The sequence below is a fragment of the Kineococcus mangrovi genome (genome assembly GCF_041320705.1).
Lineage (GTDB): Bacteria > Actinomycetota > Actinomycetes > Actinomycetales > Kineococcaceae > Kineococcus > Kineococcus mangrovi.
The window spans coordinates 1-115343 of record NZ_JBGGTQ010000002.1; the positions used below are offsets into that span (position 1 = coordinate 1).

At 74.1% G+C, this 115343-nt stretch carries 98 protein-coding genes, 4 tRNA genes and 2 pseudogenes (1 of these 104 running past the window's edge); 57 read left to right on the plus strand and 47 right to left on the minus strand.

The genetic code is table 11. The features are described from left to right. On the minus strand, window positions 1-640 hold a 640-nt coding region (locus AB2L28_RS03080; protein WP_370717836.1), incomplete at its 3' end, for a UDP binding domain-containing protein. A gap of 217 nt (window positions 641-857) precedes the next feature. On the opposite strand from AB2L28_RS03080, the gene AB2L28_RS03085 reads away from it, so the two are divergent. Further along, window positions 858-1184 carry an acyltransferase family protein gene (locus AB2L28_RS03085; protein ID WP_370717273.1) on the plus strand — a complete coding sequence of 109 codons (327 nt, stop codon included), beginning with the start codon at window positions 858-860 and terminating at the stop codon, window positions 1182-1184. A gap of 579 nt (window positions 1185-1763) precedes the next feature. On the opposite strand, the gene AB2L28_RS03090 is transcribed toward AB2L28_RS03085, so the two are convergent. Both AB2L28_RS03090 and AB2L28_RS03095 read right to left on the minus strand, forming a co-directional pair. Further along, window positions 1764-3050 carry a DUF1501 domain-containing protein gene (locus AB2L28_RS03090; RefSeq protein ID WP_370717274.1) on the minus strand — a complete coding sequence of 429 codons (1287 nt, stop codon included), beginning with the start codon at window positions 3048-3050 and terminating at the stop codon, window positions 1764-1766. An 8-nt stretch (window positions 3051-3058) separates the two neighbouring features. Beyond that, window positions 3059-4459 carry a DUF1800 domain-containing protein gene (locus tag AB2L28_RS03095; protein ID WP_370717275.1) on the minus strand — a complete coding sequence of 467 codons (1401 nt, stop codon included), beginning with the start codon at window positions 4457-4459 and terminating at the stop codon, window positions 3059-3061. A 307-nt stretch (window positions 4460-4766) separates the two neighbouring features. On the opposite strand from AB2L28_RS03095, the gene AB2L28_RS03100 reads away from it, so the two are divergent. From AB2L28_RS03100 to AB2L28_RS03120, 5 genes and pseudogenes are all read left to right on the plus strand, one after another. Continuing rightward, window positions 4767-5663 (plus strand): hypothetical protein, encoded by an 897-nt coding sequence (locus AB2L28_RS03100; RefSeq protein WP_370717276.1) that lies wholly within the window; start codon window positions 4767-4769, stop codon window positions 5661-5663. Between the two features lie 267 nt (window positions 5664-5930). Further along, window positions 5931-7419: pseudogene (locus AB2L28_RS03105) on the plus strand (IS1380 family transposase). 557 nt (window positions 7420-7976) lie between these two features. Next, window positions 7977-8732: a hypothetical protein gene (locus AB2L28_RS03110; protein WP_370717277.1), complete on the plus strand. Its 756-nt coding sequence runs from the start codon at window positions 7977-7979 to the stop codon at window positions 8730-8732. A gap of 50 nt (window positions 8733-8782) precedes the next feature. Continuing rightward, window positions 8783-9787 (plus strand): glycosyltransferase family protein, encoded by a 1005-nt coding sequence (locus AB2L28_RS03115; protein ID WP_370717278.1) that lies wholly within the window; start codon window positions 8783-8785, stop codon window positions 9785-9787. 19 nt (window positions 9788-9806) lie between these two features. Continuing rightward, the gene (locus tag AB2L28_RS03120; RefSeq protein WP_370717279.1) at window positions 9807-12599 is read left to right on the plus strand and encodes an oligosaccharide flippase family protein; all 2793 of its coding nucleotides are present in this window, start codon (window positions 9807-9809) and stop codon (window positions 12597-12599) included. 133 nt (window positions 12600-12732) lie between these two features. Here AB2L28_RS03120 and AB2L28_RS03125 read toward each other — a convergent pair whose 3' ends face one another. Beyond that, window positions 12733-13737, minus strand: a complete 1005-nt coding sequence (locus AB2L28_RS03125) for a glycosyltransferase (RefSeq protein WP_370717280.1) — start codon at window positions 13735-13737, stop codon at window positions 12733-12735. A 351-nt stretch (window positions 13738-14088) separates the two neighbouring features. Between AB2L28_RS03125 and AB2L28_RS03130 the strand changes: the two genes are divergently transcribed. Both AB2L28_RS03130 and AB2L28_RS03135 read left to right on the plus strand, forming a co-directional pair. Further along, window positions 14089-15087 (plus strand): glycosyltransferase family 2 protein, encoded by a 999-nt coding sequence (locus tag AB2L28_RS03130; RefSeq protein ID WP_370717281.1) that lies wholly within the window; start codon window positions 14089-14091, stop codon window positions 15085-15087. 155 nt (window positions 15088-15242) lie between these two features. After that, on the plus strand, window positions 15243-17381 hold the full coding sequence (locus AB2L28_RS03135; protein ID WP_370717282.1) for a glycosyltransferase: 2139 nt from the start codon (window positions 15243-15245) through the stop codon (window positions 17379-17381). Between the two features lie 102 nt (window positions 17382-17483). Here AB2L28_RS03135 and AB2L28_RS03140 read toward each other — a convergent pair whose 3' ends face one another. Continuing rightward, on the minus strand, window positions 17484-18530 hold the full coding sequence (locus AB2L28_RS03140) for an acyltransferase family protein (RefSeq protein WP_370717283.1): 1047 nt from the start codon (window positions 18528-18530) through the stop codon (window positions 17484-17486). 282 nt (window positions 18531-18812) lie between these two features. Between AB2L28_RS03140 and AB2L28_RS03145 the strand changes: the two genes are divergently transcribed. Genes AB2L28_RS03145 through AB2L28_RS03160 form a run of 4 tightly spaced genes read left to right on the plus strand, consistent with a single transcriptional unit; the run spans window position 18813 to window position 23597 of the window. After that, the gene (locus tag AB2L28_RS03145) at window positions 18813-19688 is read left to right on the plus strand and encodes an alpha/beta fold hydrolase (RefSeq protein ID WP_370717284.1); all 876 of its coding nucleotides are present in this window, start codon (window positions 18813-18815) and stop codon (window positions 19686-19688) included. After that, a complete protein-coding gene (locus tag AB2L28_RS03150; RefSeq protein WP_370717285.1) occupies window positions 19685-20338 on the plus strand; it encodes a YveK family protein in 654 nt (217 codons plus the stop codon). Before AB2L28_RS03145 ends, AB2L28_RS03150 begins: the two co-directional genes overlap by 4 nt. Window positions 20339-20355: 17 nt before the next feature. Beyond that, window positions 20356-21777 (plus strand): hypothetical protein, encoded by a 1422-nt coding sequence (locus tag AB2L28_RS03155; protein WP_370717286.1) that lies wholly within the window; start codon window positions 20356-20358, stop codon window positions 21775-21777. A 59-nt stretch (window positions 21778-21836) separates the two neighbouring features. Next, the gene (locus AB2L28_RS03160) at window positions 21837-23597 is read left to right on the plus strand and encodes a hypothetical protein (RefSeq protein ID WP_370717287.1); all 1761 of its coding nucleotides are present in this window, start codon (window positions 21837-21839) and stop codon (window positions 23595-23597) included. A 129-nt stretch (window positions 23598-23726) separates the two neighbouring features. Here AB2L28_RS03160 and rsmI read toward each other — a convergent pair whose 3' ends face one another. The 3 genes and pseudogenes from rsmI to AB2L28_RS03175 all read right to left on the minus strand — a co-directional run. Then, window positions 23727-24590 carry a 16S rRNA (cytidine(1402)-2'-O)-methyltransferase gene (gene rsmI / locus AB2L28_RS03165; protein ID WP_370717288.1) on the minus strand — a complete coding sequence of 288 codons (864 nt, stop codon included), beginning with the start codon at window positions 24588-24590 and terminating at the stop codon, window positions 23727-23729. Window positions 24591-24651: 61 nt separating this feature from the next. Continuing rightward, a complete protein-coding gene (locus AB2L28_RS03170) occupies window positions 24652-25632 on the minus strand; it encodes an SGNH hydrolase domain-containing protein (protein WP_370717837.1) in 981 nt (326 codons plus the stop codon). A gap of 72 nt (window positions 25633-25704) precedes the next feature. Then, a pseudogene (locus AB2L28_RS03175) lies at window positions 25705-26862 on the minus strand (acyltransferase family protein); the annotation flags it as partial. 323 nt (window positions 26863-27185) lie between these two features. Between AB2L28_RS03175 and AB2L28_RS03180 the strand changes: the two are divergent. The 4 genes from AB2L28_RS03180 to AB2L28_RS03195 are packed head-to-tail and all read left to right on the plus strand — an operon-like array spanning window position 27186 to window position 30953. Next, window positions 27186-29102, plus strand: coding sequence for an ABC transporter ATP-binding protein (locus AB2L28_RS03180; RefSeq protein WP_370717289.1), 1917 nt, complete (start codon window positions 27186-27188; stop codon window positions 29100-29102). 2 nt (window positions 29103-29104) lie between these two features. Next, the gene (locus AB2L28_RS03185) at window positions 29105-29368 is read left to right on the plus strand and encodes a PqqD family protein (RefSeq protein ID WP_370717290.1); all 264 of its coding nucleotides are present in this window, start codon (window positions 29105-29107) and stop codon (window positions 29366-29368) included. Continuing rightward, window positions 29365-29790, plus strand: coding sequence for a lasso peptide biosynthesis protein (locus AB2L28_RS03190; protein ID WP_370717291.1), 426 nt, complete (start codon window positions 29365-29367; stop codon window positions 29788-29790). Before AB2L28_RS03185 ends, AB2L28_RS03190 begins: the two co-directional genes overlap by 4 nt. Further along, a complete protein-coding gene (locus tag AB2L28_RS03195; protein WP_370717292.1) occupies window positions 29787-30953 on the plus strand; it encodes an asparagine synthase-related protein in 1167 nt (388 codons plus the stop codon). The genes AB2L28_RS03190 and AB2L28_RS03195 overlap by 4 nt, the downstream gene beginning before the upstream one ends. Here the strand turns inward: AB2L28_RS03195 and AB2L28_RS03200 are convergent. Further along, a complete protein-coding gene (locus AB2L28_RS03200) occupies window positions 30936-31787 on the minus strand; it encodes a phosphoenolpyruvate carboxykinase (ATP) (protein WP_370717293.1) in 852 nt (283 codons plus the stop codon). The two genes, AB2L28_RS03195 and AB2L28_RS03200, sit on opposite strands and share 18 nt — an antisense overlap. 118 nt (window positions 31788-31905) lie before the next feature. Here AB2L28_RS03200 and AB2L28_RS03205 point away from each other — a divergent pair, with 118 nt between their 5' ends. The 4 genes from AB2L28_RS03205 (at window position 31906) to AB2L28_RS03220 (ending at window position 36279) form a co-directional block, all read left to right on the plus strand. Further along, window positions 31906-32037, plus strand: coding sequence for a lasso RiPP family leader peptide-containing protein (locus AB2L28_RS03205; protein WP_370717294.1), 132 nt, complete (start codon window positions 31906-31908; stop codon window positions 32035-32037). Window positions 32038-32118: 81 nt separating this feature from the next. Continuing rightward, complete coding sequence (locus AB2L28_RS03210; RefSeq protein WP_370717295.1) at window positions 32119-33270, plus strand: nucleotidyltransferase family protein; 1152 nt, start codon at window positions 32119-32121, stop codon at window positions 33268-33270. A gap of 189 nt (window positions 33271-33459) precedes the next feature. Beyond that, window positions 33460-34512, plus strand: coding sequence for a DUF4124 domain-containing protein (locus AB2L28_RS03215; RefSeq protein WP_370717296.1), 1053 nt, complete (start codon window positions 33460-33462; stop codon window positions 34510-34512). Between the two features lie 135 nt (window positions 34513-34647). Then, a complete protein-coding gene (locus AB2L28_RS03220; protein ID WP_370717297.1) occupies window positions 34648-36279 on the plus strand; it encodes a dolichyl-phosphate-mannose--protein mannosyltransferase in 1632 nt (543 codons plus the stop codon). On the opposite strand, the gene AB2L28_RS03225 is transcribed toward AB2L28_RS03220, so the two are convergent. The 4 genes from AB2L28_RS03225 to AB2L28_RS03240 all read right to left on the minus strand — a co-directional run bounded on the left by AB2L28_RS03225 (window position 36280) and on the right by AB2L28_RS03240 (window position 41522). Then, window positions 36280-37341, minus strand: a complete 1062-nt coding sequence (locus AB2L28_RS03225; protein ID WP_370717298.1) for an acyltransferase family protein — start codon at window positions 37339-37341, stop codon at window positions 36280-36282. A gap of 39 nt (window positions 37342-37380) precedes the next feature. Then, window positions 37381-38721, minus strand: coding sequence for a UDP-glucose dehydrogenase family protein (locus tag AB2L28_RS03230; RefSeq protein WP_370717299.1), 1341 nt, complete (start codon window positions 38719-38721; stop codon window positions 37381-37383). 353 nt (window positions 38722-39074) lie between these two features. Continuing rightward, window positions 39075-39977 carry a glycosyltransferase family 2 protein gene (locus tag AB2L28_RS03235; protein ID WP_370717300.1) on the minus strand — a complete coding sequence of 301 codons (903 nt, stop codon included), beginning with the start codon at window positions 39975-39977 and terminating at the stop codon, window positions 39075-39077. Between the two features lie 39 nt (window positions 39978-40016). Continuing rightward, entirely contained in the window at window positions 40017-41522 is a 1506-nt protein-coding gene (locus AB2L28_RS03240; RefSeq protein ID WP_370717301.1) for a lipopolysaccharide biosynthesis protein, read from the minus strand. Between the two features lie 258 nt (window positions 41523-41780). Between AB2L28_RS03240 and AB2L28_RS03245 the strand changes: the two genes are divergently transcribed. From AB2L28_RS03245 to AB2L28_RS03260, 4 genes are all read left to right on the plus strand, one after another. Further along, window positions 41781-42404 carry an acyltransferase gene (locus AB2L28_RS03245; RefSeq protein WP_370717302.1) on the plus strand — a complete coding sequence of 208 codons (624 nt, stop codon included), beginning with the start codon at window positions 41781-41783 and terminating at the stop codon, window positions 42402-42404. Between the two features lie 155 nt (window positions 42405-42559). Beyond that, window positions 42560-43486: a Wzz/FepE/Etk N-terminal domain-containing protein gene (locus AB2L28_RS03250; RefSeq protein WP_370717303.1), complete on the plus strand. Its 927-nt coding sequence runs from the start codon at window positions 42560-42562 to the stop codon at window positions 43484-43486. A gap of 62 nt (window positions 43487-43548) precedes the next feature. Next, window positions 43549-44862 (plus strand): O-antigen ligase family protein, encoded by a 1314-nt coding sequence (locus AB2L28_RS03255; protein ID WP_370717304.1) that lies wholly within the window; start codon window positions 43549-43551, stop codon window positions 44860-44862. After that, a complete protein-coding gene (locus AB2L28_RS03260; protein WP_370717305.1) occupies window positions 44813-45487 on the plus strand; it encodes an acyltransferase in 675 nt (224 codons plus the stop codon). The genes AB2L28_RS03255 and AB2L28_RS03260 overlap by 50 nt, the downstream gene beginning before the upstream one ends. A 40-nt stretch (window positions 45488-45527) precedes the next feature. Here AB2L28_RS03260 and AB2L28_RS03265 read toward each other — a convergent pair whose 3' ends face one another. Next, window positions 45528-46634 carry a DUF4124 domain-containing protein gene (locus tag AB2L28_RS03265; protein WP_370717306.1) on the minus strand — a complete coding sequence of 369 codons (1107 nt, stop codon included), beginning with the start codon at window positions 46632-46634 and terminating at the stop codon, window positions 45528-45530. A 382-nt stretch (window positions 46635-47016) separates the two neighbouring features. Here AB2L28_RS03265 and AB2L28_RS03270 point away from each other — a divergent pair, with 382 nt between their 5' ends. Next, on the plus strand, window positions 47017-48099 hold the full coding sequence (locus tag AB2L28_RS03270; RefSeq protein WP_370717307.1) for a DUF4124 domain-containing protein: 1083 nt from the start codon (window positions 47017-47019) through the stop codon (window positions 48097-48099). 195 nt (window positions 48100-48294) lie between these two features. Beyond that, entirely contained in the window at window positions 48295-49338 is a 1044-nt protein-coding gene (locus AB2L28_RS03275) for a DUF4124 domain-containing protein (protein WP_370717308.1), read from the plus strand. Window position 49339: 1 nt separating this feature from the next. Here AB2L28_RS03275 and AB2L28_RS03280 read toward each other — a convergent pair whose 3' ends face one another. Then, window positions 49340-50209, minus strand: a complete 870-nt coding sequence (locus AB2L28_RS03280; protein WP_370717309.1) for a glycosyltransferase family 2 protein — start codon at window positions 50207-50209, stop codon at window positions 49340-49342. Between the two features lie 313 nt (window positions 50210-50522). On the opposite strand from AB2L28_RS03280, the gene AB2L28_RS03285 reads away from it, so the two are divergent. Together AB2L28_RS03285 and AB2L28_RS03290 are read left to right on the plus strand one after the other, a co-directional pair. Next, entirely contained in the window at window positions 50523-51788 is a 1266-nt protein-coding gene (locus tag AB2L28_RS03285) for a glycosyltransferase family 4 protein (RefSeq protein WP_370717310.1), read from the plus strand. Then, window positions 51785-52717: a glycosyltransferase family 2 protein gene (locus tag AB2L28_RS03290; protein ID WP_370717311.1), complete on the plus strand. Its 933-nt coding sequence runs from the start codon at window positions 51785-51787 to the stop codon at window positions 52715-52717. Before AB2L28_RS03285 ends, AB2L28_RS03290 begins: the two co-directional genes overlap by 4 nt. Here AB2L28_RS03290 and AB2L28_RS03295 read toward each other — a convergent pair. From AB2L28_RS03295 to galU, 11 genes are all read right to left on the minus strand, one after another. Further along, the gene (locus AB2L28_RS03295) at window positions 52648-53622 is read right to left on the minus strand and encodes a glycosyltransferase (protein WP_370717312.1); all 975 of its coding nucleotides are present in this window, start codon (window positions 53620-53622) and stop codon (window positions 52648-52650) included. The two genes, AB2L28_RS03290 and AB2L28_RS03295, sit on opposite strands and share 70 nt — an antisense overlap. Further along, on the minus strand, window positions 53619-54440 hold the full coding sequence (locus AB2L28_RS03300; protein WP_370717313.1) for a WecB/TagA/CpsF family glycosyltransferase: 822 nt from the start codon (window positions 54438-54440) through the stop codon (window positions 53619-53621). The genes AB2L28_RS03295 and AB2L28_RS03300 overlap by 4 nt, the downstream gene beginning before the upstream one ends. Window positions 54441-54508: 68 nt before the next feature. After that, window positions 54509-55474: a glycosyltransferase family 2 protein gene (locus AB2L28_RS03305; RefSeq protein ID WP_370717314.1), complete on the minus strand. Its 966-nt coding sequence runs from the start codon at window positions 55472-55474 to the stop codon at window positions 54509-54511. A gap of 192 nt (window positions 55475-55666) precedes the next feature. Next, a complete protein-coding gene (locus tag AB2L28_RS03310; RefSeq protein ID WP_370717315.1) occupies window positions 55667-57217 on the minus strand; it encodes a sugar transferase in 1551 nt (516 codons plus the stop codon). Window positions 57218-57460: 243 nt separating this feature from the next. Continuing rightward, window positions 57461-57533, minus strand: a tRNA-Ala gene (locus AB2L28_RS03315). An 82-nt stretch (window positions 57534-57615) separates the two neighbouring features. Next, complete coding sequence (locus AB2L28_RS03320) at window positions 57616-58386, minus strand: SepX/GlpR family protein (protein WP_370717316.1); 771 nt, start codon at window positions 58384-58386, stop codon at window positions 57616-57618. Window positions 58387-58461: 75 nt separating this feature from the next. Beyond that, on the minus strand, window positions 58462-59061 hold the full coding sequence (locus AB2L28_RS03325; protein ID WP_370717317.1) for a GNAT family N-acetyltransferase: 600 nt from the start codon (window positions 59059-59061) through the stop codon (window positions 58462-58464). Further along, window positions 59058-59579, minus strand: a complete 522-nt coding sequence (locus tag AB2L28_RS03330; RefSeq protein ID WP_370717318.1) for a MogA/MoaB family molybdenum cofactor biosynthesis protein — start codon at window positions 59577-59579, stop codon at window positions 59058-59060. The genes AB2L28_RS03325 and AB2L28_RS03330 overlap by 4 nt, the downstream gene beginning before the upstream one ends. Then, the gene (gene moaC, locus AB2L28_RS03335; protein ID WP_370717319.1) at window positions 59572-60060 is read right to left on the minus strand and encodes a cyclic pyranopterin monophosphate synthase MoaC; all 489 of its coding nucleotides are present in this window, start codon (window positions 60058-60060) and stop codon (window positions 59572-59574) included. The genes AB2L28_RS03330 and moaC overlap by 8 nt, the downstream gene beginning before the upstream one ends. 14 nt (window positions 60061-60074) lie before the next feature. Next, window positions 60075-61361 carry a molybdotransferase-like divisome protein Glp gene (gene glp / locus AB2L28_RS03340; RefSeq protein ID WP_370717320.1) on the minus strand — a complete coding sequence of 429 codons (1287 nt, stop codon included), beginning with the start codon at window positions 61359-61361 and terminating at the stop codon, window positions 60075-60077. Window positions 61362-61374: 13 nt separating this feature from the next. Continuing rightward, on the minus strand, window positions 61375-62307 hold the full coding sequence (galU, locus tag AB2L28_RS03345; RefSeq protein WP_370717321.1) for a UTP--glucose-1-phosphate uridylyltransferase GalU: 933 nt from the start codon (window positions 62305-62307) through the stop codon (window positions 61375-61377). Window positions 62308-62472: 165 nt separating this feature from the next. Between galU and AB2L28_RS03350 the strand changes: the two genes are divergently transcribed. Then, the gene (locus AB2L28_RS03350) at window positions 62473-63096 is read left to right on the plus strand and encodes a 5-formyltetrahydrofolate cyclo-ligase (RefSeq protein WP_370717322.1); all 624 of its coding nucleotides are present in this window, start codon (window positions 62473-62475) and stop codon (window positions 63094-63096) included. 55 nt (window positions 63097-63151) lie between these two features. Here AB2L28_RS03350 and AB2L28_RS03355 read toward each other — a convergent pair whose 3' ends face one another. Continuing rightward, a complete protein-coding gene (locus tag AB2L28_RS03355; RefSeq protein ID WP_370717323.1) occupies window positions 63152-64606 on the minus strand; it encodes a phytoene desaturase family protein in 1455 nt (484 codons plus the stop codon). A gap of 77 nt (window positions 64607-64683) precedes the next feature. On the opposite strand from AB2L28_RS03355, the gene AB2L28_RS03360 reads away from it, so the two are divergent. The 4 genes from AB2L28_RS03360 (at window position 64684) to AB2L28_RS03375 (ending at window position 69615) form a co-directional block, all read left to right on the plus strand. After that, window positions 64684-66174, plus strand: a complete 1491-nt coding sequence (locus tag AB2L28_RS03360) for a potassium/proton antiporter (RefSeq protein WP_370717838.1) — start codon at window positions 64684-64686, stop codon at window positions 66172-66174. 22 nt (window positions 66175-66196) lie between these two features. Beyond that, window positions 66197-68383 carry a phosphodiester glycosidase family protein gene (locus AB2L28_RS03365; protein WP_370717324.1) on the plus strand — a complete coding sequence of 729 codons (2187 nt, stop codon included), beginning with the start codon at window positions 66197-66199 and terminating at the stop codon, window positions 68381-68383. A gap of 84 nt (window positions 68384-68467) precedes the next feature. After that, window positions 68468-68830, plus strand: coding sequence for an FmdB family zinc ribbon protein (locus AB2L28_RS03370; RefSeq protein WP_370717325.1), 363 nt, complete (start codon window positions 68468-68470; stop codon window positions 68828-68830). A 98-nt stretch (window positions 68831-68928) separates the two neighbouring features. Next, window positions 68929-69615, plus strand: a complete 687-nt coding sequence (locus tag AB2L28_RS03375) for an SAF domain-containing protein (protein WP_370717326.1) — start codon at window positions 68929-68931, stop codon at window positions 69613-69615. A gap of 2 nt (window positions 69616-69617) precedes the next feature. On the opposite strand, the gene AB2L28_RS03380 is transcribed toward AB2L28_RS03375, so the two are convergent. The 4 genes from AB2L28_RS03380 to AB2L28_RS03395 form a co-directional block, all read right to left on the minus strand. Then, on the minus strand, window positions 69618-71708 hold the full coding sequence (locus AB2L28_RS03380; protein WP_370717327.1) for a putative bifunctional diguanylate cyclase/phosphodiesterase: 2091 nt from the start codon (window positions 71706-71708) through the stop codon (window positions 69618-69620). Window positions 71709-71958: 250 nt separating this feature from the next. Next, window positions 71959-72123 carry a hypothetical protein gene (locus AB2L28_RS03385; RefSeq protein ID WP_370717328.1) on the minus strand — a complete coding sequence of 55 codons (165 nt, stop codon included), beginning with the start codon at window positions 72121-72123 and terminating at the stop codon, window positions 71959-71961. Then, window positions 72120-75938 (minus strand): hypothetical protein, encoded by a 3819-nt coding sequence (locus AB2L28_RS03390; RefSeq protein ID WP_370717329.1) that lies wholly within the window; start codon window positions 75936-75938, stop codon window positions 72120-72122. The genes AB2L28_RS03385 and AB2L28_RS03390 overlap by 4 nt, the downstream gene beginning before the upstream one ends. Window positions 75939-75974: 36 nt before the next feature. Beyond that, window positions 75975-77609 (minus strand): PP2C family protein-serine/threonine phosphatase, encoded by a 1635-nt coding sequence (locus AB2L28_RS03395; RefSeq protein ID WP_370717330.1) that lies wholly within the window; start codon window positions 77607-77609, stop codon window positions 75975-75977. 229 nt (window positions 77610-77838) lie between these two features. Between AB2L28_RS03395 and AB2L28_RS03400 the strand changes: the two genes are divergently transcribed. Together AB2L28_RS03400 and AB2L28_RS03405 are read left to right on the plus strand one after the other, a co-directional pair. Continuing rightward, on the plus strand, window positions 77839-78606 hold the full coding sequence (locus AB2L28_RS03400; protein WP_370717331.1) for a histidine phosphatase family protein: 768 nt from the start codon (window positions 77839-77841) through the stop codon (window positions 78604-78606). Between the two features lie 9 nt (window positions 78607-78615). Continuing rightward, entirely contained in the window at window positions 78616-79509 is an 894-nt protein-coding gene (locus tag AB2L28_RS03405) for an NAD(P)H-hydrate dehydratase (RefSeq protein WP_370717332.1), read from the plus strand. Between the two features lie 24 nt (window positions 79510-79533). Here the strand turns inward: AB2L28_RS03405 and AB2L28_RS03410 are convergent, their stop codons facing one another. Then, the gene (locus tag AB2L28_RS03410; RefSeq protein WP_370717333.1) at window positions 79534-79947 is read right to left on the minus strand and encodes a hypothetical protein; all 414 of its coding nucleotides are present in this window, start codon (window positions 79945-79947) and stop codon (window positions 79534-79536) included. Between the two features lie 261 nt (window positions 79948-80208). On the opposite strand from AB2L28_RS03410, the gene AB2L28_RS03415 reads away from it, so the two are divergent. Continuing rightward, window positions 80209-80281: transfer RNA gene (locus tag AB2L28_RS03415), tRNA-Arg, on the plus strand. 48 nt (window positions 80282-80329) lie between these two features. Here the strand turns inward: AB2L28_RS03415 and AB2L28_RS03420 are convergent. Beyond that, window positions 80330-80788: a hypothetical protein gene (locus AB2L28_RS03420; RefSeq protein ID WP_370717334.1), complete on the minus strand. Its 459-nt coding sequence runs from the start codon at window positions 80786-80788 to the stop codon at window positions 80330-80332. A 238-nt stretch (window positions 80789-81026) separates the two neighbouring features. Here AB2L28_RS03420 and AB2L28_RS03425 point away from each other — a divergent pair, with 238 nt between their 5' ends. The 3 genes from AB2L28_RS03425 to AB2L28_RS03435 all read left to right on the plus strand — a co-directional run bounded on the left by AB2L28_RS03425 (window position 81027) and on the right by AB2L28_RS03435 (window position 83384). After that, the gene (locus tag AB2L28_RS03425) at window positions 81027-81713 is read left to right on the plus strand and encodes a response regulator (RefSeq protein ID WP_370717335.1); all 687 of its coding nucleotides are present in this window, start codon (window positions 81027-81029) and stop codon (window positions 81711-81713) included. Between the two features lie 134 nt (window positions 81714-81847). Further along, on the plus strand, window positions 81848-82168 hold the full coding sequence (locus tag AB2L28_RS03430; protein WP_370717336.1) for a hypothetical protein: 321 nt from the start codon (window positions 81848-81850) through the stop codon (window positions 82166-82168). Window positions 82169-82352: 184 nt separating this feature from the next. Further along, window positions 82353-83384, plus strand: a complete 1032-nt coding sequence (locus AB2L28_RS03435; RefSeq protein ID WP_370717337.1) for a cell wall-binding repeat-containing protein — start codon at window positions 82353-82355, stop codon at window positions 83382-83384. A gap of 19 nt (window positions 83385-83403) precedes the next feature. Here the strand turns inward: AB2L28_RS03435 and AB2L28_RS03440 are convergent, their stop codons facing one another. The 4 genes from AB2L28_RS03440 to AB2L28_RS03455 all read right to left on the minus strand — a co-directional run bounded on the left by AB2L28_RS03440 (window position 83404) and on the right by AB2L28_RS03455 (window position 86858). Further along, window positions 83404-85206, minus strand: a complete 1803-nt coding sequence (locus tag AB2L28_RS03440) for a glycoside hydrolase family 15 protein (protein ID WP_370717338.1) — start codon at window positions 85204-85206, stop codon at window positions 83404-83406. Then, a complete protein-coding gene (locus AB2L28_RS03445; RefSeq protein WP_370717339.1) occupies window positions 85203-85544 on the minus strand; it encodes a hypothetical protein in 342 nt (113 codons plus the stop codon). The genes AB2L28_RS03440 and AB2L28_RS03445 overlap by 4 nt, the downstream gene beginning before the upstream one ends. Continuing rightward, window positions 85541-86551 (minus strand): SDR family oxidoreductase, encoded by a 1011-nt coding sequence (locus AB2L28_RS03450; protein ID WP_370717839.1) that lies wholly within the window; start codon window positions 86549-86551, stop codon window positions 85541-85543. Before AB2L28_RS03450 ends, AB2L28_RS03445 begins: the two co-directional genes overlap by 4 nt. A gap of 97 nt (window positions 86552-86648) precedes the next feature. Beyond that, entirely contained in the window at window positions 86649-86858 is a 210-nt protein-coding gene (locus tag AB2L28_RS03455) for a hypothetical protein (RefSeq protein ID WP_370717340.1), read from the minus strand. A gap of 135 nt (window positions 86859-86993) precedes the next feature. Here AB2L28_RS03455 and AB2L28_RS03460 point away from each other — a divergent pair, with 135 nt between their 5' ends. The 6 genes from AB2L28_RS03460 to AB2L28_RS03485 all read left to right on the plus strand — a co-directional run bounded on the left by AB2L28_RS03460 (window position 86994) and on the right by AB2L28_RS03485 (window position 94782). Continuing rightward, window positions 86994-88211, plus strand: a complete 1218-nt coding sequence (locus AB2L28_RS03460; protein WP_370717341.1) for a sensor histidine kinase — start codon at window positions 86994-86996, stop codon at window positions 88209-88211. After that, entirely contained in the window at window positions 88199-88846 is a 648-nt protein-coding gene (locus tag AB2L28_RS03465; RefSeq protein WP_370717342.1) for a response regulator, read from the plus strand. The genes AB2L28_RS03460 and AB2L28_RS03465 overlap by 13 nt, the downstream gene beginning before the upstream one ends. Window positions 88847-88884: 38 nt before the next feature. Continuing rightward, window positions 88885-91182, plus strand: a complete 2298-nt coding sequence (locus tag AB2L28_RS03470; RefSeq protein WP_370717343.1) for a hypothetical protein — start codon at window positions 88885-88887, stop codon at window positions 91180-91182. Between the two features lie 172 nt (window positions 91183-91354). Then, the gene (locus AB2L28_RS03475; protein ID WP_370717344.1) at window positions 91355-92665 is read left to right on the plus strand and encodes a methyl-accepting chemotaxis protein; all 1311 of its coding nucleotides are present in this window, start codon (window positions 91355-91357) and stop codon (window positions 92663-92665) included. Between the two features lie 105 nt (window positions 92666-92770). Beyond that, the gene (locus AB2L28_RS03480; protein WP_370717345.1) at window positions 92771-93076 is read left to right on the plus strand and encodes a hypothetical protein; all 306 of its coding nucleotides are present in this window, start codon (window positions 92771-92773) and stop codon (window positions 93074-93076) included. After that, a complete protein-coding gene (locus tag AB2L28_RS03485; RefSeq protein ID WP_370717346.1) occupies window positions 93073-94782 on the plus strand; it encodes a sodium:solute symporter family protein in 1710 nt (569 codons plus the stop codon). The genes AB2L28_RS03480 and AB2L28_RS03485 overlap by 4 nt, the downstream gene beginning before the upstream one ends. Window positions 94783-94858: 76 nt before the next feature. Here the strand turns inward: AB2L28_RS03485 and AB2L28_RS03490 are convergent, their stop codons facing one another. Further along, window positions 94859-97099: a peptidase M6 gene (locus AB2L28_RS03490; RefSeq protein WP_370717347.1), complete on the minus strand. Its 2241-nt coding sequence runs from the start codon at window positions 97097-97099 to the stop codon at window positions 94859-94861. A 139-nt stretch (window positions 97100-97238) separates the two neighbouring features. Between AB2L28_RS03490 and AB2L28_RS03495 the strand changes: the two genes are divergently transcribed. Continuing rightward, window positions 97239-97742, plus strand: coding sequence for a low molecular weight protein-tyrosine-phosphatase (locus AB2L28_RS03495; protein WP_370717840.1), 504 nt, complete (start codon window positions 97239-97241; stop codon window positions 97740-97742). Window positions 97743-97942: 200 nt separating this feature from the next. Here the strand turns inward: AB2L28_RS03495 and AB2L28_RS03500 are convergent, their stop codons facing one another. Beyond that, window positions 97943-98476 carry a methylated-DNA--[protein]-cysteine S-methyltransferase gene (locus AB2L28_RS03500; protein WP_370717841.1) on the minus strand — a complete coding sequence of 178 codons (534 nt, stop codon included), beginning with the start codon at window positions 98474-98476 and terminating at the stop codon, window positions 97943-97945. Window positions 98477-98497: 21 nt separating this feature from the next. Here AB2L28_RS03500 and AB2L28_RS03505 point away from each other — a divergent pair, with 21 nt between their 5' ends. Both AB2L28_RS03505 and AB2L28_RS03510 read left to right on the plus strand, forming a co-directional pair. Further along, complete coding sequence (locus tag AB2L28_RS03505; RefSeq protein ID WP_370717348.1) at window positions 98498-98971, plus strand: pyridoxamine 5'-phosphate oxidase family protein; 474 nt, start codon at window positions 98498-98500, stop codon at window positions 98969-98971. A 133-nt stretch (window positions 98972-99104) separates the two neighbouring features. Further along, window positions 99105-100013: a hypothetical protein gene (locus AB2L28_RS03510; protein WP_370717349.1), complete on the plus strand. Its 909-nt coding sequence runs from the start codon at window positions 99105-99107 to the stop codon at window positions 100011-100013. Here AB2L28_RS03510 and AB2L28_RS03515 read toward each other — a convergent pair. Next, on the minus strand, window positions 99997-101469 hold the full coding sequence (locus AB2L28_RS03515; protein ID WP_370717350.1) for a malate:quinone oxidoreductase: 1473 nt from the start codon (window positions 101467-101469) through the stop codon (window positions 99997-99999). The genes AB2L28_RS03510 and AB2L28_RS03515 overlap by 17 nt on opposite strands. Window positions 101470-101636: 167 nt before the next feature. Beyond that, window positions 101637-102776: a PrsW family intramembrane metalloprotease gene (locus AB2L28_RS03520; protein WP_370717351.1), complete on the minus strand. Its 1140-nt coding sequence runs from the start codon at window positions 102774-102776 to the stop codon at window positions 101637-101639. Window positions 102777-102867: 91 nt separating this feature from the next. Here AB2L28_RS03520 and orn point away from each other — a divergent pair, with 91 nt between their 5' ends. Both orn and AB2L28_RS03530 read left to right on the plus strand, forming a co-directional pair. After that, window positions 102868-103509 (plus strand): oligoribonuclease, encoded by a 642-nt coding sequence (orn, locus tag AB2L28_RS03525; RefSeq protein WP_370717352.1) that lies wholly within the window; start codon window positions 102868-102870, stop codon window positions 103507-103509. Window positions 103510-103609: 100 nt separating this feature from the next. Beyond that, window positions 103610-103685, plus strand: a tRNA-His gene (locus AB2L28_RS03530). A gap of 56 nt (window positions 103686-103741) precedes the next feature. Here the strand turns inward: AB2L28_RS03530 and AB2L28_RS03535 are convergent. Further along, a complete protein-coding gene (locus AB2L28_RS03535; RefSeq protein WP_370717353.1) occupies window positions 103742-104362 on the minus strand; it encodes a hypothetical protein in 621 nt (206 codons plus the stop codon). A gap of 141 nt (window positions 104363-104503) precedes the next feature. Here AB2L28_RS03535 and AB2L28_RS03540 point away from each other — a divergent pair, with 141 nt between their 5' ends. The 4 genes from AB2L28_RS03540 to AB2L28_RS03555 all read left to right on the plus strand — a co-directional run bounded on the left by AB2L28_RS03540 (window position 104504) and on the right by AB2L28_RS03555 (window position 105863). Then, window positions 104504-104674 carry a hypothetical protein gene (locus tag AB2L28_RS03540; protein WP_370717354.1) on the plus strand — a complete coding sequence of 57 codons (171 nt, stop codon included), beginning with the start codon at window positions 104504-104506 and terminating at the stop codon, window positions 104672-104674. 127 nt (window positions 104675-104801) lie between these two features. Beyond that, window positions 104802-104978, plus strand: coding sequence for a hypothetical protein (locus AB2L28_RS03545; protein WP_370717355.1), 177 nt, complete (start codon window positions 104802-104804; stop codon window positions 104976-104978). 107 nt (window positions 104979-105085) lie between these two features. Then, window positions 105086-105158: transfer RNA gene (locus AB2L28_RS03550), tRNA-Lys, on the plus strand. Between the two features lie 129 nt (window positions 105159-105287). After that, entirely contained in the window at window positions 105288-105863 is a 576-nt protein-coding gene (locus AB2L28_RS03555; protein ID WP_370717356.1) for a hypothetical protein, read from the plus strand. Between the two features lie 15 nt (window positions 105864-105878). Here the strand turns inward: AB2L28_RS03555 and AB2L28_RS03560 are convergent, their stop codons facing one another. Beyond that, the gene (locus AB2L28_RS03560; protein ID WP_370717357.1) at window positions 105879-108431 is read right to left on the minus strand and encodes a SpoIIE family protein phosphatase; all 2553 of its coding nucleotides are present in this window, start codon (window positions 108429-108431) and stop codon (window positions 105879-105881) included. Between the two features lie 260 nt (window positions 108432-108691). Here AB2L28_RS03560 and AB2L28_RS03565 point away from each other — a divergent pair, with 260 nt between their 5' ends. After that, complete coding sequence (locus AB2L28_RS03565) at window positions 108692-109162, plus strand: hypothetical protein (protein ID WP_370717358.1); 471 nt, start codon at window positions 108692-108694, stop codon at window positions 109160-109162. A gap of 60 nt (window positions 109163-109222) precedes the next feature. On the opposite strand, the gene AB2L28_RS03570 is transcribed toward AB2L28_RS03565, so the two are convergent. Beyond that, complete coding sequence (locus tag AB2L28_RS03570) at window positions 109223-109414, minus strand: hypothetical protein (RefSeq protein WP_370717359.1); 192 nt, start codon at window positions 109412-109414, stop codon at window positions 109223-109225. 334 nt (window positions 109415-109748) lie between these two features. Continuing rightward, window positions 109749-110012, minus strand: coding sequence for a hypothetical protein (locus AB2L28_RS03575; RefSeq protein ID WP_370717360.1), 264 nt, complete (start codon window positions 110010-110012; stop codon window positions 109749-109751). Window positions 110013-110108: 96 nt separating this feature from the next. Between AB2L28_RS03575 and AB2L28_RS03580 the strand changes: the two genes are divergently transcribed. Then, window positions 110109-111095 (plus strand): glycoside hydrolase family 43 protein, encoded by a 987-nt coding sequence (locus tag AB2L28_RS03580; protein WP_370717361.1) that lies wholly within the window; start codon window positions 110109-110111, stop codon window positions 111093-111095. A 6-nt stretch (window positions 111096-111101) separates the two neighbouring features. On the opposite strand, the gene AB2L28_RS03585 is transcribed toward AB2L28_RS03580, so the two are convergent. Further along, a complete protein-coding gene (locus AB2L28_RS03585; protein ID WP_370717362.1) occupies window positions 111102-112913 on the minus strand; it encodes a glycoside hydrolase family 35 protein in 1812 nt (603 codons plus the stop codon). Window positions 112914-112967: 54 nt separating this feature from the next. Beyond that, a complete protein-coding gene (locus AB2L28_RS03590; protein ID WP_370717363.1) occupies window positions 112968-114023 on the minus strand; it encodes a LacI family DNA-binding transcriptional regulator in 1056 nt (351 codons plus the stop codon). A gap of 259 nt (window positions 114024-114282) precedes the next feature. Here AB2L28_RS03590 and AB2L28_RS03595 point away from each other — a divergent pair, with 259 nt between their 5' ends. Beyond that, a protein-coding gene (locus AB2L28_RS03595) for an ABC transporter substrate-binding protein (RefSeq protein WP_370717364.1) crosses the window boundary here: on the plus strand, window positions 114283-115343 show its 5' portion. It continues 214 nt past the right edge of the window; 1061 of the gene's 1275 nt are visible here — the first part of the coding sequence; its start codon is at window positions 114283-114285; its stop codon lies beyond the right edge, outside the window.

Sequence of the window (115343 nt, forward strand, 5' to 3'; positions counted from 1 at the left end):
CCGCGTAGGAGATGTCCGGCACCGCCTTGCGCGCGTTGTCCACCGCCGCCGGATCGGTCAACACCACGTCCCCACCCTGAAGACGGATCTGCGCCGCCACGTTCAACGCCGGGGAGTCACGGATGTCGTCCGACAGCGGCTTGAACGCCGCCCCCAGCACCGCCACCCGCTTACCGATCAACGACCCCTCGCACACCTCCCGGGCCAGGTCCACCATCCGGATCCGCCGACGCATGTTGATCGAGTCGACCTCCCGCAAGAACGTCAACGTCTGATCGGCCCCCAGCTCAGCGGTCTGGTAGTCGGTCACGATCAACGGCGTCCCCCGACCCAACGGGGTCGCGTACACCTCATCCAGCAGCGCCTTGGCCGCCTTGCCCTCAGTGCTGCCCGGCCCACCCGGCACCCCGTACACCAGCCGGTCCGGGGTCAGCGTGTCCTCCACCGCGTGCCCCTCACGCAAGAACTCCGGGTTCCACGCCAGCGCCGCACCCGGCTCGAAGAACGGGGCCCGCGCAGCCTGCAACGCGGTGACCTTCTCCGGATCGACGTCGATGCCGATGACCTCATGACCCAGCTCAGCCATGCACGCCGCATGGATAGCGCCGAGATACCCACACCCGATGACAGTCATCCGCACGACGCGCACAGCAGCCACCCAGCTGCAGCTCAAGAGTATGACGCAAAACACACCGGAACGCGTTTCGACGCTCGACACCATCGTGCCGCCCGTCGGGCACCCCCGATTCCCGGCCGTGGACCGTCGCGACCCGGAACCCTCAGAAAGGGGGCCACCGCAGGGAGACCACGATGACCTCAGCGCCGTCCCCGCAACGGTCTGACGACCGGCCCGCGAGTTGCGCACTGCGACTGGGAGGGGCGACGTCGCGAAAGACCTGGCCATGGCGGGGGTCGTCGCCTACCACGCGGCACTGTTCCTCGAACCCCTCGACCTGGCCCCCGGGTGGCAGGCCGAGGCAACGCGAGTCCTAGCCATCTCAATCTGCCTACCCGCCTTCTTCCTCGCCTCGGTCCTGTTCGGGGGGCGCCTGCTGACGGATTCGTGGTCGGCTCTGTTCCGCCGGCGCATCGTCCTGCTGCTTCACCTCTATGTCGCCTGGTCCCTCGTGCGCTTCGTCGTCTTCCAGGTCGTGCCCTGGGTGCTGCCCTCGAGCGACCCCTAGAACTGACGTGAACCCGTCTCGATGTTCCTGCACCCCAACGGTGGGCTCTGGTTCCTCTACACGCTCGCCCTGTACTCCGCGCGGGTCCGACTGACGCGCGCCTCGCCCTCGGCGCTAAGCCGTCGGGGTGAGCGTCCTGGTCTCAACTGTGTTCACGACCGACCTGCTGTCCACCGGCAACACCGGGTGAGACAAGACGGGCGCCAACGTCGTCTTCTTGGTGGCGGTCCACCACGGCCGTACCCTGCTGCGGGCGGTCCCGCGGGTGCTGGCCCCGGTCGTCGCGGTGGCCGTCCTACTGACCGTGCTCGCCGGCGCCGGGCTCGCCCTGGGCCTGCTCCCGGCCGGTCGCGTTGTCAAGCTGGGCCGAGCGCCGTTGTCGGTGCTGGCTCTCACGACGCTGTCGGTCAGGCTGGCGCGGAGCGCTGCGGCCGGCGACCAAGGTCCTGCCCTTGGCGCTGACTGTCCTCGCCACGGCACTCTCGCTCGGGGTGCGGCGGGCGCTGCGGGGGACGCCGGAGGGTCTTCTCCCTTCCCCGGCTCACACCCCGGTCACCGGACGCGCCCGCGAGGCCGGTGTCAACCGCGGCGGACAAGTCCTAGCGGGGAGCCGGTCGCCAGGCCGGGGAACACGTCCTGGAGGCTGCCCGCACCGCAGCGCTGCGTCAAGACCTCCCCGATCACGGCGCGGTAGTCCGTCGACCCGGCGAGCGCCCCCTCCACCAGCTGGTCGTCCTCCAGGCCCGGCCAGGCGCCGTACACCTTGCCGCCGTTGACCCCGCCGCCGAGGACGAACATCGCGTTGCCGTGCCCGTGGTCCAGGCCACCGGAACCGTTCTCGACGGCGCGGCGCCCGAACTCCGACATAGTCACCGTCGTGACCTTGCTGAGCGCCGGCCCGAGATCGGTGGCGAACGCCGCGAGCGCCTTCGCGAGCTCGGTCAGCTTGTCCGACATCCAGCCGTCACCGGCGGCGCCGAGGTTCTCGTGCATGTCCCAGTCACCGCAGTCGACGGTGGCCACCTGCACGCCCACGCCGGCCTTCACCAGCCGCGCGACGTCGGCCAGCGACTCGCCGAGGTCGCCCGCGGGGTACAGGCTCGTCGCCGCGGCCCCCGGCAGGGTGGCCAGCCGGTCAGCGGCCGTGAGCGCGGTGCGGCCGGGGGCAACGATCGTCGTCGGACCCTGGGTGTGCAGCGTGGACAGGCACGTCGACCAGCGACGGCGGTCCGCGTCGTCGCGCGGACCGGTGAGCTGGAAACCCGACAGCGAACTCGTCGCCAGCTCAGGCGCAGGCCCAGCGAGCGACTGCGGAGCCGTCGGACTACCGATCTGGACCGCCGCGAAGGCGTCGTCCTGGGCAACTCCGCGACCGCCGAGGGTGCGGTCCAGCCATCCCGTCCGCAGTGACGTCCCCGGTGCGGCCCGTTCCATCTCGGCCATCGCGGCGAAGTGCGACCGCGTGGGGTCGGGGGAACCCACGCCGTGGACGACGGCGAGGTTCCCCTTCTTCCACAACGGCAGCAGCGGAGCGAGGGAGGGGTGGAACCCGAACGTCCCGTCGAGCTGGAGCAGCCGGGACCTCGGCACCGCGATCGTGGGGCGCAGGTCGTAGTAGGCCCGGTCACCTCCGGGGACGACGGCCGACAGGCCGTCGAAACCTCCACGCAGGGACAGCACGACCAGGGTGTCCCCGGTGTACCCCGGCGCGGCCAGAGCCACCTGGGTGTGCACGGCCTCGGTGGCGACCAGAGTGACGGCGCCACCCAGGGCCTTGAGCATCGTGCGGCGGTTGAGGACGGCCGCGGCGGACCAGCGGCGCCCCTCGTCGCAGGCGCGGTCGAGGGGGGCGTGGGCGAGCGACATCTCTCGTGTCACCTCTCCATGTGCGCGGGAGCGTTGAGGGCCATGGCGGCCAGTGCGGGGAAACGTGTCGTCAACCAGGGGTCGCCCTGGACCACGGGCGACGCGGCCTGCTTCTCGCAGAACTGCAGCAGCGCCGACGCCTCCCGCGGGGTGGTCGGCCGGTACAGCAGGCGCTGCACGAGGGTGCCGACGAACTCGCCCCAGGTGCGCGGCGGGGAGGTGAGCAGGGGTTCGGACGCCGGCCACCGCAGGTCCGCGGGCTTGCGGCGCACGACGAGGTCGTGGTTGGCGTTCCAGCGCCGCAGGGTCGACCCCGCCGAGACCCAGGCCGCGGCGACGTCGGGGTAACCGTTCGGGGGTGCCCAGCTCAGTGGTGCGTGGCCGAGGCTGCGGGCCTGGGTGAAGAGCACGTCGGCACCACCGGCGCCCTCGGTCCCGGGCATGGCCCCGAGCGCTCGGACGGCGGCGACGTACCCCTCCAGGGGACGGCGGGTCTTGGCACCCGCGGAGGCGGCGAACTCCGGGCTGGCGAACAGGGCGTGCAGGACGGGGACGATCTGCGTCCCGTTCTGCAGGTAGGTCCCGGCGAGCCGGGTGACCAGCGCATCGGGCGGGGTGTCCGAGACGAACCGCAGGCACAGTTTGGTGGCGATCTGGCGGGCCGTCGCAGGCAGGGCCGCGAGGTGACGCAGGAGGGACTCCTGCACCTGCGGACCGGCGGCGGTGTTGTGCACCCCCGTCGACCAGCCCAGGACCGAGAAGGCCCCGGCGTCGTGGCGGCGCGGGTCGAAGACGGCGGTGCCGTCGCCCTTGAACGTCCAGCCGGTCATGACGCGCGCGACGTCGTCCACGGCGTGCTCGTCGTACCCGCCGGACACCCCGACGGTGTGCAGTTCCAGGACCTCGCGGCCGTAGTTCTGGTTGATCGACCCAACCTGGGAGAACCGCCCGTCGAGGTAGGTGAGCATCGAGGGGTGCCGGGAGGACGCGACGAGCATGTCCGCGAAACTCCCGAAGGCGTGGCGCCGGACGACGTTCGCGTCGTAGTCGTGGCGGTCGGCGAAGAGGGCGGTCACCGGGTTCGTGACGTTGAGGTGGTTGGACCAGAAGTCGCAGACCACCTCGAACAGCTGCCGTCGGCTCCAGGTGTAGCGGCCGATCGTCGCGTAGCTCAGCTGTTGCATGGTTCCCCAGTCACCGTGCCGAAAGCGTGCACGGCTTTGGGCGATCGACAGCTTCAGGCGCGGGAACAGGCCGAGGAACGCGTCGCAGACCGGGTCGCCGACCGAGGCCGGACGGAGCTGCTCCTCCAACCAGGCCGCGGGCCCCTTGGCCGCGACCTCCTCGAGGAGTCCCGGGGTCGGGCCCCACGTGGCGCGGCGCACCAGGTGCAGGACGTCGTCGGTCACCAACCCACCTCTCGATCTCACTGTCCGGGTGCTCCGCGGGAGGGTGGGACGGGCCGAGCCGGGCCGGGACACCGCCGCTGCCATCACGTTCTGCTCATCGACCACAACAAGCAGTCACTTGAGGGTGCGCGTTGGCGCCACCGCCGATCCCGTCGGCGTCAGGGATCACCCACAGCGATCTCACCGATCTGGTTGTAGCGGGGTTGAACCCTCAGCTACTTTGCCGGTCGTCGAGGGGGGTGGGACCGCGTCCCGAAGAGCTGCTGGGTCCCCTGTCGGCTCCCCGGACGAGACCTGAGGACAACACATGGCGCACGAGACAACTGACCACCCGCGAGGCTCCGCCGCGATCGGTCGCCGCACCGCGCTCGCGCTGGCCGCGATCGGCGCCTTCACCGTCACCCGGCCCACGCCGGCTCGCGCCACCGACTCGCCCATCCCCACGCTGCCCGGGGAGGCGTGGCGGGACACCACGCGTGTCTCGCGCATCGGACAGAAGCCCTACGAGGTCATCGATGTCGTGCAGGACGGCGACACGGCCCGGCTCTACGTCCCGTGGACGGCGGCCCTCAGAGGCCAGAAGCCCGGGGCGATGGTGTGGTTCTACCACTCCAACGGCAGCACTCACACCGCCATGGACGGCGCCTACGCCTACCCGGGGCAGCTGTGCGTGGACCAGGGGGCGACATCGATCTGCCCGACCTTCGGCGGACCCTCCACCTGGACCAACCAGACGTCCATCGCTCTGCAGACGGCTTGGTCGGCCTGGGTGCGGGCGACGTTCAGCGTCGGGGTGGCCTACGCGCGGGCGAACTCCGGCGGCGGCTCGCTCATGACGTACGCCTACGCCCGCGGCATGATCGCCAACGAACGCGGCATCTACCTGGCCAACGCGACATACGACAACGAGGAGCTTTATTCCCGCGACCCGGTCCGCATCGGGTCCGCGTACGACGACGACCCGGCCAAGATCGCCGCGACCAACCCGGCGCGCATCGGGCAGGCTGCTTGGAAGGGTAAGCGCTTCAAGACGATCGTGTCTGAGGCCGACTTCATCGTGCCGCCGGTCGCCCACGGGCTAAAGCTGGCCGACCTCGCGCGTCCGGTCGCCGCCGACGTCCGGGTGCAGTACCACGACGGAGGCCACACCGTCCCCGGATTCACCCACACCGACATGATCAGTACCTTCCGCTCGTGGTCCTGAATCACCACTGAGTGGTTCCACGATGCCGCACGCCGGGGACTTAAACCACTAGAGAGCGATGCATGTGTCGTCCCCGAGGCGCGACACGAGCACGCTCCCGGCGATCGATGGCGTCGCGTGAGGATATTCGGGGGCGGAGTCTCAGCCTGGATCCACCGCTCGGTGATCATGCACGGGTCGGGACGTGAGGCGGCGGGTGGCTTCTGACCTGCAACGATGGGACTTCTCTACGGTTCCAACGCAGCAGCAAGGGAAGACACCCGCCGAATGCAAGTCTCGCACGCCCTCACCCCCGCCTCGGCGACCTCCTCGATCACCTTTGACGAGGCGAACCTGACCACCCATGCCGGGCTGATCCCGGCCCTGCAGCTGGCCCAAAGCGCCGGATTGCGCGATCTGCTCAGCACGCACCTGACCCTGGCCGGTCCCGGATCGCCGAACGCTGCGGCCAAGGCTACCGGCCTGGTCGCCGGGATGCTCACCGGCGCCGACAGCATCGACGCTCCCACCGTCGTCCCGGGGCCTTGTGGACGTCCTGCGTCACGACGCGAACACGAAACTGTTCGACGACGTCCGCGCTCCCTCGACGCTGGGGAACTTCCTGCGGGCCTTCACCCATGGCCACGTCCGACAGTTGAACGCGGTCGCGGCCCGCTTCCTGACCGGTCTGCGAGCCGTGACCGCCGCAGCCGGCGCGCCCCTGCTGGCCGATGCCGATGACCAAGCCGACGACCGAGCCGATCAGCTGGTCTACGTCGATGTCGATGACACCATCCGGCAGACCTACGGCTACGCCAAGCAGGGCGCCGGCTACGGCTACTCCAAGGTCCAAGGGTTGAACGCGATGCTGGTGACCGCGACCACCTCGACCAGCACCCCGATCATCCTGGGCACCCGGCTGCGCAAGGGGTCGGTCGCCAGCGCCAAGGGCGCACCGAAACTGCTGGATGATGCGTTGGCGACCCTCAAACGCACCGGCACCACCAGCACCAGCACCGGGTTGGTGATCATGCGTGCTGACTCGGCGTACTGCGGCCATGCCGTGGTCGCCGCCGTCCGCCGGGGCCGGGCCCGGTTCTCGATCACCGCGCGCAGCAATCCTGCTGTCCAGAAGGCGATCGGGGGCATCGGCGGGGATGCCTGGACGCCAATCGAGTACACCGACGCGGTCTGGGACGAGGATGACCAGCGGTGGCCCTCTGATGCCGAGGTCGCCGAGACGACCTACACGGCGTTCACCGGCCGGCCGAAGGCTGAGCACGTCACCGCGCGGTTGATCGTCCGGAGCGTCAAGCGGTTGAACCCCGCTGTTGTGGGTCACGGGCAGGGCGAGTTGTTCGACACCTACCGCTACCACGCGGTGTTCACCGACTCCCCGCTGCCGATGCTGGTCGCCGAGAAGGATCACCGCGCACACGCGGTGATCGAGTCGGTGATCGCCCAGCCCAAGGACGGGCCGCTGGCGCATCTGCCGTCGGGGAAGTTCCAGGCCAACGCGGCCTGGTTGGTGTTGGCGGCGATCACCCACAACTTGACCCGCGCGATCGCGGTGCTGGCCGGACCGGGGCACTGCCGTGAACGGGCGGCGACGATCCGAAGCGAGCTGATCAGCCTGCCGGCTCGGGTCGCCTCCTCGGCGCGCAGGCTGCGGTTGCGCGCCCCGTCCGGTTGGCCCTGGCAGTCCCGCGTGGTGAACGTGCTGGCCGCGATCGCTCAGATCGCCCGCCTGCAGCTGGTGTTGGCCCACCGGACCTGAGCACCGCTCGACGCCCACCGCCCGAGAGGGCACGACCAGGAACCGCAGCGGAAGAGCCGACACCCGGTCGGCGGCTACCTCACGCCCTGCTCGTGGTGACCTGCCTTCGGCAGGTCACCACGAGCTCACCGATCATCCGACGGTGGATTCAGGTTCAGCCGGGGTTGGCGACCTGTTCTCACCGCCGACTCGATGACCCTCCGCTGGTCAGCTACGACGTTCAGTCACGTCCTGCAGGGCGCGCGACGAGCCACCCATCGACGCTTCCCGTCGCGACGCAGAGCGACGTCGCCGATCTGCTTGCCGCCGGGTTGAGCCTTCAGTTAGTTTCCCGTCGGCGGGTGGCCGCCGGAACCGCATCTCGAAGGACCCGCCGGTCCCGTTCAGCCCGACCCAGACGAGGACTGGTGACCCCCATGGCGCACGAGCAGACGGCCGCTGCGACCCGGAACCTGACGGCGGTCGGGCGACGGACCGCGCTGGTCCGGGCGGTAGCTGGTGGCGTCGCGCTGATCCGCTCGGCGGGGGCCCGCGCTGCGGACTCCCCGATCCCGACGTTGCCGGGTGAGGTCCGGCGAACCGCCACGAAAGTCTCCCGCATCGGCAAGCGGTCCTACGAGGTCATCGACGTCGTGCAGAACGGCGACACCGCCCGACTCTCCACCCCGTGGACCGTGGCGCTGACCGGCGCGACGCCGGGTGTGGTCGTGTGGTTCTACCACGCCAGCGGCAGCACCCACACCGCCATGGACGGCGCCGGCGCCTACCCGGTGCAGTTGTGCGTGGACCAGGGAATGACCTCGACCTGTCCCGCATTCGGCGGGCCGTCGACCTGGACCCGCCAGAAAGCGATCGGCCTGCAGTCGAGGTGGTCGACGTGGGTGCCCTCGACCTTCAGAGTCGGGTCAGCGTTCGCACGGGCCAATCCTGGCGGCGGATCGCTCATGCCCTACGCCTACGCGACAAGTACGGTCCCGGAGCAGCGGGGCATCTACCTGGCCAACGCCACCTACGACAACGAGGAGCTCTACTCCCGCGACCCGGCCCGCATCGGGTCGGCCTACGGCAACGACCCCGCTCTCGTCGCGCCGACGAACCCCGCCCGCACCCCCCAGGACGCATGGACGGGTAAGCGTTGCGAGACGGTCGCGTCACTGGCCGCCATCGTTCCGCCGGCCTCGCACGGGCTGAAACTGGTCAACCTCGTGCGTCCGGTCGCCACCGACGTCCGGGTGCAGTACCACGACCAGGGGCACACCGTTCCCGGTTTCACCCACACCGACACGATGAGCACCTTCCGCGCATGGTCGTGACCCTGCCCTGGAGGGCTGCCGGGCGACCCGCCCTCGAACGGAAGGCCCCGGTGCGCGTGCTCCACACGTTGCGGCCCACGACCTACCGGGGCACCACGTACGCCGACCTGGTGTTCGACCGCGTTCCGGACGGCGTCGAGTACGCCTACTTCAGTTGGCGCGCAGCACTGATGGGTCGCTACGACGTCCTGCACGCCCACTGGCCCGAACTGCTGGTGCGCGACACGCGGCGGCCCTGGTTGCGGGTGGTGCGCCGGCGACTGCTGGACGTACTGCTCCTGCGACTGCGGAGCCGGGGCATCCCGCTGGTGTGGACCGCCCACAACGTCAAACCGCACGAGGACGGGCCGGCGGCCGAGCACCGCGTGCTGGAACGCTTCGCGAAGCAGGTCGACGTCTCGCTCACGATGACCGGTGCGAGCCCGGTCCGCGTGGGCCGAGAACGCGTCATGATCCCGCACGCCCACTACCGACACCTCTACGGGCACGCCCTCCCCACCGCGGCGCCGGACGCCGTGCCGGGGCGCCTCCTGCACTTCGGCATCATCCGCCCCTACAAGGGGGTTGAAGGCCTCCTCGCAGCTTTCGAGGACGTCGAGGTGCCCGGGGCCACCCTGCACGTCGCAGGCCACCCGCACCCCGGCCAGGCCGCGCTCGTCGTGGCCGTCGTCGCACGCGACCCCCGCGTCACCGCGGTGCTCAGGTACCTCGCCGACGATGAGCTGGCCACCGAGATCCTCCGCTCCCAGCTCGTCGTCCTGCCCTACCGGGGTCAGATGCACAACTCCGGGACGCTGCTCGCAGCCCTGTCACTCGGGCGCCCGGTCCTGGTTCCCCGCTCCCCCACCAACACCGCCCTCGCGCAGACCGTGGGTCCGGAGTGGATCATCCAGTACGATGGCGACCTGTCAGCCAGCACGCTCAGTGAGGCCCTAGCCCAGACCGCTGGGTCGTCCGCCCGGACGCCGGACCTCAGCGCGCACGATCCCGACGTGGTGGCCTCAGCCCACCTCGCCGTGTACCGCCGACTCCTGTCCGGGTCCCGGCGGAGGTGACAGGACAGGAGGAGTGTCGATGAGTCCCAGTCTGGGCCGGGCCGCCGGTCGGGGGGCGGTCATCACCCTCGGGACGCAGGGGGTCCGCCTCGTCGTCCAAGTCATCGGTCTCGCGGTGCTGGGACGCCTGCTCGCCCCCCACGACTACGGTCTCGTCGCGATCGTCACGGTCCTCGTGTCGGCCGGAGAGGTGTTCCGCGACTTCGGGTTGTCGGCCGCGGCCATCCAGGCCAAGACGCTGAGCCGCGGCCAGCGGGACAACTTGTTCTGGATCAACACCGGCATCGGCCTCGTCCTCGCGCTGCTGCTGTGCGCGTTGAGTCCTGTCCTGGCCCACGTCTACCGCGACGACCGGCTCACGCTCATCGCCGTGGTCATGTCCGGGATCTTCGTGCTCAACGGGATCTCGACCCAGTACCGGGCCGGGCTGGCCCGCTCCCTGCAGTTCGGCCGGCTGAGCGGGGCCGAACTGCTCGGCCAGGTCACCGGGGTCGCGGTGGCCGTGACCGTGGCGGCCCTCGGCGGCGGCTACTGGGCCCTGGCGGCGCAGTGGATCAGCGCCCAGTCCCTCGCGCTCGTCCTCGTCTTCGCGTGGAGCCGGTGGCGGCCGGGCCGGATCGACCGTACGGCATCGGTACGCCCATTCCTGAACTTCGGGTCCGCCCTGCTCGGCTCCACGCTGCTCAACAACGCCGTGAACTACACCTCCCCCCTGGCCCTGGGCCTGGCCGGGAACCCGGTGACGGTCGGCCTGTACAACCGGGCCCAGCAGCTCGTCACCATGCCGCTCGTGCAGATCCAGGCCCCCACGACCCGCGTCGCCCTGCCGATCCTGTCGCGCGTCCAGGACGACCCGAAGCAGTTCACGAGGATGCTCCTGCGTGGCCAGCTGGCGCTGCTGACCCTTATCGGCCTCGTGTTCGCCGTCCTGTTCGCACAGGCCCCGGCGGCCGTCCGCGTCCTGCTGGGGCCGCAGTGGGGCGACGTGGTGCCCCTGTTCCGCATCCTGCTGCTGGCCGGTTTCATGCAGGCCGCCACCTACGCCGCGAGCTGGGTGTTCCAAGCGCGCGGGCTGACCGGATCGCAGTTGCGGTACTCCCTGGCGACGCGTCCCCTGTTCGTCGTCGCCATCTGCATCGGTGCGGCGTTCGGACCGACGTGGACCGCGGCGGCCTACGCCGGCTCGCTCCTCGCGGGGTGGCCCCTCTCGTTGTGGTGGCTGCGGCGCCTCGGTGGTGTTCCCACCGGGCGGATGGCCCGCAACGGCCTGCAGGGTGCGCTCCTGGCCACCACGGCCGGGGCCGCGTCCTGGGGGGCCACACACGTCGTCACGCTCCCCCCGGTGCTCGACCTCGTCGTCGGTGGCCTGGCCGTAGCGCTGACCGCCGCGATCGCCTTCGCTCTGGTCCCCAGCTATCGACGTGAGGTAGGCGCAGTGAAGAAAACGTTGTCCCGCAGGAAGTCCCGCAAGAGTTCCGACGCAGGCTCGGGTACGGGCGCCGTTCCGGCGCCCCGCAGCGGCCACACCGCTCGCCGGGGTCGCGCCACGCGCGCCGTCGCGCGCCGTCTGCTCATCCGCGCTTGGTACTCCTCGGGTGTCCCGACGGCCCTGGACCGCTCCACGATCCGGCGGACACACCGCAGGGCCGTCCGCTCCGCGGCCCTAGCCGGCACGCACGACGGACGTCGCCACCTCGTCGTGGCAGCGCCGGGGGCGGGTAACATCGGCGACCAGGCCCTGCTCGAAGCGGTCCTGGAGGGCAGCGACCTGCCCGTCCTGCTCGCCACCTCGGGCGCAACGCCCACGCTGCTGGCTCCGCTGGCCGAGCGCGTCGAGCTCCTCGACGTCCCGCACCTCGTCTACGGCACCGGCACGGCGCACCGCGCCTCGGTGCGCCGTTTCGGGCAAGCGCTCGCGCGCGCGTCCCACGTCTCCCTCATCGGCGCCGACGTCATGGACGGCCGTTACTCCCTCCCGGCATCCGTCCGACGGGCGAGCACGGTCACAGCGGCGGCCCGCGCCGGTGTCGACACCCGGGTCGTCGGGTTCAGCTGGAGCGAGCGGCCCCGGACGGCCGCCCGACGGGAACTGCGCCGCGCCGCGCGCGCCGGTGTCCGTCTGCTCGTGCGCGACCCCGTTTCGGCCGAGCGCCTGGCCGCCGACGGGGTGTCTCCGGTGATCCCGGTCGCCGACGTCGTGTTCTCGGCCCGGACCCGCGACGACGCGGCTGCGGACCGCTACGCCCCCGAGGGTGCCCGGACCGCTCTGGTGAACGCCAGCGGACTCATCGCCAAACGCGCCGACCTCCTCGGCGACTACGAGGTCGTCGTGCGCGACCTGCTCGCGCGGGGGCTGCGCGTCGTGCTCCTGCCGCACGTGCTGCGCACGGGCAGCGATGACCTCACCGCCTGCGAGGCCCTGGCCGAGCGGTTCTCCCCGGACGAGGTCACCGTCGTCCGTGAGCTCCTGACGCCCGCCCAGGTGCGCGGACTCGCCGCGCGGGCCACGCTCGTCGTCACCGGCCGCATGCACCTAGCCGTCATGGCATCCATGTCAGCTGTGCCCGCCGTGACCCTGGCGACGCAGGGGAAGGTCGAGGGGCTCATGCGTCTGCTGGGAACGCCGGAACTGGAACTGGCCCCCCGCTCGGGGTTCTCCGCTCACGTGCCAGACCTGGTAGACCGCGTCCTGCCCGATGACTCTCCCACGCGCGAAGCACTGCAGCGCAACCTGGAGATGGTGACCGGACTCTCCCGGCGGAACCTCGCGGGCCTACGGGTGGACACCGTCCTGGACACCGCCGACGCCTGACCCCGGCTCCGTTCCCGGACGGTGGGCTCACCGTCGCTCACGGACGGGGTCAGACCCGGAGGACGATAAACCCCCGGTACGATGATAGCCCGGTCCCCCGCAAAGGACCGGGCTCTCATCCGAGGCCCCGGCGTCAAACCGGAGCTCGGCCCGCCGTCACGTCGGCGGTGGGCAGCGTCACGGCCAGCGGGCGACGCGGCGCCGGGAGCCGCAACGGCGGGGGTGCGGCCAGAGCGCGGACGGACAGGCGGGCCGCCGCGAGCAGGTCCTCCAGCGCGGGGCCCTCCTCACCGGGGACGATGGCCAACCCCTGCTCGGCCAGGTACCCAGCGAGCTGGAGCTGGTGGTCGTCGATGTGCTCGTCGAACTCCTGCCGACGAGGCAGCAGCACCGGGACGAGACCGTTGCTCATGGCCGCCAGGGCGGTTCCCGTACCCGCGTGCCCCACGAGGACGTCGCACTCGCGCAATGCGGAGTCGAACTCGTTGGAAGGCAGGAAGGGCCGAGCGTCGATGGGCAGACCCGAGGTGTCGTTCGCCCCGGTCTGCCATAGCACCTCGGCGTCCGGCGGGAGGATCTGCACCATGCGCTCGAGCAGGCGGCGGAACCCGTAGCTCTCGTGCGTACCGACGCTGACGACAACCTTCAGCGGGCCGCTGCGCGGCGTCCGGGGGGTGGTCTCGAACCCGTCGAAGACGGATCCGCCGTGGCCCCAGGTGGCGTCGACGAGGTGCGGGTACTGGGTGAGGCAATGCACCCCGGGGAGCATCGCCATGAGCCGGCCGCTGAGGCTGGGACCGGAGACGCGGGTCGCGCTCTCGATGAAGTACGTGTCGATGCGCCGGGCCACGGCCAGCGGGAGCACGGCCACCGCGAGGCTGTTCCCGGTGCTCACGACGAAGTCGACGTCGTCCTCGCGGAAGAACCGGCGGGCGCTGACCGCGTTCTTCACCGCCGTCACCGCGTCCCGGGGGGCGGAGTTCCGCAGGTACGAAACGCGTTCTCCCGCGAGCAGGGAGCGGGTCTGCGGCGTGTCGATGGTGATCCAGTGGCGGTCCGGTCCGGTGGGCAGTCGGGGGGCGAGCTGACGCAACTGACGGATGTGACCACCGCCGTTGGCCACGAGAAGCGCAGTCATGGCACCTCGAACCTTTCGTGGGATTGACCGTCATCGGGGGAGCGGGACGCGGCGGGCCGCCGTTCTGTCAGGGCTCACAGAGGCTCCGGCTCGTAGTTCCGTTGGGAGCGTAGTGGAGAAAATGTGTCGAACCTGCACCGCCCATGATCGGGAATGTCACACGACCCACAGCTGGTACAGAGCGCTCGCACTGTGCTATCCACGAGCGGCACTGTTTCTCGACCGGCACGACGGCCGCTCGCGGTCCCTTGCGCGGACCCCTCGAGCTCTGGTTGCATACCCCGCGCCGTTCTGAAACCCCACCGGATGGTTCCGAGTCCGGCGCCACCGCGATCGATTGGCCCCTGACCCATGGTTCTCGTCAGCGTCGTCCTCCCGGTCTACAACGACGTCGACCACGCTCCGTCCGCCGTCACACGGCTTCTACGGCAACGACTCCCAGCCGAGACGAGGCTCGAGGTCGTGGTCGTGGACGACGGGTCGAGCGATGGTTCGGCGCAGGCCCTCCAGCTCGTGGCCGCGCAGGACGACCGCATCAGCTTCGTCCGTCAGTCCGAGAACTCCGGTGTTGCGCGAGCACGTCGTCGAGGTGTCGAGACGGCGAAGGGCGAGTGGGTCTGGTTCGTCGACTCCGACGACGAGTGGCCCGACGACGCGGTGGGAAACCTCCTCGCCGCGGCCGGCGTGACGCCAGGACGGGACGACGACACCGTCGACATGGTCGTGGCGGACGCCGAACTGGTACCCATGACGGGTGGGGTGCGACGCATCTCCTCACCCCGTTCGGGCCGCGTAACCGGTTCCGCCGCAGTGGAAATGCTCCTGACCGGGGACATCACCGGCCACCTCTGGAACAAACTTTTTCGCCGGCGGCTGCTACTCCAGGTGGAGTTCCCCCCCGCCCACGTGCAGTCCGACCTGGCCCTCGTCGCCGGCGCCCTCTCGGAGGCCAGGGTTGTCGTCCCGACCTCCGCGGTCGTCTACCGCTACCTCAAACGAGCCGGGTCCGTCATCACCTCGAGCAGCCGACGTGCGGAGTCCCTGGCCGTCGTCGAGCGCAGCGTGCTGGGCGCAGCACGACGGGCCGGTGTCGCCGAGGACAACCCGGCCCTCGCCTACTTCTGCCTGCGCTACATCGCCCTGTCGGGCGTGAAGGACGCGTTGGGCGGCGCCTACGACGAGGCGACCTCGCGGTCCCTCTTGCGTTCTCTCCGGCGACGCATCGGGGTGCGGGGTGTCGTGACGCTCGCCCGCCGGCGGGACAAGCGCGTGGCGCTGGCGGTCCTGGCGCACGCTCCCCGGCCCGTGCAGGTGCGCCTGCTGAACCCGTCCTCGCGCTTGCTCGCCTGACACCACCGCCGCCGGGCCGCGTAGCGAGGCCTGTGCCTCAGCCGTCCGAACCGCTACCATCGGCGCGGGCCGACGGCGTCCTCGTCTAGAAGCCCCCTCCCGGGTGCGACCGGACCGCCGGATCCGACGACGATGGACCCTTCTGGAGGTTTTTCGTGCCGCAAGTGTTCGCCGTTGGCCGCGGCGCCTACGACAACATCGGTGACGCGATCCTCCGCCGCCAGCTCCTGGACTGGCTGCGCGAGGTCGGCACGCTCAACGTGTACGTCGGTGCGTCCCCCGACGGGTACGACGCAGACCTGGGGCTGCAGCCGCAGGACGTCGTGCACCGGAGCCTGCGCCGCTGGTACGCGGCCGCCCTGGCCGAGGCCGTCCGAGGTCGGGCCGCCTATGCCTTCAAACCCGGCGAGATCCAGCTGACCCTCGTGGGCCTCAAGGAGCACCTCGTCGTCCTGCCGCTGCTGGGCGTGCTGCGGACCCGTCGCGGGCGCGCAGTGCGCGTCGGCGTAGGGGCTCGGTCCTTCGCCCCGCTCCCCCGCGCCCTGATGCGCCCCTCGATCGCCCTGTCCGACCTCACCCTCTGGCGGGACAACTGCACAGCGGCCTACCTGCGGGGCTCGAGCATGCCCGACCTGGCTTTCGGCGAAGGCAGCAGCGACGTCGAGCTGGGCCGCGCCGGAACCCTCCGGGACGTCCTGGTCGTCTCCCTGCGCGGCGACGGCGACCGGCCCTACCCCTCTCCCGAGACTCTCGAGGGGATCCGAGAGTTCGCCCGCCGACGCGGTCTGACGATCTGGGCCGTGACCCAGGTGACGAAGGATCACGACCGTGCCCGCCGGCTCGCCGACGCCCTCGGCGGGGAGTTCCTCGGCTGGGAGACCGCCGTCGGGCACGACGTGCAGGAACGCGCCCTACGGGAGCTGTACCGGCGGACGGAGGTCGTCGTCTCCGACCGTCTCCACGTCGTCATCGCCGCCTTCACGGAGGGTGCAGTGCCTGTCGCTGGTCTCGTCGAACCCGCACCGAAGCTCGAGCGCCACCTGTCGACCGTCGGGGTCGACGACGTCCAGCTCGACCTGTCGAGCCGGGACGCGGAAGAGGTCGCGACCCGCCTCGCCGAACTCTCCCAGCGCCGTGCCGAGTTCTTCGACCGGTTGCTCGAAGCCCGCACCGGGTTGCGCGCCATCCGGCAGCAAGTGCAGGAGACCGTGGGAGCGGCAGGTTCTCCCCGCCGGCGTCCCCGATCCAGGACGGACCGTGCGCGCGTCCACCACCTCGGCCGGGCCGGCGAGATCGCCGGGGGTATGACCCAGGTCCTCAACGGCTACCTCGCCGGCCGGTTCGACCGTGTCGATGTCGACCTCCTCGTGACCCGGAGCGACCCTGGTGCCGTGGTCTCCTCGGCGGCCCGCGCCGCCCGCGCCGGGCTGTCGCTCGCACGGCTTCCGCGCGACTCCTCGGTGGTGGCCGCGCACCTGAGCGCCGGGGGTTCCTTCCTGCGGGAGGGTACGCTGCTGCGGCTCGCCGACCGGCTCGGCCTGGCCACGGTGGCCCACCTGCACGGCAGCAGTTTCGCCGCGTTCGCCCGACGCCGGCCCAAGCTCGTGCGCTCTGTCCTCGGCGCGGCCGACCACATCGTCTCGCTGTCGCAGGAATCCTCAGATGTCACGCGGACGCTGGTGCCGGAGGCCCGGATCACCCTCGTGCCCAACGCCGTCGCGATGGGTCGAGGGGAATCGAAGGAACGCCTCGTCGTGTTCGGCGGCGCGGTCGGCCGCCGCAAGGGTGTCGACGTCCTGCTCGAGGCCTGGTCTGGCGTCGACGCGGCGGGGTGGCGGTTGTTGGTCGTCGGGCCCGTGGTCGATCCCGACGTGGTCCCCGGTGGGGACTCATCCAGGGCGGGATCCGTCGAGTTCCTCGGCGCCGTCCCGCACGCCGAACTCTTGGAACTCCTCGAACGGTCGAGCGTCGCCGTCCTGCCCTCCCGTGGCGAGGCCATGCCGGTCTTCGTCCTCGAGGCGATGGCTCGCGCGAACGCCGTCGTCGCCACGGACGTGGGCGGTCTGGCCGAGGTCCTCGGTGACGGGCGGGGCGCCGTCGTGCCCGCTGGAGACGTCGTCGCGCTGCGGGAGGCGTTGCAGCGCGCTGTGAGCGACGAAGAGTGGCGTGCCCGGACGGCCGCCGCGGCCGTCGACGCCGCCCGGCGGAACTACAGCACCGAGACGATCCACCCCGAGCTCGAGAAGGTGTGGCTCGACGCGCTCGAACGCAGGTCGCTGCGCGAAGGGTCTTGAACCCGGGCCGCTGACGGTGCGGCAGCACGACGGAGGGGCGGGAACCGGTGGTTCCCGCCCCTCCGTCGTGCCGCCCCGGCACGATTCCTCGTTGGACAGAGGTCATTTCGCGCCGACCGTCGAACGCGGTTCCCGTCGCGACCGGCCGGCACGCACGAAACGCTCCGGCGGCGCGAACAACCACCGGAACCGGGTGGCCACCAGGGCCAGGCGCCACGACAACCACAGGACGGCGGCGCTCAGGCCGAGCTGCACCGTGACGTCCACGGGGCGGGGCCAGGCCGGGTCCACGAGCCGCAACGCGCTCGTCACCAGGACGATGGGGAACAGGTGCAGGAGGTACACGCCGTAGGAGTTGCGCCCGAGTGTCGTCAGGCCGTCCCTGACGCGCCCGACCGGGAGGTGGGCGACGAGCACGATTCCGCCGGCGACGGCGAGAACCTGACCCGCGAGGGTGATCCCGGGAACGTGCCGCAACCCCGTCAGCAACGCAGCGGTGAACACCAGAACACCCAGAGCGATCGGCAGGACGTGCCAAGGCCGGCTGGCGTCGACCAGACGCTTGAGGCGCGGGGCGAGGAGCGCGCCCGCGACGAAGAAGACGAACAAGGATCCGATGCGCGTCCAGCCCACGTTGTCCACCCGCACGATCCCCGATGAGAATACCGCGGACACGACCGCCGAACCCCCAAGCTGCACCGCGGGGGGTAGCGCCGCCACCAGCCGCCGGAGCATCGTGAAGAGAGCGAGCGCGAACAGGAACCAGTAGCTGCTGCTCGGCCAGACCGGCAGCAGCGCAACAGTTCGCCACTCATCGGCGGGCAGGTCGCCGAGCCCGCCCTGCAGGCCGGGGACGAGGAGGTAGAAGACGGTCCGCAGCAGCGACCAGAGGAAGTAGACGTACGCCAGCGGCAGCACCCGGCGGCGGAGGACCGCGCTGACGCCGAGACGTCCGTGACCCGCTGCCGCCATCCCCGCGATCACGAAGAACGCGGGCATCGGGAACAGTTCGAAGGGAACTTTGAGACGCCCGATGACCGCGTCCACCCCGACGGGATCCAGGTAGAGGGACACGTGGAAGACCACCACCATGGCGATGGCGAGACCCTTGACCTGGTCGGCCCAGGTCAGACGGCGCGAGGCGTTCACGGGGCCTCCGAGGGCACGTTGGGGAGTGGACGGCCAGAGTACGTGAGTCGGGCCTCCGGAGCGACGGTCCTGTGGAGATCGGGTGAGTTCCACCGCACCAGCCGCCGGGGAGCCCCCACTGCGCTCCCCCAGGTGGTACAAAGTCGCACAGCAGGGTGGAGTCTCTCCCGGCAACCGCCCAACGGCCCCCGCGGTCGTCCGCCGCGCGACCGACCTCGCCCGTGCGCGCCACCCCGACCGCGAAGGGACCCGATGCTGAAGCGCATGGTTCACCTCGGACCGATGCTCACAGCTGTCACCGTCGCGGCTCTTCTGACCTCCTGCTCCTCCTCGACCCCCCGGTCGCAGGAGCCGGAACGGATCGGTGGGTCGGACGCCGTCGTCCACGAGCGGGGCGTGGTCTACGCCACCCGGGGCGACGAGCAACTGCGGCTGGACGCCTGCCTGCCGCGCGAAGCGACGGGACCGCTGCCCTCGCTCGTCATCCTGCACGGCGGCGGGTTCAACAGCGGGGACCGGACCGAGTCGGGGTCCGCCGGGTTGTGCGACTCCGCCGCCCGCACGGGCGTCGTGGCGGTCAGCATCGACTACCGGCTCGCCCCCGCCAGCACCTACCCCGCCCAGGTCCAGGACGTGCAGAGTGCCGTCGAGTGGCTCCGGCAGCCGGCCCAGGTGCAGAAGTACTCCCTGGACCCCACGCGCATCGCACTGCTGGGCAGCTCCGCCGGAGCCATCCTCGCCCTCACCGCGGCGACGGCGGGTGAGGGACGGGACGACACAGGCACCCGGGTCAAGGCCGTCGTCTCGCTCAGCGGGGTCGCCGACCTGCGGGACTCGGCCCTGGCCCTGGGAGACCCCTCGCCCCAGGCCGTCCAGCTGGTGCTGACCTACCTCGGGTGCACCTCGGCCACCGACTGCCCGCAAGCCGCCGAGGCGTCGCCGATCACGCACGTGGACCCCAGCGACCCGCCCGTCCTGCTGGTCAACGGCACCGACGAACTCGTGCCCCGCCAACAGGCCGAGGCCATGGCCGCCGCCCTCCAGGAGGCCGGCGTCGTCCACCGGGAGGTCTTCGTGGACGGCGACGCCCACGGCTCCGCCCTGCTGCACAACGACGTCCGCCGCGACGTGTCGACCTTCCTCCAGGAGAACTTGTGACGGACACCAGCACCACCCAGTCCCCGCTGGAGAGCAGCGCCACCCCGAACGGCCACCGGCGCGACCCGGGCACGCGGCGGACGGCCGCCGTGGCCGTGGGCATCGTCGTCCTGGCGATCGTCCTTGGCGCTGCGGTGACGGCCCTCCTGCCGCGCACCTACGCGGCCGAGTCCAAGGTCCTGCTGCGCCCGGCGCCCGAGGGGACGGTCCCGGCGGCCGAAGCGGTGGCGCTGGCGACTGCGCAGGTCGACACGTACGCCGCGCTGGCGACGACGCCGACGGTCCTCGACCCCGCGATCGACGCGGCGGGGGTGGACACCGACTCCGCCACGCTGGCCGAGGACACGAGCGCGACGCCCGTGCCCAAGACGACCATCATCACGATCACCGTCAGCGCTGGGCAGGCCCGCGAGGCCGCGGAACTGTCCAACGCGGTGGCCGAGAACCTGCTGACGCAGGTGGGGACCCAGAGCACCGTGGCGGGGCAGGCCGTCATGACCGGAGAGGTCGTCGAGCGGCCCCTCGTGCCGGAAGCTCCCACCTCCCCCCGGTTGCTGCTGAACCTCCTAGCCGCCGCGGCCGTCGGCCTCGCGGTGGCGGGCGTGTTCGTCTGGCTGCGGCTCCGGTTCCCCCGCCGCTCCGGCGTCTGATGGCGACGTCCTCGCCGATGACCACCCGCCTCCCGGGACGGGCCGATCGCTGGCTCGTTCCCGGTGCCCTCGTGGTCACGATCGTCCTCGTCGGGCTCCTGTGGTTCGGTCCGCTGGCTCCGGTCGCGGTCGTGGGGGCGGCGGTCCTCGTGGTCCTGACCGTGCGGGTCCCGCAGGCCCTGGTCGGCCTCACCCTGATCGTCGTCGTCTTCTCCACCCCGTTGCAGGCGATCGCCGGTGGCTCGGCGTCGGTGGCTGACGACGGTCTCGTCCTGTTCTGCGCCATCGCCCTCCCGGCACGGCGGCTGGTCGTCCGCGGCGGTCTCCGGTGGCTCCCGGGATCGGCGTGGTGGCTCGCGTTCCTGGCCTTCGGCCTCATCAGCGCCGTCGCCCAGGACGTGCCGAACGGTCTCGCCCTCAAGGGGGCCTTCGCGGCGGTCAAGGGCGTCCTCTTCGCCTTCGCCGTGGCGCAGGTCGACTGGCCCCCCGGCCTCGTGCGACGAGCGCTGCTGCTGACCCTGCCCATCACCGCGATCACGGTGTTCAGCGGTGCGGTGAACCTCATCGCGCCGGCGGCGTGGAGCCACATCGTGGCGGGAGTCAGCACCGTCGGCCCCTTCGGTCTACCCGCCCTCGTCGGTCCCTTCGGCCGGCCTGCGGCGTTCAGCCGCTTCTGCGGTGTCCTCGCCGTCGGCGCCTTGGCCTACATGCTCCTCGTGCGACGGCGGCCAGTGGTGATGGCCGTCTTCGTCTCGTGCACGGCCCTGGCGTTCCTGACGCTGCAGGTCAAGTCGCTGCTGGGACTGCTCCTGACGACAGCTCTCCTGTGCCTGCCGTTCCTGACGCGGCGCCGTGCCCTGCTCGTCGCCATGCTGGTGCCCGCCGTGCTGCTGCCTGCCGCCCCTGTCGTGTGGGAGCTCGCCTCCACCGACTTCACGGCCTACGTCGTGCAGGACTCCGCGCGTTCGGAACTGACCGTGGGCGGGCTCGCGGTGGCGGCGGCGACGTTCCCCCTGGGGGCGGGGTTCGGCCGCTACGCAAGTTCGACGGCGGCCGACGCGTACAGCCCCTGGTACTACTGGCTGCACTTCGACTCCCGGTACGGTCTCGCGCCCGGTCCGGACTCCGGACAATTCCTCAACGACAGCCAGTGGCCCGCGCTGTACGGCGAGACGGGCTGGTTCGGCGCGGCGTGCTTCGTGCTGGGTCTGGTGTGCCTCGTCGTGGCGCTGCTGCGTGGGTGGCACTCGGAGACCGAACCGCTGTGGCGCTGGCTGCGGTTGGCCGGGCTCGGATGGCTCGCGCTCCTGCTGGCCGAGTCCGCGGCCGCACCGGTGTTCGTCTCGGCACCGTCCTACCCCTTCGTGTTCCTCGCCGCCGCCCTCTTGACCGGGGCGCAACGAGCTCCCGCGCGGGTGCAGGTACCGCACGCACGATGACGGCGGAACACCCCTACCCGTCCGACCCCCGTCCCGGGCCCCGTGCCGAGGACGATCCCGTGACGCCCCGGCCCGCGATGGGCCGACGCAGCGTCGCCAAGGTGTTCGCCGCGTTCGGCGTCGGCGCGGGCACGGCGGCCGTGGCGCTGTCCGCTGACGAAGCGCTGAACTCCCCCTCATCCGGCCCTCACAGCCGCGGGACGATCGATGCGCTGGATCCCACCGGCGATTCGGACTGCGGACCCGGTCTGCAGCTCCTCTACGACCGGGGCGTCCGCGAGGTCGTGCTCGAGCCTCGCGGAAGGTACTACCTCAACACGCCGGTGTTCTTGGACTCGGACGACCCGTTCGACTGCTTCGTCCTGCACGGCAACGGGGCTGATCTCGTCCTCGGTCCCGACCTGCCCACGACGGACGCCTTCACGGCCGACCGGTCCACCCGGTGGGGATTCTTCCCGAACACCGTCCGGCGCGCACGCTCGGGCGACTCGGTGGCCGTGGACGTGGACCACCGCGCCACGGGTCCATCGGTCGGGGGAACTCCCCGCCTCGTGGTGAACCAGCTCCGGGTCGACGGCGCGAAGGCGAATCGAGCACTCGCCTTCTTCAACCGGTGTTCGGGTCGCTTCACCGACGTCGTCATGACCGCGGCCCGCACCCTGGTGTCCTGGTACGACTACTGCGACGCCATGGTCCTCGACCGGTGCCAGGGCCGGCTGGACGAGGTGGACGATGCCTGGTTGATCTACCAGGTCTCCAATGGAGACGGGATCACCCTCATCAGCCCCAAGACCGAACGTGGCATCGGGATCGCCAGCCTCGACAACTGCAAGGGCGCGACGATCGCGTCGGCCATAGCCGGGACGATCAAGGTGAGCCGGTGCCGCGCCATCTCGGTGGTCGCCTCGCACCACGAGTGCGACCTCGGCAGTACGACGGGGTTCGTCGTCCGCTCCAGCCAGGTGTCGATCGATGCGGCCGTCCTGTACCCGGCCCGGGCGGCGGACGTCCCGGCGATCCTCGTCGACGACTCCGGTGGTCCGGGTTCGCAGCTCACGCTGCGCGACTTCACCGAGATGCTCTTCCACCGAGACGGGACGTCCACGGTGCGGGCGAGCCGGAAGGGGGACTCGAGCACCGGGCCCCTGCTGTCGTTGACGGGGGTCCAGCCGGACACGCGCGTCGTCGCCCACCAGGTCGGAACGCGCGTCGGGACCCTCGCGACAGGGGCGCGCTGGGCCCCCAGCGCGGGGTTCCGCATCACGAGTGACGACGACGGCCTGGTGCAGGCGCTGTCATCGCCGGTCGGCACGTGGCAGCTCGCCCAGGGCTCCTTCGAGATCGTTCAGCGCGGGCAGTGGAAGGTCACGCCGTCCGGTGGCGCCAGCGGGCTGGTCGGCTGCCCGTCGCTGCAACCGCCCCGGTGGATCGACACAGCCGCGGACCAGGACGACGTGGAGGGCAGCCTGACCGAAGGATCGGTGCAGTACATCGCGGCGCTGAGGGACGCCACCGGTGCGTGGACGGGCACCACCCCTGTGTCGTCGGTGCGGGTCGGTGGCGGCCAGTCGGCCCGCCTGCGCCTGAGCACGTCCGGCCCTGCGACGCTCGTCGTCTGGCGGTCGACGGGTGCGGACGTCACGTCCGCACCCGAGGACGTCGTGACAGTCCCCGCCCACGGACCGCTCACCGTCTTCTACGACACCGGGACAAACCTGGGGGGACTGCCCTGGCGGCCGGCCGACGACGTGCGGCCACCAGCGGTGGGCGACGAGGTGACCCCCGGCGTCGTGCTGCTCGACGGGAGTCCGCTGGCCTGACTCCTCCACGCGACGGCGGCCAGGGGGGTGATCACTCGGAGCGGACGCAGAGCTGGATCGTCGTGGGTTGGCTCTCCGCAACACGGGGACCGCGTCGAGCGTCGCCTTGCGACGGGCGTACCGCTGTGCTCAACCGCGGCGGCGGACGACGACCTCGTCGTAGAGGGTGCGGGAGGGAACCCCGCCCCGGTCGGCCGTCAGCCTGACCGCGTCCTTGAGCCGGTACCCGGACGAGACGAGTCCCAAGACCTCCTCGACGAGTTCGCCCGGCTGCCGGTTCGGGGCGCCGGAGGACCCCGCGACGACCACGCAGACCTCCCCGCGGACCTCGCCCTCGGCCGCCCAGGCAGCCAGCTCACCGAGGGACCCCCGCACGACCTCCTCGTACGTCTTGGTCAGCTCCCGGCACACCGCGGCCGGCCGGTCCGCACCGAACGCCTCAGCCATCGCGGCGAGGGTCGCGGCCGTGCGGTGCGGCGACTCGAAGAACAGGAGCGTCCGCTCGTCCGCGGCGAGCGCCGCGAAGACCCGGCTGCGTTCACCGGGTTTGCGGGGTGCGAAGCCCTCGAAGGCGAACCGGTCGCTGGGGAGCCCCGAGACCGCGAGGGCCGTCAGCACCGCCGACGGACCCGGGACGACGGTCACCGGGAGCCCTGCCTCGACGCAGCCGCGGACGAGGCGGTAGCCGGGGTCGGAGACGGACGGCATGCCCGCGTCGGTGACGAGCGCGACGGTCGACCCGCTGCGCACCGCGTCGACGAGCTCGGGCGTGCGCTCGACTTCGTTGTGCTCGTGGTAGCTGAGCACCTTGCCCCGCGGGACGACCCCGAGCGTCGAGGCGAGGCGGTGCAGGCGACGGGTGTCCTCGGCCGCGACGACGTCGGCGGTGGTCAGCAGGTCCACCAGGCGTGCCGTCGCGTCACCGGCGTTGCCGATCGGCGTGCCCGCCAGGACGAGTCGTCCCGGGCTGTGCTGCTCTTCCACCCGGGTCATCGTGCCGTACGCCACGGCCCCGGCCGGTCGCCGGGGGCGATGGCCGGCCCCGTCCAGCGGATCAGGCCCTGGGCAGATGGGGGATGAAGGCGCCGGCGAGCCGGCGAGCGGCGGTGGCGCTGAGGTGGCTGTGGTCGCGGTAGACGAGGGTGTCGCCCAGGACGACGGGACACCGGTCACCGGCGCACAGCCACGTCGTGGTGTCGATGTAACCGGCTCCGGAGTCCGCGACGGATCGGGCGACCGCATCTCGCCGCCGCGGGAAGGTGAGTGCGCGCTCCTCGTCCAGCGTGCACGACGCCGCGTCGTCGAGGTCCCGTGCGACGCACCGCGGCACGTCTTCGCCGGGGTAAGGCGTGTCTCCGACGACGAGCACCTCGGTTCCGGTCGAGCGCAGGGCGTCCACGGTCCGATCGACACCGCGTTCCCAGGCGGCCACGGCGTCCTCCTCACCGGTGCCCGCGTCCGAGGTGACGATCCCCGAGGTGACCACGAGGGCGGGCCGGAGGACGCCCACCTCGGTCAGGACCGCGTCGCGCCAGGCGTAGCACTCGCGGTAGTCCCGACCGAGGTTGGGCTGCACGACGTCCAGGTCGTACACGGGACACCCGGACTTCGTGTAGCTCAAGACCTTGTACCCCTGCGCACGGCCGGCCTCGTCGAGCGCGGGCAGCCACTGGTACGCGTGGGAGTCCCCGACGAGGACGACGGTGCGTTCGCTGGTGACGTCGCCGAAGGCGCACGCAGCCGCCGGCTCGGGCCGCAGCACGGTCTGATCGAGCCCGACGTGGCAGCTGAGCCCGTCGACCGGGCTGCCCGCGGGCACGTCGTCCCCGGCGGTGTCCAGCCCGGGCGCGAGGTTGACGGGAACGGCACGTGCCTGCATCCCAGCACGCAGGGCGGGGTCGTCACGCACCCCCGTCAGGACGGGCACCGCCGCGGCCGGCCCGTCGCCGCGGGTCGTCGTGGACGTGAGCGAGGCCAGTCCCGTCACGGCGAGCAGCAGGACCGACGCCGCGGCTCCGATCGCCAACGGACGCATCCGCCCTCGCAGGCGAGGAGTGCGTCGGAACGGGTCCTCGACCAGCACCAGCGTCCCCTGGGCCAGGAGGAGCGAGGCACCCGCGACGACCAGGCCGACCACCAGGGTCGGTTCGAGGTCGAGGACGGCCGGGACGAGCAGCAGCGCCGGCCAGTGCCACAGGTACCAGCCGTAGGAGACCCGTCCGACGCGCTGGGCCGCAGGACGGCCCAGGAGGTACCGCTCGACCCCGGTCGCACGGGAGGTCCCCGCCAGGATCACCAGGGCAGTGCCGAGGACCGGCACCAGCGCCGTGGGTCCGGGAAAGGGTGTGGCGTCGTCGTAGACCACGGCGGCGACCAGCACCAGGGTGAGCCCTGCGGCTGCGGCTGCGGACAGCAGCACGCGGATGGCGACCAGGTCGTCCAGGGCGCGGTGGCGACGCAGGAGTGCAGGACCGGCGAAGGCCACGAGGGCCCCGGCCCCCAGCTCCCAGACCCGCGCCGGGAGCAGGAAGTAGGCGTAGGGCTGGGCGACGTCGAGGAGACGGACGCAGCAGAGGAAGGAGGCCAGGCTCAGCACGGCGGTGCCGACGGCAGCCACGAGCCGCGGACGCGCTGTCCTGCGACCGAGAACCTCCTAGGCGCGGGTACCGAGCCACCACATCAGCAGCAGGGCCACCGGCCACAGGGCGTAGAACTGCTCCTCGACCCCCAGGGACCAGTAGTGCTGCAAGACGGAGGGTTCCGCGTTGGCCTGGTAGTCCACCCCCTGCAGGGCGAGCCTGACGTTCATGGCGAACAGCGCCGTCCACCGGGCGTCGGTGAAGGTCGCACGCGTCTCCACGGGCGGCAGGAACGACCAGCTGACGACCACCGTGGTCATGAGCACGACCAGCGACAGCGGCAGGAGGCGCCGGACACGACGGCCGTAGAACGCGGCCAGGGACAACCGGCCGGTGCGGGCCAGTTCCGCCAGGAGGTGGGTGGTGATCAGGTAGCCGGAGATGACGAAGAAGACGTCGACGCCGACGAAACCACCGGTCAGACCCGGCACCCCGGCGTGGTAGAGCACGACGAGGAGCACCGCGACTGCGCGCAGTCCCTCGATGTCGGGCCGGAACCGGCGTCCGGCACCGTGCGGGGCCACCGCAGGGTCGGTGGCCCCGGGCACACGGAGGACGGGCGCTGCGGCCGCGTCGCCGGGGCGACGCTCGGTCAGGTCAGCCACGGGGCGCCCGCTCCGCAGCACTGAGCGGGAGCTCGGACCTCCTGGGCAGCAGGCAACTCGTCAACACCATCTGCATGGCACGGAGAGTAACGAATAAATCACTCTCTGCGGGACCAGTGAGCCACGCCATCCAGCCGCGCAGAAGATACGCCAAGATCTCGGTATCCGCGAGTCGGTGAAGAGACGAGGACCTGCGAGCGGAGCGTGTGCCCGCCGAAGACCCACACCGTGGCGGGAAGGGCCTCCGAAGCCACCGCACCGCACCTGAACTCCCCACCAGTGACGTACTGTCCACCGATCGGGGCGCACCGGAGCGAACCGCGAAGAGGCGCAGCAGGCCGGAGGTGGGTGTGGTCGCACACCAGCGGATCGACCCGGTGACGCTGCGGGCCGAGAGCCGGCGCGGTCGACGGCGTCCGGCGGCGCTGCCGCGCTGGGTCCGGCAAGCGTGGGGCACCTGCTGGGCCGCCGGCCCCCGCGACCTCCTGGCGACGCTCGTCCCGCAGTTCGTGGCCACCGTGGTGCTGGCCGCGCTGCTGCCGCTGGTGCGCACCCTCCTGCACGTCCTCGTCGACGACGCCGGTGGCGACCGGCTGACCCGAGCCACCGTCCCGCTGTTCCTGCTGGCCGTCGTGGGCCTGGCCGCCGGGGTGGCGAGCGCGGTGCAGGGGCAACGGCAGAAGGTGCTCGGGGAGGTCGTGCAGCGGCACGTCTGGGGACGCTTCCTCGACGTCAGCGCGCGGGTGGACCTCACGCACTACGACACCCCGGAGTTCTTCGAGCGGCTCGAACGGGTCCGGCTCAACGCGTTGACCCGCCCGCTGGCCGTCGTGCAGGGACTCGTGGGCGTCGCCGGCGGCGCGGTGGGCCTGGTCGCGGTCGTCGTGGCCGTGTGGGCGGTCGCTCCGATCGCCCTCGTCCTGCTGGTTCCCGTCCCGGTGCTGCTGCTCGTCGCCCGCCGCGGCGGGCGCCAGGAGTTCGAGTTCGCCGTGCAGCACGCCCCGGCGCTGCGGTTGCGCGCCTACCTGCAGAGCACCCTCACTGACCGCGCCACGGCCTCGGAGGTGCGCTCCTACGGGCTGGCGACGGACCTCCGGGGACGCTGGGACGCGGCGTCGGAGGAGTGGATCGGCGCGGTCCGGCGGCACGCACGGCGCCGGACCCGCACGATCCTGGCCGGGGAGCTGCTGACCGCCCTCGTCGCGGCGGGCCTGCTCGTCGCCGTCGTCGCCGCCATCGACGCCGGCCGGCTGTCGGTGGCCCAGGCCGGCGCTGTCGCGGTCGCGGTGCCGTTGCTGGCCAACCGGTCACGGCAGTTCGTCCGCGGCGTGGGAGCGATCCTGGAGTCGGGGTTGTTCCTCGACGACCTCACCGACTTCCACGCCACGCCGGTGGAACCGGAGGCGCACGACGGGCCCGCGGTGGGGCCGCTGGAGGTGCTGCGCGTTCAGGACGTCTCGTTCCGGTTCGCCTCCGGCACGCAGGCGCTGCGCGGGGTCGACCTCGACGTGCGCGCCGGGGAGGTCGTCGCGCTCGTCGGGGAGAACGGTTCGGGCAAGTCGACGCTGGCGAAGGTGGTCGCCGGGCTGCACCGCCCCAGCGGCGGGGTCGTCACCTGGAACGGGGTCGACGTCGCGGGCCTGCCCCCCGCGGCGGTGCGCCGGCAGGTCGCGGTGATGTTCCAGGACTTCGCGCACTGGCAGCTCCCGGCCGTGGACAACATCGCCTTCGGCGACGTCGAACGCGCCCACCGCGGCGACGGCGACGTCGGCCCAGGCGTGGAGGGAGCAGCGCGCGAGGCCGGCGCGTGGGAGTTCCTGGCCGGGCTGCCTGCCGGGCTCGACACCCCGTTGTCGGCCGAGCGTCCCGGCGGGACGGAACTGTCCGGCGGTCAGTGGCAACGGGTCGCCCTGGCTCGCGCGCTGTTCCGCGGCAGCGGTCTGCTGATCCTCGACGAACCCAGCGCCGCGCTCGACGCCCGCGCCGAGGCCGAACTGTTCACCACCGTGCGCACCGCGACCCGCGGCCGGGCGGTGCTGCTCATCACGCACCGGCTGGCGAACGTCCGTGACGCCGACCGCATCCACGTCCTGCGCGACGGTGTGGTCGACGACGTCGGGACGCACGAAGAACTCCTGCGCCGCGGCGGCCACTACGCTGCGCTGTACGACCTGCAGGCGCGCGCTTTCCGGACCAGCAGTGCCGCCGTCACGGGTGACGGGGAGACCCGGGCGGACCCGTCCGGGACGAGGGGGTGGTGACGGTGACGTCCAGGACGGTCCAGACGCGCTCGGAACTCGTCTGGCAGGAGGTCGACGGCCAGGTCGTCGTGCTCGACCCGGGGTCCTCCACCTACCACGGGGTCACCGGGGCCGGGACGACGTTGTGGCCCCTGCTGGTCCGCGGGACCACCCGTGACGAGCTCGTGGCCGAGCTCGTCGCGGTGTTCTCCCTCGACGAACCCGTCGCCCGGCAGGACGTCGCGGTGTTCCTGGCCGAACTGGCCCCGTTCCTGCGGGAGCCGTGAGGCGTCCGGTCCGGCCCCCGGCCCTGCGGGACGTGCGCGGCCGGTTGCGCCGGTGGCGGCGGGTGCTGCGGCACCGCGGTCCGCAGGGGTCGCGAGCGCGACGGTGGGCCCGGGGTTCCCTCGCGGCGGTCCGCGCCGACCTGGCCCGGGAGGGCATGGCGGCCCGGTGCGCGGTTCCGGTCCCGGCACTGCCCGGGTGGTCGCGGGTCGTGGTGGAACGGGTGCTGCACGAGCAGGACGCCACGTGCCTGCAACGCTGCCTGGTCCTGCAGGCCTGGTTCGCCGCGCACGGGCGCGAGGCCGAGATCGTCGTCGCCGTCCCGACCGCGGCGCAGCCGGAGTTCACCGCGCACGCCTGGATCCGCGGGTACGACCGCGACGAGCACGACCGGTACCGCGAGCTGACGGTGCTGCGGCCGTGACCCTGCGGTTCACCGACCTCGAACTGCTGTGGACCGTCCCCTACGGGCGCGCCGCCGGGGTCGGCGACCTCACCGACCGCCCTGACGGGACCCTGCGGTCGGCGGTCGAGGAGGCGGTCCTGCCCGCCCTGCGCCGGCCCCCGTGCGTCGTGAGCTTCTCCGGCGGGCGGGACTCCTCCACCGTCCTGGCGGTGGCCGCCGCCCTGGCCCGTCGCGAGGGCCTGGCCCTGCCGGTCCCGGTGACCAACACGTTCCCCGCGGTCCCGGCCAGCCACGAGGGCCACTGGCAGGAACTCGTCGTCCGGCACCTGGACCTGCCGGAGTGGACGCGACTGCGGTTCACCGACGAGCTCGACGTCGCCGGACCGGTCGCTCGTGACACGTTGCACCGGCTCGGTGTGTGCGCGCCGTTCAACCTGCACTTCCACGCCCCGATCGCCGCGCTGGCCGCGGGGGGCTCGCTGCTGACGGGCGTCGGTGGCGACGAGCTGTTCTCCCCCGTCACCCGGCTCACCCCCTACCGGTTGCTGTCACGCACGTGGGCGGTGAACCGCCGCACGGCCCGGAACGCGGCCCTGGACCTCGCCCCCCGGCCCCTGCGGGTGCGGCGATCGCTTCGACGGGTCGACGTGCGGTACGGGTGGATCCACCCGACGGCGCTGCGGAGGTTGCGCACCGACCTGGCGCGGCTGGATGCGACAGAGCCGTTGTCCTGGGAGCGCGCCGTGCGGCGGCGGGTCTGGCCCGGCCGCCGCCTCCAGATGCACCGGGAAGGCCTGGACCGCCTCGGGGCGCTGCACGACGTGGTGGTGGAGAACCCGTTCTGCGCACCGCGCGTCCTGGCGACGACGGCGACGGCGTGGGGGCGGACCGGTCCGCGCGGGCGCACCCGGGAGCTGCGGTCGCAGTTCGGGGACCTGCTGCCCGCCGACCTGGTCGAACGCAGCACGAAGTCGTCGTTCAACGGCGCGTTCTGGGCCGGCCCGGCCCGCAAGTGGGCTCGGGAGTGGACCGGCGCCGGGTTGGGCACCGATCTGACCGGGCTCGTGGACGTCGAGGCCCTTCGCCGGGAATGGGCCGCGACCGAACCCGACCCGCACTCCTTCAGCCTGCTGCACACCGCCGTGCTCGCCGAGCTGGGGGGTTCAGCCCCGCAGGGCTGAGGCGAGTTCGGCGGCGCTGTCGTGGACCCGGTGCAGATCCCGGGGGCGGGACCAGCGCAGCGCGGGCAGGGCCGCCAGCCGCAGCAGGGCCGCGGGGTCGTGCTGGGGAACCCTCGCGGCCAGCGCCGCTTCGACGCCGTGCAACCGTTGCGCGAACGCCAGGTCGTCGAACTCGGAACGTTGCGCGGTGGTCCAGTCCAGGTGCACGAACCCGGCCAGGCGCAGCGTCGCGGACGGTTCCCCGACCACGTTCGCGCGCCACCGCTCCCGACGACCGACGACCCCCAGGTCCTCCCCCACCCCGAGGCAGCGCGCCACCGGGGCGCGCAGGTCGACGCACCGCGGGCCGGGCAGGACCGCGTCCCCGGCGACGAGCACGACGTCGTCGCTGACGTGGGCGAAACCCTGCTGCAGCAACGACCACACGGCCGTGCTCTTGCCCGCCGCCCGCTCGCCCAGGAGCACGAACACGTCGTCCCCGAGCGAGACCGCCCCGGCGTGCAGCGCCGGCAGGCCACGCCACACGGCGGTGACGACGGCGGTCGAGGCGAGGTGGGGGTGCACGACCTCGCGGTCGGCCACCGGGGACGCGGTGGTGAGGTGGGTGGTCCTGGTCGCCCGGTCGATGCGCGCCACGCCCCCGTCGCCGAGGGGGTGGACGGCGTACCGGTCGGTGATCTCGTCCTCGCGCACCCCGGCCAGAGCTGCGGGCCGGTCGGTGACCTCGCGGGTGATCCGCCACGGCGTCTCGCCCCCGCGTGGTGGCCGCAGGAACTCCCGCCCTCCCACGAGATCGGGAAACGTCAGACCGTAGGCCGCCACGGGCTCGTGCACGGGCACATCACACCACCTCGCTCCATGATTCTTCGACGTTCGGTACGCATCGGGTGACCGAAGGCGAATACAGTGGCGTCTTCTCGCCACCTTCCCGGATGGAGGCCACACCATGACGGTGCGGTACGAAGCACCTCGCGTCACGGAGCTCGGTTCGTTCGCCGAACTCACCCTGCTCACGCCGAAGGACATCGGCGTCCCGAGCGACGGCTTCAGCTACCAGGGTCAGTCGCTCATCGTCGCCTCCTGAGACGGCCGGCCGGTGTCCGCGCTCCTGCACCTGCGGGGACACCGGCCGCGTCGCGGCGTTCACCCACCCGAACCGCGGATCGTGCGCACCGTCGCTCTCGATCGCCTGTCCCGTCCCCCCGCGGACCGCCGCCGGGCCGGGCTCGCCCTGCTGCACCTCGTGCGCTGCGCCCACCAGAACCGGCAGGCGACGGACCTGGAGGCCGGGTGGGTGCTGGCCCAGGACCCTGCGCTGCTGAGCCGGCTCCTCGCCGCCCACCACGTGGGTCCGCTCGTCCACGACGTGTTGGTGGCCACCCCCTCCCTGAGCGGACTGACCGCGCTGACCGCGCCGCTGCACGCGGCCCAGCTGCGCCGGACCCTGGCGGCCCGCCCCGACCTGGAACTGGTCTGCCACTGCCTGCAGCGTCTGCGGTGGACCGTCGTCAAGGGTGTCGCCGCCGCGTCCCTGTACTCCCGCCCGACCGCCCGCGAGTGGCACGACGTCGACGTGCTCGTGCACGGCGAGGACCTGCCCCGCGCCCTGGAGGCCCTGGAGACCGGGGGCGCCACGGTGATCGCCCCGGACTGGCGCCGCACCGCCGACCTGGCGCTGGGTGAGGTCGGTCTCCGCCTGCCGCACGGCACCGTGCTGGACCTGCACTGGCACCTCCTGAACCTCGCCGAGCGGCGACACGCCTTCAGCTACGACGTCCGGACCGTCCTGCGGCGACGGCGCCCCCGCCGGGTCCTGGGACTCGACGTGCCGGTCCCGCACCCGGTCGACGAGGCCCACCACCTGGCCGTGCACGCGACGCTCAGCGGCGGGTGGCGCCTCGGGTGGAGCTACGACGTGGCGCAGGCCGCCGACCGGCTGGAGGACTGGGACGGACTGGTCGAGCTCGCCCGGGAGGCCGGGACCGGCCTGGTCGTGGGACTGGCCCTGCAGCGGGCCAGGGACCTGCTCGGGGCGCGCGTGCCCGCCGACGTGCTGCGGGACCTGCACCGGCACGGACGGGGCTGGTCCCGGGTGGGCCGAGCCGTGACGACCTGGGTCCCTCCGGAGTCCCTCGACGGTCCCGACTGGCTGACCACCCGCTGCTACGCGGGTGCCCGCGGAACCACCGTGCGCAGCCTGCGCCGGTTCCTGGTCCGGGCCCGGGCCGCCGTGCAGACGACTCCTCCGGCGGCACCCGACCTGCGGGCCCGACAGGACTGGTTCGCGCTCGCCGCGGCGGAGACGCAGGCGCACTAAGCGACTGAAACGACTCAAGGCAACGTGGCAATCCTCACGCAACGATAATTGCCATTACTCAGCGTAAAAGGGCAGGCTGGCGTTGGCCCGTTCGGGTGAACGAGGCGTGCCAGACTCCAGATCCGCGCAGCTCGATCCCGATGGGCTCAGTACCGCACCGAACCTGTCGAAACCTGCGAGGACCTGCTGATGTTGCGCCGCCGACTCTCCGCCGCTCTCCTGCCTGCCGCTCTGGCCCTCACCGTGGGGACCGCCACACCTGCCATCGCGGCGGACAGCCGCAGCGTTACAGCAGCCTCGACGACCACGGCGACGAACTCGGTCACGATGCCCGCCGGCAGCCCCTTCGGCACCGCCTCCGCCTGGCGGCAGGACATCCGCAAGGCCCCCCTGGACCCCCGCTCGGCAGCGATGGTCAAGAACGTCGCCGCGCAGACCGCCAAGCTCTACGGCGGTGTCGCCGCCTTCAACGTCACGAAGTACAACACCAGCTTCTACACCGTCCCCGCCGGGCAGAAGCGCATCGACCTGAAGTGGAACGACTGCCAGGGCAAGGGCAAGACCCCCGCCGGCTTGTTCGGCACCGGCGGGCAGTTCGTCCAGGTGCCGATCCCGGCCGACGCCGTCCCCGCGTCCGGGACCGACGGCCAGCTCACGGTCTTCTCCCCCAGCACCGACCAGCTGTGGGAGTTCTGGAAGGCCAAGAAGGTCAAGGGCACGTGGCAGGCGTGCTGGGGTGGGCGGATCGACCAGGTCTCCACCAACCGCGGCGGGTTCGGCGGCACCTTCGGCGCCAGCGCCAGCGGCCTGGCCCTGTCCGGCGGCACCATCGGCATCGAGGACGTCAAGTCCGGTTCCATCCAGCACGCCGTCGCCCTGCACCTGCCCAAGCCCGGTCGTGGCCACAGCTACCCCGCCACCCGCGGCGACGGCTGGGACACCTCCGCCGCCGCCGTCCCCGAGGGCACCCGGCTGCGTCTGGACCCGTCGGTCGACGTCGACGGGCTGAACCTGCACCCGATCGCGAAGATGGTCGCCAAGGCCGCGCAGAAGTACGGGTTCATCGTCACCGACGCCTCCGGCTGCACCTCGGTCGTCGCCGAGAGCCCCGCCGCCTCGATCGCCCGCACCGGGACCGACCCGTGGCCGTCGCTGATGGGCGGCACCCCGCAGTACTCGATCATGGCGAACTTCCCGTGGGGGAAGCTGCAGGCGCTGCCGAAGAACCACGGCAAGCCCTGACCCCCGGGGCTCGCCGGCCTCGGAACCGTCCGGTGCCGGCGCGTCCCCAGACGCCGGGGAAGCGCATCCGCGAGCCCGCCTCGACCCCGCGAGGCGCCACCCTCCGCCCGTGCGGCCCAGCACTAGAGTCGCCGTGTGCCAGTGACTCGCCGGACGCAGACCACGGCCGACCGGCCCCCCTCGCCCGCAGCCCGGGCACGTCTCCTCGGCGGCCGGAGCGAGATCGACGGCGAGTCCTGGAAGCGCGCCTGGCTGCCGCTGCTGGCCGTCACGGCGATCGCGGGCTTCCTGCGCTTCTTCCAGCTCGGGCGCCCGCACCAGCTCGTCTTCGACGAGACGTACTACGTCAAGCAGGCCTACTCCCTGCTCCGGTACGGCGTGGAGCTGCGCAACAGCTCGGACATCGCCAAGCCCGACGAGCTGTTCACGGCCGGGACACCGGACGTGTTCGGGACGACGGGCGACTTCGTCGTCCACCCGCCGGTCGGCAAGTGGATGATCGCCCTGGGGCAGTGGATCTTCGGTGTCGACTCCTCCTTCGGCTGGCGCTTCTCCGCCGCCCTGGTCGGGACGCTGTCGATCCTGCTCATCGGTCGCGTCGCGCGACGGCTGTTCCGCTCGACCCTGCTGGGGGTGACCGCGGCGGTGCTGCTGACCGTCGACGGCGAGCACTTCGTGGAGAGCCGCACGAGCCTGCTCGACGTCTTCCTCATGTGGTGGGTGCTCGTCGCCTTCGCGCTGCTGCTCATCGACCGGGACCGGGCCAGGAGCCGGCTGGCCCACGCGGTGGCCGAGCACGGAGCGGAGGGTCTGGGACCGCGCATCGGCTTCCGCTGGTACCGGTTGGCGGCCGGCGTGAGCCTCGGCCTGGCGTGCGGGGTCAAGTGGTCCGGCATCTACGTCCTCGCCGTCTTCGGGCTCATGACCTTCCTGTGGGACGCGGGCGCCCGGCGGGCCGTGGGCGTGCGGCCGTGGTTCGCGGCGGCGGTGTGGCGCGACGGCATCGGCGCCTTCCTCGTGCTGGTTCCGGTGGCCGTCCTCACCTACCTCGCAGGCTGGATCGGCTGGTTCCGCAGCGACCTCGGCTGGGACCGCGACTGGGGCGCCACGCACCCCTCCCGCGGGATCGGCGCGGTCGTCCCCGACGCCCTGCGGAGCCTGTGGCACTACCACCAGCAGGCGTACACGTTCCACGTGGGCCTGGACAGCCCGCACCCCTACTCGGCCAACCCCTGGTCCTGGCTCGTGCAGGGCCGGCCGACGTCCTTCTTCTACGAGAGCAAGGCGAACGGGGTCGAGGGCTGCACCGTCGAGACCTGCTCGAAGGCCATCACCAGCCTCGGCACCCCCGTCCTGTGGTGGGTGGGTCTCCTCGCGCTCGCGGCGCTCCTGTTCCGCTGGGCCTTCGCCCGGGACTGGCGGGCCGGGGCGATCCTCGCCGGGTACGCCGGGGCGTACCTGCCGTGGTTCCAGTACCAGCACCGGACGATCTTCACGTTCTACGCGGTCGTCTTCGTCCCGTTCGTCGTCCTCGCCGTCGTGTACCTGCTCGGGCTGGTGCTCGGACCGGATCCGGGCACGGCGGTCCTGCGCAAGGGCGTCGGCGTCGAGGCGGCGCTGCTGCGACGACGGGTCGGCGCGGCCGTCGCGGGGACGGTCGTCGTGCTGTGCGTGGCGTGCTTCGCCTTCTTCTGGCCGATCTACACGGCCCAGGTCATCCCGTACGAGAGCTGGGCGCGGCGGATGTGGTTGCCGAGCTGGATCTGATCAGAGCTGTCGGACCGTCCAGCGCCCCGGGACGATCCTCGTCACCGCACGCGCGACCCACGCAGGGGCGACGAACAGGCCGGCGACGAACGACGATCGCGGCCGCAGGAGCGAGAGGACTGCACCTGCGACGACCGATGCCACGAAGGCCACGGCCATGAGCAGGGCTGAACTGCTGATCCGGAGCCAGCCGGCCGCGGTCATCAGCACGACGACCAGCGGGAAGTGGACGCAGTAGAAGACCACCGAATTCCGGCCGACGAAGCGGAGAGGCCGCAGAGCGGCTGTCCTCGACACCCTCGAGGCCCCCCAGGCGAGCAGGTAGACCCCGGAGAGGGTCCCGGCGATCGCTCGCGGGCCGTACCCCGACATGTCGCCGAGAGCGTACGAGAGCACCCCGACACCGAGGGCCGCGAACGGCCAACGACTCGAGGACAGTCCTCGTTCGACGACAGCCGGGTGGTCCGCCACCCACCAGCCGATCAGGAAGAGCGCGAAGAGGAACGCTGCGCGTTCACCCCACTTGCTGTCGTCGACCGCGACTTCTGCCAGCGCGAGGAAGACCACCGCCACGGGAAGCAGGGGCACGCGTCGAAGGGGCAGGGCCACGACGTAGAAGACGAGCAGGAACAGCAGGTACCACAAGTAGGTCCCGCCGGCGAGGAAGATGTTGGGCAGCAGCCACTTGAGCGACGGGTGACCGTACTCCAGCCACTTCACCGCCACCATCACGCTCGACCAGAGCAGGAACGGCCACAGGATCGCGCGGGCTTTGCCCACCACGTACGGTCCAGGTCCCTTCGCGATCGAACGCGGGAGCAGCATGCCGGACAGGAGCACGAGCATGGGGATGCGGAAGGGTGCGACCGCACGGTTGAACGCCCGCAACCCCTCGGGTACCTCGAGCTGGGCGAAACGCAGCAGCGTTCCAGCGTGGAAGAGCACGACCGCCAGGATGGCCAACCCGCGCAAGACGTCCATCCACGTCATGCGGACGGCCGTCGTCGCGGGAGCCGCGACGGTGACGGTGGTGCCTCGCACGTCCTGCCCCGGTTCGTTCACGAGTTGCCGTCCTGTTCGCCGGTAGAGGTCTCTGGTGGGTCAGGCGCGGGGGCGGCCCAGGGCCCGGTAGGTCCAGCCCGCCGCGCGCCACCGGCCCGGGTCCAGCGCGTTGCGCCCGTCCAAGATCCGCTTCTCCTTCACCAACCCCGAGATCGTGGCCGGCTCCAGCTCGCGGTACTCCTTCCACTCCGTCAACAACAGCACCACGTCCGCACCCCGCACCGCCTCCTCCACACTGTCCGCGTAGGAGATGTCCGGCACCGCCTTGCGCGCGTTGTCCACCGCCGCCGGATCGGTCAACACCACGTCCCCACCCTGAAGACGGATCTGCGCCGCCACGTTCAACGCCGGGGAGTCACGGATGTCATCCGAGAGCGGCTTGAACGCCGCCCCCAGCACCGCCACCCGCTTACCGATCAACGACCCCTCGCACACCTCACGGGCCAGGTCCACCATCCGGATCCGCCGGCGCATGTTGATCGAGTCGACCTCACGCAAGAACGTCAACGTCTGATCGGCCCCCAGCTCCCCGGCCCGGGCCATGAACGCGCGGATGTCCTTGGGCAGGCACCCACCCCCGAAACCCAGACCGGCGTTGAGGAACTTGCGCCCGATCCGGTCATCGTGCCCGATCGCATCGGCCAGCTGGGTCACGTCGGCGTTGACCTTCTCGCACAGCTCGGCCATCGCGTTGATGAAGGAGATCTTGGTGGCCAAGAAGGAGTTGGCCGCGACCTTGACCAGCTCAGCGGTCTGGTAGTCGGTCACGATCAACGGCGTCCCCCGACCCAACGGGGTCGCGTACACCTCATCCAGCAGCGCCTTGGCCGCCTTGCCCTCGGTGCTGCCCGGCCCGCCCGGCACCCCGTACACCAGCCGGTCCGGGGTCAGCGTGTCCTCCACCGCGTGCCCCTCGCGCAAGAACTCCGGGTTCCACGCCAACGCCGCCCCCGGCTCACCCCCGCTGAACCTCTCAGCCACCTTCGCCGCCAGCCGGGCCGCGGTACCCACCGGCACCGTGGACTTGCCCACCACCAGCTCCCCAGGACCCACGTGCGCCAGCAGCCCGTCCACCGCGGCGTCCACGTACGTCATGTCCGCGGCGAACTCCCCCCGCCTCTGCGGGGTCCCCACGCACACGAAGTGCACCGCCGACCCCGCGGCCTGGGACATGTCGGTGGTGAAGGTGAGCCGGCCGGTGGCCATGGTGCGCTCCAGCAGCTCCGGCAGGCCCGGCTCGAAGAACGGGGCCCGCGCCGCCTGCAACGCGGCGACCTTCTCCGGATCGACGTCGATGCCGATGACCTCGTGACCCAGCTCAGCCATGCACGCCGCATGGACGGCGCCGAGGTACCCACACCCGATGACAGTCATCCGCATGCGTGCTGCTCCTCCGTGTACGAAACTCGTGTGCTGCACGTGTCGACCGGCCGGCTCCCCCGGTCACAGGAACTCGGTCCGTCCTCGAACGTAGTGCTTTCCCCGACCCGGGGACTCCTCCGCGGACCACAGGAGGCGGACGCCTCCAGGAGGCAGGACCCAGGAGGAGAACCGGTGAGCGGTGGCGCGTGCGCCACTCCCCCTCGGGGGATCCACCGCACCTGCCCCACCAGTCGCACCTGCCACCGAACCACCGGCGTCTCTGGTCGGGACGTGACGGACAGTAGCGCGCTGGTACCCTCCGCGGCAAGGTCGGTCGCCGCCCGGGCCGACCTGCTGCGCCGGGCCGGTCCTCAGAAGAAGACGACCCTGTACTTCACACTGCCGACGAGCCTGCCGAGGCGGTAACCACCCTGGCGCAGCGCTTCGAGACGGTCGCGCGGGCCGCGTCCGCTGCGCTTGACCAGACGCAGGAAGTAGACCCAACGGTCCAGCGATTCCCTGGCGTCGAAGGTCATGCCTCGCGGACGGAAGTCGCGGTACAGCATGGGGGACTGCCGACCCCAGATGTACATCTGCTTGACGGACGCCTTCAGCTCGGCCCTCATCCGGTAGTGGACGACGGCTCCGGGCACGTCGAGCAGGGAGAAACCGGCCAACTGCAGACGCCAGTAGAACTCGGTCTCCGGGCCGCCCCGGACGTAGTCCTCGTTGAAACCCCCGAGCGATTCCCAGACCGGACGGCGGAACCCGCAGTTCGCGCCGATCGGCCGCGGCAGGTACCCCAGCTGCTTCACGATCCCCGTCTGACCGCCGGGCGGTCCCCAGCGGCGGATGTACTCGTCGTTCAGCTTCACGCGTTCCAACGTTCCCCCGACACCGTCGGCGCGGTCGAGTCCCTCGGCGAGCGCGTCGAGCCACCCGGGATCCACCTCGTCGTCGGCGTCGCAGATCAGGACCTTCTCCGCGCGAGCGGCCGCGGTGCCCGCGTTGCGAGCGACGTTGGACCCCGCCCGGTGGCTCGCGTCGATCACCCGGACGTCGACGGCACGACCCCGGGCCCACTCCTGGACGACCCCGGCGGTCCCGTCGTCCGACCCGTTGTCCGCGACGAGGACCTCGAACCGCCGTGAGGTGCGCTGGGCGGCCAGGGCGTCGAGCTGCTGCACGATGGTGCGGGCACCGTTGCGCACCGGGATCACCACCGAGACCTCCGGGGCGTTCTCCACGTTCTCCACGTTCTCTCCCGACCTCATCATCCGACTACGGGCACGAGCACAAGGGGCAGGTCCGACCTAGCGGTGCCGGACCGAGTGGTACAGCCCCAGGACCTCGCGCCGAGCACGGGGCCACAGGACCACCAGCAGGACGCCGGCGAGGCCGGCCGCTCCACCGCGCACTACCAGCTGCACGAGACCGGACGCGTCGGGCACCAGCATCCCGGTCGCCGCCGCCACTCCCCCGCACACCGCGGCGACCACAGCAGGACGGACCGACGTCCGGAGCACGTCGCGCAGCGACACCGGGGTGCCCTTGCCCGCCCGGGCGATGCCGATGGGCGTGAGGATCAGCTGGGACACCGCGTAGGCGATCGCGACGCCGTCGATGCCCCACGGCAGCCCGATGAAGAAGGAGGCGATGAGCACCGGGCGGCTGATGAGCGCCCACCGCGCCCACGCCCAGGACCGCCCGGAGGTCGCGTACAGCCACCCGTTGGTGAAGCCGACCACCTGCAGGAGACCGGCGACCGAGAGCCAGCGGAAGACCTCGGCCGACGCGAGCCACTGCGGTCCCAGCAGGACGAGCACGACCTGGTCGGCCAGGACGGCCAGGACGACGACCACCGGTGCGACCAGGAAGCACAGACCGCTGAGCGCACCCAGGTAGTAGCGGCGGTACCGGTCGGGCTCCTTGAAGAGAGCCGCCATGGTCGGCCGCACGACGTTCGCCACCGGGCCGTGGATCTGCTGCAAGGGGGCCATCAGGAGGCCGTAACCCCGGCTGTACAGGCCGAGGGCGTCACCGCCCAGGAACTTGCCGATGACCAGGTTGTCAGCGTTCTTCGACGCGTAGTCGAGGATCCGGAAGGTGCTGATGCCGCCGCCGAAGGAGACCAGGGAACGCACTCCGGCTCCTCGCCGGGGACGCGAGGGCCGCCAGTCCACCGAGCCCCACAGGATGACGATCGTGAGGAGGGCCCGGGCCAGTTGACCGGCCACGAGGGACCAGTAGCCCGCTCCCAGGAGGGCCGCCCCGATCGAGACGACGATCTCCGCCAGACCACCGACGAAGTTGCGGATCGCCAGCGTCTTGAAGTTCAGGCCACGCAGGAGGAGCGCCTGGTGCTGGACGGTCAGCGATCCCAGGAAGAACGTCACCGACAGCGCCAGGGTGATCCCGACGAGCTCGGGACGGCCGTAGAACCACGCCACCACGGGGGCGGCGGCGGCCACCAGCAGCGTGAGCCCGACCCCCAGGGCCAGGTTCAGCCAGAACAGGGTGCTCGCCTGGGCGTGGGTGACGCGGTCCCGCTGGACCATCGCCTCGGACAGCCCCAGGCTCCCCACGGTGGCGATGAACCCGGTGATCACCCAGGCCATGGACATGAGCCCGTAGTCGTCGGGCGTCAGGAGGCGGGCCAGCACGACGATGCTCGCCGTGCGGAAGACCTGCAGGCCCCACTGACCGGCCAGTGTCCACGCCACGCCCCGGGCACTGTGACCGCCGACGCGCTCGACCGACCCGCGCTCCAGCGCCAGGTCGTTGCGTTCCGCGCGTGACGCCTTGACGGTGGTGCCCACCGGTTCCACCCTCCTCGCCGCTCCGCAACCGCCACGTCCTCGGCGTCGAGTCGCATGCGAAGGAACCCACTGCTACCTACGGTTGCGCACCATAGCAGGGGGTATCTGTTCCACGGCCGTTCGTGAAGATGCTGGGGAGTCCCGGCCAAGATGGGCGGAATCGCACCGCAGCAGGGACAGCAACCTTGCCGTGTCGGCCGACACTCGATGACTATGCAGAGCGTGACGAGGACTTCACCCCGCCCGCCCCATCCCGTCGTGACCACGACGCGCAGAGCATGGGGACGCCTCGGCCGCCGGGCACGCTTCCTCGCCGCGGAGGCGGCGCACCCCGCGCTCCGCGGGACCCCGATGGCCATCGGCCCACGGACCCGGCTCGAGATGGGGTCGGCGGCCACCTTCGACCGGGGGCTCCGGTGCGCGATCGCCGGTGACAGCACCTTCCACGTCGAAGGTCACCTGCGCTGGGGTGACGACGTCTTCGTCAACACCGGCGCCTTCCTGTCGGTCTTCGAGTCCCTGACCGTGGGCGATCGCTGCCGGCTCGGGGAACGCGTCTCGATCCACGACGAGGACCACGTCTTCGAGCCGGTCGGGGCCGACCGTGGTACCTACCGCACGAGTCCGGTGGTGATCGAGGACGACGTCTGGATCGGTGCGGGGGCGATCGTCCTCAGGGGCAGCCGCATCGGTGCAGGCTCGGTCGTCGCGGCGGGAGCCGTCGTCCGCGGCGCCTTCCCGTCCGGATCGCTCATCGCCGGTGTTCCGGCCCGGGTCGTCCGCACGTTGACGTCGCCCACGGAGGGGGGCCGCGCGCCGCACGATCAGCCCTCCCTCGGTGAGGCGCCGACCGACTCCCCCGGACACGTGCGCTCCGCCTGATCCACCGGCGTGACCCTCCGTGGAGTTGACCACTCAACGTCGCGGATCGTGCGGTCCTGGTTCCCGTGACGGCAACTCCCGCACGGTTCTGGGTACTCTCTGCCCCGATGCGACTACCGCTCGCACCACTCCCCGAGACAGATGGAGCAGTCTCCGTGGCTGAAGCAGTCCGCAGCACCCCCACCACACCCCTGCGGGCGCTGGCCGCCCGTCGCTGGCTGGCCGTTCTGATCATCGTCGCCGGCGCCGCCCTCGGCGTCGTGGCAGCCCTCCTCAGGACGCCGGTCTACACGGGTGAGGCACGTGTGGCCGTGGGGAGCGAGAGCCTGGACGCGCGCCTGGTGGCCGGGTACTCCACCGGGGCGAACCAGCTCGCGTCGGACGTCAGCCGCTACGTCAACGACGCCCAGGCGCAGGCGTCGATCGCCCCCCTGCTGGGGAGTGCGGCCGATGACGTGTCGAGGGTCTCGGCCTCGCCCATCCCCGGGTCCAGCGTCATCCGCATCGAGGTCCAGGCGCAGACGGAGGAGGCCGCCACCACCGGGGCGCAAGCCGTGGCCCAGCAGCTGGTCGACCAGGTCAACGCCGTGTCGGGGAACGACTCCGACCAGCTGCTGCAGCAGTACACGGACATGTCGAACCGCGTCGCGGCGGCCAAGCAGACCTTGGCGGACGCCGAGGCCAACCTCGCGTCGGTCACCGCCGGCGAGGCGCCGCAGCCGGTGATCGACGCCGCCAAGGCCGCGGTCGAGCAGGCCTCCGCCCAGGTCGACGTCCTCACCGTGCAGCAGCTCGGTCTCAGCCAGCAGTACCGCGGCGCCGTGACGAGGGTCCCGGTCGCGGGGGGCCTGCGCGTCATCCGCAGCGGGCAGCTGGCGAGCGACAACCGGTCCAGCGCGATCCAGCGGTTCGGGTTGGTCGGCGCGGCCGCCGGGTTCCTGGTCGCTCTCGCCGTCGCGGTCCACCTGGACCGCCGCCGGACCTCGCAGACCGTCGTCGTGGACACCGACCAGTCACCGGACCGGTCCGAGCCCGCGACGACCCCCACCAGTGAGACGGCGTCCGGGGCACCGCGCCGGTGACCGGCCCCGCTGCGGGGTCGGCGTCCCCGCGCCACCGGTCCACCTCCCAGAGCGCTCCCCCGGTGGAGGACGACGCCGAACCGGCGCGCCCCCTGTACCTGTGGTGCCTCGTCGCAGCCGTCCTGTTCAACGTCTTCTCCGGTCACTGGGACGCCTTCCACCTCCCGGTGGGGCTCGACCGGTTGTTCTTCGGGCTCGGGATGGTGCTGCTCGTCCTCGACCCCTGGGCCTGGCGTCGGACGACGCTGCGGCTGCGGCCGGCCCACGTCGCGATGGTCGCCCTGGTCCTGATCGCCACGGTCTCCGCCGCGGGGCACTCGACGTTGTTCCAGACCCGGGGTCTGTTCGCCCTGCTCGACCGGCTGGTGGTGCCGTTCCTCCTCTTCGCCGTCGCCCCGGTGGTCTTCAACACCGTCGCCCGGCGCGACCTGCTCCTGAAGGCGCTCACCCTCCTGGGGCTGTACCTGGGTTTCACGGCCCTCATGGAGACCCTGAAGGTGTGGAGCCTGGTCTTCCCCAGCTACGTCTCCGACCCGTCGGTCGGCATCCAGTTCGGCCGGGCGCGAGGTCCCTTCGTCGCCTCGGAGGCGATGGGGATGGCCTGCTCGGCGACCGCCTTCGCCGCGGCGCTCGTCGCCACCCGGTTCCGGGGTGCGTGGCGCGCCGTCGCCGTGGCCACCGTCGTCCTGGCCGGTGCCGGGGTGCTGGAGTCGCTGACACGCTCGGTCTGGGTGGGAACCGTGGGCGGCATCGTCGTCGCCATGCTCGGCTCCGGACGCGGGCGGCGGCTGCTGCCCGCGGTCCTCGCAGGCACCGCGGTCCTCGTGGTCGCCCTGCTGGCCGTCGTCCCCGGGCTCAGCCAGAGCACGGACGAACGCGCAGGAACCACTCGCTCGGTCTACGACCGGGCCAACACCAACGCTGCCGCGCTGAGGATCGTCGAGGAGCACCCGCTGACGGGAGTCGGCTGGCTGCGGTTCATCGACGTGTCCCGCGACTGGGTGCGTCAGGCGGACACCTACCCGATCACGAACGTCGACATCGAGGTCCACAACGTCCTGCTGGGGCGCGCCGCCGAGATCGGTCTGCCCGGCGCTGCGGTGTTCGTCGCCTGCATCTTGCTGGGACCGGTGCGGGCGGTCTTCCAACGCGGTTACGCTGAGGATCAACCGGACCTGCTCGGCTGGCGGTCGTTGTCGACCGCCGTCACAGCGGTCTGGGGTGTGACGATACTGCTGAGTCCGACGCCCTACCCGTTGCCCAACTCCCTGGTCTGGATGCTGGCGGGGATCGCGCTCATCCCCCACCTGACGAAGGGGCGACCCGATGACGACCGACAACCCAGCGTCGGGGGCGAACCCGGCCCGGAACGCTGACGCCTCCCTGACGCGGGCCGTGGCCCGCGCGCGCAGGCTCGCGGGAGCAGCCTCCTACCTGGCGCTGACGAGACACCTGCCCTGGTCACCGCGTCCCGGTGGGCGGGCCGCGCGACGCCTGCGCGCGCTGAGCGCCCGGGCGATGCTCGACCGGTGCGGCGACGACGTGAACGTCGAACACGGGGCCTGGTTCGGCTCCGGCAAGGGGATCCGGCTCGGAGACCGCTCCGACATCGGCATGGACGCCCTCGTCATCGGCCCGGTCCACATCGGCCGGGACGTCATGATGGGTCCCCGCTGCATCCTGCTGGCATCGGCCCACGAGACGGCCGCCGTCGACGTCCCGATGAACCAGCAGGGGTTCCGTCCCGACCGGCCGATCGTCATCGAGGACGACGTCTGGATCGGAGCCGGCTGCACGATCCTGCCCGGCCGCCGCATCGGGACCGGTTCCATCGTCGGCGCCGGCTCCGTCGTCGTGGCCGACGTCCCACCGTGGACGGTGGTCGCGGGGAACCCGGCACGCATCGTGAAGTCCCGGCGCCCGGGAGACCGCGTGCCGGAGGTGGTCACCCGCGCCGTCGAGGTGGCCGAGACCCTCTCGAGCGAGCTCGGGGGTCTCTAGCCGCTCGGCCCGGGGCCAGGAGCCAGGGGCGGGGCCTTCGTCAGCCTCCCGCCGACGGGCTCGCGGACCGGCTCGGCTTGCCGTAGTTGCGCGGCAGGGCTTGCAGGTCCTCCCAGGGGAAGCCGGCCATGACCTCGTAGGACTTCGCGTCCCCCATGAGAGCGGGCCAGGGGTTGTCCTGCGCCAGCTCCTGCCCGCTCTCGGCCGTGATGGCGACGGACCCGGCGCGGTCGGTGACGATGAAGCCGTACTTCTGGGCGGCCCGGGCGATCATGGCCGCCAGAGGCGTCAGCCCGAGCTGGTCGACGTCCACGTCGGGGTCGAGCCGCAAACGGGTCCCCTCCTGGACCGCGTCCTCGTCCCGGTCGTTCCCGTCGCTGCGCTGGGCCGGCCAGCTGAAGGTCTTCCAGTGGCGAGCTGCGGTCAACTGCAAGGACAGGGCGTGGTCGATCGTCCCGCTCCGGGCGTCGTCGACCCACACCATGCCTCCGGCCAGTCCCAGACCCGTGCCACTCGACCCGAACCCCCCGTCGAAGTACCCGGGAGAACGTGACACGTCGTCCATGCGCCCGCCCCAGCAGGCCTGCCACGTCCCGGAGTCGGTCTTCTCCGCCTTCCAGAACTCCCAGAGCTGGTCGGTCTCGGGCGAGTAGATGGTCAGCTGGCCGTCGGTCCCGGCGGCGGGGACGGCGTCGTCCGGGATCGGGACGTCCGTGAACTGCCCGTCCTCACCCAGCAGACCCTTGGGGGTGTACCCCTTCTTCTGGCAGTCGTCCCAGTCCACGTCGACACGAGGCTGGTCGGGACCGACGGTGTAGAAGGACACCTGGAACCGGTTGACGTTGAACGCGGCCACGCCGTCGTGCCGGCTCTCGACCTGCTCGGCGATCTCCGCCACCTGCGCGGCGGAGTTGTCGGCCACGGGCGCGTCGCTGATGTCCTGGCGCCACACGCTCTCGGCGGAGAACGGGTAGTCCGCCGGGAGGGCCACGTCGTCGTTCCGCTCCGTCGGACCCGGCGTCGGCGATCCTCCTCCGTGGACGAGCAGCGCCACGACGACGAGGGCCAGGACGACGACGACACCACCCGCAGCGATCCATCGGGGACGGGCGCTCTTCCGGGCCGTCGGGGTCCGCTGCTCGCTCATGGGCACGATCCTGTCACGCAGAGCACTACCCTCCCCCGTCCGGTGGCCACCGGTACGGAGGACGGACGCACGGTCGTCACCTTCCGTCCACACGGCGGTCGCACCCCCGACGCAGTGTCACCGGACCGCCGCACCGTCGTCCACGACCGGCGGCACCGGGGCTTCGAGCACGGACGCAGCGTCACGGTGACGCACTGCTCCGACCGGGCAGGGGCCGTCGAGGCGCCTGCCCCGTGGCACCTCCACCCAGAGTGACTCCCGCCCCCGGAGTCGTCACCCGGTCGTGTGCAACGGCGGGGAATGCGTCCCTCAGGACGCAGGGGAGGCGAGAAGCTGCCCGATGCATGGGAGGCAACCGTCGTTCTCGCCAGGAGCCCATCCCATGCGCAAGCCGCTGTCCCTCGTCGCAGCCACCGCACTCGTCGCCGCAACCGTCGTGTCCATCGCACCGGCCGCCTCCGCGGGCGCCGGCCCCGTCACCGTGACGGCCAAGCAACGGGCGGTCGCGAGCGCCCCCCGGGTCACCTCCGTGCTGGCCGACTCCGCCCCCACCGGCGGGGTGTTCGGCAAGTCCAGCGTCTGGAAGACCGACGTCTCCTCCGCCCCCGTCGCCGCGAACTCCCCCGCCCTGGTGGCCAACCTGGCCGGCCAGGTCCAGAAGTACTACGGCGCGGCCGCCTTCAACGTCAACTCCTTCGGGACGAGCATCTACACCGTCGGAGCGTCCCAGTCCCGCGTCGACGTCATCTGGGACAACTGCCAGCGCAAGAACTACACCCCCTCGGGTCTGCTGGGTGAGGGCGGGCAGTTCACGCAGGTCCCGATCCCGGACGACGCCGTGCCCGCCGCCGGTACCGACAACCACCTGGCGATCTACTCCCCCTCCAGCGACCAGCTGTGGGAGTTCTGGAAGGCCAAGAAGGTCGACGGCAAGTGGCAGGCGTGCTGGGGTGGGCGCATCGACGGCGTGTCCACCAGCCGGGGGCACTTCGACGGGTACTGGGGCGCCAGCGCCACCGGCCTCCCCGTCTCCGCCGGGGCCGTCCTGGTGAAGGACGCGCAAGCGGGGGTCATCGACCACGCACTGTCCCTGCAGGTCGTCAACGCCGCGATCTACACCAACTTCAGCTGGCCCGCCCAGCGCAGCGACGGGCAGGACAAGTCGCCGGACGCCATCCCCGAGGGGACCAGGTTCCGTCTGGACCCCAGCGTCGACGTCGACTCGCTCAAGCTGACGCCCATCGCCAGGATGGTGGCGAAAGCGGCGCAGCAGTACGGTTTCATCGTCACCGACAAGGGGGGTGCCGTCGCGATCACCGCGGAGAGCCCCAGCGCGGTCAAGGCGAGCACGGGGGTCAACCCCTGGAAGTCGCTCATGAAGGGCAAGCCCAGCTACAGCATCTTCGCCAACTTCCCGTGGGACAAGATGCAGGCCCTGCCGGCCGGTTACGGCAAGAACCTCTGATCGACCGCACCCCTTGTGCCGAAGAGCCCCGCCTCCCACTCCGGGAGGTGGGGCTCTTCGCCGTTGCCGCAGGCCCCACCCGGCAGCGTGAACCGGTTGCTCCGAACAGGTTCGCACTCCTGGTCGATGTGGCGCCCCCGCCGCTCGGCCGATCCCTGTAGGGTCCCCGCCCCCCGAACCCCCCAAGGATCTCCCGTGCGCATGATGAAGAAGGCGTTCCTCTGCCTCGTCGCCTCCACCAGCATCCTCACCCTGTCCGCTTCCCCCTCCCTCGCGGGAACCTCCGCCGTCATCGCGGACCAGGCCCCGACCGGGGGGATCTTCTCGGCGACGAGCGTGTGGCGGACCGACGTCAGCAAGGCCTCGCTGAACCCGGACTCCCCCGCACTCGTGAACAACGTGGTCGAACAGGTCGCGGCCAACTACGGCACGGCGGCTTTCAACGTGAACCAGTACGGCACCAGCATCTACACCGTCGACTCCACGCAACGACGGGTGGACGTGGTGTGGAACAACTGCCAGCGGAAGCCGTACACGCCGAGCGGTCTCCTGGGTGAGGGTGGGCAGTTCTCCCAGGTGCCGATCCCCAGCAACGCCGTTCCCGCCGCCGGGACCGACGGGCAACTCACCATCTACTCGCCCGAGACCGACCAGCTCTGGGAGTTCTGGAAGGCCAAGCGCGTCAAGGGGACCTGGCAGGCGTGCTGGGGCGGTCGCATCGACGGGGTCTCCACGAGCCCGGGGTACTTCGACGGGTACTGGGGCGCGGCCGCGTCCGGCCTGGCCGTCTCCGGCGGGTCGGTCCTCATCGGTGACGCGCAGGCGGGGGTGATCGACCACGCGTTGTCCCTGCAACTGGTGGACGTGCAGGAGTCGAGCACTTTCAGCTGGCCCGCGCAGCGCAGCGACGGCACCGACACCGCAGCTGACGCGATCCCCGAGGGCCTGCGCTTCCGGCTGGACCCGGCCGTGAACGTCGATGCCCTCAAGCTGACGCCGATCGCCAAGGCGATCGCCAAGGCCGCCCAGAAGTACGGCTTCATCGTCACCGACCGGGCCGGGGCGGTCGCGGTGGTCGCCGAGAGCCCCAGCGCGGTGAAGGCCGACACGGGGGTGAACCCGTGGACGGGGCTGATGCAGGGCAAGCCCAGCTACGCGATCATGAAGAACTTCCCCTGGGACCGGCTGCAGGCGCTCCCCGTGGACTACGGCGCACCCGCGGGGCACGTCCGCCCGTGACTCAGCCGCGGGTCCTGCTCAGACGCCGACCCCGCAGCAGCTTGGACAGCGAACTCCACGTGTGCGGTCGCCGGACGAACCACCCGGCGTGGTGGGCGACCGCACCGACGTCACGACCGGCCTGAGCGGTCCGCAGGTCGTCCCAGTGCCACTTCGTGAACGCCCGGTCGACGTCGGCGGCCGAGAACCAGGACTGCTCCGCGCAGTGCTCGACGATCCGGGTGTAGCACTCCCGCATGAGCTCGGTGTCGTTGATCGCCTGCTGCTCGTGCAGGTGGTAGGTGAAGGTGGGCTCGGCCAAGGCCAAACCCGAGCCCTGCTGCAGGACGCGCACCCACATGTCCAGGTCCTGCGCCCGGCGCAGCGGTCGGAACAGTCCGGCGTCCACCAGGGCCTGCTTGCGCACGATCGTCCCGCTCGTGCAGACCAGGTCACCCGGTGCCACCAGGTCGATGGACGTCAGTTCGACGTCACGGCGCCAGGCGTTCCCCAGCAGCCGTCCTCCGGTGGAACTGCCCGCGCCGGCGACGAGGACGTGACCGACCGACGACGCCAGCACCCTCTCGAGGTGGTCGGGGTGCCAGGCGTCGTCGCTGTCCAGGAAGGCTATCCACTCGGTGGTCGCGGCCTCGATGCCCCGGTTCCGGGCCGGGCCGCTCCCTCCGTTGACCGGCAGTTCGATCACGGTCGCGCCGTGCTCGCGGGCCACGGCCACCGTGTCGTCGGTGGAGGCGTCGTCCACCACGATGACCTCGCGCGGACGCACGGTCTGCTCGGCGATGCTCTCGAGCGCACGACCGATGAGGTGGGCGCGGTTCATCGCGGGCATGACGACCGTGACGTCCGCCACGGTCTCGGGGGGAGTGGTCATGGTGCTTCTCGATTCCCGGTCGCGAGTGGTGGTGGGTCCCTGCCGGTGTTGCCTTCCGCACGTCCCGCTGACGCCGACACGACGTCCGCGACCCAGCCGAGCAGTCACGAGCAGACCGAGGGCTTGAACCCGCCACGATAGTCGGGGAGGTGATGAGGACCGTCATCCGGTCGGCCCGCGGGCGTCACGAGGTGTCGATGGTGTCGGACGCTCCGGAGTGGTTACTGTTCGGCGCATGACGGGACCCGACGCGATGGCCGGGCATCGGCCGTCCCCCCCACCCGGCCCCCGGACCCCAGGAGCGGACGGCGAGGTGTCCACGCGCGGAGGGGACGTCGGACCTGTGGCCTACCTCGTCAGCAGCTACCCCTCGCTGTCGCACGCCTTCATCGAGAACGAGGTCGAGTCGCTGCGGGCCCAGGGCGTGCAGGTGCACACGTTCACGGTCCGGCCGGCACCGGCCGAGACCCAGCTGTCGCCGCGCAGCCGCGCGGAGGCCGCCACCACCACCACCCTGCTGGGCTCACCCGCCCGGGACTGGGCCAGAGCCGGACTGCGCACCGTGCGGACCGGTCTTCCCGGCCTGGTGCGGACCGCAGCCAGAGCGGCACGGTCGGGGCCGGCCACCGCACGGTCGCGGACGTGGCAGGCCTTCTACCTCGCCGAGGCCCTCCTCCTGTTCGACACGTTGCGCGAGCGCGGGATCCGCCACGTGCACGTGCACTTCGCCAACAACGGCGCCGACGTGGCCCGGCTCGTGGTCACGCTCGGCCTCGCCGTGGAGGGCCCCGACTCCGGGTGGCGCTGGACGATGACCATGCACGGTCCCACCGAGTTCGAAGCGGTGGAAGCGTTCGACCTGCCCGCCAAGGTGCGCTCCGCCCACGCCGTCGCCTGCATCAGCGACTTCTGCCGCGGTCAGCTCATGCGGCACAGTCCCCCGCAGGAGTGGGACAAGCTCCACCTCGTGCGCATGGCGGTCGACGTCGAGAGGTTCGCCGACGCCGGCGCCGAACGTCTCCGACGGGCCGGTGAGGGCCTGCGCGTGCTGTTCGTGGGCCGGCTGGTGCCGGAGAAGGGGCCGTCCGTCCTCGTGGCCGCGATCGACCTCCTGCGCCGCCGCCGTCCCGACGTCCCCCTCGACGTGCGGATCGTGGGCCGGGGCCCCCTGCACGACGACCTCGGTCGGCAGATCGCGGACCGGGGTCTGCAGGACCACGTCACCCTCGTCGGCCCCGTCGCCAACGAGGACCTGCCGGCCCTGCACGCCTGGTCGGACGTGTTCTGCCTGCCGAGCTTCGCCGAAGGGGTCCCCGTCGTCCTCATGGAGGCCATGGCCACCGGGGCACCCGTGGTGACGACCCCCGTCGCCGGCATCCCGGAACTCGTGCGGGACGGTGTCTCGGGCCGGCTCGTGCCCCCGGGACGGGCCGACCTGCTCGCGGACGCCCTGGCGGCCCTGGCCGACGCCGGTGCGGCGGGACGGGCGCGCCTGGGGGCGGCGGGACGTGAGCACGTCCGCTCGGAGTTCTCGCCGCAGCTCAACGCCCACCGACTGCTGGAGGTCCTGTCCCGATGAGCGCGCCGGACCGGCCGACCGTCACCGTCATCGTGCCGGTGCACGACGGCGTGGAGCTGCTGCGGGGTTGCCTGGCGTCCCTGCGGGCGCAGACCTACCCCGCTGAGCTGGTGGACGTCGTGGTCGTCGACAACAACTCCACGGAGGACGTCGCGTCAGCGCTGCCGGCCGGCGACCCCCGTTTCAGGTTGCTCAGCGAGACCCGCAAGGGTTCCTACGCGGCGCGCAACAAGGGCCTGGAGTCGGCGACCGGTGAGGTCATCGCCTTCACCGACGCCGACTGCTCACCCCACCCCGACTGGCTGGAACGGGGAGTGGCCGCCCTGTCCGCCACGCCCCGCGCCGACATGGTCGCCGGCGCCATCGCCCTGCGGTTCGAGCACGGCGCGGCCCGGACCGGGCCGGAGGTCTACGAGGAGCAGCACTCGTTCAAGCAGGACTGGTACCTGGCCGAGCGGAAGTTCGGCGCCACGGCGAACGTCCTGACGTGGCGGGCGACGCTGGACCGGGTCGGCGTGTTCGACGCCTCCCTGCAGTCCAGGGGCGACGCCCAGTGGGGCCAGCGGGTGGCCGCCGCCGGCCTCCGGCAGCGTTACGCCGCCGACGCGGTCGTCGACCACCCCGCGCGGGCCTCCCTGTCCGAGATCATCTCCAAGCAGCTGCGGGTCGCGCGCGGCCACGTCGACGTCGACCTGGTCGACGACCCCAGGGTCCGGCACTTCGCCGGCGTGGGCGCCTCGCACCTGAAGCTGGCGCTGAGCACCCCGGTCACCATCTGGCGCCGTCCACCGACCCCGGACCGGCTGCGGACGCTGCGCTACCTCGGCGTCTTCACGGCGATCCGCGCCATCTACGTCGGTCAGTCCGCGCGGGGCGTCGCGACCGTCGCCTGGGGGGCCCGCTCGAGTCGTCGTGTCCGCAGGACGTGAGCGAACTTCGCGCCGACGAAGTAGTACTGCATCCAGTGCCCGACCGCGACGTAGCGGACGCGGTCGAGCGTCCACCCCGGCGACACCCTGGCCGAGGTCCGGACGGTCGACCTGACGTTGGGGCGCAGAGAGCTTGTGAGCTCGCCGCGTTCGTACAAGGCGGTTCCGGTGGCCCGCCGCTTGTCCACGTCCCCGCGGGTCACGCGCCGCACCTTCTTGTGCAGCTCCGCCATGGTCGGCCGCGCGGGGTGGTCGACGACGGCCGTCGCACCGAACACCGCCTGCACCCCGGTACGGGTGGCCCGCTCGCCCCACTCACGGTCACCGCCGCTCTGGAGGAAGGCGGAGAAGGGCCCGACCCGGTCGAAGGTCGAACGCAGGGTCATCATGTTGGCGGTGGCGGCCCACCCCTGGTCCCCGACGTAGTGGTCCTGGCGCAGGCCGTTCACGCAGTCCCACAGCTCGGCGAAACTGGCCCGTCCTGCGACCGCGGGGAACAGCTCGATCGCGCCGCCGACGAAGGCCGGCCCCTCGCAGGCCAGGAGCTGCCGGACGCCCTCCGTGAGCCAGTCCGGCCGGGGCAGGCAGTCGCCGTCGGTGAAGGCCAGGACCTCCCCGCTCGCGGCCGCCAGCGCAGCGTTCCGCGCCGCGTAGGAGCCCGGTGTGCTCTCGCGGATCACCTGTACCCGCTCCAGCACGGCCAGGCTCCGCTCCAGCCCCTCGTTGTCCCCGTTGTCGACGACCACCACGTCGACGGAGCCGAGGTAGTCCAGCGCCGCCAGGGCCTTCGCGGTCTTGGCCAGCTCACCCCGGTCCCCGTGGACGGGGACCACCACGGTCACGCTGGGCCAGTCCCGGCCGGCCAGCGCGGGGCTCGGCTGCGACTGCGTGCCGACCGGGTTCACGCCGCTCGCCGCGTGGTGCGCCGGGCCGCGGCCCGCGCGAACAGCCCCGCCGCGTACGGCAGGTCGTGCACGAGGTACCGCTTGGCCATCCGCCGCGGCTCCATGGCGAGGCGGTGCACCCACTCCAGCCCGCTGCGCTGGATCCACAGCGGGGCGCGCGAGACCTCCCCGGCCACCATCGTCAGGGTGCCCCCGCACCCGACGAACCAGGCGTTCGGGAGGTGCTCGCGCAGGAGCTGCATGAGGCGTTCCTGCTTGGGGAAGCCCAGGGCGACGAAGACGATGTCCGGCTCGGCCTCCACGACCTCGCTGACCGTCCGTTCCAGCTGGGCGGGACGCTGTTCGAAGCCGAAGGGCGGGCACTGCACCCCGGCGACCTTCAGCTCCTCGTACTTCTCGGTCAACCGGTCCGCTGCCCGCTCGGCGATCCCCTCCGCGCCTCCGAGCAGGTACAGCGACCGGTCCGACCGGGCGGCCGCCTCGGACAGCGACCAGATGAGGGAGGAACCCGTGACGCGCTCGGGCAGTTCCTCGCCCTGGATGCGGCTGGCCCACACGATGGGCATGCCGTCGGGGACGACGAGCTCGGCCTGTTCGGCCAGTTCCCGCAGTTGCGGTCGGCGCAACTGACGCAGGATGTCGACGTTGGGGGTGATGAGGTTGCCGCCGCGGCCCTCCCGGAGGGCGAGCATGACGTGGTCGACGACCTCGGTCTCGCGCAGGGCGTCGAAGTCGACGTCGTCGACCCTCACCTGCTGACGCTCGGGGCGCGAACCCACGCCGAGGTCGTCGATCGCGGTGAGGTCGAGGGACGTCACAGAGCGTAGTAAGGACAACGATCGCGAGGGGCCGGAGAAGAGGACCATGTGAACTCCCAGGGAGCCGGTCAGCGAGTGGACGTGTCCCGCTGCCAGGCGGTGGTCTGCCTGCGGCGAGCGGAGATGCGGGACGCGACGGTGACGGCGGTGTAGACGGCGGCGGACGGAAGGAGTCGTGGACGGGACAGTGCGAGCTTCGCGAGGGCGGTCGTCGTCCCCGACGTCGACCTCTCGAAGGGTGGTGCGTCCCCCGTGGCGCTGGCTCCGGCGTCGGCCACCGCGTCCTGCGACGCGGCGGCGGTCCCCGGGCGCCCCCCGGCGCCTGGTGCGGTGCGGTGCTCGGTCCTGCTGAGTTCCGCGTTCCCCGACGCGGTCCTCGTGCGCACCTTGAGCAGGTTGCGCAGGTTCCTGGGTGCGGCGACGAGGAACTCCCCGTCGCTGGTGCCGCGCTCGTGCTCGGCGAACAGCCGCTGCACGAACAGGTCGTCGCTCGTCACGTCGGGGAACCGCCCGAACCGCGCCCGGCCCGCCTCCGAGATCCCGTAGACGCCCAGGCCGACGAGGCCGGACCGCACGTAGGGCAGCTCGGCGTAGGCGCGGTAGAAGGCCCGCACGGGCCAGGAGGACCCGCGCAGGTCGAACCGGATGCGCGGGGAGGCGGCGTGCACGTCACCGCGGCGCAGGCGCTCCGCGAGGTGCCCCAGCGTCCCGGGCGTCAGGACGATGTCGGCGTCGAGGTAGACGCGCGGGAAGGCGGTGGCGGCCTCGTCCCCGGCGCGCAGGGCGGCGGCCTTGGAGGCCTGGCCCAGCTCGACGACGCGGACCCCGGCCGCGCGGGCGACCTCGGCGGTGTCGTCGGTGCAGCCGTTGGCGACGACGACGACCTCGGGGGTCTCGGCGCCGGCGGCCGAGGTCAGGGCGGCCAGCGTGCGGGCCAGCGTGCGGGCCTCGTCGTGGGCCGGGACGACGACGGACAGCGTGGGGCGGGAGGACGGGGTCGACTCGACGGGCCGGTGGTCCGTGCTGGTCGTCACGCGTCCTCCTCCTCGGATCGTTGCTCTGATCGACGCGTCGTTCGGCGCAAGGCAGTCACTTCTGGTCACCCGGCAGTGCGCATAGTAGCCAGGTCGTCGGGGACGGACGCAAGACGTGGAGGCGGCTGCCCCGTGCGACACGAGTCGCCCGCGACTCCTCACCGCGGGGCGCGGTGGCCGCACCCGTCACGCTCAGTACGCCCCGCGCCCACCGAGGACGGCCTGGGCCGTCTTGGCGAGGATCATCACGTCGAACGCGGGCGACCAGTTCTCGACGTACTGCAGGTCCAGCCGCGTCGACTCCTCCAGGTCCAGGTCGGACCGGCCGGAAACCTGCCACAGCCCCGTCAGACCCGGCTTGACCAGCAGGCGGCGGCGCAGGTCCGTGCCGTACTCGGCCACCTCGCGAGGCAGCGGGGGACGGGGCCCCACCAGCGACATGCTGCCGCTGACGACGTTGAACAGCTGCGGCAGCTCGTCGAGGGAGTACCGCCGCAGCAGGGACCCCACCCGCGTCACCCGCGGGTCGCGGCGCATCTTGAACAGCAGGCCGTTGCCCTCGGACTGCTCGCGCAGGTCGATGAGCAGCTTCTCCGCGTCGGTGACCATGGAGCGGAACTTGACCATGGAGAACTCGCGGCCGTCCCGGCCCACGCGCGTCTGGCGGAAGAACACCGGTCCCGGGTCGTCGACCTTGATGGCGATCGCGACGAGCAGGACCAGCGGGGAGAGCAGCAGCAGCCCCAGCAGCGCGCTGCCGCGGTCGAACAGGGCCTTGCCGGCGTGCCGGACGCCGCGCAGCTCCGGGCGGTCCACGTGCAGCAGCGGCAGGCCCGAGACGGGGCGGATGACCACCCGCGGGCCGACGACGTCGGTGAGGGCGGGGGCGACGACGAGGTCGGCGCGGGTGTCCTCGAGCTGCCAGCCCAGCCGGCGCAGGACGGGACCGTCGAGCTCGGGGCAGGTCAGCGTGGCCACGACGTCGACGTCGGCCTCGCGCGCCCGCACGGCGATGTCCTCCAGGGAGCCGAGGACGGGGACGCCGAGGGCCTCCAGCTCGGGGGTGCTGCCCCCGCCGGGCGTGCAGACCCCGTCGACGCGCAGGCCGTGGTCGGTGTTGCGCCGCACCTGCCGCACCAGCGAGGCGACGGCCCCGGGGTGGCCGGCGACGAGGGTGGACTGCATGCACTCCCCCGCCGCGCGCCGGCTGTGCAGGTAGCGGCGGACGGCGAGCCGCGCGGCGACCGTCAGGAGCCCCGCCACGGGCAGGGCGACGACGACGAACCCGCGGGCCACGTCGAGCGCGAAGGCCCACGAGACGGTGCCGACGAGGGCGACGACGGTCGTCCCGGCGAGCAGCACCCGCTGGAACTCCTCCGACCCCACCCCGAGGAACCGCGCTTCGTAGGCGCGGAACAGGAGCATGGAGGCCACCCACACGGGCGGGAGCAGGACCATCGTCCAGGCGACCGAGGGCCCGGCCGGGTAGGGCGCGTCGCCGAAGCGGAGCAGGTACCCCAGCACGGCCCCGACGAGCGCGGCCAGGGCGTCGGAGACGGCGATGGTGCGGCTGTACTCGCGCTGCCACACGGGCCGGCGCTGACCGCGCGGGGTTGACGAGGCCGAGCGCCCCAGGGCGAGGGGCAGGAAGGGCTGGTCGTGCTCCGGCAGCGGCGGAGCGGTCGGTGCATCGATCACGCGCCGTCGCTGGCTCGGCAGCAGGCGCAGTTCCTCGGCAGCCATGGACCCTCCCCCGTCGTGGCCTGGTGGACACCCACGGCGGTGTGGGACGCCAGCACCCGTCCGAGTGATCTCAGCGAGCCGAAATCGTTACGCAAGGGTGAGCTGACGAGACCCATCGTAGCCACGCGTCACCCGTTCGACGCAAGTCCCTCACGGAGCGCACATGATCCAGCCGCGCACCGGAAAACGGCGACCGGCAACGCAAAAGGCCCCCACCGATCCCGGTGAGAGCCTCCGCCTGGGTGGAGCTGAGGGGATTCGAACCCCTGACCCCCTCGTTGCGAACGAGGTGCGCTACCAGCTGCGCCACAGCCCCAGCTCGTCGTCCCGATCACTCACGACGACGAGAAGAGGCTACCAGCCCCACCGGACGCCGGTTACCACCGCGGTCCGGACGATCACTGGTTGACGACGCGGGCGGGCTCGCGCAGGTCGATGAACCGGGGCTCCTCCACGACGGCGCGCCCCGCCGCCTCGGCGACCGCGGGCGAGACCGGGTCCCAGGTGCGGGCGCGGTCCTTGAGCAGGTAGGTCGGCAACGGGACCGGCACGGGGGCCCAGCCCCGGTCGTCGGCCAGCGGGGACGGACGCTCGTCGCGCGGGGCCGGGATCGTGGTCCGCAGACCGGTCGGGCGCGCCAGGGGCAGGACGACCGCCGGGGTCGCCGGCCGCAGCCCCGGACGAGCGGGCGCCGCCGCGCCGTGCCGGGTCAGGGCACCCACCACGAGCAGCAGCCCCGCGGTCGGCACCGCGCCGGACCACCCCGGCGCGAGCCCGGCCGCCACGAGCGCCCAGCCCGCCACCGCCAGGACGACGGCCGTCGCGAGCAGCCGGCGCCGACGGGTCACGACGGCCGAGGCCGGACGCGGCGAGGACGCCCGTCGCACCGCGACCGGTGCCGGCTGCGCCGCGGACGGGCCGGGGACGGCGGCGGGGGGAGCCAGGACGGGGCGGGAGGAGGCCCCCACCGCCGCCGCGGAGACGGCCGCCGCCGCGAGCGCCTGCCCGACGGGGGCGGACCCGCGGCGCACCACGACGCGCATCGCCTCGGAGTCCCGGTCGGCCTGTCGCGCCTCGGCCGTCCGCCGGTGCTTCCGGATGGCGTTCGGGACGAGGTAGGCGGCCCACAAGGCGATGATGGTGAGGAAGATGAGGCTGCTGGCGGGCACGGTCGAAACGCTAGATGCACCGGAGGCCGGGATCCTGCAACTCGGGGGCGTGTCGCGCCGCGGAGCGGGCCGGTCTCAGCGCGCGCGCTGAGAGGCCCGGTACCGGGCGAGCAGACCCCCCGGGACCTCCCCGGCCGTGAGCGCGAACGTCCGGTGGTCCCGCCACGCCCCGTCGATGTGCAGGTACGCCGCGCGCAGCCCCTCGTCACGCATGCCGAGTTTCTCCGCCACTCTGAGCGACGCCGCGTTCTCGGGCCGGATGTTCACCTCGATCCGGTGCAGCCGAAGGACTCCGAAGCAGTGGTCGGCCACGAGGGCCAGCGCCACGGGGATGGTTCCTCGGCCCGCGACGCGGCGGTCGATCCAGTACCCGACGTGGGCCGAGCGCAGCGAACCCCAGGTGATGCCGGAGACGGTGATCTGCCCCACGAGGGTGCCGTCGAGTTCCACGACGAACGGCAGCATGCGCCCGGCCTTGGCCTCGCGGGAGAAACCCCGCACCATCTGCGGGAAACTCGGCGCGGGCCCGCTGCCCTCGGGCGACGTCGCCTCCCAGGGCCGCAGCCAGGACGCGTTCGCGGATCGCACCGCCCGCCACACCGAGGCGTCGCGCCGGCGCAGCGGGCGAAGCCGGACCGGCCCCTCCCGCAGTTCCGCGGGCCAGCCGGGGCTCACCGCCCCGCCCCGGCGGGCGGCACGCGGGGGTGGTCGCCGCCGTGGACCTGCTCGACGGCGTGCGGCAGGAAACCCGCCAGCACGCCCACCCCGTCGCGGACCCCGCCGACCGACCCCGGCAGGTTGACGACGAGGGTCCGGCCGGCGACCCCCGCGACGCCGCGGGACAGGACGGCCGTGGGCACCCCGGCGCCCGCCCCCGCGGCGCGGATCGCCTCCGGCACACCGGGGACGAGGTAGTCCAGCACGCGCAGGGTGCGCTCGGGGGTGAGGTCGAGGGGGCTCAGGCCCGTGCCGCCGTTGGTCACCACGACGTCGTACCCGGCGGCGACGGCGTCGCGCAACGCCTCCTCGACGGGGTCGCCGTCGGGGACGACGACCGGGCCGTCGACGCGGAAACCCATGTCCCGCAAGCCGTCCACGGCCACGGGTCCGGAGGTGTCGGTGTAGACGCCGGCCGAGGCCCGGTTCGAGACCGTCACCACGAGGGCCGTGCGCGCCGGGGGCCGCTCAGCCATCGACGGTCCAGTCCCCGCTGCGGCCGCCGCTCTTGGCCGTGACGCGGACCCCGTCCAGGACGGTCCGCTTGTCGACGGCCTTGACCATGTCGACGAACGTCAGACCGGCCACGGCGACGCAGGTCAGTGCCTCCATCTCGATGCCCGTCCGGTCGGCCGTGCGCACGGCGGCCGTGATGTGCACGCCCGTCAGCTCGGGCGTGCTCACGGGGACGATCTCCACCTCCACGGCGTGCACCGCCACAGGATGCGCCAACGGGACGAGGTCGGGGGTGCGTTTGGCCGCTTGCAGCCCGGCGATGCGCGCGACGGCCAGGGCGTCGCCCTTGGGCAGCCCGCCCTCGGCGAGCAGCTCCAGGACCGCCGGGGAGCAGCGCACGTACCCCTCCGCGCGGGCCTGGCGGACGGTGACGGGTTTGGCCGAGACGTCGACCACGCGCGCGTGCCCGGCGTCGTCGAGGTGGGTCAGCCGTCGGCTCACGGCGTCACTCTGGCTCACGCCCGCCCCGCCGGCACGTCCAGCCCCGCCTCGGGCGGCAGGGGGCCCAGCAGGACGCACTCCACCTCGTCCCCGGGCTCGACCCGCGCGACCCCCACGGGCACGACGGCCAGGCAGGTGGCGCGGGCGAGCGCCGTCACGAGGTGCGAACCGTGCCCGGAGACGGGTTCGACGACGAAGCGGCCCTCGGCGTCCCGGGTCCAGGCCGCGCGCACGTACTGCTCCTTGGCGGGCGGGGAGGTCCACCCGGTACCGGCGAGGGCCCGCACCCGGGGCCGCTGCGGGTCCGGGCCCTCGTCGCCGAGCATCCGGCGCAGGGCCGGGCGCACGAACACCTCGAAGGAGACGAAGGAGCTGACGGGGTTGCCGGGCAGCGTGAACACCGGCACGGCCTGCTCCCCCAGCGTCCCCAGCCCCTGCGGCATGCCCGGTTGCACGGCGACGCGGTCGAAGCGGACGGCGTGCGCCCCGGGGGCCGACAGGACCTCCTTGACGGTGTCGTAGGCGCCTTCGCTGACCCCGCCGGAGGTGATGACGACGTCGGCCCGCACGAGCTGGTCGTCGAGGACGGCGGCGAGCTCGCGGGCGTCGTCGGCGACGACGCCGACGCGGTAGCCCAGGGCCCCGACGTCCTCGACGGCGGCGGTGAGGAGGTAGCCGTTGGCGTCGTGCAGCTGGCCGCGGGCCAGGGTCAGGCCGGGTTCGACGACCTCTGTCCCGGTGGAGACCACGACCACGCGGGGCCGGGGCCGCACGCGCACGCGGGCGCGGCCGAGCGCGGCGAGGACGCCGAGGTGGCGGGGTTCCAGGCGCGTGCCCGCCTCCAGGACGAGGGTGCCGGCGGCGGCGTCCTCACCGGCCAGGCGGATGTGCTGGCCGGGAGCGGGCGCGCGGCGGATCGTGACGTGCGAGACCCCGCGGTCGGTCCACTCGACGGGGACGACGGCCTCGGTCCCCTGCGGGACGGGGGCCCCGGTCATGATGCGGGCGGTCGTCCCGCCCACCAGGCGCAGCGCGTCGGCCCGGCCGGCGGCGATGTCGCCGACGACGGGCAGGCCGACGGGGTTCTCCTCGCTGGCCGCCTCCACGTCGCGCACCCGGACCGCGTACCCGTCCATCCCGGAGTTGTCGAAGGCCGGTAGCGCCCGGGGGCTCACGACGTCCTCGGCCAGCACGCAGCCGAGGGCGTCGCGCAGGGCGAGGTCGAGCGGCGGCAGCGGCCGCACCAGGTCCAGGCAGGACTGCCGGTGCGCCGCCACCGTGGTCAGGGGTGCAGCACTCACACCCCGCAGGTTGTCACGCTCGGTCCTGCGCACCCGCACCGGACGCGACGAACTCGCCGAGCCACTCGCGCAGGTCGGAACCGATGTCCGAGCGCTCGCTGGCCAGCCGCACGACGGCCTTGATGTAGTCGAGCTTGTCGCCGGTGTCGTAGCGGCGGCCGCGGAAGACGACCCCGTGGACGCCGTGGCCCGGGCCGTCGCCGGAGGCGAGGACCTGCAGGGCGTCGGTGAGCTGGATCTCGCCGCCCTTGCCGGGCGGGGTCTCGCGCAGGACGTCGAAGACGGCCGGGTCGAGCAGGTACCGGCCGATGATGGCCAGGTTGCTCGGGGCCTCCTCGCGCCGGGGCTTCTCCACCAGGCCCGACACCTTCACGACGTCGGTCGTGCCGGTGGGCTCGGCCACGGCGCAGCCGTACAGGTGGATCTGGTCCTCGGGGACCTCCATGAACGCCACGACGCTGCCGCCGTGCTCCTCGCGCACGGCGATCATCGCGTCCAGCAGCGGGTCGCGGGCGTCGACGATGTCGTCACCCAGCAGGACCACGAAGGGCTCGTCGCCGACGTGCTGCTCGGCCACGGCCACGGCGTGCCCGAGGCCCTTGGGGTCGCCCTGGCGGACGTAGTGCACCTGCGCGAGGTCGGTGGACTCCTGGACGCGGGCCAGCTTGGCCGAGTCGCCCTTGGCCTCCAGGCCGACCTCGAGCTCGACGTTGCGGTCGAAGTGGTCCTCCAGGGAGCGCTTGTTGCGCCCGGTGATCATCAGGACGTCGGTGAGCCCGGCGCGGACGGCCTCCTCGACGATGTACTGGATCGCCGGGGTGTCCACCACCGGCAGCATCTCCTTGGGCATCGCCTTCGTGGCCGGCAGGAAGCGGGTTCCCTGACCGGCGGCGGGGATCACGGCCTTGCGCACCGTGCGGCCGGGACGCTCGTCGCGTTCAGTCATGGGCGGAGGCTACCGCCCGTCCAGGTGCGGCCACTGCCCGCAGTGGTGTTGAGCCGCCCGGGTGCGACCCTCCTCCTCTTCCGGAACCGCGACCGAGGAGGCAGACTCGAGGGAGCGGACGGCGACCGGACCTCCCTCGCCGGCCCGCGCGAACCAGGAGCGGCCGTGCCCACACCCGACACCGTCCGCGGCGCCGGATCGTCCTCCGAGCTGTCGCTCGTGCCGGACGTCCTCGCCGTCGAGGCGCGCAAGCGCGCGCTGCGCCGAGACGTCCGGCGGACCCGGCGGGCCGTGTCGGCGCCGGACGCCGCCGCGGTCGACGCCGCCGTCGCGCACGTCCTGCTGGACTGCCCGCTGCTCGCCGGGGCCCGGCGCGTGGCGGCCTACACCTCCCTGCCGGGCGAACCGGGCACGCGCACCGCGCTGGCCGAGCTGCGCCGGCGCGACGTCGAGGTCCTGCTGCCCGTGCTGCTGCCGGACGGCGACCTCGACTGGGAGCTGCGCCCGGCCGGTCCCACCCACGGCCCCCTGGGGGTGCACGCCGTCGCGAGCGCCGACCTCGTCGTCGTGCCCGCCCTGGCGGTGGACACCGCCGGCCGCCGGCTCGGGCAGGGCGGTGGCAGCTACGACCGGGCGCTGCGACGGGTCCCCGCGCGGGTCCCCGTCGTCGCGGTCGTCCACGACGAGGAGCTGCTCGACGCGGCCGTCAGCCCGCTGCCGGCCCTGCCCCACGACCGGCTCGTGCGGGCCGTGGTGACGCCGACGCGGTGGCTCTGGCTCGCGACGTGACCGCGCCGCGGTGGGGGCTCGTCGTCAGACCGGCTCGTGGGGTGAGCCGGGTGCGTCAACCACCCCGCCCCGCGGCGACGCGGCGCGAGCGGGCGAGGTCGCGCAGCGCCAGCGTCGCCGCGTGGAAGCCGCACATGCCGTGCACGCCGCCACCGGGCGGGGTCGCCGCCGAGCACAGGTACGTCCCGGGCAGCGGGACGCGGTAGGGCGAGAGCCCGACGACGGGCCGGAACAGCTGCTGGCGCAACGTGAGCGCTCCCCCGCCGACGTCCCCGCCGACGAGGTTGGCGTTCTGCTGCTCCAGCTGCGCCGGTGACGTCTCGACGCGGGCCAGGACCCGGTCGCGGAAGCCCGGCGCGAACCGTTCGACCTGCCGGTCCACCCGCTCCCCCGCGCCCGGGTCGGTCGAGCCCTGCGGCGTGTGCGCGTACGCCCACACGACGCGCTGCCCGCCGGGCGCGCGGCCGGGGTCGGCGGCGTCCTGCTGGGCGAGCAGGACGAAGGGGCGCTCGGGGTGGCGGCCGGCCACGACGTCGGCCTCGGCGGCGGCGACCTCGGCGGCGGTCCCGCCCAGGTGCACGGTGACGGCCCCGGCCAGCCGCGGGTCGCGCCACGGGACGGGCCCGTCGAGGAGGTAGTCGACCTTGAAGGCGCCCGGGCCGTAGCGCCAGCGCCGCAGGGCCGCGGCGTACCGCGGGGGCAGCCGGTCGGCGCCCAGCGCGAGCAGCTGCCGGGGGGTCACGTCGAGGAGGGTGAGGTCCGCCGGCGCCAGCTCGGCGAGCGAGCGGACCGGGTGCCCGGTCACGACGCGGCCGCCGTTCTCGGTCAGGACCCCGTGCAGCGCACGGGTGATGGCCCCGGACCCGCCCTCGGGGACGGGCCACCCGGTCGCGTGGGCGGCCGTGCCGAACAGGGTCCCGAACGCGGAGGTGAGCAGCTGGGTGTGGGGCTGCAGGGCGTGCGCGGCCATGCCCGCGAACAGCGCCCGTGCGGGTTCCTCGCGGAAGGCCGTGCGCACGAAGGCGGCCGCCGGCCAGGCCGCGCGGGCCCCGAACGAGCCCAGCGCCAGGGGCGAGGACGGCACGCGCAGCAGGGGCCCCAGGACGGCGGGGACCAGTTCCTCCCAGCGCGCCACCGGGCCGGCGAACAGGGCGTGCCAGGCCCGGCCGTCGCGGCCCAGCGCACCGGCGGCCTCGTCGAGGTCGTGCGGCAGCACCGCCGCCGGCCCGTCGTCGAGGGGGTGCCCGACCGGGTGGGGACCGTGCCGCCACCGCAGACCGTGCCGTTCGAGCGGGAGGTCGCGCAGGAACGGGCTCGCGACCGCGAAGGGGTGCACGGCCGACCCCAGGTCCGTCACGACCCCGGGGCCGAGGAGCTCGGCGTCCGTGCAGGCCCCACCGACCCGGTCGCGGGCCTCCAGGACGGTGACCTCCAGCCCCGCGCGGGCCAGGACGACGGCGGCCGACAGGCCGTTGGGCCCGGACCCGACGACGGTGGCCGTGCCCCTCACGGGCGCCGGCGCGGGACGGACGGGCGCGGTTCTCCCAGGAGCACGTGAGCACCGTAGCCGTCACGCTACGGTTCGGCATGACCCTGGCGGAGTTCAGCCGCGTGCTGCTGCTGGCCTCCGGTGTCCTGCTGCTGGCGGTGCTCGCCGTGCGGCTGTCGGCCCGCACCGGGCTGCCCTCGCTGCTGCTGTACCTGGCCCTCGGCCTCGTCCTCGGCGAGGACGGCCTCGGCATCCCCTTCGCGGACACGGAGATCGCGCAGGTCCTCGGGTACGGGGCGCTCGTCCTGATCCTCGCCGAGGGTGGGCTGACGACGCGGTGGGAGGCGATCAAGGGCGTCCTGGCCCCGGCCGCCGTCCTGGCCACCGCGGGCACGACCGTCTCGATCGGCGTCGTCGGCGTCGGCGCGCACCTGCTGCTGGGCACGTCCTGGCCGGTCTCCTTCCTGCTCGGTGCCGTCGTCTCCTCCACGGACGCGGCCGCGGTGTTCTCGGTCCTGCGCTCGGTGCCGTTGCCGCCCCGGCTGTCGGGGGTCCTGGAGGCCGAGTCCGGTCTCAACGACGCCCCCGTCGTCATCGCCGTCGTCGCGCTCACCGAGGTGGCCTCCGGGGGCTCCGGGCACGCGTGGTGGTTCTACCTCGGCGAGGCCGCGTTCGAGCTCGGGCTCGGGACGGTCCTGGGGGTGGGGGTCGGAGCCGCGGGGGCGTTCCTGCTGCGGCGCATCGCGTTGCCCAGCTCGGGGTTGTACCCGGTGACCGTGCTGGCCCTGGCGGTCGGGGCGTTCGCCGTGGCCGACGTGCTGCACGCCTCGGGGTTCCTCGCCACCTACCTGTGCGGGCTGGTGCTCGGCAACGCGCGGCTGCCCCACCGGCACGCGACGCGCGGGTTCGCTGAGGCGTCCGGCTGGCTGGCCCAGATCGGCCTGTTCGTCGTGCTCGGCCTGCTGGCCGAGCCCTCCCGCCTGCCCTCGGCGGTGGCCGACGCGCTGCTCCTGGGGGCCGTGCTGACCCTCCTCGCCCGTCCGCTGTCGGTCCTCGTCTCGCTCGCGGGGTTCCGGCTGCCCCGGCGCGACCTGGCGTTCTTGTCCTGGGCGGGTCTGCGGGGGGCCGTCCCCGTCGTCCTGGCGACGGTGCCGGTGGTGGCGGGGATCGACGGGTCCGAGCGGCTCTTCGACCTCGTGCTCGTGCTGGTCGTCGTCTTCACCCTCGTCCAGGCCCCGACGCTGTCCCCGCTGGCCCGGGCCCTGGGGCTCGCGACGGCGGCCCCCACGACCGACCTGGACGTGGAGGTCTCCCCGCTGGGGACCCTGTCGGCCGACGTCGTGCAGGTGCGGGTGGGGCCGCGCTCGCGCCTGCACGGGGTGGAGGTCTTCGAGCTGCGGCTGCCGCGCGGGGCGAACGTGAGCCTGGTGGCCCGCGACGGCACGACCTTCGTCCCGCAGCCGCGCACCGTCCTGCGCCGCGGTGACGACCTGCTCGTCGTCACGGGGACGGCCGAGCGGGCGCTCGTCGAGGAGCGGCTGCAGGCGGTCAGCCGGGAGGGCAAGCTCGCGGGGTGGCGCGAGGCGTGACCCGGGCGTCTACGTTGAGTTCATGCGTCGTCGCACCGTGTTGTCGATGGCAGCGCTCGGCGCGTCCGGCCTGCTCCTGCCGGCCCGGGCGAGGGCCCTGGCGGCGGCCGACGGTCCGCAGACGCTCGCGCCCGGGGTCACCCTCGAACGCTCCACCTCCGCCGGTCCCGTGCGCCAGGTCCTCGTGCGGCTCGCCGCCGGCTCCTCCACCCGGCCCGTGCTGCTGCAGCGGACGCTGAGCTCCCCCCGCACCCCGGCGGAGCTGGCCGCCGCGGCCGGGGCGGTCGCCGCCGTCAACGGCGACTTCTTCGACATCGACCGCACCGGGACCCCCGACGGGCCCGTCGTCCTGGACGGCCGGGCGCTCAAGGCGTCCGCCGACCCGCAGTGGGCCGTCGGTCTCCACGCCGGACCCGACGGCTGGCGGGGGCGGGTGGGACGGGTCGTCCTGCAGGGCTCGGCGACGGTCGGCGGACGGTCCTTCCCGCTGGCGGCGCTGTGCACCCGGACCGTCCCGCCGGACGCGCTGGCGCTCTTCGGCCCCGAGTGGGGCGCTGGTGACCGGTCGCTGACGACGGTCGGCGGCGTCGAGCTGGAGGTCAGCGGCGGCGGCGTCACCGCCGTCCGGGCCCCTGGACCGGTGCCCGTGCCCGCCGGCGGCGGGGTCCTCGTGGCCACCGGCGCCGTCGCCGAGGCCCTCGCGGCCACGGCGGTCGGCACCCCGGTCCGGACGGACGTCCGCGTCCTCGACGACGCGCTCCCGCCCGGCTCGACGGGCTTCGCCGTGGGTGCGCGCCTGGAGGTCGTGCGCGACGGCGTCCTCGCGCCCGTCGACGAGACGGACCCGACCTGGGCGGCGCTGCGGGCCCGCACGGCGGTGGGCTGGACGGCGGACGGGGACCTCCTGCTGCTCACCGTCGAAGGCGGGACGGCCCTCTCGCAGGGTGCGACCGCCGTGCAGACGGGCCGGCGGATGCTCGCCGCGGGTGCCGTCGGGGCGGTCGTGCTCGACGGTGGCGGGTCCGCGCAGCTCGTCGCCCGGACCCCGGGTGACACGGAGGTCAGCGAGGCCGTCGTGCCCTCCGACGGCGCGGCCCGCCCGGTCGCCCACGTCCTGGCGCTCGTGCCCGCGAGCGCCGGCCCCGAGCCGCGCTCGGTCGTCCTGCGCCCGGTCCTGCCCCCGGGGTCGGGGGGCGCGACCGTCTTCCCCGGGCTGGCCACGCTGGTCCGGGTGGTCCCGCTGACGGCCTCGGGCGCTCCGACGGCGGGAACCCCGGTCGTGGACGTCGCCTCGGGCGCGGTGGCGCTCGAGGACCGCGGCCCCGACGAGCAGGGCCGCGCGCGCATCGCCGTGCGGGGCCTCGCGCCGGGGGTGGCCGCGCTGCGCGCCGCGGTGGGCACCGCCGGCGGGGTGCTCGCCGTGCAGGTGCTCGACCCGCTGGTCGGGCTGCGCACCGACCGGCCGTTGAGCCTGTCGGCGGCCGGGTCGACGCTGGACGTCGTGGTCACCGGGCGCGACGCGACCGGTCGGGAGGCGCCCGTCGACGCGACCGACGTGCGCGTGCTGGCCGATCCGGGGGTCCTGACGGCGCGGGCGCTGCCCGAGGGGCGGGTGCGGCTGACCGCCACGGCCGGCGGGCCGGCCTCGACGTGGGTGCGGTTGTCGGCCGCCGGGGTCGAGGTGGCCGTCCCGGCGGCCGTGGGGACCCGCCCGGTCGTGATCGACCCCCTGGCCGATCCCGGCGCCTGGGCGGTGGCCGGCGTGCGGGCCGAGGCGTCGGTCGGGGCCGTGGAGGGTCCGGCCCTGCGGTTGACGTTCGACTTCACGGTGCGACCGGCCGAGCCGGGCACCACGACCGCGGCCCTCGTCGCCCGCGTCCCCCTCGCCGTGCCCCGGGGTGCCACCGGTCTGGCCGTGAGCGTGCGGGGCGAGGGGGCCGGCGGCTGGTTGCGCGCGGTCGTGCGCGTGGACGGCGCGAGCCGCCCGGTGACGTTCGCGGCGCGGGTCGACGCGACGGGCTGGCGGCGCTTCAGCGCCGACCTGCCGGCCACCGCGCAGGAGGTGCTGGTGGAGCGGCTGTACCTCGCGCAGACGTCGGTGGCCGCGCGAGGTGCCGGCGCCCTCGACCTCGCCCGCCTCGAGGCCGAGGTCCCGCCGCTGCCGTCGGGGGGTGGGCCCGTCGCCCGCCGGCCGCGGCCTCGCCGGTGAACGCCCGCGCACCGTCGGTGGCGGGTATCATTGGCACTCGAACGACCCGAGTGCCAGCGGGGTCCTTGAGCTCACGGAGATCGCGTGCCCACCTACGCCTACGCCTGCCAGTCCTGCGGACACTCCTTCGAGGTCCGCCAGTCCTTCAGCGACGACGCCCTGACGGTCTGCCCGGAGTGCTCGGGCTCGCTGCGCAAGCTGTTCAACAACGTCGGCATCGTCTTCAAGGGGTCCGGCTTCTACCGCAACGACTCCCGGTCCTCGAACGGCTCCTCGAACGGCTCGGAGAAGCCCGCGGACAAGTCCGCCGGGAAGTCCTCGGAGAGCAAGCCCGCCTCCTCCGACGCGAAGCCGTCGTCCTCGGGGTCCTCGTCCTCGGGGTCGTCCTCGGGGTCCTCCTCCAGCACCTCCAGCTCGTCCACCGGCGGGTCGACCTCCGCCGCCTGACGTCGCGCCGGTCTCCACAGGCCGCCTGGGACGCCGACCGTCCACAGGCGGCCTGTCGCGTTCGGCGGCCCGGCACCGGGTACGCCTAGCGTCGCGCCGTGCCCGCCTCCCCCCTCGCCGACGTCCCGTTCCGCCCGCCCGCTCCCCCGCCGCGGGGCCCGGGAGCGCGGCGGCGCCGCCGGTTGGCCCGCCGCTGGCTGTCGGCGGGTCTGGTCGCGGCGGCCGGCGGGGTCGCGGTGGCCACGCTCACCCCGCCCTCCCCCGTGCGGGTGCCCGTGCTCGTCGCCGTGCGGGACCTGCCGACCGGCGCCGTCCTCACCGCGGCGGACGTCGCGGCGCAACCGCGGGAGGACGCGACGGTGCCCGACGGCGCCCTGAGCGCGGGGGCGGTCCACGGGGCCGTGCTGGCCGCGCCCGTGCGGCGCGGGGAGGTGCTCACCGACGCGCGGACGACGACCGGACCGCTGCTGGCGGGCCAGCCCGCGGGCACGGTGGCCACGGGCGTCGAGGTGGACGACCCCGCTCTGCTGCAGAGCCTGGCGCCCGGCGCGCGGGTCGACGTCCTGGCCCGCACGCAGGACCCCGTGTCCGGTGCGGCGACGGGCGCGGAACGGGTCGCCGTCGGCGCCGTCGTGCTGCGCGTCCCGTCGGCCGACGGCGCCGGTGGCCTGTTCGGCTCCTCGCCCGCACCGGGGTCGGCGTCGGTGCTGCTCGCCGTCGACCCCCCGACGGCCGCGCGGTTGGCCGCGGCGGCGGGCCGCACCGTGGTGACGGTCCGCTCGTGACGTCACTCGGTGCGCGGGGACACCGGGACGGGCAGGGGGGCCGCACGGGGGTCCCGCCGGCGCAGGAGGTCCAGCACGGCGTCGGCGCTCATCGGCCCGCCGACGTGCTCGCCCTGCGCGGTGTGGCAGCCCAGCGCGGCCAGCGCCCGCTGGGTGGGGGCGTCGGTGACGCCCTCGGCGACGACGCGCAGCCCGAGCTCGCGGGCCATCTGGACGGTGGAGCGCACGATGACGGCCCGGGCCCGGTCCTGGATCATCCCGGTGACGAAGCTGCGGTCGATCTTCAGCTCGTCGACCTCAAGGTCCGTGAGGTAGGTCAGCGACGCCTGCCCGGTGCCGTAGTCGTCGACGGCGACCGAGCAGCCCAGGGCGCGCAACCGGCGCACGACCGCCCGGGCCCGCTCGGGGTCGGACACGATGCCGGTCTCGGTGATCTCCAGGACGAGCGCGCTCGCGGCGACGCGGTGCCGCCGCAGCACCTCGGCGACCAGGCCCGGCAGGTCGTGGTCGGTGAGCAGCCGGGCCGAGAGGTTGACCGAGACGCTCGGCGCGAAACCGGCCGCGTGCCAGCGGGCGGCGTCGGCGAGGGCCCGGTCGAGGACCACGGCCGTCACGCCGGCGACGAGCCCGGACCGCTCGGCGAGCGGGATGAACCGGTCGGGCCCGACGGGCCCGAGCTCGGGGTGGCGCCAGCGGACGAGGGCCTCGGCCCCCACGACGGCGTCCGTGGCCGGGTCGACCTGCGGCTGGTAGCGCACGAAGAGCTCCCCGCGGTCGACGGCCCGGCCCAGGTCACCGAGCAGCCGGAGGCGCTCGATGCTGTTGACGTCCCGCCGACCCGCGTAGGTGCAGGCCCGGCCGCGCACCTGCTTGGCCTGGTAGAGGGCCACGTCGGCGCTGCGGAGCAGGGACGGCGCGCTGGTGCCGTGCTGGGGCGCGAGGGCGACCCCGACGCTGGCGGGCAGCAGGACCTGCAGGTCGCCGACGCGCAGCGGCCTGGACATCTCCTCCACGACGGCGAGGGCCAGCCCCTCGGCCTGGAGCCCGTCGGGGACGAGCAGCCCGAACTCGTCGCCCCCGAGGCGGGCCACGACGGCGTCGGCGGGGACCTGGGCGGTGAGCCGCCCCGCGACCTCGCGCAGCAGGACGTCCCCGACGGGGTGCCCGAGGGTGTCGTTGACGTCCTTGAAGTGGTCGAGGTCGACGACGAGGAGCCCCGGGGCGGGGGCGGGGGCGGCCCCCGCGCGCAGGAGGCGCGCCGTCGCGGCGAGGAGGGCGTCGCGGTTGGGCAGCCCGGTGAGGTCGTCGACGAGGGCCCGGCGCTCGTGGCGGCGGGCCACGGCGGCGCTGACGAGCATCACCGACAGCGGGACGCACACGAGCAGCAGCAGCCAGGGACCGCCCTCGGCGCTGACGACGACCACGGGCGCCGAGGCGAGGACCGCCAGCGTGAGCAGCAGACCGGAGGCCGACCCGGCGCGGACGAGCCGCCGCGGGGACCGGACGACGACGCGCCGGGAGGCCGAGTGCGCGAGCCCCTGCGCGATCAGGCCGGCCGCCCCCGCCACGAGCACGGAGGGCCAGTCGGTGGGGTCGCGCAGCGCGGGCCCGTCGGCGGCGGGGGCCCCCAGCAGCACGTCGAGGACGACCCCGCAGACGAGCACCCCCACCAGCGAGGTCCCCACGGCCACGACGACCACCTGCGGTCCGGACCCGCGCCGCAGGTGGCGCACCGCGGTGGGGACGGCCCGCACGAGGAGGGCCAGCGAGAGGGGCCCGAGGGCGACGAGGGCGACGAGGAAGCCCCACGACACCGGCAGGGGTTCACCGCGACCGCCGGCGCGGCGGGTCACGGGCCGGGACTCGGCCACGAGGACGACGAGGGCGAGGACGAGGGAGAAGCGCCAGGCGTCCCAGGGCGCCGGACCGGCGAGGGCGGCGAGGGCGGCGAGGGCGAGGACACCGACCGCGGCGGCGACCGCCAGGAGGCCCGCGGCCAGGGGCACGACGGGCCGCGACCGGCGCGCGGGTCCACGGGGGGAACGGCGGGCGAGGGGGCGCGGGGCGACGAACGCGGCCGTCGAGCGCTGCATCTGCCACCTCCCGCCACCGGACCCCGACCCTTCGGACGGACCGGGCACGTGCCCCCCGTCCGGGGGACGCCGAGCGGCGGTCCGGGCCCATCATGGGGGTCGTGGCGGCGTGGCAGAAGCTCTGAGCGGGCTCCCGGCCGCACTTTCGACCGAGAGTCAGTATGGTTGAGCGTTCAGTCAGGTTCGGGTGTCGTTGCGCAGCCGTTCCCTGACTCAGCGTGTCCGACCTGCACCTCGGAACGCACGGCGCTCAGTCCCAGTGCGGCGGGCGCTGCGAGAGGTACCACTCGTCGTCGTACCCCGGTCCCGACCGCTCACCCCACCCCTCGTCGCGGTCGTCCGCGGACCGCTCGTCCTCCAGCGGGACGTCCCGGTCCACGCCGTCCTCGGGCCCCCCGCCCGGTGCCGCGCTCACGGCAGCTGCACCCCGATCCGGTCCAGCTCGGCGGTCCGCGCCCGCCGGTCCGGGTCGAGGTCCCGGCGCCGGTCGGGATCTCGGCCGGGGTCGGGGTCGGGGTCGGGGTCGACGGTCACGGCCGGGGCGACCAGGTCCACGACCCACGGCAGGTCGTGCCCGGCGTCGGCCAGCGCGTCGCGCCACAGGCCCGCGACGCGGTCCGCCTCGGCGTCCGCGTCGGCGAACACGTCCGCGGTCAGGACCCGCACGTACCGCCACCCCCGCCGCTCCAGCTCGGTGGGCCCGTCGACCTCGCGGTCCACGACGTCACCACCGGCCCACGCCGCGTCGTCGAGCTCGACGACGAGCGCCGGTCCCGCACCCGCGCGGGCGCGGGCGTCGCGGACGACGAGCGCGAGGACCCGGGAGGCGCCGACCTCGCACCGGACCGGCAGGCCGACGCGGCGGCACGCGGCGGCGAGGCGCCGCACCACCGCGTCGGACCCCGGACGCTCCGGGCGACCGGACCCGGCGAGCAGCTCGTCGCGCTCCCAGGCCCGGGCGGTCCGCTCCAGCAGCCCCCGGCCGTCCTCCACACCCTCCTCGTCCGGCCCCTCGGCCTCCCGGGCACCACCCCGGTCGGCGCTCCAGCCGGAGTCGTCCAGCACGAGGGTGGTGCGCAACCGGCTGCGGGTCAGCGCCATCCACGCCTCGGCCCGTCCCGTGGCCCGGCCCTCGCCGTCCGGGTCCCCGCCCTCGCCGGCAGCGCCCAGCGCGGGACCGTTCAGGACGGCGTCGGTGACCACGAGCACGTGGTCGCGGCGCTCGCCGGCCCAGCGGACGGGCGTCCCGACGAGCAGGGGCTCGCGGCCGACGGACAGCGGCAGACCGCGGTCCATCGCCTGGCGGCGGACCGTGTCGGCCAGCAGCTCGGCCCCCGCCGCGTCCGGCACGACCACGCCCAGGGACTCCTCCGGGTGGGAGGTCAGCGCGGCCAGGGCCGTCTCCACGACGAGGTCGACGAGGGCGTCCGGACCGCGGCGCGCCCCCGGCGGGCGGTCCGAGGTGCGGGCCGTGGCCCGGCCGTCCAGACCGGCGCCGGGCAGGGAGGACTGCCCCGGTGGCACCGGGGCACCCGTCAGGAGCGTGTCGTCGAGCAGGGCGTGCTGGCGGTCCAGGCGCAGGGTCGGCAGGACACCCTCGACGTCGGCGAACAGGCTGTCCCGCACCGGTCCGGGCACCACGTGCTCGTCGCGCGCGGTGGGCAGGTCGGTCGGTCCGGGGAGGTGCGGGTCGCCCACCACGAGGACGCGCGCGGCGCGCGAGAGCGCCGGGAGCGCGGCCGCCGTCCTGGTGGCCTGAGCCCCCAGCACGACGAGCAGGTCGGCGTCCGGGACGTCGTCGGCCAGCCGGGCCACGCCCGCCGCGGACAGCGCGGTCACGGGCAGCAGGTCACCGGGGCGGCCCGACGCCTGGGCCCGGGAGTCGACCTCGGCCCGGGCCCGGGCCGTCTGCCGGCCGCGGCGCGCGGCCACCGCCAGCTGCAGCTCGTAGCGCGCCGTGCGCAGCGCAGCCGCCTCCCCCGTGCCCACGAGCGGGTCGACCATCGAGATGGCGTCCAGCACCCCCGCCCACCAGGCGCGTTCCACCTCCGAGGGCAGGTGCAGGCTGCCCGGGCCGTCCCAGCGCGCGCGCAGGTCCTCCAGCACCCCGCCCCAGCCACCGTCCTCGAGCTCGTCGAGCAGCACGGTCCGGCGCGGCAGCGGGCCGAGGGCGTCCGCGTCCGCGGCCAGCTGCCGCAGGAGCGCGGACAGCTCCGGCAGCTGGACGTCCTGCAGGGACGCCGCCCCCAGGTCCGTCCACGAGCGCGTCGGCAGGACCCGCGCCAGGTCGTCGAGCTCCTGGCGCACCGCCGCCACCGCGGCGACGAGCGCGTCGAGGTCGTCGGGCACCACCGGCGCGTTGTCCCGCACGGACACGCGTTGCCAGCGCAACCGCTCCGAACGCGCCTGCTGCAGCCACGCGTGCAGGGTGGACCAGTCACCGGCGGAGACGTCGGGGCGCAGCAGGGCCCGGGCCTCGCGCCGCAGTCGCCAGCGTCGCACCCAGCCCTGTCGAACCTCGTGCTCGCGCCGCCACTGCGGCGTGGCCGTGGCGGCCGCCACGTCGCCGAGGGACTGACCGAACACGTCGGCGCCGAAGCGACCGACGGTGGTGCGGACCCCTTCGAGCAGCGCGGTGCGGTCAGCCGCCTCCCCGACCGAGGCGGCACCGCGCAGACCCGCCGCGTCGCAGACCGTCGCCAGGAGCGCGCGCAGGGCCGGCAACCGCTGGCCGATGAGGTCCTCGACCCGGGCCAGGGCCTGCTGCGCGACCTGCGGGGTGCGCAGGTCCGCACCCGCCCAGGGCGTCGTGCCGGGGCCGACGTCGAAGGCCCCCAGGTCGACGGCCTCCACGAGGCGCTCCGCCCAGCGGGGCAGGTCCTCGCGCGAGCAGCCCGACAGGTCCTCACCGCGCAACCGGCGGCTCGTCGTCGGCGGCGCGGGCCGCTCGGCCAGGTCGAGCAGGGCGTGCACGGCCTGCGCCGCGCTGACGCCCCACGGGTCGCGGGGCCGGTGCAGGGCGCGGGCGTGCTCGTCGAGGGCCGTCGCCGGCGCGGCGACGTCCGGTTCGGCGACCTCTGCCGGGGCCGGGGCGTCCAGGCGGGCCCGGACCTCGCGGCGGGCCGCGTCGAGCTGGACGGAGGCGTCGTCGGCCGAGCCGTCCAGGTCCGCGACCAGGTGCAGCAAGAGACGCCCGAAACCGTTGTCGCGCAGCCGTTCGTCCACCGCTCGCCGGTCGGCGGCCGAGTCGGCGACGAGGAGCACCCGGCGCCCTGCGACGACCTCGGAGGCGATGACGGCGGCCGCGACCTGCGTGGCGCCCGTCCCGGTCGGGGCGTCGAGCCGCACGTCGCGGCCCGCCAGGACGGTCTCGACGACGCGACGCTGGGCCGGGTCGAGCGCGAACCCCTCGACGGCCGCCGGCACGGCCGGGACCTGCCCGGGGGCGGGCGGGGGCGGCGGGTCCACCGGCCGGCGCGCCGCGATGGCGGCGACGACGCGGTGCTCGCGCACGAGGCCCCCGCGGCGGCGCAGGTCGGCCAGCAGGTCCGCGCCGGGGTCGGCGAAGGTCGCCAGCAGGAGACGGCGCTCGACCCGCAACCCGCGGGTGCCGGCCAGCTGGCGGCGCAGCTCGTCCATCGCGGGGTTCGGGTCGAAGCCCCAGTGCGCCCCGACCGCGGACCCGATGCGGCGCGTGTCGAGGTCGACGCCGAGCTCGGCGCGCGCGACCCGGACGAGGACGGGGTTGACGATCACCTCGGGGGCCAGCTGCACGACGAAGTCGTCCAGCGCCTCGGTGGCGGGGGTGAGGGTGCAGCGACGCAGCAGCACGGGGGTGCGCCGCGGGGGGCGCAGCGCAGGGGGCGGGGCCCCCTCGGCGAGCGTCGCGGCGTCCGGCTCCTCCGCCAGGGACCACCCCGCGGTGCCGACGGCGACCGCGAGCGAGCGGGTGCCCCGCTGAGCCAGCAGCGCCGCCGCGAGGCGGTGGGTGGTGCGGGCCCGGCGACGGGCCTCGGCGAAGGCCCCCGCCTCGCGCACGAGGCTCGTCAGGGGGGCCGGGCCACCCGCCAGGAGCTGGGCCAGGCCGGAGGGGTGCGCGGTGGTCAGGTCGAGCACGGCGTCGGTCCCCACCGGGCAGTCCAGCAGCGCCGAGGTGCCGCCGAGGGCCTCCGCCTCCGCCCACCAGCGCCGACGCGTGGAGTCGGGACCGGGCGCGGGAGAAGACGTCACGTGGTCAAGGTTAGGCGCCGTGCGGCGCGGATCGGGTCAGGTGCCCGGCTCCTGCGCGCCGTCGCGGTCGACCGGCGCCGAGGGCACGGCGACGGTCCCGCGCGACAGGGCCACCAGGGTGACGTCGTCGCGCGCGCGACCGCCGCTGAAGCGCCGCGCGACGTCGAGCGCCTCGTCGACGAGGGCCTGCGGCGTGAGCTCCGGCAGCCCCCCGAGGGCGTGCAGCACCCCGCCGATGCCCAGCTCGTCGGTGCTGCCCGTCGGCCGGGCCTCGGTGAGACCGTCGGTGTAGACGACGAGGACGGACCCCGGCGCCAGCGACGTCGTCCGGGTCTGCCAGCTCCCCGGGACGTCCAGGTGCAGCCAGGACAGCAGCGGGCCGGTGGCCTCCAGCTCGGTGACGACGCGCACGCCCCCGTCCTCCCCGTCGGTCCGCAGCACCACCGGCGCCGGGTGACCGGCGTTGGCGTACGACACGGTGCCGGAGTCGGGGTCGACGACCACGACGACGCAGCTGGCGAAGCGCTCGGCCTCGTCGGCGAAGACGCGGGCCGCCATGGCCAGGGCCAGGTCCGGTTCGGGGGCCAGGTGCAGCGCCGCCTCCAGCAGCCGCTTGAGCTGGATCGCGACGATCCCGGCGCGCGCACCGTGCCCCGACACGTCGGCGACGACCACGGCGAACCGGCCGTCGGCCAGCGGCAGCACGTCGTACCAGTCCCCGGCCAGCAACCCCTCCGCCGGGCGCAGCGCCGCCGCCGACGACCAGCCGGGGACGACGGGCAGGTCGTGGGCGGCGAGCTGGTCGCGGACCTCGGCGACGAGCGGCTGCCCCTGCTGCAGCGCCTCGCGCGCCGAGACGGCCTCGGCGAGCTCGTCGAGGATGCGCCGGCGCATCGTCTCGGCCGAGGCGGCGACGGCGGCCAGCTCGGGCGGGCCGGGCAGCGTGATGGGTTCCTGCAGGTCCCCGCGGGACACCTGCAGCAGCTGGGCGGACAGCGAGCCGAGCGGGCGCAGGACCCACCGGCGGACGAGGTACAGGACGGCCGGGACGATGAGGAGGGTGACGCCGGCGACGAGCAGCTGCACGTAGCGGAACTGGTCCCGCTGGTCCTCCAGGACCTCCCGCGACCTCTCCTCGATGCCGCGGATCCGGTCCCGGAGGGTTTCCAGGTCCTCGTTGACGGTCAGCAGCGCGCGGGAGGACGGGTTGTCGAGGATCGACCTGTTCAACTGGTCCTGGTCCTGCCCCGCCTTGAAGGCCGCCTGGTCGTCGGCGAGGCTGCGCCAGTACGCCGCGTCGTCCAGCACGCGGACCAGGTCCTGCCGGACCGTGGCGTCGAGGGCGGTGTTGCGGGTCGCCTCCACGAGCCGCCCGCGCACCTGCTCGTAGCGCTGCATCGCCTCGTCGCGCTCGGTCGACGCCTCGGCCTGACGCTCGAGGCTCGAGGCCGTGATGAAGAGCTGGTTCCTCGCCTGGGCCTCGACCACGCTCCGGGCGAGGTCGTCGACCTCCTGCGAGAGCCGGACGTCGGACTGGGCCGCCTGGCGGTCCGTGGAGCCTGAACCCACCCAGGGGTTCCAGGCGATGACGAGGACCGTCAGGACGAGGACGACCAGCAGGAACGAAATGCCCATGACCGAGACCCGGCGCTGCAGGGTGGTCCGGGTCATGAACCGGTGCCACGCGCTCGCCACCCCGCTCAGCTGCCCCACCCCCTCGGCCCCGCGCACCGGTGTGGATCACCGGCCGGTCGGCACACACCTTGTCATCCCCGGTCGCGCCGGGTCACTCACCGGTCCCACGCCCGGGCCACCCGGATCGTTCCCCCCCGGGTATCCGGGTGCCCGGGTGTGTCGTCCCGACGGGCGGGACGGCGGGTGAGGCGGTAGGGGTGGTCGGGTGAACGCCGCCCTCCCCCAGCCCGCCGGACTGGTCCTCGTCCGGCACGGGCAGTCGACGGGGAACCTCGCCGACGCCCACGCCCGCTCCACGGACGCGGAGGTGGTGGACGTCGAGGAACGGGACGCCGACGTGCCGCTGTCGCCGCTGGGCCGGGCGCAGGCCGCGGCCGTCGCGCACTGGCTGACGCGGGACCCGGCGGCGCCACCGGTCCCCGACGTCCTGCTCGCCTCGCCGTACCGGCGCGCCCACGACACGGCGCGCGCGATCGCGCAGGAGCTGCGGGCAGGGGGTCGCGACGTGGAGCTGCGCACCGACGAGCGGCTGCGCGAGCGGGACCTCGGGTGGTGGGACGGCCTGACGGGGCGCGGGGTGCGGGCCCGGTTCCCGGAGGAGGCCGAACGGCGCCGCCGGATCGGCAAGTTCTACTACCGGCCCCCGGGCGGGGAGAGCTGGTGCGACGTGGCCCTGCGGGTGCGCAGCCTGCTGGCGGGCCTGCGCGAGGAGCACGCCGGCCGGCAGGTGCTGCTGGTCTCGCACCAGGCGGTGGTGATGAACGCCCGGCTCGTCCTGGAGGACCTCGACGAGGAGTCCGTGCTGCGGCTGGACGCCGAGCAGCCGCTCGCCAACTGCTCCGTCACGGCCTACCGCGCCGACGGCGGCCGCCTCGTGCTCGACCGCGCCGGGGACACCACGGCGGTGCGCGACGTGCGCGTCACCGACGACGCCGTCGACGACGAACCGCGTGACGTGCAGGCGGGCGGGTAGGGGTCCGGCATGAGTCCCGCACCCGGTGCCGTCACCGTGACCTCCGCCGTCCTGCGCGAGTGGCCGCTGCCCCCGCCGGGGGTGGGCAAGGAGTCGCGGGGCCGCACGGTGGTCCTCGGCGGCAGCGTCAGGACCCCCGGGGCGGTGCTGCTGGCGGCCGAGTCCGCCCTACGGTCGGGGGCGGGCAAGCTGCAGGTCGCGACGACGGCCGGCACGGCCGTCGCCCTCGGGGTGGCGCTGCCGGAGGCGCTCGTCCTGGGCCTGCCGGAGACGGGCGAGGGCGCGATCGACCCGGTCTGCGCCGACGACGAGGACCTGACCGAGCTCGTCGGCGGGGCGCACGCCGCGCTGCTCGGCGTGGGGGCCGTGGGCGAGCGGGCCGTCCGCTCGCTGCTGGAGGCGCTCGTGCCGCGCCTGGGGACGACCGTCGTCCTCGACGCCCTCGGGCTGGCCCCGGTGACGGCTGACGTCACCTTCCTGCACCACCTCGACGGGCGGGCCGTCCTGACGCCGAACCTCGCCGAGCTGGCGATCGTGCTCGACGCCGACCCCGAGGAGGTCGAGGGTGACGTGGGCGCCGCGGCGCGCGAGCTGGCCCGGCGCAGCCGCTGCACGGTGGCCGCCGGCGGCGGGGAGTCGTGGGTGGCGGCGCCGGACGGCCGGTCCTGGCGGGACGCCTCCGGCGGGGCCGGGCTGGGCGTCTCGGGGTCCGGTGACGTGCTGTCCGGGATCATCACGGGCCTGTGCGCCCGGGGCGCCGACCCGACCCAGGCCGCCGTCTGGGGCGTCCACCTGCACGGCAGGGCCGGTGACCGCCTCGCCAGCGCGGTGGGGCGGCTGGGGTTCCTGGCCCGCGAGCTGCCCGCGCAGGTGCCGGGGGTGCTCGCCGAGGTCGAGGCCTGAGGGCCTCGTCCCGGGCGGGCGACGTCAGGCGAGGAGCGCGGTGGCCGTCGGCACGACGTCGGCGGCCGGGACCTGCAGGCGCCAGCTCGTGGCCGAGCGGTTGGCGCACGTGTCGGGGTCGCCCCCGGCACCGGCCCACGTCTGCGGCTGGGCGGTCACCTTCCAGGCGTCGCCGCCCTGCTGGCGGGCGCGGGCGGCCAGCGCGGCGTCGCCGGCGCGCAGGGCGGCGGACACGATGACGTCCACGGCGCGCCCCAGGGAACGGGCGTCGTAGAAGGAGACGGTGCAACCGCCCTCGGAGACCTCGGTGGCCACGAGGATGCAGCCGGACTCGACGAGCGCGGCGTGCAGGGCCGCGACGGCGGCCTGCTCGCGCGGGGCGCGGCGGGGGGCCGGGACGCGGGTGTGGCCGGCCGGGCGAGCGGTGGTGACGGACATGCGGGACTACTCCTCGAGTGACGGCGACTGCCGGGTGTCGGCGTCCCCGTCGACGTGGTCCGACGCCCGAGAAGGCCATCGGTCGGTGTTCTGCACGGCTTGAGTGTAGGCACCCGGACGGGTCCACCCCGACCACACCCCTCGCCCGTTCGCCTGCGGCGCAGCGAAAATCAACGACGTCCTGTCGTAGTTCGTCGATGTCGAACGGGTCCGACCCCGCCGGCGCGGGCGGGGTCCACCGGGCCGGTAGGCTGCCACCGGGCCCCCATAGCTCAGGGGATAGAGCATCGGTTTCCTAAACCGTGTGTCGCAGGTTCGAATCCTGCTGGGGGCACTGCGCGGGACCGCGGGTCTGCAGGACCGCGGTGGGCCGGCAGCACGATCAGGTGCGGAAGTCGACGGTGGCCCGGCCCCCGTGCTCCTCGAAGTAGCGCCGGGCGCGGTCGAACTGCCGCGGGCTGAGCAGCGGTTGCAGCGTCCCCGCGTCATCGTGGACGTTGAAACCCGCCAGGAGGCGCACGTAGGCGATGTCGATCGGGCACCCCTGCGGCAGCGAGCCGTCGTCCCGGTCGGCGGCGACCTGGGCGGCCAGGGCCGAGGACCCGACCTCCTCCAGGGAGGCGACGTCGGTCAGCTCCGGCCCCGGGCCGAGCACCGCCCTGAGGAACGAGCGGTCGCTGACGGTCAGGGAGGCCAGGATGCGCGACTGGCGGGCCCGGGCCTCGCGCGAGGACGAGGTCCCCGACGCGTTCACCACCTGCGTGATCGCCAGCCCGTTGAGGTCGCGGGTCGAGGAGGACAGACCCGGCTCACCGGTGGTGGCAGGTGAGGAAACGTTCACGTGGGTGCTCCTCGGGGATCCAGCTCCGTGGCCGTGCGCGGACCCGTTCCCCTTCGACACGTGACGGTGCGTGCTTGAGCCTGTCGCCGGTCGACCCGTCCGCGACCCCCGTGCGGGCGTCCGGCCACCGTGGGCGACACGAGGCGCGGGTCCGGGCCCGGCGCGGGCGCTCCCCGGTCGCTCCACGGGCCCTGCACCGGCACCGGCTCCCCCGGGCCCCGCCTGCGATGCTGGGGACGTGGACGAGTCCCCCGGCACCACGCCCGCGAGCGCGGACGGCGTGCGCGTCCTCGTGGTCGACGACGAACCCCTCGTCCGCTCGGGCCTGACGGCCATCCTGTCCTCGGCTCCGGACCTGGACGTGGTCGCGGCCGTGGGGGGCGGCGCGGCGCTGGACGCGCTGCACCGCTTCCGGGTGGACGTGCTGCTGCTGGACCTGCGGATGCCCGACGTCGACGGCCTGAGCGTCCTGGCGGGCCTGGCGCAGCTGCCGCGCCGACCGGCCGTGGCCGTGCTGACGACGTTCCACGCCGACGAGAAGGTCGCGGCCGCGCTGGCCGCCGGCGCCGACGGCTACCTGCTGAAGGACACCGACCCCGACCAGCTCGTCCAGCACGTCCGGGCCCTCGCGCGGGGGGCGAGGGTCCTGTCCCCCGGGGTGACCGCGACGGTCGTGCAGGGGTTCCTGCGCTCGCGCGGGTCGGTGCCGGCGCAGGAGGCGCTGCGCCGCCTCACCCCGCGCGAGCACGAGGTGCTCCTCCTGCTCACCGAGGGCGCGCAGAACGCCGAGATCGCCGAACGGTTGTTCGTCTCGCTGCCGACGGTCAAGGAGCACGTCGGCGCCGTCCTCACCAAGCTCGGGGTCAGCAACCGGGTGCAGGCCGCCGTGCTGGCGGTGCGGGCGGGTGTCGTGGGCGGGGCCTGAGGGCAGCAGGTGGTCACCGCCCGCGAGAGGGGACCCTCCGGAAGGAGGGGGCGCGCGGGGCCGGTCGCCGTCGACCATTCCGGCATGGACGACCGGACGGATGCGTGGACGGGTGCGTGCACGGGGGTGCGGGGGTGAGCCGCACGGCCGACTGGGCCCGCGACCACCTCGTGGTGCTCGTGCAGCCCGGCGGTGCGCTCGCGGTCTGGTCGACGGGGGCGCGCACGCTGGTGCTCCGGGACGCCACCGACCAGCAGGTCACCGACCACCTCGTCGCCCGGTCCCTCACCGGGGGCGGGGGCGGCCCGGACGGCGGGGCCCACGCCGAGCGGCGGGCGCTGCACGCGGCCCGCTGGGCGGTGGGCCGGGCCCGCCAGGGCCTGCAACCGCGGATCCACCTGCCGCGGTGGGAGGACGTCGCCGCGTCGGGACCGGGAGCCCCTGCCCGGCCCTGACGGGCCGACCGCTCGGCCGGGTCCGGTGCCGGCGGGGACCGGTGCCGACGTCGTCACCGCGGCGGGGCGGCGGTGGGCCGTGCGGGTGAGTTCCGGCCCCAGGAAGGCGCCGCGGGCGACGGTGCCCTAGTTTCTCGAACGCGGTGGCGAGGTCGCCCCGTGCCCTGCGACAAGAGGAACCACGATGCGCCTGGCCCGCCGTTCGACCCTGTCCGCCCTCGCCGCCACCGCCCTGCTGTCGACGGTGTGCGCGGGAGCCGCGCAGGCGTCCACCCCGGTGCCCAAGGTCGGCACCCCCTTCCCCTACGTCGGCCTCGTCCGGGCGGCCGGCGTCGACCGCTACGAGACGGCCGCCGTCATCTCCCAGGGGTCCTTCCAGCCCTCCAGCGGCAGCGCCGTGTTCATCACCAGCGGCGAGGCCCCGGCCGACGCGCTGACCGCCGGCCCGGCGGCGGCCTCCCTCGACGCCCCGCTGCTGCTGACCCGGGCCGACGACCTGCCCGCCGCGACGGCGACCGAGCTGGCCCGCCTCAAGCCCTCGACCGTCTACGTCATCGGCGGCACCGACCGCGTCTCGGAGGCCGTCCTGAGCCGGATCGGCACCGCCGCGGCGGGTTCGACGGTGACCCGCATCGCCGGGGCGACCCGGTACGAGACGGCGGTCGACGTCGCCGAGGAGTTCTTCCCGAACCCCGAGGGCGTCGTCGTCACCCGCGGCGACACCTTCCCCGACGCGCTCTCGGGCGGGGCGGCCGCGGCCTCGGCCGGGGTGCCGGTGATGATCACCGAGCCGACGTCGATCCCCGCCCCGGTGGCGCAGTGGATGGCGCAGCACACCTTCGCCGCCAGCGTCGTCGTGGGCAGCTCGGCCTCGGTGAGCGACCAGGTCGCCGCGACCGTCGCGAGCCGCACGAGCAGCGCGGCCGAGGCCACCCGCATCGCCGGCGCCGACCGGTACGACACCTCCGCCGCCGTCGCCGCCGAGCTGTTCCCGCAGGCCTCGACGGTGGTCATCGCGACGGGCGACGACTTCCCCGACGCCCTGGCCGGGGTCCCCGCCGCCGCCGTCAACGCGGCCCCGGTGCTGCTCCTGCCGCAGGCGTGCACCCCCGCGTCCCTGGCCGCCTACGTCCAGGGCAACACCGGCATCACCGCCGAGATCGTGCTCGGCGGGCCCACCTCGGTGACGCCCGAGGCGCTGACGACGAACTGCTGACCACCACCGGGGCGACCGCTCACCCCAGCGGTCGCCCCGCCAGCAGGTCCGGCACCCGCACGCACGCCTCCAGGGCCAGCGCGTGCACGAAACCCTGCGGCAGGTTCCCGCGCAGCTGGTGCTGCTCGGGGTCGAACTCCTCGCTGAACAGCTGGGGTGGACCGGCGGCGGCCAGGGCCTTCTCCAACCGCGAGACCGCGCTGACCGGCTGGCCGAGCTGGGCCTCCGTCATCGCCGTCCAGTACGAGCACAGCAGGAAGGCCCCCTCGGCCTCGGGCAACGGCCGCGCGTCGTGGCGGAACCGGAACACGTAGCCGTCCACGCTCAGCTCGGACTGCACGGCGGCCAGCGTGTCCAGGCTGCGCGGGTCGTCCAGGGGCACCGCCCCGCGCAGGCCCCCCAGCAGCAGGGCCGCGTCGACGCGCTCGTCGTCGGCCGCCCGCTGCCACCGGCCGCTGGGGTGCAGGCCCGTGCGGGTCGCCTCGGCCAGCACCTGCTCGGCCAGCTGCAGGACCGACGCGTCGTGGTGGCGGGCCGGGGACGCGGCCCGGCCGGCGGCGGACCAAGCCCGCAACCCCGCGACGACGGCGAGCTTGCTGTGGGTCCACTGCCGGTCCCCGAGCTCCCAGATCCCGGCATCCGGTTCCTGCCAGCGCTGCGTGATCGCCTCGACGGCGACCCGGGCGGCCCGCTCGCCCTCCTCGTCGAGCCGGCCCCGGCGCGCCGCCGCAGCGAACACCTGCAGCGCCTCCCCGAAGGAGTCCAGCTGGAACTGGGTGCGCACCTGGTTCCCGGTGCCCGCGTCGGCGCCCGGGTAACCGGGCAGGTCCACGCGCCCCGGGCCGGGGACGGGGTCACCGTCGGCGGTGTAGGCCGGGGCGAGCCGCGGGCCGTCGTGCAGCAGCCGGGCCGTCAGGAACCGGGTCGCGCTGTCGCCCAGCCGGTCGTCGCCCGCGGTGTAGGCCGCGACACCGGCGTAGCACTGGTCGCGGACCCAGGCGTACCGGTAGTCGTAGTCCTCGTGCCCGTCGAAGCGCTCGGGCAGCGAGGTCGTGGCCGCGGCCACCATCGCGCCCGCCGCGCTCGTCAGGCCGTGCAGGACGGCGAGGCTGTGCCGGGCCTGCGGCGGGGACCAGGCGCCGTCCAGGGCCGGGACGCGCCCGGCCCACTCGGCCTCGGTCTCCTGCCAGCGCACGCTCGCCGGGACCGGTCGCGACCAGCTGCGCGGGTCCCCCGGGCCGATCTCCAGCACCAGGTCGCGCTGCTCCCCCTCGGCCAGCTCGAAGGCCGTCGTGAGCCCGTCGCGACGGCCGCTGCGGGTGGCCTCCGGCGCCCCCGTCCAGCGCACCCCGAGGTCACCGGTGCGCGCGGTCCACGTGCCGTCGTCGTCGCGGTGCTCGGCGCGCACACCCTCGCGGTCGAACCCCGCGCGGGGGTCGAGGTCGGCGACCACGCGGGCCCGCCCGCGCAGGACGCCGATCCGCCGCAGCAGCACGACCCGGTCGGGGTCGGCCGGCAGCGCGAGGGCGTCGCGGCACTGCACGACGGCGCCGTCGTCGGTCACCCACCGGTTGCGCCACACCAGGGTCCCCGGTTCGTAGCTCCCGCCCCAGACGCTGCGCGCGAGGGGGGCCAGGCGGTAGCGGCTGCGCCCGCCGAGCAGGGCGGAGAGGACCGCCGGGTCCTCGAACCGCGGTGCGCACAGCCACGCCACGTCGCCGTGGGGCCCCACGAGCGCTCCCCGCTCGCCGTCGGCCAGGAGGGCGTACTCGCGCAGGGTGGGGACCAGCGGGCCGGGCCGGGCGTGCTCGGCGCCGCTCACCGCCGGCCCCCCGACGACAGGGCGGAGGCCGCCCCCCAGCCGAGGGCGAGGACCGCGTCCACGAGCGCGACGCGGCGCCGGGCGGGGTCCACCCGCGCCAGGGCGAGCATCGAGGCGGCGTGCGCGGCGTCACCGACGGCCCCCAGCACCAGGACGGTGCGCCCCGGGCTCGCCCCCGTGAGCGCCGCCTGGGCGAGGTGACGCACCCCGAGGACGCGCGCCACGGTGACCGCGCGGTCGTCGTCGGCACCCGGGCCCCCGGCGCGCCGCAGCAGGACGTGCGGGACGGTCAGCAGCGCGGTGCCCCAGACGGCGCGGGCCGGGGCGAGGGGGTTCACCGCCGGGCCCCGCGCGCCAGGAGGCCGACGGCGAGCGCGGCGGCCCCCGCGGCGACCCCGGTCAGCACCCGCCGGTTCCGCAGGGCGAAGATCTGCGGGCTCGTCCCCCAGGACCGGTCGTCGAACTCCCCGTGGGCCCCGTGGTCGCCGGGGACGGGTTCCCACAGGTTCTCCCCCACCATCGTCGAGGCGTCCTGCCCCGTCTGCTGGCCGGAGACCCCCGTCCTGGCCAGGTAGCGGTCCAGCAGGGGCGCGATGGTCCGGTTCCCCAGGATGGTGCCGACGGTGGACTCCCCGACCCAGGTGTTGCGGCGCGGGTGGTCCACCACCGAGCCGACGACGGCGGCGCAGGCCTCGGGCTGGTAGATCGGGGCCACGGGTTGGGGGTGCTTCGGCAACGTCGTGCGCACCCAGCCGAACTGCGTGGTGTTCATCCCCGGCATGTGGACCATCGAGACGTGCACGGAACTGCCCCGGTGCAGGAGTTCGGTGATGACGCTCTCGGTGAAACCCACCATCGCGTGCTTGGAACCGCAGTAGGCCGCCTGCAGCGGGATCCCCCGGAACGCCAGCGCGGAACCGATCTGCACGACCTGCCCGCGGTCGCGCGGCACCATGCGCCGCAGGGCCGCCCGCGTCCCGTTGACGAAACCCAGGTACGTCACGCGCGTGGCGCGTTCGAAGTCCTCGGGGGCCGTGTCGAGGAAGGGGGCGAACACGCTCGTCATCGCGTCGTTGACCCACACCTCGACCGGGCCGAGCACGTCCTCGACGCGGTCGGCGGCGGCCTCGACCTGCTCGTGCTCGGAGACGTCGCAGACGATCCCCACCGCGCGCCGGCCGGCGGCCGCCACGTCGCGCACCGCCCCCGCCAGCCCGTCGTGCCCGCGGGCCAGGACGGCGACGTCCCAGCCGCTGTCGGCCAGGACCCGCACGACGGCCCGTCCGAGGCCGGCGGAACCGCCCGTCACGACGGCGACCCCCCGCTTCGACGGCGGCGCCTGCAGCGCGGTGAGGTCCTGCTCGGTCACGGGAGCCGGTGGTGTGGGCACCCGGGCAGCGTCCCGCGGTCCCGCGTCCTCCGCAGGTCGAGCCGGGGAACTCTCAGGAACGGGTGCGGCGCGTCCGCCGCCGGCCCCGCACCAGGCCGGCCACGGCGACGGCGACGACGACGCCTCCGGCGACACCGGCGGCCAGGGGCAGGAACCCCAGGGAGCCGGCCACGTTCACGGTCAGCCCGACCAGCAGGAGGACCCACGCCCCCGCCCGGAACGTGCTGCGGTGCTGCGGATCGGGGTTGCGTCGGTCGGCCACGGGTTCCTCCTGCGAGTTCTGGGGGCACCACCGTCGCCCGCCGGGGCGGGCCCGCGACACCCCGCAGCCTGCCGTCCGGAGGTGGTGCTGGCTGTACCGACGCCCGGCCGGCGGGGTCGGTACGGTCGTCGCGGGATGAGCGGACCAGGGGCGCGCGGACTGCGCGGGAGGGTGGCCGGGGCCCGGTCGGGTTTCCTCGACCTCGGGCGCGGGCTCGGCACGGCGCTGAGCGCGGCGCTGCTGACGGCCTGGCTGCTCCTCGTCCTCGCGCTGCTGCCCGTGGGCCTCGGGGTCCTGCTCGCCCCGTCCGCGCTGCGCTGGGTGCGGCGGCTGGCCGACGCCGAACGCGCCCGCACGGGGTCCCCGACGTGGGGCCCGGGGCCCCGGCGGCTGCGCGCCGCGCTCGCGGACCGGTTGTGGCGCAGGGACCTGCGGTGGCTGCCCGCGCACGCCACCGTCGGACTGCTCCTGTGCCTCCTCGGCGTGCTGCTGCCCGTGTACGCGGTGCGGGACGTGTCGTTCCCGCTGTGGTGGTGGCTGCTCCCGGCCGACGAGGACGCCTCGCCGTGGTGGTGGTCCGTGCGGGCGTGGCCGCAGGCGGTGGCCGTCGCGGGCCTGGGCGTGGTGTGGGCGCTGCTCTGCCTCGGCCTGCCCCTCCTCGCCCGCGTCCAGTCCGGGTTCAGCCGCGCCCTGCTCCGCCCGCCCGCCGACGTCGACCTGTCCCTGCGGGTGGCCGAGCTCACCGCCACCCGCGCGGCGGCCCTGGACGCGCACGCGGCGGAACTGCGGCGCATCGAGCGGTCCCTGCACGACGGTGCGCAGAACCGCCTCGTCGGGGTGAGCGTCCTGCTGGGCGCGGCCCGCCGCGCGCTCGCCCGGGACCCGGCCGCGGCCGATGACCTGCTGGCCCGTGCGCAGTCCGCGTCCGAGGAGGCCCTGGCCGAGCTGCGCGCCGTCGTGCGCGCCATCCTGCCGCCGGTGCTGGAGCGCGGTCTGGCCGCCGCCGTCACCGGGTTGGCCGCCGACTGCCGCGTGCCCTGCCACGTCGAGGTCACGGTCGATCCCCGGTGCCCCGCCTCGGTGGAGGCGACGGCCTACTTCGTCGTCGCCGAGGCCCTGACGAACGTGTCCCGGCACTCGCGGGCGCGGGCCGCGTCGGTGTCGCTGCACCGGCGCGGTGACGTCCTGCACGTGGCGGTGGCCGACGACGGTCGCGGCGGCGCCGAACCGGGGACCGGGTCGGGGCTGGCGGGGGTGCGGCGCCGGGTCGAGGCGCTGGACGGGACGCTGGAGCTGAGCAGCCCGCCGGGCGGGCCGACGAGGGTGGAGGTGCGGTTGCCGTGCGGATCGTGATCGGGGAGGACGACGCGCTGCTGCGCGAGGGCCTGGCGCTGCTGCTGGCCGCGGAGGGGCTGGACGTCGTGGCCACGGCCGCCGACGCGGACGCGCTGCTCGCGGCGGTCGACGAGCACCGGCCCGACGTGGCGATCGTGGACGTCCGGATGCCGCCGACCCACACCGACGAGGGCATCCGCGCCGCCGTGCGGGCGCGCAGCACCCACCCCGACCTCGCCGTGCTCGTGCTGTCGGCCTACGTCGAGCAGGCGTTCGCGACCGACCTGCTGGCGGGGGGCGCCCGGCGCGTCGGGTACCTGCTGAAGGAGCGGGTGGGGCGCGTGGAGGAGTTCCTCGAGGCGCTGCACCGGGTCGCGGGCGGCGGTACCGCGGTGGACCCGGAGGTGGTCGCCCAGCTCCTGACCCGCTCGCGCGCCGACGCGGGGCTGGAACGCCTCTCGGCCCGCGAGCGCGAGGTGCTGGGCCTCATGGCCGAGGGCCTGGGCAACTCCGCGATCGCGGCCCGGCTCGTCGTCAGCGACGGCGCGGTGCACAAGCACATCCGCAGCATCTTCGCCAAGCTCGACCTGGCCCCGACGGACGAGGCGGACCGCCGGGTGAGCGCCGTGCTGCGGTACCTGCGCGCGGCCTGAGACCGGGCGGGACCGGCGGCACCCGGTAGCTTCGCCGGGTGAGCACCGCACCCCTCGACCCCGCCGGCGCCGGCCACCAGGACGTCCTGACGGTCCTGCGCGGAGCGCCGTCCCCGGTGCCGCCGGTGCCCGTCCCGGCCGCCCCCGCGAGCGTGTCCCTGCTGCCGGAGGCGGCGACCTCGCGGCACCAGCTGGTCGCCGACCTGGCCCTCGCCGGGGGCCCGGTGGTCGTGGACCGGACGGAGGACGAGGCGCCGGTGCTGCTCGCCGGGCTGCTCGCCGCGCTCGCGGCCGCGGGCCGGTCGGTGCGGCTGGTCCCGGGCGCGGCCTCGGAGGGGGCCCGCGCGGAGCTGGCCCGGCTGGGCCTGGGCCACCTGCTGGCCGACGTCCCGGAGGACGCGAGCCGCCGCGGGGCGGACCTGCCGCCGGCGGACCCGAACCGCTGGCTGACGCTGCTGCGCGACCTCGACGCCCGGCACCGCGCGTGGTTCTCGGCCGGCGGCGAGGCGGGGGCGAGCCGGTCCGAGCAGGTGGCGGGCCTGGCCGCGCTGCGCGCCGAGCACCTGCACCCGCCGCTGCTGCCGGCCGCCGCGACGTGGTCCGCGGACGAGCGGGCGCGCGTCGTCGACCTCCTGGACCGGGCCCGCACCGCGGGTGAGGACCCGCTGCGGGGGGTGCCCGGGGACCGTCTGGACGCCGTGGCCGCCGACCTGGACGGGCTGCCCGACCGGTTGGAGCGGCTGGCGGGGCTCGTGCAGCGCCTGGCGGCCGAGACGGGGTGGCGGCCGCGGACGCCGGGGGAGCTGGCGAGCGGCCTGCCGCTGCTGGCCCGCGTCGAGGACGCCCTGCGCACCTACGTCCCGGCCGCCCTGAGCACCGATCTCGACCAGGCCGCCGCCGTGCTCGCGCGGCAGCCGCGGTCCCTGCTGTCCGCGGAGGAGCGCGAGCGCCGCCGCGAGCTGAAGCGGCTCGCGGCGCTGCGCCACGACGGGTCGTCGTTCGGCCCCGCCGACGTCGAGACCCTGGGGTCGCTGCAGCGGGACTGGGCCGCGGCGATCGGGGGGGCACCTGCCCCGGCCGCCTCGCGGGCGGAGCTGGCGGAGCTGCTGGAACCGTTGCGCCGCAGCCTGTCCGTCGTCGCCGACGTGGTGCCGGACGTGGCGGTCGACCCGGAGCTGGACCGGTTCGCGGACCTCGCCGACCGGGTGCGGCGGGCCGGTCGCGCCGCCCGCGCGCGGCAGGACCGGGCGGCCGTGGAGGCCGAGGGGCTGGCCGACCTGGCCGCGGCCCTGCCCGCCGGGTCGAGCGCGACCGACGTCGCGCGGCTCGTGGACGGGACGCACTGGCGGGCGGCCCTGGAGGCGTCCGACCCCGGGGGGGCTCCGGTCGCCCGGGTCGCGGAGGAGTTCCGCCGCCTCGACGAGCAGCGCCGGGCGCGCTCGGCGCGGGAGCTGCAGCTGGCCCTGTCCGGGGCTCGCGCCCGGCCGGTCCAGGTCGGTGCCGACGCGCAGGGCCGGGACGTCGACGTGCTCGTCGTCGACGACGCCCACCGCCTCGAGGGCGCGGTCGTCGCCGACCTGGCCGGGACCAGCCGGCAGGTCGTGCTGCTGGGGACGGGCGGCGAGGGGGCGTCGGCGTGGGACCGCGCCGCGCAGGCCGTGACGCCGGTGCCGCTGGCGCTGCCCACCCGGCCGTCGACGGTGGCCGACGCGGTGACGGCCGCCCTGGGCGCCGCCGGGGTCGAGGTCGTCCCCGCACGTCCGGGCCGGCCCGCGGAACTGGAGCTGCACGTCGGTGGTGCCCGGTCGCTGCTCGGCCTGGAGGACGCGCTCGCCGCGTGGCGCGTCCAGGACCGCGAGGTCGTCCGCCCGGCACGGGCCCGGGCGAGCGGGTCGAGCTACCGCCTGGTGCGGACGGCGGAGTGGTCGGCCGATCCGCGCGCCGTGGCCCGTTCGCTCGTCGAGGAGGCCCGCGCCCTGACCCCCGTCGTCGAGGAGACCGCGGTGGCACCGGTGCTCGCCGCGCCCGTGCCGGTCGAGTCGTTCCCCAGGGGCCTGGGCGCGGCCGAGGACGCCCAGCGGGCCGTCACGGGGTTCGTCACCGCCCTGGCCGGCGGGAACCCGAACATCGACCAGACCCCGCCCGCCACGATCGACGCGGCCGTGGCCCTGGCCTACGCCGACCTCGGCGTGGCCGCGGCCGACACCGTCGTCCTCGACGCGGCGATGGACCTGCTGGCCTACCGCCGCCGCGGCACCAAGGTGCTGCGCGCGTTCAAGGAGTCGGTGCAGCGCACCAAGAAGAAGATGCGCGGAGCCGGCGTCCGCGTGCCCTGACCCGCCGTGCGCACCCGCACGCGGGGCGCGGCACGCCGGCGGACCGGCCGGTCCCCGGGGGAACCGGGCACGGAGCCGGCCCGGGACGTTCAACCCCGGCCCCCCACCAGCCGATGCCCCTGAGGACGACCGGCACCCGCCGGCCGCACGGCACCGACCGCGGGAGGGTGGCATGACGTCGCCGGACACCCCGTCCACGGCCTCGACGGCACCGGCCGCGCTGCGCCCGTTCCTCGCCCTGGCGGGCAGCCACGGGCCCGTCGGCCGCGCGGTCGCGGCCCTCGCCCCGGCCGCCGCGCTCACCGGCGCCCACGTGCTCACCGACGGCGGCTGGTCGACCGCGCTCGCGGCGGCCGCCGGGCTGGCGGTGCTGCCCGGCACGTGCGCCCTGGCCTGGGCCGCGGTGCGCGCCGAGCGGGCCGAGCAGTCCCTGCGCGCGGCGCACGCGGCGCTGTCCGCGGCGGCCGCGCACGCCGAGCAGACCGCGACCGAGCACCTGGCCGAGCAGGTCCGCGGCGCGTTCGTCCAGCTGCAGTTCACCGAGCGCCAGTCCCGGGTCCGCGCCCAGGAGGTCGTCGACGACTCCAGCGCGACCATCGTCGAGCGCCTGGCCGAGGTCGAGGGCCAGGTGGCGAGCGTGCAGTCCTCCACCGACGTCATCGACGAGAGGGCGCTGGCGGCGGCGAACGCCACCCGCGAGATCCTCGCCCGGGCCGCGCAGGCCGACCGGGACGTGGCCGCCCTGGAGGACTCCCTGCGCTCGGTCGGGTCGATGGCCACCGTGATCGCCCAGGTCGCCGGTCAGACCAAGCTGCTGGCCCTCAACGCCACGATCGAGGCGGCCCGGGCCGGCGCGGCCGGGGACGGGTTCCGGGTCGTCGCCGGTGAGGTCAAGGACCTGGCGGCGACGACGGCCGGTTCCACCGGGGAGATCACCGAGACCGTCGCGGCGGTCCAGGCCGACGCGCACGCGGTCCTGCGCAGCCTGCGGGCCGTGCAGGAGCGGATCGCGAGCATCGACGAGGCCGCCGAGGGTCTGCGCTCGGTCGCCGACAGCCAGCGCGGCGCGCTCGTGGCGCTGCAGGGGTCCGTGGCCGCCGCCGTCGAGGGCGCCCGCGCCATGGGCGACCTCGCCGCCACCCTGGAACGGCGCCGGGTCGACCGCTTCCCGTGCCGGCAGGACGTGCTCCTGCGCGTGGAGGGCCACGAGAGCCCCGCCACCGTCCTGGACCTCGGGCTGGGTGGTGCCCGCGTCGCGACCCGGGCACCGCAGCGCATCGGCGTCGGCACGCGCGTCGTCGTCCCCTGGCCCCAGGACGGACGGACGCTCGAGCTCGCCGGGGCGGTCGCGCGGGCGACGGGATCGGTGGGCGCCTGGGAGCTCGGCGTCGTCTTCGACACCACGAGCTCGGCCGCACCCGCCGCCCTCGTCGCGGTCGTGGAGCGCCTGCGGTCCACCTGCCCGGTGCCCCCCGCCCGCTGACCGGGGGACCACCCGTCCGGGTGCCCGTGCAGCCCCGGGTCCACCAAGGTGGTTGCCCCATGCAAGAGTGCTCGGGCACAACTTTCGCCCGTCACTGGAGATCCCGTGTCAGCACGACACCCCCGCACCCCGACGTCCGACCGCACGGCCGACGTCCTCTTCGACATCCGCACCGTCATCGGAGGCCTGTTCGCCGTCTACGGCGCCGTCTGCCTCGTCTGGGGCCTGGTCTCGTTCACCGAGGCCGACCGCGCCAAGACCGGCGGGATCAACCTCAACCTCTGGACCGGCGCCGGGATGCTGGTGCTCGCCGCGGTGTTCGTCGGCTGGACGCTCCTGCGCCCCCTGCACCCGGCCGAGCCCACCGAACCCGCCGAACCCGCCCGGGGTCCGGACGGTGGTGACGCGTGAGCGCCGCCCTGCCCGCCGCGGTGAGCACCGCCGTCACCTCGGCCACCGGGACCCTGCGCATCGACGCCCACCTCGTCGACTACCTGCTCGTCGCGTTCTACTTCCTCATCGTCCTGGGCATCGGCCTCATCGCCCGGCGCAGCGTCTCCTCCAGCCTGGACTTCCTGCTCTCGGGCCGCAGCCTGCCCGCGTGGGTCACGGGCCTGGCGTTCGTCTCGGCGAACCTGGGCGCGACGGAGCTCCTGGGCCAGGCCGCCAACGGGGCGCAGTTCGGTGAGCAGGCGTTCCACTACTACTGGATCGGCGCGATCCCGGCGATGGTGTTCCTCGCGCTGGTGATGATGCCGTTCTACTACGGCTCCAAGGTCCGGTCGGTGCCGGAGTTCCTCGGCCGCCGGTTCGACGCCAAGACCCAGCGCCTGCAGGGCCTGCTGTTCGCGCTCGCCTCGATCCTGCTGGCGGGCGTGAACCTCTACGCCATGGCCATCGTCGTCAACGCGCTGCTGGGGTGGCCGACGTGGCTGGCGATCGTCGTCGCCGGCGTCATCGTCCTGGCGTACACGTTCCTCGGGGGCCTGTCGGCCGCCATCTACAACGAGGTGCTGCAGTTCTTCGTCATCGTCGTGACGATGGTGCCGATCACGCTGGTCGGCCTGCACCGCGTCGGCGGCTGGAACGGCCTGGTGGACGAGCTCACGGCCAACGGTGACGCGAACATGCTGCAGGCGTTCCCCGGTCAGGAGCTCACGGGCATCGGGTCGGCCATCGGGTCGACGTTCGGTGTGGTGCTGGGCCTGGGGTTCGTCACGAGCTTCGGCTACTGGACGACGAACTTCACCGAGGTGCAGCGCGCGTTCTCGGCCCGCAACGCCTCGGCCGCGCAGCGCACCCCGCTCATCGCCGCGATCCCCAAGGTCCTCATCGCCCTCGTCATCATCGTCCCGGGCATGATCGCCGCGGTGCTCATCCCGGGCATCGAGGCCCTCAAGCGCGGGTTGCCGAGCGAGGCCACCTACAACGACGCGGTGCCGCTGCTGCTGCGCGACCTGCTGCCCAGCGGGTTCCTCGGCGTCGCCCTCGCCGGCCTGCTCGCCGCGTTCATGGCGGGGATGGCGGCGAACGTCAGCTCGTTCAACACGGTCTTCACCTACGACCTGTGGCAGGACTGGCTGCGCCCGGGACGCGACGACGCGCACTACCTCAGGGTGGGCAGGCTCGTCACCGTCGTCGGGACCGCGCTGGCGATCGGGACCGCGTTCATCGCCGCCGGGTTCACGAACATCATGGACTACATCCAGACCCTGTTCTCCTTCTTCAACGTCCCGCTGTTCGCCGTGTTCGCGTTCGGGTTGTTCTGGAAGAAGCTCACCGGTTCCGGCGGGTTCTGGGGACTGCTCTCGGGCACGGTGAGCGCCGTGTTCGTCTTCGTCCTCAACCAGGTCGGGGTGCTCTCGCTGTCCGGCCAGGGGTCCAGCTTCCTCGGCGGCGGGGTCGCGACGGTCGTGGCCGTCGTCGTCGGCTGGCTGATCTCGCGGGGCGGCACCCCGCGCCCGGAGGCCGACCTGCGGGGGCTGGTCTGGTCCCTCACCCCGGCCGACGTGCGGGCCGTGCCCCGCGAGGCCGGCTGGTACCGCAACCCCACGGTGCTGTCCGTCGTCGTCCTGACGCTGGCCGTCGCCGGGTACGTGCTGTTCGCGGTGGTCTGACCCGGCCCACCCCGCCGGCCGCACGCACGAGGGCCCCGGAACCGCACCGGTCCCGGGGCCCTCGTCCTGCCGGGCCTCAGGCGCCCGAGCCACCACCGGGTTGCAGCACCCCGTTGGCGAACAGCTGGTACGGCGCGTAGGACGGCGCCGTCTCCGTCGGGTCGTCCGCGGTCACCAGGACGGCGGCGACGTCGGGCCGGAACCCGAGGGTGAACGTGACGGGCGCGACGGTCTTCCAGCCCCACGGGGTCGCCACGGTCGGCAGCTTGACGACCGAGACCCGCTCGCCGTCGTACCCGACGAGCTGCACGGTCCAACCGGCCACCGGGACCGGGTGAGCCTGGGTCAGCGACCGCCACGTCGACAGGTCACCGGCGTCGGTGACCGGGTTTCCGCCGACGCTCACCGACGTGACCGTGACGCCTGGCCCGGAGACGCCGCCGTCGGTGACGTAGCGCAGGGCGACGTCGACGGTCCGGCCCGCGAACCGGGAGGCGTCGAAGGTCTTCTCCCCCTCGAACGTGCCGGACAGACCGCCGGTGCCCTCGTCCGCCCCCTCGGTGGGCAGGTTCACCCACGTGCCCGTCGCGGCGTCGTAGACCTGGACGTAGAAGTAGTCGTAACCCTCCTCGGTGTCCAGGTCCAGGCCCAGCGTGATGGTCGGGTCGGCGGCCGGGACGTCGAACGTCCGCACGACCGCCCGGTCGAGGTCGTCCCCGCTGCCGGAGACGAGGTCCCCGTCCTGCGCGGTCCACTCGACGGGCGTGACGGGGTAGTTCTTCGCGCCCGTGAAGTCGACGAACCCGTCCTGCAGCCAGCCGTCGAGGTTGCGCAGCCGGACGTAGTCGGCGCCGTTGACCGGGGCCCCGGGCGAGTCGTACGCCTGCGGCGTGTCCCAGTTGACCTTCGCCGACAGCGAGTTCGTCGTGAGCCGCCCGGCGTCGCCGCGCTTGACCTTCGCCCCGTCGTCGATCGCGGCGTCGACCGCGTTCATCGCGAGGAAGTCGTGGACGACGTCGGTCGCCCGCACCCGGTGACCGGTCCGGTCCAGGACCTCCTGCAACCCCACGAGCCCGTTGTCGGGTTCGCCGTGCAGCAGCTTCATGAACTCCTCGCCGCCGAAGTGGTCGTAGAGGTAGAACATGAACGCGTAGGTCGCGCCGTAGTCGGCGAGGGTCTCGGGGGCGCCCTGGTCGCCCCACTGCGTGAGGGACTGCTCGGGACCGCCGAAGCTCTCCTGCGGGTTCCAGCCGTAGAAGGTCGCGAGGTGGTTGTCCGCGGCCGGGTCGTCGAGCGGGATGGTCGGGTCGACGTAGCCGACGAGGGTCTGCGCCCAGTCGGACAGGCCCTCGTTGACCCAGTTCACCTCGTCGGGGTCGGCGTAGTACTCCAGCAGGTGCTGGTACTCGTGGGCGAACGTGCCCTCGTAGGTGCGCGGGCTCGGCTCACCCAGACCGGGCCGGCCCAGGTAGTCGGCGCAGGCCAGGTAGTCGGGGTCGGCCGAGTCGTCCGGCGGGTTCGTCCCGGTGCGGTGCAGCCAGTCGAACCCGTCGATGGTCATGACGTTGCGGTCGAGCAGCTCGTTGAACGTCGAGAAGAAGAACCCGGCGATGTAGGTGCGGCCGTTGACGTTCGTCGGGTCGTAGTAGTTCTGGTCGCGCACGTTGTCGATGAGCGCGACGGTGCGGTCGCCCTCGCCGACCCAGTAGTCCTGCGGGTAGCCGGCGTCGGGGAACAGCTGGTCCGCGACCCCCTGCGTGCCGTCGCGGTCCGGCGCGACGGAGAAGGCCTCGGACTCCTTCGGCAGCACGTTCTCGTCGAACTCGTCGGCGAAGCCCTGCGCCTGCTCGTCGGTGATGCGGGTGAGCGCCCCGCCGTCGAGGGTGTTGCGGCAGTCCCCGTCGGGGAAGCTCAGGTCGTCGGCGACCCAGACCTCGAGGTGGTCGCCGAGGCCGCGCAGCGTGTACCCGCGGACGTCGATGCCGCCGGCGACCTCCTCGCCGTCCGGGGTGAGGCCGCCGTCGACGAGGGACAGCCAGTCCTTCCGGTCCCCCACCTGCAGGTCCCGGCCGGAGGCGGCGGACAGCGTGCTGCGGCTCCGGGCGTCCTGCGCGGCTCCGAGCTTCGCGGCGGCCGCGGCCGTGAACGGCAGTGCCGCACCGCCCTTGTAGTCGCCGTCGAGGAGGCGGACGTCCGTCGGGACGTGCTGCCGGGTGGGGGCGGGCGCGGCCGAGGCCGCGGTGGCCGGGACCGCGAGCGCGGTCGCCGAGAGCGCGGCCAGGGCGAGCAGCCCTGAGCGCCGTGGGTTCATCCCCATGCGTGAGCCTCCGTGGTGGTTTCGTTGCTGAGCGTGAGCTTCTACCACTCACAGCTCACCCACAAGGGTCACCGGGCACCGGGTTCGACAGACTGTGGCCGTGAGCACCGATCCCGGCGGCCTCGAACCGCTGCGCGTCATGACCGTCTGCACGGGCAACATCTGCCGCTCCCCGATGGCCGAGGTCGTCCTGCGCGACCGCTTCCGCGCGGCGGGGCTGGCCGGCCGCGTCGTCGTGGACTCCTCGGGGATCTCCGCGGAGGAGGACGGCAACCCCGTCGACCGGCGGGCCGCGAGCGTGCTGGCCGAGCACGGTTACGAGGTGCCGCGCCACCGCGCGCACCAGGTGACGCGCGAGGAGATCGCGCACCGGGACCTGCTGCTGGCCATGACGGCCCGGCACGCGCGGTGGCTGCGGACGCAGGCCCCGGACGAGGAGTCAGCGGGCCGGGTGCGGGTGTACCGCTCGTTCGACCCGGCCGCCCCGGGGGCGGACGCCGTGACCCCGGGATCGGCTCGGGAGTCGGACCTGGACATCGACGACCCCTGGTACGGGGGACGGGAGGACTTCGAGCGCACGCTGGCGCAGGTGGAGGCCGCGGCGGACGCGATCGTCGACCACGTCCGCCGCCTGCTCGGGTAGGGCGACCGCCCCGGAGGGGCTTCGCGCGCAGGACGTCGCCGTGCACCCGGACGTACCCGGCGCGTTCGTGGGGGCCGACCGCGCCCGAGGGGTTCTCGCTGTCGACGTCGAGGCTGACGACTCCCGTCCCCACCTCGTGCGCGCGGCGGGTCGGTCCGGGCGGCACCTGCCCACCCCGGCAGAGGCTCGGCCGGGGAGGCTCAGAAGAGCCGCTCGTCGGCGGACTGCTCCAGGTCGAGGAGGAACCGCTTGCGCCACAACCCACCCGCGTAGCCGACGAGATCGCCGTCACGCCCGACGACGCGGTGGCAGGGGACGACGATCGACAGCGGGTTCCGCCCGTTGGCCAGGCCCACGGCCTGGGCGTGGCCGATCCCGCCGAGGGTCCGGGCGATCGCGCCGTAGGTGGTGGTCGTCCCGTGCGGGACGCGGATCAGGGCGTCCCAGACGCGGCGGCTGAACGCGTCCCCCGGCGGGTCCAGCGGGAGGTCGAAGACCGTGCGGGTCCCGGCGAAGTACTCCCCGAGCTGCCCGCGCACGTCCTCGAACGCGGCGTCGTCCCGCTCGGCGTCGGCGCCGACGAGGGCGCCGCCACGGTGGTCGGCGAACCAGACGCCGGTCAGACCGGCCCCCGTCCGCGCGACCGTGAGGTCGCCCAGCGGCGAGGTCAGCACACCCCAGCGCACGACCGCCCCTCCCCCGGCCCGGGACGCCCCGGGTACGGTGCCCAGGATCGCACCCACCAGGAGGTCCTCGTGCCGCGACCGCCGCTGCCGCCCCACGTCGCCGAGCTGTTCTCCCGCCCGAACCCGGCCGTCATGGCGACGGTCCACCCCGACGGTCACCCGGTGACCGTCGCCACCTGGTACCTCTACGAGGAGGGCCGGGTGCTGCTCAACCTGGACGGCCGGCGCGCCCGCCTGCGCCACCTCGAGGTGAACCCCGTGGTCTCGCTGACGGCGCTGGCCGAGGGCGACTGGTACACCCACGTCAGCGTGCAGGGCCGGGTCGTGCAGACCCGCCCCGACGAGGACCTGGTCGACATCGACCGCCTCGCGACGCACTACACGGGGCAGCCGTACCGGACGCGGGAGTTCCCCCGGGTCAGCGTCCTCGTCGAGGTGGACCACTGGCACGGCTGGGGGGCCGCGGCCGGTCAGCCGGCGGGCGCGAACGCCCCGCGCGGGGACGGGGCCTCGGGCGCCGCCCGGACGCACGACCGCCCGTGACACCCACGGCGCGGCAGGCAGACCAACCTCCCGTCACGTCACAGTCACCCCGTGTTGCACGAGGCGTCGCCCGCGGGGCATCGTGTCGCAGTTCGCCCCCGACGGCGGGGGTCCTCGGGGAAGGTCCGGCTCGATGGGTGGCGTCGCGTACGTCGTCATGGCCCACACCGCTCCGGCCGCGGTGGCGGCGCGCGTCCGGCGGGTGCGCCACCTCGCCCCCTCCTCCCACGTGCTCGTCCGCTCCGCGGGGCTGCTGCTGTCGGACCAGGACGCGGCCGACCTCGGGATCGCGCTGCTGCGCAGCGACATCCGCGTCCGGTGGGGTGACTGGTCGCTGACCGCCGCGGCCGTCGAGGCCCTCACCGCCGCCCAGCGCCGGTGGAACCCCGACCACGTGGTCCTCGTCTCCGGCCAGGACCACCCGGTCACCGACCTCGCCGCGTGGGAGGCCGGGCTCGCGGGCGTCGACGCGGTCCTGCGCCGGGACCCCCGGGACGTCCACGCCCCGCGCTGGCACCACCGCTGGCACGTCCTGCCCGCCCAGGAAGGGCTCGGAGGCCTCTGGTCGGGCCTGACACGACTGTCCGACCGGCTGCCCGTGCGTTCCGGCGTGACCCGGGCCGGGGGTCGCACGTGGGTGGCGCGCCGACCCCGCTCGGGGGGCCCACCCCTGCCCTACGTCAAGGGGTCATTCTGGTGCACCCTCTCGCGCGCGGCGGTGACCGCGGTCGCCGAGGCCGCCGCCGACCCCGCCGTCGGCGGCTGGTTCGCCACGACGCTCCTGCCCGACGAGGCCTTCGTGCACTCGGTGCTGGCCGCGCGCCCGGACCTGGCGACCGTGGCGGGGGCGACGTCGTTCACCGTCTTCCCGACCGCCGGGTCGGCCCACCCGCGGGAGCTGGGGGTGGACGACGTCGAGGCGGCCCTGGCCGGCGGGACGCCGTTCGCCCGCAAGGTCGTCGGCGTCGAGAGCGGGTTCACCCGGCGCGTCGACGCCGCCGTCGACGCGCTCGCGGGCCCCGGTCTCAGGCCGCCAGCTTGAGGACGTCGGCCGTGTGCGCCAGCGTCCTCGTCAGCAGCTCGTGGTCGTCGGACAACCTCGTGCCGTAGGAGGGCACCATCGTCCGCAGCCGGTCGCGCCAGGCGTCCTGGTGGGCCGGGAAGCACTGCGCGAGCAGGCGCAGCATGACGTCCACCGCGGTCGACGCACCCGGGGAGGCACCGAGCAGGGCCGCCACCGACCCGTCGGCGGCGTGGACGAGTTCGGTGCCGAACTGCAGGACGCCGCCGCGCGGGCCCTTCTTGATGACCTGCACGCGTTGACCCGCGGTGAGCAGTTCCCAGTCCTCGGCGCGCGCGTCGGGGTAGAACACCCGCAACGCCTCCAGGCGCTGGTCCATCGACTGCACGATCTGCTTTCCGAGGTAGGTCATGAGCGAGACGTTGTCGCGCGCCACCGCCAGCATCGGCAGCAGGTTGCGCGGCCGGACCGACAGCGGCAGGTCGAGGAGCGAGCCCTGCTTGAGGAACTTCGGGGAGAACCCGGCGTAGGGGCCGAACATCAGGGCCTTCTCGCCGTGGGAGTACCGGGTGTCCAGGTGCGGCACCGACATCGGCGGGGCACCGACCTCGGCCTGGCCGTAGACCTTGGCCCCGTGCCGGGCGGTGACCCCGGGGTTCGTGCACCGCAGCCACTGGCCGCTGACGGGGAACCCGCCGAAACCCTCGCCCTCCGGGATCCCGCTGCGCTGCAGCAGGTGCAGGGCACCGCCACCGGAACCGACGAAGACGAACGGGGTGGCGACCGCGAAACCGCCCTCCGAGCTCTCCCCCACGACCGTCCAGCCCGACCCGCGGCGGCGCAGGTCCTTGACGGTGTGACCGGTGAGGAGCTCGACCCCCTCCTTCGCCGCGCCCGTGAACAGCTGCTTGGTCAGGGTGCCGAAGTCGACGTCGGTGCCGTTGCGCGAACGGGTCGCGGCGACGCGCTCGGACGTGTCGCGGCCGGCCTCCAGCAGCGGCGCCCACTCGCCGATGCGGGCGTGGTCGTCGGCCCACTCCATCTCCGCGAACAGGGGGTGCTTCGACAGGGCCTCGAAGCGGGCGTGCAGGAAGTCGACGTCCCCGCCGCGCACGAAGCTCATGTGCGGGACCGCGTTGATGAAGTCGCCGGGCGAGGCGAGCACGCCCTTCTCGACGAGGTGGGACCAGAACTGCCGGCTGGCCTGGAACTGCTCGTTGATCGTGACGGCCTTGGCGATGTCGACGCCACCGTCCGCCGTGGCCGGGGTGTAGTTCAGCTCGCACAGGGCCGAGTGGCCCGTGCCGGCGTTGTTCCACATGTCCGAGCTCTCGGCCCCGACGGTGTCCAGCTTCTCCAGGACCAGGACCGACCAGTCCGGCTCCAGCTCGGCCAGCATCGTCGCGAGGGTGGCGCTCATGACCCCGCCCCCGATGAGAACTGCGTCGTAGCGGTTCGCTGCGGGCACCGGGCTCACCCTCGTTCCTCGTCGACCTGTGGACCACCCGAGGTTACGGCCTGTGCCGGGTGGGGCGCCGCCCGGGCGGTGGGACGGTGTCCCACCTCACACGTGAGGTGCGTCTCAGCGGGCCCCGGCCCGCCGAGGTCCCCGAGGTGCTGCCCGGGTGCTCCCGCACGGCCGCGTCAGGTCGTGGACGGCGGTGCCGCCGCGTCCCCCGCGCCGGGGCCCCGGGGGAGCAGGGCGAGGACCTCGCGCCGCTGCCGGGCGAGCTGCTCCAGCAGCTCCAGCTCCTCCTGCGGGGACGACTCCACCGTCCCCCGCCGCAACCGGTCGCGACGGAACGCCAGCTCGGTGGCGGTCTCCTGGAAGTCCCGGACCGCTCGCGCGGCACCGCGTCCACCGCGGGCGGCGGCCAGCGAGCGGGCCCGGCGCCGTTCGCCGGCCGCGGCGAGCATCGCCACCTCCGACTCCCCCAGCCAGCCGGTGCGGGCGTAAACCTGCAGGTGGCGGGCGATGAGCCGGGCCTCGCGGACGCGGGCGGCGAGGGCGACGGCGACGGCCGCGGCGAAGACGGGCACCTGCAGCAGCAGGAACAGCTCGATGAACGAGGCCACGCCGGAACCGGCCGAGGCGTTCCACAGGGCGTGCAGGACGACGGCGACGGCGAACCCGAGCAGCGGCGCCCCCACCCGGCGCGACGGCGACCGGTGCCGCGCGGCGATCCCCAGCCCCACCCCGACGGCCATCGTGAACAGCGGGTGGGCGAACGGGGAGACGAGGCAGCGCAGCACGAACACGGCGACGAGGGAGGCCGGCTGGTCGTCGCCCAGGGCCCGGCCGAGGTAGAGGACGTTCTCGAGGTAGGCGAAGCCGACACCGACGAAGGCGGCGTAGACGATCCCGTCGACGACCCCGTCGAACTGCCGGCGCTGCTTGAGCAGCAGGAGCAGCACCCCCAGCCCCTTGAGCGCCTCCTCGACGAGGGGCGCGACGAGGACGGACGTGCTCGTGACGTCGCCGACGGCCCGGTCGAGCAGGCGCGAGGCGCCCGTGTTGAGCACCAGCGCCCCCAGGCTCGCCACGCAGGCGCCCCACCCGAAGGCGAAGGCCAGCAGGTGCGGGGGCTCGGCCTCGTGCCGGTCCAGCCACAGGACGGTCGCGAGGACCGGCCCGACGGGCACGGCCGCGAGCGCCAGCCCGGGCAGCAGACCGCGCCAGCCGACCTCCATCGTCACGGCGGCCAGGCTCAGCACCCCGCACACGAGCAGGACGAGGACCGTCACGGGGGCCAGCGCCGAGGCGCGGGCTCGCGGCGCCGGCATGGAGCCGAGCGTAAGGGCTGACCCGCGCCCCGCCCCTCCACCGCTCGTCCACGACCCGCCCGCCCGGGCCCACCCCCACTACGCTGCCCCGGTGAGCAACGACAAGGTCACCGGCAAGGTCAGCGACCGGATCGTCTGGATCGACTGCGAGATGACGGGTCTGAGCCTGACCGACGACGCGCTCGTCGAGGTCGCGGTCCTCGTGACCGACGCCGACCTCAACGTCCTCGGCGACGGCGTCGACGTCGTCGTCAAACCCCCGGCCGAGTCCCTGGAGCACATGGACCCGGTGGTCGTCGACATGCACACGACCTCGGGGCTGCTCACCGAGATCCCGTCGGGGCGCACGCTCGCCGAGGCCGAGCAGACCGTCCTGGACTACGTGCGGCAGTGGGTCCCCGAACCCCGCAAGGCGCCGCTGGCGGGCAGCTCCGTGCACACCGACCGCGCGTTCCTGGCCCGGGACATGCCCCAGCTCACCGACCACCTGCACTACCGGCTCATCGACGTGTCCTCGCTGAAGGAGCTGGCGCGCCGCTGGTTCCCCCGCGTCTACTTCCACACCCCGCGCAAGCACGGCGGGCACCGGGCGCTCGCGGACATCCGCGAGAGCATCCAGGAGCTGAAGTACTACCGGGAGGTGCTCTTCGTGCCCGACCCCGGCCCCGACTCCGAGACGGTCAAGGCGGCGGGGGCGAGGTTCGAGCTCAAGCCCGACGCGCCCGGGGCCTGAGGCTCGGCCGGGCGGGTCACGGCCCCGGCTCCGTGTCCCGGGGCAGGCCCGCGCGCGTGTATCCTCGACCCGTCACGTGCGCTGGTTCGCCCGTGTCGTGGTGGGTGTAGCTCAGCTGGTAGAGCACCTGGTTGTGGTCCAGGAAGTCGCGGGTTCAAGTCCCGTCACTCACCCCACGCCGGACGAGAGGGCGGTCCCGGGGTTCCGGGGCCGCCCTCTCGCACGTCTCGGCTCAGGTGTTCTGGTCCTCGCTGCGCGCGATCCGCAGCCTGCCGATCTCGACGAGCTGCTCACGCAGCCAGGCGAGGTAGGCGTCGCGGTCCGCGCGCAGGCCCAGGGAGATGACGGGCTGCCCCACGACGTCCCACGCGTGGGCGCCGGCGACCGGCAGGACGACGATGCGCAGGTCGAAGGGCCGGATGCGCCAGCCGAGCTCGCGCTCCACCGCGCTGACGAGGTTCGTCTCGAACAGGGCGCTCGGCGCGCGGGCGACGACGCGCCTCTCGACCTCGCGGGCCCGGGCGCACCAGGCGACGGCGTCGTCCATCCCGAGCTCGGCCAGGCCCCGCAGCTCGGTGCGCCCCCGCAGGCCGGGGTAGCGCGGCGGCAGGATCGAGGTGAGGGCGTCCCCGCCCCCGGGGAAGCGCTCGACCCACCAGTCCGCCCACTGCCGGGCCGCGGCCTCCAGCCCGGCGTCGACGTGCAGGCGCCGCACGGGCGGGTCGAGCGGGGGCAGGTCGGGCAGCACGGGCGAGGTCGGCGGAGTCAGGCCGGCGGCGTCGCGCAGGTGCAGGGCCAGCAGCAACGACTGCGGCGCGGTGAGGTGGATCCCCCAGGCTCCCAGGTCGCGCATCGGACCACTGTGCGCGGTGGTGCACCCCGCGTCCACCCTGAACGGCGGGTGGGTGGCGGATCGGCATCACCCCAGGGGGTGATGCCGCGGTCGTGCCCGCGACCGATGCGCGCGGCGACGGCCCGCACCTACGGTCGGGCCATGACCGCTCCGGTGCTGACCCGCTACCCGCTCGACGCCTCGGCCGCCCGGCGCCGGCGACGGCGGATCGCGGTCGTCGTGGCGGTGCGCCGCGAGGCCGTGGAGCGTCTGGGGGTCCCCGCGGCCCTCCCCGGGAACGACCGTCCCGGCGCGGGCGTGCGCAGCCGGTGACGACGAGGTCGCGCCGGTGCTCCGGACGGGTCGTGCGCGGGGGCCGGTCTCAAGGAACCGCCCGCGCGGGACGACGTCCTGTGCATCCCCCGCACGCGAGGGGGTGCTCGAGTCCTCGGGAGGACGCATGACGCAGGAGAAGACGCCGGCCGCCGACAGCGCGGCCGAACCGGTGATGGAGATGCTCTCCGAGCACATCCCGCTGTCCTTGATCATGGACATGGTCTCGCCGGACGGTCCGCACTCCGCGGAACTGCTGGCCGCCGAGGGCCTGCCCGACGAGGAGTGGTGGCACCAGGACTGACCCGGGTCCACCGCGTCCGGTCCCGCGGGGGGCACGTTCCCCCCTCGTTCCCCCCGGGGACCGGATTTCGTCGCACCGGTGCAGGTCTGCTACGGTTCTTCTCGTTCGCGCTACTAGCTCAATTGGCAGAGCAGCTGACTCTTAATCAGCGGGTTCATGGTTCGAGTCCATGGTGGCGCACAGGGAAAGCCTCAGCGGCGCAGTCACTCCGGTGGCTGCGCCGCTTCTGCGTCCAGGGGTGCCGGTGCGCTCCGACGACGTGACGCACCTCGTGCAGCACCCGATCGGCCGTGGAGGGACGAGGGCCCCGTGACCGCTCCCCGCTGGGCGCACCTGACGAGCGAGGTCCTGGCCCCCTGGGTGCTGGCCGCCGTCATGCCGGTCCTCGTGCCGACCCTGACGACGACCCCCGCCTGGCGCGGCGCCCTGTCCGGCCTGGTCGTCACCGTGCTGTGCGCCGTCGTGCCGGTCGCGGTGGTCGCCGCGGGTGTCCGGCGCGGGCGGTACGCCTCGCTGCACGTGCCACGGCGCGAGGACCGCCCGCCCCTGCTGGCGATGGTCGCGGGGCTGAGCGCCCTGGCCGCCGTCCTGCTCGTCCTGCTCGACGGGGCGACGTCGTCCCTCGTCTTCCTCGGGCTGATGACCTCCTGCGCGGTCCTCGGGCTGGCCGTCTCGCGGCGGTGGAAGGTGTCCCTGCACGCGATGGTCGCCGCGGCCTCCGCCGTGGTGCTCGCCGGTCTCGTCCCGGTCGCGGCGCCGGTGCTGCTCTGCGTCCCGCTGGTCGCCGCGGCGCGGGTCCGGCTCGGCGCGCACACCGTCGCGCAGGTCGTGGTGGGTGCCCTCGCCGGGGCCGTCCTCGCGCTCGGCGCGCTCGCGCTGGTCTGACCCCCGCCGCCCCGCTCAGCCGCGCCCGTGCAGGCGCAGGGCGAGGACCGCGACGTCGTCGGCGGACCCGGCGGGCAGCGTGCGCGCCAGCAGCCCGTCGACGAGGGCGTCCAGGTCCGTCGGCCCCTCGGCGGCGGTCTCGGCCAGGGCACCCGCGAGCGCCGCGAACCCCTCGTCCAGGGAGGTGCCGCGCCGCTCGACGAGACCGTCGGTGTAGAGCAGGACGGTGCTGCCGGCGGGCAGGTCGGCGACGTGGTCGTGCCGCGCGGCGGCGGGGTCCACGCCGAGGAGCAGGTCGGCGTCGGGGGCGGTGAGGAACTCCACGGCCCCGGCGGGGGTGAGGACCGCGGCGGGCGGGTGCCCGGCGCAGGACCAGCGCAGCCGCGTCGCGCCCCCGGGCCCCTCCTCCAGCCGGGCGACGAGCACGCTGGCCGTCACGTCGGGCTGGGAGGCGACGAGGACGCGGTCGGTGCGGGTCAGGACGTCGGCGGGCCGATCGTCGCCGACGGCCCCCAGGGTCCGCACGACCGTGCGCACCTGCGCCATGGCCGTGGCGGCGCGCGTGTCGTGGCCGACGACGTCGCCGATGACGAGGACCGTGCCGGCGGGCTGCTCGAACGCGTCGTACCAGTCGCCCCCGACCTGCGCCGTCCGCGTCGAGGGCACGTAGCGGACGACGAGGTCGGTGCGCGCCGGGGCGGGCGGGTCGGTGAGCAGCGAGCGCTGCAGCTCCTCGGCGAAGCGGCGCTGGTGCCGGTGCAGGCGCGCGGAGTCCAGGGCGAGCCCGGCCCGCCCCGCGAGCTCGACGACGGTGGCGACGTCCTCGGCGTCCAGGGGCGGGCGGTCCGCGTCCTGGAAGAGGGTCAGCAGGCCGACCGTGCGCCCGCGGCCGGGCAGCGGCAGGACGAGGCCGGAGGAGGGGGCGAGCTCGGCCAGGACCGCGCGGGCGACGCCGTCGGGGTCCAGGACGGCGGAGACGGCCGCGGTCGCGTCGGGCACCTGCAGGGGGCGCCCCTCGCGCAGGGCCCGCCAGAGGGGGGCGTGCTCGGTGAGGTCGGAGAGGCGGTGCTCGACGTACCGGGCGAGGAGCGGGACCCGGGCGGGGTCGCGGTGCCGGCTCCCGACGTCGCGCAGGCCGCGCCGCAGGTCGAAGGGGTGGGGGACGGTGCGGACGGGGGTGTCCACGGCCCTGTCGTCCTCGACGAGCGTGACGACGCACCAGTCCCCCAGGGCGGGGACGAGCAGCTCGGCCAGCCGCTGGGCGGCCACGTCGGGGTCGTCGGTCCCGGTGGCGACGGCCGTGACCTCGGCGAGCAGGGACGCCCGGGTGCTCGCGCGCTCGGCCGCGCGCGCCGGTTCGTGGCGGTCGGTGCCGTCCACGAGGTACACGGCCAGGCCCTCGCCGCCGGGGACGACCCGCACCTCCACCCGGCGCCCGGTCCCGGGCGCCGTGACCTCGGTGACGGCCTCGCCGGCGTGCAGGGCCCGACGCACCAGGTCGGTGAGGGCGGCCGCGCCCCCGTCCCCGTCGCCGCCCCCGTCGCCGTCGCTGAAGAGGTCGACGACGCTGCGCCCCAGCAGGTCGGCGCGGGCGGTCCCGGTGAGCCGTTCGGCGGCCGCGTTCGCGTGGACCACCCGCCGGCTGCCGTCCGTGACGACGCACCCGACGGCCACGCCGTCCAGCGCGCCCGCGATGCGCTCGGCGGCGCGGCGGTGGGCGGTGACGTCGAGGACGCTGCCGGTGGCGAGCGCCACGGCGACGTCGGTGCGCGCAGCGGCCCGGTCCCCGGGGTGGATGCGGTCGAGGGCGACGTCCACCTCGTGGTCCAGCTCCTCGCGGCGCAGGCCGAACAGGGCCGGCGCCTGCTCGTCGCCGTCGACGCGGCCGGTGGCCACCTCGAGGTCGCGGGTGCCGACCCCGGCGGACCGCACGGCCGTCTGGACGAGGGAGACCTCCGGGGAGACCTCGCCGGCGACGGCGAGCTCCAGCCCGGCGGCCGCGGCCCCGGCCAGGTGCTGCAGCAGCGAGGCGTCCCCGGGCGCCCAGTCCCGGGCACCGGGGTCGAAGACGCAGAAGGCCCCGACGACGCACCCGTCCCGCGTGGCCAGGGGGACGCCGAGGTAGGAGCCGACCTCACCGGCGCGGACGGCCGGCAGCTCAGTGACGCGCAGGTCGACGTGGGTGTCGGGGATGACGAGCGGGCGACCGGCGGCGGCCGTCTGGGAGCAGACGGTCCGGGCGAGCTCCTCACCGGGGCGGTCCCGCGCGGGGGCGGGCTGGGGCCCGTGGGCCCCGACGACCAGGGGGCCGTCGGCGAGCAGGGAGATGCGCCCGGAGGCCACCCCGAGCAGTCGCGCCGCGACGGTGGCGAGGCCGTCGAGGTCGGGACGGGCGGTCGCCGTCTGCAACCGGCGGGCGGCGGCCGTGCGGGCGGTGTCGGCCGTGAGCTGCTCGGCGGCGCGGTGCCCGTCGGCGCGGACCGCGGGCGCGGGCCGTCCGGGTTGCGGCAGGGGTGGACCGTGGGTGCGGGCGGGGACGGGGGCACGGCCGGCGGCGGTGTCGTCCACGGGCCCCCCTCGGTCGGGCGCTCACCGGGTCGGGACCGCCTGCTGCGGAGGACGGTCCCCCGTGATCCCATTCTGTTCTAGAAGATGACGCTCTGTCGCGCTCTTTCGTGATCTCGTGATCGATCCGGTGGTTCGACCGGGGCACGGGACGTCACGGGGAGGCGAGGACGGGTGACGGCCTGCGACACTCGTCCCGGGACCCGAGCGCGCACGAGACCGCTCGGGCACGGCGGTCACAGCGAGGGGAGGTGGGCGACCCGGTGGTCCGACGACGGCCCGGTGACGGCGCCGACCTGCTCGCCGAGGCGACCTCGGTCCTGCGCCGCCACACCCCCGACGGCTGGTCGGCCGTCCGCGGTGACCTGCTCGACCTCGCCCGCCGCGCCCACCGCGCCTCGGCCCCCGTGCGCGGCCGGCACGAGCACGGCGACTTCCTCGTGGCCACCGACGTCCTCGTGGGCGCGCTGCGCCGGTCCGTGGGCTCGGTCCCCGACGTGGCCGTCACCGCGGTGCACTGCGCGAGCGGGCGGGACGCGGCGCTGACGGGCGTGACCGTCGAGATCACCGCCCTGTTCGGCACGCACCTGCCGACGGCGGGCGAGGCGGCCCGCGCGGTGGTCCGCGCCACCCTCGTGGAGGTCCTCGGCGAGCTCAGCCCCCCGGCGGAGCAGGTCCTCGTGCACGTGCACGTGCACGTGGGCGACGTGGTCGCACGGCGCACCGACCTCTGACACCGACCCCGCACGGTGGGCTCACGCCGCGGGCTCGGACGGTGGGCTCGGACGGTGGGCTCAGCCCCCGCCCTCCGGGGGGTCCGGCACCGCGCGCGGGGTGGGGCGCCCCGTCGGCGGACGGGGGACGAGGGGCAGGCGGCGCGGCTGGAAGCCCCGCGCCCGCCGACGCACCCACGCCGCGTGCCGCGCCGCGAGGAGCGCGGCCCGGCGCGCCGCGCGGTCGTCGTCGGGGGTCCGCAGCGCGCTCACGCGCCTCCCCCTCGACGGCACCGCACCGGTCCTGTCCGCACCACCACTGCCCTCGTCCCTCCCGGACGGTCGACCTCCTGGCCCGGGACCCGCGAGAGCTGGACCGGTGCACCGGTGCACACCGTCCCGTCTCGCGCGGCGGAGCGCACCCGGAACCGGCCGGATGTCCCCCGGACGGAGGACCGCGGGGCCTGCGGACGGTCCGTCCCCGCCCGCTGGCCGCGCACCTCCGCACCGCCGGCCCGGCCCGCACCGCACCGGACCGGTGGTCGGGTTCTCCTCGTGCGGGTCCTCGTCCACCGCCTCGCGGCCGGCGTCGCGCTGCGAGCCCTGGTCAGGCGGCGGCCCACCCCGCCTGCCACACCCGGGCCGCGGTGAGGAACTCGCTGAGCGCCGGGGGCTGGGCGTGGACGCGGTAGGTGTGCCCGTGCAGCCGCAGCGCCACGGCGACGTCGGCGACCTCGACGCCGAAGGAACGCAGGTCGTCGGTCAGTTGACCCGGCAGGAGGTCCCCGGGCCCGAGGGTCACGAGCTCCTCGCGGACCGCGGGGCTGACCTGGCGCCACCACGACGCGATGGCTCGACTCTGTTGCTGCACACCACAGGTGTCGTGCCGTCCGGCGCGCACCTCGACCCCGCCTCACCCGCACGGCGGCAGCGGACCACCCGCTCGGCTCCCGGCTAGGGTCGGGCGGTGGCCGACGACGACCTGCAGGTGCCCCTGGACGCCCTGCCCGTGCACGACCCCTTCGTCCTGCCCGTCGCCCACGACGGCACCTACCGCCTGTACCAGGGTGTCGCGGGCGACCCGGCGGGTGTGGAGGTGCGGCACAGCCGCGACCTGCGGACCTGGTCGGCGCCGCGCCGCGTCTTCTCCGTCCCCGACGGCTGCTGGGCCGACCCGTCGTGCTCACCGTGGGCGCCGGAGGTGCACGCGTGGGGCGGCCGGTACCACCTGCTGACGACGCTGCACCAGCCCGCCGCCGGGCTGCCCCCCGCCCGTCAGGGCGGGACGACGTTCCTGCTGCGCTCCGACGAGTCGCGGTGGCGGCTGGACCCGGCGGCGCGAGGCACCGTCGTGGCGGTCGCGGACGACCCCGACGGCCCGTTCACCCTGGTCGACCCCACCGGCCCCGTCCCGCCCGCGGAGTTCATGACGCTCGACGGGACCCTGGCCCTCGACCGGGACGGGCGGCCGTGGCTGGTCTACGCCCACGAGTGGGTGCAACTGCTCGACGGCACGGTGGAGGCCGTGCCGCTGCGGCCGGACCTGTCCGCCGCGGCCGGCGACCCCGTCCACCTGTTCCGCGGGTCCGAGGCCTCCTGGCAGGCCGACCGAACCCCGCGAGCCACCGCCCTCGCCCCGTACGTCACCGACGGCCCGCAGCTGCGGCGGTTGCCCGGCGGGGCGCTGGCCTGCCTGTGGTCCTCCTACCGCGGAGGGGGGACCGAGTACGTCCAGACGTGGGCGCTGTCGCGCTCGGGGGACCTGACGGGCCCGTGGGAGCAGCGCGAGGTCCTCGTCGGCGGCGGCGCCGGGCACGGGATGCTCTTCGAGACCTTCGAGGGCCGCACGGCGCTCGTGCTGCACCGCGGGATGGGGACCCCGACGGTGCGGGCGGAGTTCCACGAGGTCGACGTCTCCCCCGACTCCCTCGCCGTCCGCCCCTGGCGGTGGTGAGTCCCCTCACGCCTCCGTGTGACCGAGCACCAGGTCCGGCAGGGTCGCGACGACGGCGTCCGGGGCCCCGTCGAGCTCCAGCACCGTGACCACGTTCCGGCCCGCCCGGACCACCGGGGCGGGCACGTAGAGGCTGCGCTGCGGGCCGTGGCGCCAGTACCGGCCCAGGGCGAACCCGTTGAACCACGCGACCCCGCGGCCCCACGCGGCGGTGTCCAGGAACAGGTCCGTCACGTCGGGCACCTGCAGTTCCGCCGCGGCCAGCACCGGCCCGACGAGCCGTTCGAGCGGTTCGGTCCCGGGGGCGACCAGCTCGGGCAGCACCTCGTGGTCGACGGCGCGCACGACGGCGTCGCGCAGGGGTTCCCCCGCGACGAGCAGCGGCCCCACGAGCCCCTTCGTCTCCCCGAGGCGTTCGCCGTAGTTCACGCGCCCGGCGTCCTCGACGAGCAGGTCGACCCGGGCCCCCTGGCGGTGCGGGGGCAGGACGAGCGCGCGGTCGTGGTGCTCGCGGAACAACGTGCCGAGCCGGACCCCGTCGAGGTGGACCGTCACCCGGTCGCGGACCTCCCCGACCTCGAGCAGCGTCGGACCCGCCGCCCCGCAGGAGGTCCCGCTGATCCACGCGATGCGGACGGTCGCACCCGAGGGGATCTCGAGGTCGTCGAGGACGGGGGGTTCGGTCCCCGTCCAGGACTGCTCGGGACCGGGCGGCAGCGAGGCCAGCGGCCGGGCGGCGGAGAACCGCGACCCGAGTTCGGGGGCGGGCACGCGCACCCCGTCGTCCGCGGCCGGCGGGAGGACGGGAACGTGCCGGGACAGCACCTCGCGGAACGCGTGGTACTTCGCGGTGGGCCGGCCGGCCTCGTCGAGCAGGGCGTCGTAGTCGTAGGAGGTGATCGTGGGCTGGTAGGTGCCCTTGTCGTTCGCCCCGTTGGTGAACCCGAAGTTCGTACCGCCGTGGAACATGTAGACGTTCACCCCGGCCCCGCGGGACAGCATGGCCTCGAGCTCGGCGGCGGCGTCGGCCACGGGTGTCGTCCCGTGGTGCGAACCCCAGTGGTCGAACCACCCGATCCAGAACTCCGAGCACACCAGCGGACCCTCCGGCTGGTGCCGCCGCAGGGTTTCCAACCGGTCGGCCGCCCGGCCCCCGAACGAGCCCGTGGTGAGCAGGTCGGGCAGGGTCCCGGCCGCCAGCATCTCGTCGGTGGGCTGGTCGACGGTGGTGAGCGGCACCGTGATGCCCGCCGCGCGGGTCAGGTCGACGAGGTGGCGCAGGTGGTCGGCGCGCGCCGCCGCGTCCGTGCCCGTGGGGTAGGCGCCGTACTCGTTCTCCACCTGGACGAGCACGACGGGTCCGCCGCGGTCGGCCTGCCGAGGGCGCACCACGTCGTAGACGGCGGTGAGGAAGTCGTCGACGGCCTCCAGGTAGCGGGGGTCGTCGGTGCGGACCCGGGCACCGGACCTCGTGAGCCAGACGGGCAGGCCCCCGTTGTCCCACTCGGCGCAGATGTACGGGCCGGGCCGGACGACGGCGTCCAGGCCCGCGGCGGCGACCGCGTCGAGGAACCCCCCCAGGTCGCAGGCGCCGTCGGTGCGGAACTCCCCGCGGCGCGGGGAGTGCAGGTTCCAGGGCACGTACGTCTCGACGGTGTTCAGGCCCATCGCCGCGGCCTTGGCGAGCCGGTCGGCCCACTGCAGCGGGTGCACGCGGAAGTAGTGGAGGGCACCGGACAGCAGCAGGTGCGGCCGGCCGTCGCGGAGGAAGCCGTCGGGTCCCACCTCGAGCGGGTGGGTGGCGGGAGCGAGGATCACGGAGGGGACGCTACCCCCTCATATGTTCGCGCCAACACGGCTCGCATCGTCCGATCAGGTCCGCGGCGGTGCGGTGGAGGCCCGGACGACGAGCTGCACGGGCACCCGGTGAGTCCGCGCCGGGACGGGTCCGCTGTGCTGGATCTGGTCGAGCAGCAGCGACACGCACAGCTCCCCGACCCCCTCGAAGTCCTGCCGCACGGTGGTCAGCGGGGGCCAGTAGTCCCCCGCCTCGGCGATGTCGTCGAAGCCCACCACGGACACGTCTCCCGGCACGTCGGCCCCGGCCTCGTGGAAGGCCCGCAGCACCCCGAGGGCCATCTGGTCGTTGGCGCTGAAGACGGCGCTCACCTCACCCGGCGGACGTTGGGCCAGGACCCGTCCGATCCGGTACCCCGAGGCCGACGTCCAGTCCCCCACGTGCGCCGGGGGCGCGGGACGGCCGTGCGCGAGCAGGGTCGACTCCCACGAGCGCTGCCGCTCCCGGGCGGCCCGGGAGGTGCGGGGGCCGCCCACGTGGTGCACGGTCCGGTGCCCGAGCCGCAGCAGGTGCTCCACGGCCAGCGCGGCCCCGGCGGCCTGATCGGTGTCGACGTTCGGGTACCGTTGCGAGGCAACAGCATCCGTGACCACAAGGGGGACAGAGGGCGGGACGGAGAACACCGGTGAATCCAGCACCTCGGCCTCGATGATGATGAGCCCGTCGACGTCCTGGCCCGCGAGGTGGGCGATCCCGGCGTCCACACCCGTCGTGGTCGCCTCCCGCAGGCTGAGCAGGCTGATCGAGTAGCCCGCACGGGAGGCCGCGGTGGAGATCCCCGACAGGGAGCGGACGTCGCCGAGCCGCGAGACGGAGAACGTGAGGACCCCCAGGGCGCGCGATCGGCCGGTGGCCAGCGCACGGGCCGCCGCGTTCGGTCGGTAGCCCACCGCCCGCAGAGCCTCCAGGACGCGTTCGCGCGTCGCGGCGACGACGTTGCCGTGCCCGTTGACCACGCGCGAGACGGTCTGGGAGGACACCCCCGCGACCTTGGCCACGTCGGCCAGCGACGGGTTCCGCCGCGCGGTCGGCGTCGTCCGCAGCGCCTCGCCGGTCACTTCACCGGGCATGCCGGCCCCTTCCTCGACAGCCCCGTCGGTCCGGTGCGGACCCGCCCGCACCAGGGCGCACCGCGGGGCGCACCACGGGCCGGGGGCCCCGGCAGCCTAACGGTTCGGCGGCGGTTGTCACCGGGGGTTGACGCCATCTCTGTTTGCGCTAACATCGGCACCAGAGGTTCCGGCGTCGTCGCCGGTACCGACGAGGGCGGTCACCGCTGACCGTCCCGCCCTGCGCGCCGCTCGGCGCGCCGTCCCGAAGGAGCACGACATGGCGCCCACCTCCTCCCGGTTCTCCCGCCGGGCCCTGCTCACCGGCCTCGGTGCCGGAGCCACGACCCTCGCCCTCAGCGCCTGCGGCAGCAACGACGGCGGCACCGGGGGCGGCGGGAACGGCGGCACGTCGCTGTCGCAGTGGTACCACCAGTACGGCGAGGACGGCGTCCAGCAGGCGGTGACCGACTGGGCGAAGAACTACGGGGCTGCGGACGTCAGGGTCGAGTGGACCCTCGGTGACTACGCCTCCAAGCTGTCCTCGCGCCTGTTGTCCGGCAGTGGTGTCGACGTGTTCGAGAACAACGGCATCGACCCGGCGTCGGCGCGCAAGGGGCTCTACGCCGACATGAGCGACGTCATGGACCCGATCAAGGACCAGTACAGCGAGGTCGCCCTCAAGCCGGTGACCATCGACGGCAAGATCTGGGGCATTCCCATGATCACCGACCCCCAGCTCCTGTGGTACCGGCCGAGCATGCTGGAGGAGGCCGGGGTCGCCGTGCCGACGACCTTCGACGAGCTCATGCAGGCCGGGATCGAGCTCACCGGCGGGAACCGGAAGGGGTTCTTCGTCGGCAACGACGGCGGGGCCGGGGTCTTCTCCCAGGCGATCGCCGTGGCCGCCGGCCCCGAGCTCCTCAACGACGACAACACCCAGGTGACCTTCGACACCCCCGACGTGGTGATGGGCCTGACGGCCCTGCAGAAGGCCTACGGGGCGGGTGCCATGCTCACGGGTGCCCCCACCGACTTCTGGGACCCGACGACGTTCAACGCCGGTCTCGCGGCGATCACCTGGCAGGGCATGTGGGCTCTGCCGGCCATGAAGAAAGCTCTGGGGGACGACCTGGGCGTCATGGCCGTCCCACCGGTCGGCGGGTCGGGCAAGCAGGCCGTCCTGGTCTCGCAGTGGAACGAGCAGGTCGCGGCCAAGGCCTCGGACGTGGAGGCCGCCAAGGCGATGGCCAAGGCGCAGTGGGTCGACGACGCGGAGTTCCAGAAGACGTTCGCCGTCGGCTTCGGCTTCCACGTCCCGCCGAAGACGGCCACCGCGGA

Coding starts and splice junctions, on each gene's coding strand:
- AB2L28_RS03090 (WP_370717274.1), bottom strand. CDS start 3,050: ATGTCGCTCGCCCACGCCCCCCTCGACCGCGCCTGCGACGAGGGGCGC.
- AB2L28_RS03100 (WP_370717276.1), top strand. CDS start 4,767: ATGGCGCACGAGACAACTGACCACCCGCGAGGCTCCGCCGCGATCGGT.
- AB2L28_RS03120 (WP_370717279.1), top strand. CDS start 9,807: ATGAGTCCCAGTCTGGGCCGGGCCGCCGGTCGGGGGGCGGTCATCACC.
- AB2L28_RS03125 (WP_370717280.1), bottom strand. CDS start 13,737: ATGACTGCGCTTCTCGTGGCCAACGGCGGTGGTCACATCCGTCAGTTG.
- AB2L28_RS03130 (WP_370717281.1), top strand. CDS start 14,089: ATGGTTCTCGTCAGCGTCGTCCTCCCGGTCTACAACGACGTCGACCAC.
- AB2L28_RS03145 (WP_370717284.1), top strand. CDS start 18,813: ATGCTCACAGCTGTCACCGTCGCGGCTCTTCTGACCTCCTGCTCCTCC.
- AB2L28_RS03155 (WP_370717286.1), top strand. CDS start 20,356: ATGACCACCCGCCTCCCGGGACGGGCCGATCGCTGGCTCGTTCCCGGT.
- rsmI (WP_370717288.1), bottom strand. CDS start 24,590: ATGACCCGGGTGGAAGAGCAGCACAGCCCGGGACGACTCGTCCTGGCG.
- AB2L28_RS03170 (WP_370717837.1), bottom strand. CDS start 25,632: ATGCGTCCGTTGGCGATCGGAGCCGCGGCGTCGGTCCTGCTGCTCGCC.
- AB2L28_RS03215 (WP_370717296.1), top strand. CDS start 33,460: ATGTTGCGCCGCCGACTCTCCGCCGCTCTCCTGCCTGCCGCTCTGGCC.
- AB2L28_RS03230 (WP_370717299.1), bottom strand. CDS start 38,721: ATGCGGATGACTGTCATCGGGTGTGGGTACCTCGGCGCCGTCCATGCG.
- AB2L28_RS03235 (WP_370717300.1), bottom strand. CDS start 39,977: ATGAGGTCGGGAGAGAACGTGGAGAACGTGGAGAACGCCCCGGAGGTC.
- AB2L28_RS03260 (WP_370717305.1), top strand. CDS start 44,813: ATGACGACCGACAACCCAGCGTCGGGGGCGAACCCGGCCCGGAACGCT.
- AB2L28_RS03265 (WP_370717306.1), bottom strand. CDS start 46,634: ATGAGCGAGCAGCGGACCCCGACGGCCCGGAAGAGCGCCCGTCCCCGA.
- AB2L28_RS03270 (WP_370717307.1), top strand. CDS start 47,017: ATGCGCAAGCCGCTGTCCCTCGTCGCAGCCACCGCACTCGTCGCCGCA.
- AB2L28_RS03280 (WP_370717309.1), bottom strand. CDS start 50,209: ATGACCACTCCCCCCGAGACCGTGGCGGACGTCACGGTCGTCATGCCC.
- AB2L28_RS03290 (WP_370717311.1), top strand. CDS start 51,785: ATGAGCGCGCCGGACCGGCCGACCGTCACCGTCATCGTGCCGGTGCAC.
- AB2L28_RS03310 (WP_370717315.1), bottom strand. CDS start 57,217: ATGGCTGCCGAGGAACTGCGCCTGCTGCCGAGCCAGCGACGGCGCGTG.
- AB2L28_RS03330 (WP_370717318.1), bottom strand. CDS start 59,579: ATGGCTGAGCGGCCCCCGGCGCGCACGGCCCTCGTGGTGACGGTCTCG.
- galU (WP_370717321.1), bottom strand. CDS start 62,307: ATGACTGAACGCGACGAGCGTCCCGGCCGCACGGTGCGCAAGGCCGTG.
- AB2L28_RS03360 (WP_370717838.1), top strand. CDS start 64,684: ATGACCCTGGCGGAGTTCAGCCGCGTGCTGCTGCTGGCCTCCGGTGTC.
- AB2L28_RS03365 (WP_370717324.1), top strand. CDS start 66,197: ATGCGTCGTCGCACCGTGTTGTCGATGGCAGCGCTCGGCGCGTCCGGC.
- AB2L28_RS03380 (WP_370717327.1), bottom strand. CDS start 71,708: ATGCAGCGCTCGACGGCCGCGTTCGTCGCCCCGCGCCCCCTCGCCCGC.
- AB2L28_RS03395 (WP_370717330.1), bottom strand. CDS start 77,609: ATGACCCGGACCACCCTGCAGCGCCGGGTCTCGGTCATGGGCATTTCG.
- AB2L28_RS03405 (WP_370717332.1), top strand. CDS start 78,616: ATGAGTCCCGCACCCGGTGCCGTCACCGTGACCTCCGCCGTCCTGCGC.
- AB2L28_RS03410 (WP_370717333.1), bottom strand. CDS start 79,947: ATGTCCGTCACCACCGCTCGCCCGGCCGGCCACACCCGCGTCCCGGCC.
- AB2L28_RS03435 (WP_370717337.1), top strand. CDS start 82,353: ATGCGCCTGGCCCGCCGTTCGACCCTGTCCGCCCTCGCCGCCACCGCC.
- AB2L28_RS03460 (WP_370717341.1), top strand. CDS start 86,994: ATGAGCGGACCAGGGGCGCGCGGACTGCGCGGGAGGGTGGCCGGGGCC.
- AB2L28_RS03475 (WP_370717344.1), top strand. CDS start 91,355: ATGACGTCGCCGGACACCCCGTCCACGGCCTCGACGGCACCGGCCGCG.
- AB2L28_RS03490 (WP_370717347.1), bottom strand. CDS start 97,099: ATGGGGATGAACCCACGGCGCTCAGGGCTGCTCGCCCTGGCCGCGCTC.
- AB2L28_RS03495 (WP_370717840.1), top strand. CDS start 97,239: ATGACCGTCTGCACGGGCAACATCTGCCGCTCCCCGATGGCCGAGGTC.
- AB2L28_RS03510 (WP_370717349.1), top strand. CDS start 99,105: ATGGGTGGCGTCGCGTACGTCGTCATGGCCCACACCGCTCCGGCCGCG.
- AB2L28_RS03520 (WP_370717351.1), bottom strand. CDS start 102,776: ATGCCGGCGCCGCGAGCCCGCGCCTCGGCGCTGGCCCCCGTGACGGTC.
- AB2L28_RS03535 (WP_370717353.1), bottom strand. CDS start 104,362: ATGCGCGACCTGGGAGCCTGGGGGATCCACCTCACCGCGCCGCAGTCG.
- AB2L28_RS03540 (WP_370717354.1), top strand. CDS start 104,504: ATGACCGCTCCGGTGCTGACCCGCTACCCGCTCGACGCCTCGGCCGCC.
- AB2L28_RS03545 (WP_370717355.1), top strand. CDS start 104,802: ATGACGCAGGAGAAGACGCCGGCCGCCGACAGCGCGGCCGAACCGGTG.
- AB2L28_RS03590 (WP_370717363.1), bottom strand. CDS start 114,023: ATGCCCGGTGAAGTGACCGGCGAGGCGCTGCGGACGACGCCGACCGCG.